The following is a 111,251-nucleotide window of genomic DNA, read 5'->3' as shown; positions in this document are numbered from 1 at the left end:
ATTCCGGCGCGGCACGGTACTTCGGCTCGAACCACTGCCGGAGCGGGAGGTGTGGGCACGGGCGTGCACGCGGTGGAAGAAACTCACCGGGCAGACGGTCAACGACTACCTCACCGCCACCAACGTCGCGGCATTCGTGCAGCAGATACGCGAGCACGCCGCCTCGGTACGCGCCGAAGCGTCCCGGCTGGTCGATGTCCTCGCACGGGCCTACGAGTACCTCGGTATCGAAGCCGGTAATCGGCTCGAACTCGCTCGCGATCTGAACGACATGCTCGACGCTCGCCTGAATCATCTCGACAATCTCGCCGTCGTCGACGCCATCGCGAACTCTTCGCTCACCGGCACAGATCTCGAGGCCGGCAAGAGTTTGACGAGCGCTGGGCCGGTCGCGGATGCCGTGAGTCGATTCGCCCTGCAACGGTTCGCTTCGCTGCGTGCCGCCGGAACGAACGGCGACGATCGCGGACGACAGGCGAAAGCCATCGTCGACGCGCTGGCCGCCGCTTTCGGCGAGCACGAACTCGCGCGTCCGATCGCCGAGGCGCTGCGGGTGGCCGATGATGCGCGGGACGCGTGGCTCGAAGCCGGCGTGAAACAGGCCGTGCCACAACCTGTTCCGACCCCCGAGGTGCCCGTGCGACAGCGGGCGACCGCGCAGCCGCCGACACCGTCGGGGCGGACGCTGACCGTACGCGGCCACGATGGGCTCGCCACGGTCGAGGCGCGTCTGCGCGAGCTGTTCGATGCCGATCCGGAGGCGACGTTCACCGTCACCATCGACAAGGTCGAACGGTGACGGCGGCATCAGCCCTGCCGGAAGCCGATCTGTCCGTGGTCCGCGGGCAGGTCACGTGGTTGCGGAGCAAGAACTACGCGCGCGGCGTCGTCGCCATCGCGGCGGCACCGGTGTGGTCGGGACCGGAACGCTTCGAGCTGGGCGATCAGACTGTCCGAGTGCGGGTTGCACCGAGCGTCCTCGCCATTCGCGACGCGATCACCGAACGGCATCACGCCGATTGGGTCGTGATCCTCACCGACCGCGAGCCTTCGGAATTATCCGCCGGAATCCTCGAACACCTCGTCACCGGTCGCTTGCGGAACGTGGACCCATGGCCGGCACTGCGCGAGTTGTTCCAGGCGTCGCGGCAGGAATTCCACCTGCTGTCGCTGAACAACGATGCGGCGCGAGCGGCACTGCGCGAGCTCGACGGGGTGCGTGAACCCGCTCCGCGGGGTGTGCTCACCAATGACCATCTGTTCTCCACACTGGCGAGACGTCATTTCGCCTTGGGCCCCGCCGATTACACACCGCATCACGTCGCGTTGTGGTCGATGAACTCGGCGGCGACCACCCGCTTCCAGGTGTGGAGCGACAACACCGATCCTGTTCTGCTGGAACGATTTTACGCCTGGATCGGTAATCGGCTCGGACAGCTCGGACCGACCTTCGTGGCCGTGTGGCGCCATCGCGGGCCGGGCGAGATCGTGCCGCTCGGATTGGTCGCGGCCTTGCTCGGTGATGGCAGCGCGTCATTTCCCGCGCCGCGCGACACCGTGATCAGGGTGCGGACTCTGCTCGAGGTCGAGCTGCGAGAACACACGCTCACCGAACAGCAGCTCGCCGCGTGGGGCAACGCGGCCACGCTCGCCGTGTCCACCTCGGATGCGCCCGACGACGTGCTGCGCCGGGCCGAGAACGCCGTGCGGCGACTGCAGGCAGAGTCGCTCGTCGCACGCTCGGATGTGCTGCACATGGCGCTGGCGCCGCGGGTCGCCCATTTCGCGAAAGCGCTTCTGGACGCAACGGATTCCGGGAACATCGCCGCGGCCGAAAATGCCTGGGCCGACGTCGTCACACACCGCGCCGCCCACCCGGGTACGCCGGACGCGCCGCGCGATGTGCGGGTCGGCGCCGCGGCCTTGCGTCTGCTGCGTCGCCGAGATCTGGACTGGCCGACGCCCGGCGGACTCGCGGACTGGCTGGCCTACCACCGGCAGGACATGTCCTGGGTGGATGATGCCGTGAACGACGTGTACATCGGTGCCGACGATCGCGATCTCGCCAAGGCCGCCGACCGAATCGTCTCGGCGGTGCGAGCACAGCGAGCCGATGCCGATCGGGCGTTCGCGCGACAACTGCGCGCCGAGGGCGGGCACCGATCGGGAAGCGACGAGGTGCTCTACGTGGAGGACATTCTCGACCGCATCGTCAAACCGCTCACCGTTCCGCCACCGGGGCCGACCGGCGGGCTGGGGGTTTCGCCCGACGCACCGAAACCGTCACCGGTCCTGCTGGTGATCGCGGACGGGATGAGTGCCTCGGTATCCAACGAAGTGGTCGCGGATGCGCTACGGCGACATCGGCCGCAGTGGCAGGAATGCCGATTCATCGATGCCGAGCGGCCGTATGCGGCGCTCGCCACATTACCGACCGTCACCCGATTCTCTCGCTGCTCCCTGCTGACCGGGGCCCTCGCCGAGGGGCAGCAGGACAAGGAACAACGCGGCTTCTCGGAGTGGTTGCGGCGCAACCGTTTCCGCACGGACCGACCGGCGCTGTTTCACAAGGCCGAGATGGATTCGGTATCGCGCGGCTACGCTCTCGCGAATGCCGTGCGGGACGCCATCGACGACACGGCCGGTCGGCCGGTGGTCGCGTGCGTGCTCAATGACATCGACGATGCCTTGCAGGCCTCCGATCCGATCGGCACGACCTGGGGCACATCGAGTTTCAAGCATCTCGCGCCGTTGCTCACCGCGGCTGCCGCGGTCGGACGGACCGTGGTGCTGGTGAGCGATCACGGGCACGTCGTCGAACGCCGCGAACAGCCCAGTGTGCAACGCGGGCAACAAGTTTCGGCGCGATACCGGCCCGCTTCCCTCGGTTCCGACGCTCGCGCAGATGAGGTTCTGGTCACCGGTGCGCGGGTGCTGGCGGACGGTCGGCGCGCGATCCTCGCAGTCGATGAGCAGGTTCGGTATACGGGGCTCAAGGCCGGGTATCACGGCGGCGGTTCGCTGGCGGAGGCGGTGATTCCGGTGACGATTCTCGTCAACGGCGCCATACCCCAACACCTGCATCTCGAGGCCGTTCCGCCACCACAACCCTCATGGTGGGATGCCGCACCGATTGCGACGGATCCGGTCCCCACTTCCGTTGCGCGAGTGAAACAGTCCCAGCCGACAGCGACATCGCGTCCGGCCGCGAAGACGGAGGAGACCCTGTTCGACGTCGCCTTCCCGCCACCGGTGCGGGTGGTGGCGACGCCCGGGGATCGGATTTCGGCCCTGCTGGCCAGCGAGCTGTTCAAACAGCAGTATCAGTTGTTCCGGCCCAAGTTCACGAAACCGACGATCGGCCGGTTGCTGCAGGAGCTGATCGACAACAACGGCCACCTGTCCTCCGGGCGAGTCGCCGAGATACTGGAGGTTCGGCCCGCCCGCGCGCGCGCAGCTGTCGCGGTGCTCGCGCAGGTTCTCAATACCGACGGCGTCGTGGTCTTGTCCGACAACGGTTCCGAAGTACAGCTCGAGACGGGCCTGCTGTTCGAGCAGTACGGGGTTTTGCAGTGAGTGGGCTGTCGCCGGTGCGACGGCGCGAGATACTGCAGGCGCTGCGCCAAGGCAGTGTGCCCGCGGGCAACCTCGACGTGCTCGCCGTCGGGATCGATAGGTTCGCCCCCACCGTCGACGAGGAACTCGACACTGTCGCGTCCGGCGGATCGATGTTCAAGGCGGTTCGGGGCGAATACGGTTCCGGTAAAACGTTTTTCGCGAGGTGGATGCAGCAGCGAGCGATGCGGCGCGGATTGGCCGTGGCCGAGGTGCAGATCAGCGAGCTCGAGACGCCGCTACACAAACTCGAAACCGTATATCGGCGTACCACCGAATCGCTTCGCACCGCGGCATTTCCGCCATCGGCCTTCCGAAATGTGCTCGACGCATGGATGTTCGGGATCGAAGAGGATGCCGCGGCAGCGGCCGATGTGGCCGAAGCCACCGGCGAACAGGTCGACGCATTGCTCGAACAACGACTTGCCGCCGTAGCTTCGGCGACCCCGGTGTATCCGATGGTGTTGCGCGCTTATCGCGCGGCTCTCACCGAGGGAGACGCCGCGACCGCGGATGCGCTCGTTGCTTGGCTCGGCGGGCAGCCGCACGTCGGCGCGACCGCCAAACGTGCGGCCGGGATTCGCCAGGATGTCGACCATTTCCTGGCCATGGGTTTCCTGCAGGGGTTGCTCGCCGTGCTGCGGGGTGCGCGGCATCCCGGTCTGCTGCTGGTGATCGATGAGGTCGAAACCTTGCAGCGGATGCGCTCCGACAGCCGTGCGAAGGCACTCAACGCATTACGACAGTGGATCGATGAAATCGACTCCGGCCGGTATCCGGGCCTGTACCTGCTGATTACGGGCACCCCCGCGTTCTTCGACGGACGGCTCGGCGTCCAATCGTTGCCGCCGCTGGCTCAGCGCCTGCACACCGACTTCCTCAGCGATACCCGATTCGACAATCCTCGCGCGCCCCAGATCCGGCTCACCGGCTTCGATCTCGACCGCCTGGTAGAAGTCGGCACGCGCGTACGCACCGTCTTCGCTGACGGCGCCGACGCGCCCGAGCGGATCCGCACCCTCGTCGACGACGCCTACCTACGTGATCTGGCTACCGCAGTAGCCGGGAAACTCGGTGGACAGGTAGGTATCTCACCACGACTGTTTCTGAAGAAGCTGGTTCTGGATGTGCTCGACCGGGTGGACCAGTTTCCCGATTTCGATCCGCGGCAGCACTACGCGCTCACCGTCGCCGCCAACGAACTCACCGACGCCGAGCGCGCCGCCACGGCCGATGATGTGGAGCTGTAGATGACGGGATTCGATCGGCTGGATCCCGTTGTGCAGCATCATATTGTCAATTCGCTCGGCTGGCCCGGGCTGCGTCCGCTACAGGATGAGGCGGTCGCGCCGATTCTCGGTGGCTCCGATGCGATCCTGCTCGCCCCGACCGCTGGTGGTAAAACCGAAGCGGCAATGCTTCCGATGCTGACGCGTATGCACTCCGAGCGCTGGAGCGGAATTTCGGTCCTCTACATCTGTCCGCTCAGGGCGCTGCTCAACAACCTCCAGCCCCGCCTCGACGAATACGCCGGATGGCTCGGTCGAACCGCGATGACCTGGCACGGGGACATCAGCCACTCCGTGCGCGGAAGGATCCAACGCGACAGCCCCGACATCTTGCTCACCACACCCGAATCGCTCGAGTCGATGCTGGTATCCGAAACCATCGACGCGGGGGAACTTCTCGGCGGAGTACGTGCCGTCGTCGTCGACGAGGTACACGCATTCGCCGGTGATGATCGCGGGTGGCATCTGCTCGCGGTGCTCGCACGCCTCGAAACGCTGCTGGGTAGACGCCTGCAACGAGTGGGCATGTCGGCGACCGTCGGCAATCCGAAGGAGCTACTCGACTGGTTGCAAGGAGGCGCGCCCGGTCCAGGACGGGTTGTCGCCCCCGCACCGGTCGGAAAGCCCATGGTCCCCGACATAACCGTCGATTCGGTCGGCAGTGTGGAGAATGCGGCGAAAATAATCGCGACACTCCACACAGGAGAAAAACGCCTCGTATTCACCGATTCTCGACGCTTGGCCGAAGAACTCGGCACCCAACTGCGACAGCGCGGAATCACGACCTTCCTCTCCCATTCGTCGTTGTCGGCAGCGGAACGACATGAATCCGAACAAGCCTTCGCCGAGGCCCGAGACTGCGTCATCGTCGCCACCTCCACCCTCGAACTCGGTATCGATGTCGGCGACCTGGACCGCGTCATCCAGATCAACGCACCCCGGACGGTATCGTCCTTCCTGCAACGGCTCGGACGCACGGGGCGCCGCCCCGGGACCACCCGAAACTGTCTGTTCCTCGGAATCAGCGACCGCGCGGTGCTGGATACGCTCGGCATGCTGCAGTGCTGGGCTTCCGGCTGGGTGGAGCCAGTGGTCCCACCCCCGCAACCTCGACACATCGCCGCCCAGCAGTTGCTGGCCGCCGCCTTGCAGACTCGGCGGGTGCCCCTCAGTGGGTGGCAGCAGGCATGGGGCCCGTTGCCGCTCTTCGATGCCGACGGGCAAGCGATTTTCGACCATCTCCTCGCGCAAGGATTCCTCGAACACGACAGCGGGAGTGCGTTCATCGGTCCGGAGGCCGAAAAGCACTTCGGGCGAAGAAACTTCATGGACCTCCTCGCGGTGTTCACCGCGGCTCCCGAGTTCACTGTTCTGGCGGGACGCCATGAAATCGGTTCTGTCGGAACGAGTCTGCTCACCGACAAGATCGACGGTGCGCGCGTCCTGCTGCTCGCCGGGCGGTCGTGGAAGGTTACCCATATCGATTGGAAACGGCGCCACGTCTATGTCGAAGCTACAGACATACAAGGCCGCGCGAAATGGAGTTCTGTACCCGACGGAGCATCGTTCGCCATCACCCGCGGAATTCGGGAGGTGCTGCTCGGCGCGACCCCGGCCGGAGTCACCCTCACCAAGCGGGCCACAGCCACCCTCGATGACCAACGACAGCTGCGCGCCGACCACGTAGCCGCCGACACATTCCTCATCGCCCGCGACGATCGGAAAGAATGGCGCTGGTGGACGTGGGCAGGTACCAAGATCAATCGAACCATCGCTGCGTGGGCGGCTGATATCGTGCCCGCACGACAGCGGATCGACGGGGAATCCCTACGGCTGCACACCGATTTGAGCATCGCCGACATCCGAGCCGGGTTGGCAGCGCTACGCTCGGCCGAATCCAGGCCCGTGCCCGCTGTCGATCCGAATGCCCTTCGCGGACTGAAGTTTTCAGCGGCCTTGCCCGAATCCCTCGCGCAAGCCACGCTCGCCGCCCGAATAGCCGACAGTGCAGGAGCACACATTGTCGTGGAGGAGAGCATCCGGATCAAAGGGTGACGCCGGTCAGCCGCGACCCCTGCCTCTTCATCGAAGACACAATCCGGCACTCGATCGCTCCGCACGGTCGTCGAGCCCTCACTCCGCCACCAAATACCCCCGCAACGCCCCCAACGCCGCACCCAACAACCCCTCCAAAGACGCCCCCGGATCATCCAACCACTGCTCATAAGCACTCAGCGCAAGCGCCAGCGCCACATGCCCCGCCGTGCGCGGCAACAGATCGTCGACCGCCACGCCGAACCGGCGCGCGACGAAGGCCGCGATGACCGCTCGCCATTGTTGGTACCGCAGCACCGAATGGGCTTGCAGCGCGGGCGTTGTCAGGATGAGGCGCATGCGTTGGCGGTGGGCGGGGACGACCTGGGGGTCGAGGCGGTTGAATTCGACGACGGCGCGTTGGACGGCCTCGTGGACGGGCATGTCGGGGGGCATGCGGTCGAGGTGGGCGGCGAGTTCGACGAGGCTCTCGTCGAAGCGGCCCCAGGGGATGTCGTTCTTGGAGGGGTAGTAGCGGAACAGCGTGCGGCGTCCGACGCCGACGGCGGCGGCGATGTCGTCGAGCGAGGTCGCCTCGAAGCCGCGTTCGGCGAACAGCCGGAAGGCCACCGCCTCGATCGCCGCGTGGTCGGTGACCGGGGGCCGACCGGGGGAGGTCCGGGCTCGCGCGCTCACTCCGCGACGTTAGCAGAGAAGTTCCGGCAATCCCTTCCATTTTGACCCCGAGTGCCATTATTATGTGTGCTACGCAACAGCAATCGAGAGGATTCCGATGAGCGACCACATGGCCCCCCGGCCCGGCGACGACACCGACACCGACGTCCAGCACGAGGAGATCGCCGACGCGCTCGTCGAGGACGTCTCGATCGACGGCATGTGCGGTGTCTACTAGTCCCAGCGAAACCTCCTCCGCGGCAACCGTTTTCGACCCGGAGAAAGCCTGGTCGGTGGCCGCGGGGGTGGCGCTGCGCCCCGAGCCGTTCGGCGCGCTGGTCTACGACTTCAGCACGCGCAAGCTGTCGTTCCTGAAATCCCCGGAGCTGCTCCGGGTGGTCGAGGCCCTCGCCGACGCCCCCAGCGCACGCGCCGCGATCACCCGTGTCGGGATAGCGGCGAACGAACAGCAACGCTATCTCGCCGCGCTGGCCAGAATGGCCGACAGCAAGATGATCATTCCCCGACAGCCGGAGGTCGGCCCCCGATGACGACAGCCCTTCCCGTCCCGCGCCTGGTCGACCAGTTCGAGCGCGGCCTCACCGCGCCGATCTGCCTGACCTGGGAGCTGACCTACGCCTGCAATCTGGCCTGCGTGCACTGCCTGTCGTCGTCGGGACGCCGCGATCCGCGCGAGCTGACCACCGAACAGTGCCGGGCCGTCATCGACGAGTTGCAGCGCATGCAGGTGTTCTATGTCAATATCGGCGGCGGCGAACCGACCGTGCGCGCGGACTTCTGGGATCTGCTCGACTACGCCGTCGCCCACGATGTGGGAGTCAAGTTCTCCACCAACGGGATTCGGCTCACCCCCGAGCGCGCCCGGCGGCTGGCGGCCACCGACTACGTGGACGTGCAGATCTCCCTGGACGGCGCGACCGCCGAAGTCAACGACGCGGTGCGCGGCCCGGGTTCCTTCGCGACCGCCACCCGGGCGCTGGAGAATCTGGCCGTGGCCGGGTTCTCCGACGCGAAGATCTCGGTCGTCGTCACCCGCCACAATGTCGGCCAACTCGACGAATTCCAGGCCCTCGCACAACGATACGGCGCGACCCTGCGCCTGACCCGGCTGCGTCCGTCCGGACGCGGGGCCGACAGCTGGGACGACCTGCATCCCACCGCCGCCGACCAGCGCACGCTCTACGACTGGCTGCTCGCCCACGGCGAATCGGTGCTCACCGGCGATTCGTTCTTCCATCTGGCCGCGTTCGGCCAGGCCCTGCCGGGGCTCAACCTGTGCGGGGCAGGGCGCGTGGTGTGCCTGATCGACCCGATCGGCGACGTCTACGCCTGCCCGTTCGCCATCCACGACAGCTTCAAGGCCGGAAACGTGCTGGGCGAGGGCGGTTTCGAGGCGGTGTGGCGCGAGTCGGCCCTGTTCGAGGAACTGCGCCGGCCCAGCGGCGGCGGCGCGTGCCGGTCCTGCGGCTTCTTCGACAGCTGCCGCGGCGGCTGCATGGCCGCGAAGTTCTTCACTGGCCTGCCGCTCGACGGCCCCGACCCGGAATGCGTTCGCGGACACGGCGAACCGCTGCTGGCCGACCGCGTCCCCGGCGCGGCGCCGAAGCCGTCACAGGACCACTCCCGCACGGTCACCCTCGGCATGCCGCGCCGCGCGTGCGCGGAAAGCCCCCTCTGAGAAAGACTTTCGATGCCCCGCAATCCCTGGTTCGAGACCGTCGCCGAGGCGCAACGCCGCGCCCGCAAGCGGCTGCCCGCCTCGGTGTACAGCGCGCTGCTGGCCGGTTCGGAGGCCGGTGTCTCCTACGACGACAACACCACCGCCTTCGGTGAGCTGGGCTTCGCCCCGCACGTCGCGGGCCTGCCCGACAAACGCGACCAGTCCACGACCGTGCTGGGCCAGCAGATCGCGCTGCCGGTGCTCATCTCCCCCACCGGGGTGCAGGCGGTGCATCCCGAGGGTGAGGTGGCCGTCGCCCGCGCGGCCGCCGCCCGCGGCACCGTCATGAGCCTGAGTTCGTTTGCGAGCAAACCGCTTTCGGAGGTGATCGCGGCCAATCCGCAGACCTTCTTCCAGTCCTACTGGATGGGCGATCGCGACACCCTGGCGCGGCGTCTGCACGAGGCCCGCGAGGCGGGCGCGAAGGCGTTGATCGCCACGCTGGACTGGTCGTTCTCCAACGGCCGCGACTGGGGTTCCCCCGCGATCCCGGAGAAACTGGATTTCGCGGCCGTGCGCAAGAACGCGCTCGGCGTGCTGGCCCGGCCGCGCTGGGCCTACCAATTCGCCAAGGCGCGCACCATTCCCGACCTGACCACCCCCAATCTCGCCGCGCCCGGCCAGCGCGCCCCGACCTTCTTCGGCGCCTATTACGAATGGATGCAGACCCCGCTGGCGACCTGGGACGACATCGCGTGGATGCGCCGGGAATGGGGCGGCCCGTTCCTGCTCAAGGGCATCTGCCGGGTCGACGACGCCAAACGCGCGGTGGATATCGGGGTTTCGGCGATCTCGGTGTCCAATCACGGCGGCAACAATCTCGACGGCACCCCCGCGCCCATCCGCTGCCTGCCCGCGATCGCCGCCGCGGTGGGCGATCAGATCGAGGTCCTGCTCGACGGCGGTATCCGCCGGGGCAGCGACGTCGTCAAGGCCCTCGCGCTCGGCGCCCGCGCGGTGCTGATCGGCCGCGCCTATCTGTGGGGCCTGGCCGCCAACGGTCAGGCCGGGGTGGAGAACGTGCTCGACATCCTGCGCGGCGGAATCGATTCCGCGCTGCTGGGCATCGGGAAATCCTCGATCCACGACCTCACCCCCGACGACATCGTCGTCCCGCCCGGTTTCACCCGCACCCTCGGCGGCTGACCGTGCCCGCCCTCGCCGCCGCCAGCTATCCCGCGCTGCCCGACCGGCCCCGGGTGCTGGTGCCGGTCGGCGCGACCGAACAGCACGGCCCGCACCTGCCGCTGTCCACCGACACCGTCATCGCCGAACACGCCGCCCACCGCGCCGCGCACCGCACCGGGGCGTGGGTGGCGCCGGCGATCGCGTTCGGCGCCAGCGGCGAACACCAGGGCTTCCCCGGCGTGTGTTCGATCGGCACCACCGTGCTGACCCACACCCTCGTCGAACTCACCCGATCGCTGACGCTGTGGGCCGGTGAGGTCGTCTTCGTCAACGGGCACGGCGGCAATGTCCCCGCGCTGCGTGCGGCCGTGGATCTCGTTCGCGCCGAGGGCCGTTCGGTGCGCTGGCTGCCGTGCCTCGCCCCCGGCGACGCGCACGCGGGTTTCACCGAGACCTCCCTCATGCTCCACCTCGCGCCCGAGACCGTGGCCCTCGCCGACGCCGCGCCGGGCAATACCGAACCCCTCGCCGACCTCTGGGATCGGTTGCGGGACGAGGGGATTCGCGCGGTCTCCGAGAACGGGGTCCTCGGCGATCCCACCGGCGCGCACGCCGAGGCGGGCGCGGAACTCTTCGACGACATGGTGAACAGGCTCATCGATGACCTCACCTGAACCTGACCCCGAACCCCGGGTCGCCTTCGTCACCGGCGCCGCCCGCGGCATCGGCGCGGCCACCGTCCGCGAACTGCGTCGCCGCGGCTACCTCGTCACCGCCGTCGACGCCTGCGACACCGGGCCCGACATCGGCTACCCGCTCGCCTCCCGGGTGGACCTGGCGGCCGTCGCCGCGCTCGATCCCGAGGCCGTCCTCCCCCTCGTCTGCGATGTCCGCTCCCCCGAGCAACTGGCCGCCGCGGTGGCCGCGACGGTCGAACGCTTCGGTCGCGTCGACGCGGTGGTCGCCGCCGCCGGGGTGATCGGCGGCGGCCGGGCGCTCTGGGAGACATCCGAGACGGAGCTCCGAGAGCTGTTGGAGGTCAACGCGATCGGCGTGTGGAACACCGCCGCGGCCACCGTGCCCGTCATGCTGGCCGGACCCGACCCCGCGGGCTGCCGGTTCGTGGCGGTGGCCTCGGCCGCCGGGGAGCGCGGGCTGTTCCACCTCTCCGCGTACGGCGCCAGCAAACACGCCGTCATCGGCATCGTCCGCGGCCTGTCCGCCGATCTCGCGGGCACCGGAGTCACCGCGGTGGCCGTCTCTCCCGGCGCCACGCGAACCGCCATGCTCACCGCCACCGCCGCCCTCTACGACGACGTCGACGACCCCGCCGATCTGGCCGCCCACCAACATCTGCACCGCGTGCTCGAGCCCGAGGAGATCGCCGCCACGCTCGCGCACTGCTGCTCGGTCGACGCCGCCGCCCTCAACGGCTCGGTCGTCCGCGCCGAAGGCGGCTTCGCCTCGTGAGCGCCCCCCTCGGGCCCGGTCTCTCCGACGGCACCCGAATCCGATTGCTACCCAGCGTTCGCCGCTTCGCCGCGGGCCGCGTCCTGCACGGCGGCAGCCCCACCCGGTTGCTCCGGCTTCGACCCGAGGCCGTCGAAATGCTCGGCCCCGCAGGGGATTTCACGGTGGACGGCCCGCGGTCGAACGCCTTCGCGGCCACCCTGCTGCGCTCGGGATTCGCCGAGATCACCGGGACGGATGAGCGGACCGACCTCGATCGGGTCACCGTCGTCGTGCCGGTACACGACACTCCCGAAGCACTGGAACGCCTCCTGTCGGCGCTGACCGGTGTGCGCGTGGTGGTGGTCGACGACGCCTCCCCGGATCCCGCCGCCATCGCACGGGTCACCGACGCCCACGGCGCACGGCTGCTGCGGCTCCCCCGCAACCTCGGCCCCGCCGCCGCCCGCAATGCCGGTTTACGCTGCGCGACAACACCTTTCGTCGCCTTCTGCGACGCCGATACCGTTGTCACCCCGGACGCGCTGCGCCGACTCCTCACCCATTTCGCCGACGCCCGCACCGCCGTGGCCGCCCCCCGCGTCCTCGGCCTCCCCGCACCGAACCCGAATTGGATCGCCCGCTACGAGAACGCCCGATCCTCGCTCGATCTCGGCCCCGAATCCGCTGTCGTACAACCCCATTCGCGCGTCGGCTGGCTACCCTCGGCCTGTCTGCTCGCCCGCCGCACCGCGCTCGGCACCGGATTCGACCCGACCCTGCGCGTCGGTGAGGACGTCGACCTCGTCTGGCGGCTGTGCGCCGACGGCTGGCTGATCCGCTACGACGCCGACACCACCGTCCGGCACGAGCATCGGCGCGATCCCCGTCAGTGGCTGGCCCGCAAACACCACTACGGCACCAGCGCCGCCCCCCTCGCCACCCGGCACGGCGACCGCGTCGCCCCCGCCGTCCTCACCTGGGACGCGGCATTCCTGGCCGCCGGACTGCTGGCACACCACCGCATCACCCTGCTCGCCGCCCTGGCCGCGTTCCTCGCCCGAACCACGCGCACCCATCGCCAACTGCGCGTCGTCGACAACCCGCCGGGCCTCACCACCGACCTGACCGTCCGCGCCACCGCTGACGCCGTGCGCCAGGCATCGGCCCTGCTGCTCCGCCACTGGTGGCCCGCAACACTTCTCGCCGCGACGGCATCTCACCGCGTCCGCCGCGCCGCCGCCCTCGCTCTCGCCGTCGACCTGATCACCACTTGTCGCGCCCACGGCCCCAACGCATTCCGGCCCGGTTTTGTCCTCGCCCGCCGCCTCGACGACATGGCCTACGGCCTCGGCGTCTGGCACGGCGCCCTACGCGCCCGATCACCGAAATGCCTGCTCCCCCATGTACTCGCCCGCCCGCACCCGCCGACCGGAACCCGTCGCGGCCGACGCGTCGAGGAACGGCCGAACGAGAGTGGGCCGGTCAGGCGGAGCGAGGCGCGTACATGATGACCGCGACCCCGATCAGACAGATCACCGCACCGATCACATCCCAGCGATCGGGCCGGAATCCGTCGAAAGCCACGGCCCACAGCAGGGATCCGGCGACGAACACCCCACCGTAGGCCGCCAGAATCCGCCCGAAGTTCGCATCGGGTTGCAGGGTCGCCACGAATCCGTAGATGCCCAGCGCGATCACCCCGCCGCCGATCCAGGCCCAGCCCCGGTGCTCGCGCACACCTTGCCAAACCAGCCACGCCCCACCGATCTCCGCGACGGCGGCCAGCACGAACAACAGGATCGACCGCATCACGGTCATGAGCGCACCGCCCCGACCGAGGTGGTGTCCCGGTCAGCGGCCACGATCGCGACCGCCGCTCATCGGGTGCCGCCGATCGTGGACTCGACCCGCGCGGCGAAGGCGTCGAGCACGGCGGCATGGGCGGCGGGCACGCCGACGGACATCACCGGGCCGTCGTCGTCGGTGGTGAAGTCGAAGGTGAAGAACGAGCAGCAGCTCGATTCCCGTGCCGCGAGGTCACGCGCCGCCGGTTCGGCGTCGGGGGCCAGGCTCAGCGCCAGCCGCGTCGGGCCGCTGCGCCGCACGCCTCGCACCGATCGTGCGAAGAATCGGTCGAACTCGGCCACGCGGATCGGCTGTTCGGCGGTGGGCAGGGTGCACGCGTCGGGCACCCAGTCCCCGCGAACCGGTGAGATTTCCATGAGCCCACGGTAGTGCTAGCCGTCCCACCCGAGCCCCGCCTCCGCCAGACGCCGGACGGCCATGGAGAGATCCGCGTCGGAGGCGCCGAGGTAGAAGCGGATGTAGGGCGGGTCGGTGGGGGTGGGGGCGCCCATATCGCCGCCGCCGGGCAGGACGGCCGCGCGGGTCAGACACGCTCGGCGGTAACGGGTTTCGGCGTCGGGGCCGGTGTAGGCCGGGGGGACGCGGGTGCGCAGGTAGGGGGTGGCGGTGCCGCGGAAGACGGCGTCGCGGGGGAAGCCGAGTTCGGTGTGCAGGGCGGCGGCGACGCGCGCGCGTTTGTCGCGGTACTCACCAGCGACGGCGGCCGAGTAGGCGCGCTGGCCGGGGGTGGTCAGCCAGGCCGCCATGGCGGCCTGAAGCGGCACCGAGGAGACGAACGCGTGGTGGCCGAGTTGGCGATTGACCATGGCGCTCACCGTGTCCGGGGTGCCGGTCAGGACGCCGATCCCCCAGCCGTTGCAGTGGAACTGCTTGCCCAGCGAACGCACCGCCAGCCAGCGCACGGCGTCGCGGTAGCGGGTGAGCACGATGCGTAGGGCATCGACCGTGGGGCCGGGAGGATCACAGACGCCGTGATAGGCGTCGTCGACGAGAACGGCCGCGCCGGTGTCGGCGGCGGCGTCGAGCAACGCGGTGACCACGCGCCAATCCCATTGCGCCCCGGTCGGATTGTGCTGTGCGTTGATCACCAGCACCGTCGCCGCGCCGCCCGCCTCGCGCGCCGCGGCGCGCAGCATGGCGCGGACGCGCTCGGGGTCGGGCTGATATCCGCTGGCCGGATCCAGGGCGAAGCGACGGACCCGGTACCCCAGCGGCGCGAAGACGCCCGGATAGTCCCAGCTCGGGGCCGAGCACACCAGCTGCGGACGGCCGGTGCCGGCGGTGTCGAGCAGCAGCCGCGCGTAGTCGAACATGGCGTCGCGGGTACCGTTCTGGGTGACGGCGACCTCGAAATCCGTTCCCGGAACCGATGATTCGAGGCGATGCGTTTCGGCGACGAAGCGGCGCAGCACGGTGTGCAGGGCGGGCAGGCCGTGCGGGGCGACGATGTAGCCGTGACTGTACGCGGGCACCTCGGCGAGACACCGCACCAGCGCGTCGGGAACCCGGCTCCAGGTCTCGCCGAGACTCAGGTACACGACCTCGCGCGGATCCCCAGCGTCGTGCGCGTGCAGCAGGGCGATGTCGTCGAGGGCGGCGGGCAGGCCGGGGAGGCCCAGCACATCGTGCGCGGGCAGCGGCGCCGCATGAGTCGTCAAGTAGGTCATGGGGTTTCCGGATTCCAGATTCGGTCGGCGCGGGCGGCGAGGCGCAGCAGCGGCAGGTCCCGGCCCGGCAGGGTTTGCAGATCCATGCCGAACGGCAACCCGTCCGCGTCGCGCAGGGCGGGCACGGTGATGGCGGGCCACCCCAGACAGCTGCTCAGATCGGTGGTGCGCAGGAACGTGTCGAAGGCGGAGACCCGCTCGCCGCCGACCTCGATGCGGTCGCACCCGATGAGGACCGGTGCGGTGATCGGAGCGGTGGGCAGCAGCAGCGCGTCGAGAGCGTGCCGATGGAAGAACCGACGCAGCAGCTCCTGCGCCGCGGGCCGCTCCCACAGGCGAGCGCGACGGTAGCGGCGCTCGGGAACCGGGTCGCTCACCAGCCCGTTCAGGGTATCGGAGATCACCGGATTCGCCACCGCCGCAACGAGATCCGCGAACGTGAGCGGCAGCCCCGCACGAGCGAGATAGCCGGTCATCGCGGCCGGGGTCTCGTGGAACGGAATCGCCAGCGCACACCGCGAATACAGCTCCAGCGCCCGGCCGGGCAGCTCGGCCGTGACCAGTTCCCAGCCCGCGTCGGCGAGTTCGGCCAACCGCCGGTCCACCCCCGCCCGCAGCTCCTCGGACAGCCCGGAGTAGAAGGGCGACAACGGAATTCCCACGCGCGGCGCACCCCGACCACGCGCCGACTCGCCCACGCCACCACCGGCGATCACCGCGTCGAGAGCGCGAACGGTGGTGAGGTCACGGGCCATCACCCCGATGGTGTCGCGGGTGGGCGAGACCGGCAGAACACCGTCGAGGGGATAACGCCCCGTGGTGGGCCGGAACCCGTAGAGACCGCACAGCGCGGCGGGCGTGCGAATGGAACAGCCTGTCTCCGTACCCAATCCGGCGTCGGCGACACCCGTGGCGACCGCGACCGCGGTGCCCGCACTGCTGCCGCCGACGATACGAGCCGGATCGATCGGGTGCGCGACACGACCGGCCCAGTGATTGTCGCCCGTGGCGCCGTAGGCCAATTCGTCGAGATTGGTCTTGCCGATCACCCACGCCCCGCCCCGGCGCAGCCGCCGCACGACGGCCGCGTCCCGAACGGGCCGGTGGTCGGCGAGGGCGGCGACCCCGCCCGTGGTCGGCAGCCCGGCGACATCGATATTGTCCTTCACCGCCAGCAACCACCGCGCCTCGCCACCGGACCGGAAGTCGGTGGCCAGGAACGCGTTCAGCACGGCGGTGGCGGCGTGCCGATCCCGCGCGCGGGCCAGGCGCGCGGGAGTGTCGACGACGGGAATCATCGCGCCTCGGCCAGCGAGGCGGGCACGTACGGTTCGGCCAGCACGCGCCGCAGATAGCGTTCGAGGATCTCGGGGGTGAGGGTCGGCTCCTCGATCCCGGTCCCGGCCAGATGCTCGGTGACGTTCGCCTTGTCCCACAGATAGGTGTTCTGGTACAGCTCGATCGTCGAGCGGCGATCGAGCATGTGATCGTGGAACATGTTGAGCAGCGGGTACAACGGCGCCTGCGGATCGTCCTTCCACAGCTCCACCCACTCCTCGTACGGCAGCACCCGGAACTCGTAGCCGAAATGCCGCTCGAGCAGTTCGAAGAACTCCCGCAGGGTGACGATGCGCTCCTGCGCGGGCACGACATTGAAGTTCTTGCCCACCGCGTCCGGCTGGCGGCCGATGGCGGCGATGGCGTCCACGATGTAGTCGACGGTGATCAGTCCCTCGCGCAGATTGCGCAGATCCGGGACCGCGCCGAGCGCGACGCAGGTCTTCACCAGCCGCGGCCACCACTGGTAGGTGGCCGCGTGCCCGGTGCGGGACTCGCACAAGGCGTAGCCGAGGCGGAACTTCATGACCGGAAGCCCTTGTGCCTCGGCGAGTTCCGCGATCTTCTCCATCACCCATTTGCTGCGCATGTAGCCCAGATCGGTGACGACCGCGCGCAGGTTCTGATCGATGTCGTCGTTCTCGTACATGGTGGACTTGCCGGTGAACAGATGTCCCCAGCTGTACACCGAGATCGACGAGACCAGCATCAGCGGTTTGACGTGATCCTCGGCGGCGAAGCCGAGCAGCGACCACAGCCCCTCGATATTGTCGCGCCGGATGTAGGAGTAGGACTGGATGAAGTTCGCGGCACTGGCCGAGTGGTAGACGACATCGACCTCCCGGGCCAGCGTCGCGTACTCGTCCGGGTCGAGCCCCAACCGGGGTTCGGCGAGGTCCCCCGCGTGGACGCGGACGCGGTCCCAATCGGGGGCGATGTCGTAGCGGGCCGCGACGCCGCGCAGCCGTTCGCGCGCCAGCGCCGGGCTGCCGGCGCGGACCACGCAGTGCACGACGGCGTCGGTGCCCGCGTGCAGGCGCTCGAGCAGGTGGATGCCGATGATTCCGGTCGCGCCGGTGAGCAGGATGTGCCGGGGGTCGGTGAGTTGGCGAGTGTCCCAGCCGGTCCCGTAGTCGACGCCGTCGGGCAGGCGGATGTCCGCGGCGAGTTCGCGGACCGGTTCGCCCTCCCAGTCGGGGGTGTCGGCGCCGCGGGCGGCGATGGCGGCGGCCAGCCCGCGCACGGTCGGATCGCCGTAGAAGTCCCAGATGTAGACCCGCGCCCCGACCCGGCGGGTGACGTCGCCGACGAGGGCGGTCGCCAGCAGCGAGTGGCCGCCGACGTCGAAGAAGCTGTCGGTGGCGGTGAACCTGTTGTGTCCCAGCACCTCTCGCCACGACGCGGCGACCGCGTATTCGAGATCGCCCTCGAATCCGGCGTCGGGCACGGGGGCGTCGCGGTCCTGCGCGAGCGCGGCGCGCAGGGCGGCGCGGTCGATCTTGCCGTTCGCGGTGACGGGAAGTTCGGTGCGGCACTGATAGATACCGGGCTGCATGTAGTCGGGCAGTTCGTCGCGCATGTGCACGCGCAGCGCCCGCACCAGGGCATCCGGATCGGTGCCGTCCGAGCGCGGAACCACCACGGCGGCAAGGCGTTTGGTCGAGGCGGGACGGTCCTGATCGTCGACCACGACGACGGCGTGCTTGACCAGCCGGTTGCGCTGGATCGCCGCCTCGATGTCGCCGAGTTCGATGCGGTAGCCCCGGATCTTGACCTGATCGTCGCCGCGGCCGAGGAATTCGATGCTGCCGTCGGGCAGCCAGCGCGCGAGATCACCGGTCCGGTACAGGCGCCGCTCGTGCCGCGCCGACCACACGAACCGCTCGCGCGTGCGGTCCGGATCGCCGAGATAGCCTCGGGCCAAACAGGTTCCGGCCAGGCACAGCTCCCCGATCGCCCCGGGTTCGACGTCGCCCAGGTCCTCGTCGAGGATGAACGCCTCGGTGTCGGAGATGGGCGTGCCGATGGAGGCGCGCTGTTCCGCGGTCGGGTCCACGACGCGGCAGGTGGCGAAGATGGTGGCCTCGGTGGGCCCGTAGTAGTCGACCAGGGTGTAGGGCAGCGGATCGGTGTGGATGGGCGGCAGCTTCTCGCCCGCGCAGAACAGGTAGCGCAGCGCGAGGCCCGCGGGGCGGGGCGCGGCGACGACGTCGGGGGTCAGCACGGTCGGGACGTAGGCGTGGGTGATGGCGTGCTCGGCGTAGAAGTCGAGCAGGGCGGCCGGATCGGCCCGGACGGCCGGATCGACGATATGGGCGGTGGCGCCCGCGGCGAGGGTGGCGAAGACCTCCCATTGCGAGACGTCGAAGCCGACCCCGCTCATGAGGGTGGTTCGCGCGTCGGCCGTCGTCTCGAAACGCTCGTTGTGCCAGCGCACCAGCCGGGTCACCGCCGCGTGGTCGACGACGACGCCCTTGGGGGTGCCGGTGGTGCCCGAGGTGAACACGACGTACGTCGCACCCGGCTCGAGCGGTGTGCGCACCGGGCCATCGGTGAATTCGACTGTGACGCCGCCGGATTCGCGATCGGGCGATCCGGTGGACAGCACGACCGGGGAGCCGCACTGGTCGATGATCCGGGCGCGGCGGCGCGCCGGATTGTCGCGGTCGACGGGGGTGTAGGCGGCCCCGGTCTTCAGGACCGCGAGCATCGCGACGACGAGGGCGGCGCTGCGGTGCGCGAGGATCGGCACCAGACTGCCCGGACCCACCCCCGCGTCGCGGAGCCGCCCGGCGAGCGCGTCGCTGAGGGTGTCGAGGCGGTCGTAGGTCAGCCGGTGGCGGTCCTCGGCGATCGCGACGGCGTCGCCGTGGGCGGCGACGGTGGGGGTGAACAGGTCGGTGACGAGCGGATTCGACATGGATATATCTCCTTTCAGGGGGTGGCGAACAGGTGGTCGACGAGGTCGGCGTGCTGATCCGCGGACAGGCGGATGCCGAACGCGGCGAGATCGTCGGTCAGCGAGGCGGGGGTGACGCCGCGGGTGCGGCGGTCCGCGCCGCGGCGTTCGGTGAGTTCCCGGCCGCGCAGCTGGATCCTGCGGCCGGGGCCGATCCGTTGCAGCAGTGGGGTTTTGCGCAGCATGGAGTTCGGGTGGGTGGCGAGGAAATGGTGGGCGACGACGACATCGGGCGGCTGGAGCGGGTCGAGCGTGAACTCGTACAGCGGTGTCCAGCCCCGCTCGTGATGCACCTCGACCGCCCACAGCGCGCCGGTGTGGGCGCGCACCCGGAAGGTGTGCTCGTCCTGGCGCGCGATCACGCCGTCCGCGAACGGCAACGGATCGAGGAACCCGTGCGTGCCGAATCCGACGTCGCACAGCCACACCGTGTTCGCGCGGCGCACCCGCAACAGCATGTGGGTGCGCGGCCGAGGCCCGGTGCCGCCGAACAACACTCGCGCGGCGAGGCGTTCCACCTCGAAACCGAGCTGTTCCAGCGCCCAGCCGAGCAACAGGTTGTGCTCGTGACAGCACCCGCCGCGCGGGCCGCACAGTTTGGCGGTCACCGCACCGGGGTCAAGCGATACGGGCACGCCGGTGACGAAATCCAGATTGTCGAAGGGAATGGCGACGGCGTGCGCGCGATGCACGGCGTGCAGGGCGTCGTCCGTGGGAGCCGTCGGCCAGGTCCGCTCCAACCCCAGACGACGCGCGTACACGGCCGGGTCGAGATCCTCGGCGCACCACTCGTCGCGCGCGAAAGCCGTTGCGGGAGAGGTCATATCGCTACCCTCACGGTGTCGGCGGACGCGCGGGTCAGCAGTTCGGGGTGGTGGTCGGCGAGGTAGGGCCGCAGGCGATCCAGGCAGGCGGCGTAGGCGGCGGTGAAGTCGTCGATGGTGGCGGGTTCGGTGAGGACGTGCTGGCACAACAGCCCGTGCGGGGCGGTGAGGTAGCCCGCGTGCAGCAGGTCCAGGTGCAACAGGGCCCGCAGTTCGGCGCGGCCGCGGCGCAGGCGGGCGGTGGCGGCGGCGTCGCGCGGCGGGGTGTCGCCGAAGTGGAAGTAGCTCAGCCCGCCCTCGCCCACCGCGTGGCCGTGGACGCCGGTCGCGCGCGCGGCGGCGTCCAGGCCGCGCCGCAGCCGCTCGCCGAGCAGATCGAGATGGGCGATCTCCCGCTGCCCGAAACGGTCGAGGGCGGCGATGCCCGCGGCCAGCGACAGACTGTTCCCGCCGAACGCGCTGGCGTGATACAGCGGATCGGGACCGGCCGGGTCGAAGACGGCCATCAGGTCGGCGCGCCCGCCGAACGCGCCGAGCGGCAGCCCGCCGCCGATGACCTTGCTGTGCGTGGTGAGGTCGGGGACGACGCCGTGCCGACGCTGCCACGGACCGAGCCGCACGGTGGCGCACTCGTCGAGGATCAGCAGCGCGCCGTGCGCGTGCGCGAGCGCGCCGAGCGCCGCGATATAGCCGGGGCCGGAGGGTATTCCGCCGCCGACGCCGAGCACCGGCTCCACGATCACCGCCGCGACCCGATCGCCTATCCGATCGAAAGTCGTTGCGGCGGTGCGGATGTCGTTGTACGGGACGACCGCCACGTCGGCCGCCGTGGCCGCGGGCACACCGCGCGCGGGCCGCGGCCGGATCGGGGCGTCGCCGGAGTCCTCCGGTGCGGTGAAGAACGCGCTGACCTGACCCCACTCGTGCGTGCCGTGGTAGCCGCCGTCGATCTTGACGATCAGATCGCGCCCGGTGTGGGCGCGGGCGGTGCGCACCGCCCACATCGTGGCCTCGGTGCCGCTGTTGCAGTAGCGGATTCGTTCCATCGACGGGGTGAGCGCGCGCAGGCGTTCGGCGTGCTCGTACTGCGCGGCGGTGGGGCCGCCGGGCGCGGTGCCGCGGCTCATCTGCCGGGTCACCGCGTCGACGAGGGCGGGGTGATCGTGGCCGTGGGCGAGGGCGCCGTAGTTGGCGAGCATGTCCTCGTACCAGCGGCCGTCGGCGTCGCGGACCCGGGTGCCCTCGCCGTGGGTGAGGAACAGCGGATAGGGCGCGAACCAGGTCATGGTGCGGGTGTCGCCGCCCGGCAACGACCCGGTGGCGCGGCGCGCGGCGGCGGCCGAGGCGGGGGTGGCGGCCAGGTAGGTCTCGCGGATGGCGCGGGCGGGATCAGCGGAACGCATGCGCGCCTCCCGCGGGGTGCAGCCCGTCGCGGGCGGGCCGGTCCGGATCGGCGAACGGGCAGCCCTGGGTGGGTCCGCCCGCGAGATCCGAACGCGCCGACCACAATTCGGGGAAGATGTGCTCGGCGGCGACGCGGCGCAGCCACGCCACGCCGCTGGTGCCGCCGGTGCCGGGCTTGCCGCCGATGAGCCGCTCCACGGTGAGCAGGTGCAGCTGACGCCACCGCGCGAACGCCTCGGCGAGATCCATGAGGGTCTCGGTCCAGCGCACGAGTTCCCCCGACACCGACTCGGTGCGGTAGACCTCCGCCCACGCGGCGCGCACGGCGGCGGGATCGCGGCCGGGCCCGGCGTCGGCCTCGGCGAGCAGACCGCGGCGCACGAGCACGCCGAGGGCGTCGTCGTAGACGCTGGCGTCGTAGAGGGCGCGGCGCACCTCGGCGGCGGCGGTGGGGACGTCGTCGTGGCGGGCGGCGAAATCCTCCGACTTGCCGCCGAGCGCGAATTCCAGTGCCCGGTATTTGTAGGAGCCCGAACCCGAGGCGTCGCCGAGCGCGTCGCGGAAGTCGCCGAACTCCACCGGGGACAGCGTCGAGAGCAGATCCCAGAATCCGGTGAGCAGCCGCACGCCCGCGGTGGCCCGGCGCAGATGCCAGCCCGACGCGCCGAGATCGTCGCCGACCATGGCGTCCTGGGCGGCGCGGACCTCGCCGAGCACGAGCGCGAACAGCAGCTCCTTGGCCTGGCCCGCGAGGTAGAAGGTGGATTCGGCGGGTTGATCGGTGCGCGGGTGGTGCAGGGCGTGCAGCACGGTGAGCGACTGGTAGTCCAGATACGAGCTGCCGGTGGCGGCGGCCGGGCGCGTCGCGCGGGCGTGCAGGTCGCGGAATTCGCGCGGCGCCTTGTCGCCCTCGTAGTGGTGGCCGAAGCGGCGATCGTATTCGGCGAACAGTTCCGGATCGTCGTGCACGAACAGAATGTCGTGAAAGGCCATGCGCCGCAGCGCGATCAGCGGCACCGGCGAGCGGGAGACGGGGAATTCGGGATTGCGGGCGGCGGCTTCGGGGCAGTCGGGATGGAACTGCCCGACCATGAGGCCCGCGGCCGCGGCGGGCCGCCGCAGTCGCCGCTGGGCGGTGTCGAGCAGGCGGCGGCGATGCGCCGGCAGCCCCTCGACGACGGTGACGAGCGCGGTGAGCGGGTGCCCGTCGCCGTGCGGTTCGAGGTCGGTGAAGTGGTCGATTCGGGCGCGCTGATCGGCGACGAGGGCGTCCACGCCGTCCCCGGGTTCCAGGCGCACGGTGCGCAGCCGCACGGCGTCGGCGTCGCGGGCGGCCCCGATGAAGGGGCAGACCGGGCCGCGGCGGCCGATCGCGGAATTCGACGCGGCGAGATATTCGATCATCCATTTATCGACCGTGTCGCGGATGCTGTCGGTTGTGCGATGTTCTTTCATGAATGTCCCTTGCCGTGAGCGTCGCGCGGAATATCGAACGGACCGGTTCGATTCGGCCGTTTCCCGTCACGCTCGGGCTAGCCGTCGATACCGGCGACAATCGCCGAGTGCGCGCACCGGCCGAAAGTCTGCGTGAAATGTCCGCGATCGAAGATCATCCGCGCCGGACCGGAAATCTCTTGCGGGAAAGGGTTATCCGCCCGCTCAGTGGGAATGTCTGCCGCACCACGGACCTCGCGGGACACCCGATGCGGGAGGGGCAATGGCGGATTCGCCGACCGTGCTGGAAACGCGTGAACTGTTTCGCACCACCGATCCTTCGGCGGCGTGCGCGCGCAACAGCCGAATATTGCGGCGCCATTCTCTGCGGACGCTCGGGGCGAGTCCGCCGTTCGAGGCGATCCATTGTGCGACCCGATGGGGCACGGTGTCGGTGCACCGCTGGAGTTTCGGGTCCGCGGTCGAATTGTCGGGCGCCCCGGGCGCGGACGCGTATCTGGTGACGGTGCCGTGCCGGGGCCGCATCGCGACCGGCGCGGGCCGGGCGCGCGCGGACGCGGCGGTCATCGCCAATCCCTTCCGGCCGTTCTCGCTGTGCTGGTCACCGGGCTGCGTGGCCCTGACGGTGCGCATCGAATCCGCCGCGCTGACAACACATCTGGCGGCGATGCTGCGCCGCCCGGTGTCGACGGCACCCGACTTCGGGCCGGTGTTCGATCTGCGCGGACCCGGCCGGGCATGGGTGCGCTTGATCCGGGCGTGGATCGACCTGGCGGAGGTGTCCCCGACGCGGCTGGGTCACCCGCCGATGGCCGCCGCGATCGAGCAGTCGCTGATGACCGGCCTGCTGGTGGCGGCACACCACGATTTCTCCGAGGCCCTGCTGGGCGCGGACACGACCCCGCCACCGCTGCGGCGGGTGCTCGAACGCATCGAGCGGGACCCGGCCGCCGATGCGACGGTGGCGGAACTGGCGGCGGCCGCGGGCCTGAGTGTGCGTGCGCTGCAAGACAATTTCGCGCGCTACCTGTCGACGACGCCGACGGCCTACGTGCGCGAGGCCCGCCTGCGGCGCGCCCACGCGGACCTGCTGGCGACCGATCCCGCGGACCGCGGGGCGGTGGGAGCGGTGGCGCGGCGATGGGGTTTCGGCAATTCGGGGCGGTTCGCCCGGGAGTACCGCTCCCGCTTCGGACAAACACCCGGCCAGACCCTGCGGGAGCGGCCGGAGCCGACGCGCGACCGCTGAGACCGCCGCGCGCCGATCACTCCGCGGACAGCAATGACGAATTCTCGCCCCGCCCCGCGTTCCCCGCGACCGGATCCTGCACTGGGACTCGTGGTGACCGGAACATCACCCGCTGTGCGACGCCGCGAGGATCTTCTCCGCCCGATTGTCGACATACTTCGTCACCGCCTGCTGCCCCGCGCCGAGCGCGGTGACGATCGCCAGCAGCCCGGGCCAGGAACTCGGTGAGGTGTTCACGAAATCGCTTCGGACGACGGCCGATCCGATGAACGCGACCAACGGCCCGAAGGCGATCTTCAGGAACGCCTGTTGCAGAGGCAGATTGAACGGGCTCTTGTCCGAGGGCACCTCCGACATCGCCGGTATGGCGGTGAACAGCGCGCCGATCGCGCCGAACAACATGATCAGCAACGCGAATTTCCAGGGCGTGATCGGAGCCAGGTCCGGCGGCACGGAAATGAAACGCACCTCGGGCAACCACGCCTGCGCGACGACGACCAGGGCCAGGAAGGTGACGCTCGCGGCGGAGGCGAGAATCAACCGGTTGCGCAGATGCCGGGCCTCCTGATTCGCCTGATCCGCCTGCCGGTGCGAGGCGCGCAGGACATCGACGATCGAGGACCGCAGCTCGGCGGCGCGCACCGCCGTACTGCGCTGTCGCAGTGGGGTTTTCCAGCGGGGCGGGGCATCGCGCGCCGCCTGGCGGAGTTCGTTCAGATGGGTGACGCGCCGATCGCTCGCGGTCAGATAGACGTCCGCGTGCGCCAGGGCGTCGTCCACGCGCCGGAGCAGCGCGGCGTCCGGGAGCAGGGCCGGAATGCGTTCCTCGACCTCACGCAGACGCGCCCAGGCCCGCTCGATCTCCGTGCCCCACCACCATTTCAGCGGCCCCACCCGCTGCTGGGTCGCGGCGTTCGCGTCCGCGAGCAGACGCAGCAGATGAGCCGATTGCGTCCGCTCCGAATTCGTCCAGTGCGACCGGTCGATCGAATCCAGTTCGCCGACCAACATGGTGCGCCGCCGCTGCACGGCCTGACGCCACGCGGCGGTGAATTTCCATTTCGACGGAACCAGATCGCAGTCCCGTACCGGCCCCCGCTCGCCCGTTCCAGTCCCCATGTCGCCACCGGCTCTCCGCCCATCGCCAGGAATACCCGCCGCCGAGCAGAACCATTTTCCCACGGGTGATCGAACCGGACGAGGGGATTGATCACCCGTATGGCCATGACCGGATCGTATGTAGTACTCTGGGCGAAGTGATTTGAGCGTCGTACGACAGAGGGAGCGGTGCGACAGTGGTGCGGACGAATCCCGAACGCCGACAGGCCCTTCTGGACGCCTCTATCGAGGTGCTGGCCCGGGAGGGGGCGCGCGGGCTGACCTTCCGGGCGGTCGATCAGGAGGCGGGGGTGCCCGCCGGAACCGCCTCCAACTACTTCCCGAATCGGGACGCCCTGCTCGTCCAGGTCGGGAACCGCTACTACGAGCGGCTGATGCCCGCCGAAGAGACCTTGGCGAAGGCGCGCGGCCCCCAGACCCGCGAGAGCATGACCGAACTCATGACCGAGGTGGTCCACCGCGTCTCCCGGTTCCGCACCGGCTACCTCGCCCTCCTCGAGCTGCGCCTGGAGGCCACCCGCCGCCCGGCTCTCCAGGCCCTGCTCACCGAGCGCGTCCGCGCCGATCTGGACTTCAATATCGACAACTACCGGCGCTCCGAACTCCCGGGTGACGCCGACGCCGTCGTCCTGCTCTACCTCGCCCTGAACTGGCTCATTCTCGAACGCCTCACGCTGCCAACGATTTTCGACGAGCACCGCGCCGCCGAACTGGTCCGCACGATCGTCGAACGCGCCATCCCCGCCGAGTCATGAGGCGGCCGCCTCCTCCCCGTCGGCGACCGGATACAGCCGATGAACCGTCAGCGCCGCCGCCAGCAGCCGGGAGCTGTTCGGATCCATCGGGTCCATACCGGTCAGCTCGCCCACCCGTCGCAGCCGATAGCTGAGCGTATTGGGGTGGACGTGCAGGTGGATCGACGCGCCCTTGCGGTCGGGCCCGAAACGCAGGTGCGCCTCGAGGGCCTCGAGCAGGTGCGGGGCGCGCAGCAGGGGAACGATGCGGGCGGCCAGGCGATCTCGGGCCGCGCCGGGGCGGGTGAGCTGGTATTCGAGCAGCAGATCGTCGAGGCGGTAGACACCGGGCGGGCGGCCCGAGAGGCGGGCGAGGGTGGCGAGTTCGGCCGTCTCGGCCGCGGCGCGGGGCAGGTCCGCGCGGGCGACGCCCTCACAGACGGCGAGATGCGTCGGCGCGCCGAACTTCTCGGTGAGCTCGGCGGCCAATCCGGTGTCCGGCACACCCGCCGACAGCTCGGAATACGTTGGTACGAGCGCGATTCCGGACGACCCGTCGAACGACACCAGCGCCGCGCCGTGGGTGGCCGCGTCGAGGGTGCGGTGCAGGACGCGAATGCGGCGGCGCGCCAGCAGGTCCGCGGCCGCGGAGACGGGTTCGTCGGGGGTGATCCGGATCGCGACGACGGTGTAGCAATCGGTGAGCGGGGTGTCGGCGCGCGCGGCCAGTTCGTCGGCGGGCTGCCCGAGCAGCAGCGCCGAGCACAGCTCCCGGCGCGCCTCGCGTTCGGCGTCGTGGATGGACCGGCCGACCTCGGTGTAGGTCTCCATGACGATGATGTTGATGTTCATCAGCAGATCGAGCAGTCTCGAGACGACCAGCAGCAGCTGATCGGTCTCCTCGGGGGCGGCGAGCGCGGCGGCCTCGGCGAGCAGCGCCTGCGCGGAGGCGTGGATGGCCTCGATGAGCGTCGCCAGCGGCAACCGGTCCTCGGCGTGGCGGGCCGCGACCGGGCCCACGAAGGCCAGCACCTCGGCGCGGGTGAACTCCCGATTCTCCCCGATCGCGAGCATGACCGCGCGCCCGCAGGCGTAGATCGCGGGCAGCACCTCGGCCCGAAAATGGTTCTCCGGCAGGCTCGCCGCGGGCGCGGTGGCGCCGAGCCCGTCGGCCAGCAACCGCTCGGCGATCCGGGGCCACCGGCTGAGCAGGCGGGCGAGCAGCGGCGACGCCGCGGTGGACGTTGATGATCCGGCCGACATAGGCCGATTGTCACCGAGCACGTCTCCCGCGACAACGCTTCGCCCTTTTCGGCGAATATCTTGTCTCCGCCGACAATTCGGCCCCTACGCCTTTCGTCCCGCAGTGCAGTGACGAAAGTTACGGCGGCCCTGGAGACTTCATAACAGGCCGCGACGCGGAACGAATCCACCAGACCTCCTGAGTATGGCCGCGGCGCGGAACGAATGGATGCAGAAAATGTTTGCAACGAAGCAAAAGATGCGGCTTGCCATCATGTGCGCCGGACTGGCCGCGGGCCTCGCCCTCACCTCGGGAGTCGGCTTCGACCACCCCGCGAGCGCGGCCCCGGCACCGGACACCGAACTGAATGCCTTCGCCGATCTCGTCTCGGCCGGACTCGCGCCCGCGCCCGACGGTCGACGGCCCCAGGCCGTCGTCGACAGCGGCAGCGGTTCCACCTGGGGGCGCAGCAGCGCCGCGGCGGCGATCGGCGAGGGGCCCGAAACATTCACGGCGCTCACGGCATTCGCCTGGGGCCTGACGAATCCGAACGCGGCCCCGGCGGGAGCGAACCGCTGGGACTGCGTTCCCACCGCCGCGCATCCGCGGCCGGTGGTGCTGCTGCACGGCACCTGGCTCAACGCCTACGACACCTTTGCCGCGCTCTCGCCGCGATTGGCGCGCGCCGGATACTGCGTCTTCGCGCTCAACTACGGTCGCGCCGGGATCGCCGACGGCGGCGGGCTCGGCGCGGTCCTGCCGGGCCGGTACGGCGTCGGCCCGATCGAGGAATCCGCCCGGCAGGTCGCGGAATTCATCGATCGGGTACGCACCGCGACCGGGGCGGACAAGGTCGATATCGTCGGCCATTCCCAGGGCGGCACCGTCGCCGACCGCTACCTGAAATTCGAGGGCGGCAGGGACAAGGTCGACAAGGTGGTCACCTTCGGCGCCACCCATCACGGCACCTCGCTGCTGGGCCTGGCGACGCTGGGCCGCGCCATCAACAACCTCGGGGTGAACATCCTCGGCTTCTACGAACCGATCGTCGGCCTGTCCAATATCGAGCAGGCGGTCGGCTCCCCGTTCTATGCCACCCTCAACGCCGACGGCGACACCGTGCCGGGGGTGGAGTACACGGTGGTCGCCTCGCGCTACGACGAGGTCACCAACCCCTACGACTGGACCTTCCTGCGCGCGGGCGACGGCGCCACCGTCCACAACATCACCCTCCAGGACGGCTGCGAACAGGACGTCTCCGACCACCTCACGCTGCCGTATTCGCCTCGCGCGGCGAGCATCACGCTCAACGCGCTCGACCCGGCCACCGCGACCCCGCCGGTCTGCGCGTTCAACCCGTGGCTGGTCGGCGGTTCCTGACCTTTCGAAAGGACCCTCGAATGCTGCTCGCCCCCGAATCCCGCCCCGGCCGGCCACCGCGCCCCGAACACGACGAGTTCTACCGTCCCCCAGCCGATTTCGCCGACCACCCGCCCGGCGCGGTGCTGCGCGCCCGGACCGTCGACCTCGCGCTGTTCGGCCTTGTGCGGCAACGGTTTCCGGCCTGGCAGCTGCTGTATCGCACCTGCGATCTGGACGGGCTGCCGGAGGTCGCGGTGACGACGGTGGCGCTGCCCGCCGGGGCCGATCCGGCGGTGCGGCGGCCGTTGCTGTCGTTCCAGTGCGCGATCGACGGCGTCGGCTCCAACTGCTTCCCCTCCTACGCCCTGCGGCACCGCGCCCGCGCGCTGGGCGCGGTGCCGCAGCTGGAACTGCCCGTCATCGCCGAGGCGCTGGCGCGGGGCTGGGCGGTGTCGATTCCCGACCACGGGGGCATGGGCGGCCACTTCGGCGTCGCCCGCGAACCCGGCTACCGCACCCTCGACGCCGTGCGTGCCGCGCTCGGATTCGCCCCGCTCGCATTGGATTCCACGACGCCGATCGGCTTGTGGGGCTACTCCGGCGGCGGTCTGGCCACGGCCTGGGCCGCCGAGACGGCCGCCGACCACGCCCCCGAACTGCGGATCGTCGGCGCGGTCGCGGGTTCCCCGGTCGGCGATCCCGGCGCGGCCTTCGTCCGGCTCGACGGCTCGTGGCTGGCCGGTTTCTCCACCGTCTGCGTCGCGGCCCTGCGCCGCGCCTACCCCGGCCTGAACCGGCTGCTGCACCGCCACGCGCGGCCCGAATTCCAGCTCCGTCTGGCCGAGGCCAGCGCCCGCACCACGCTGTCGCTCATCCCCCGCTTCGCGGGCGAGCGCCTCGACGCCCACCTCGACACCCCCTTCCCGGACCTGTTGCGGGAACCGGAGATGCGCCACGTCCTCGACGACATCCGCCCCGGCCGCCACGCTCCCGCCATGCCGCTGCTCGTCATCCAGGGCGTCCACGACGAACTCATCGCCGTCGCGGACATCGACCGGCATGTGGCCCGGTATCGCGCCGCCGGGGCCCACGTCCGCTACCTCCGCGACCGCCTCAGCCTCCACCTGCCCCTGCTGTACCTCGGCACGCCGGTGACGATGAACTGGCTCGCCGACCGCTTCGACGGCCGGGACCTCCCGCCGGGCCGGACCGAAACGGTCTGGTCGCTCGCGGCGGGCGGGCGAGAGGCGTTGGGGCACTTGCGCTTTCTCGCCCTGATCGGCCGCGTGCTGCGCGGGCGGCCGATCACCGCAGCCGCGCCCCCGCTCCGCTCCCGTCCACATCCGTGAACCCGTACCGCGCGGCGAGTTCCGCGGTCGTGCGGCGCTCCCCCGAGATCTCCAGCGTCCCCGGATCGGCGGCCAGCGCCGCGACCGCCCGGCCCACGAAGCGGGGCGACTCGGCGTGCGAGATGTCGAAGGTGCCCGCGCCCGGGATCTCCACCACCCGGCGGCCGTCGTCGGTGGTGGTCGCGCCGGTGGCGACGAGTTCGGTGAACACCAGTCCCGGCCACAGCGACACGATCGCGATTCCCTTGGGGCGCAACTCGACCGCCATATCGGCGGTCATCTTGTCGAGCCCGGCCTTGCCGACGCCGTAGACGACATTGTGGCCGTAGGAGACCGCGCCGGAGGAGGAGATGTTGACGATCAGTTTTCCGGGGCGATCGTTCGCGAACAGCAGCGGGGCCGCGTACAGCGTTGCGGCGTAATGGGATCGGAGCCCGATGTCGAGGACCTGGTCCCAGGCGCCCAGCGGGAGTTCCCAGAAGGGCTTGTGCAGCCACGGGGCGAGGTCGGGTGCGGAGAAGACGTTGTTGACCAGGATGTCGAGGCCGCCCTGTTCGGCCCGCACCCGATCGAACACCGCCGCGACCTGCTCGTCCTCGTGGTGGTCACACGCCACCGCGATGCCCGTGCCGCCGAGTTCGCCGATCTCCCGGGCGGTTTCGCCGATCGTGCCGGGCAGCGGCCCGGGTTCGGTCGTGCGCCCGGTGAGATACACCGTCGCGCCCGCCGCCCCGAGTTCGAGCGCGACGCCCTTACCCACGCCCCGGCTCGCCCCCGTGACCACGGCGACCTTGTCCGCCAGCGGCCGCGTCACCCCGTCCGCCCCGATACCGTTGCCCGCCACCGACTCCGGCTTCCCGTCCCGCGCACTGTTCACGGCTTGTACCCCACCCCGGCGAAGTTGCCCGGACGCGCCTGGTCGTCGGGGTTCACCGGCTCCTCCGGGCGCCAGTCGGCGGCGTAGACGAGGCCGGGCTCGACGAGTTCGAAACCGTCGAACAGGGCCAGGATGTCCTCGCGATCGCGCATGGTGAGCGAGTCGGAGGTGTCGGCGTACATATCGGAGATCTCCGCGGCGAGCTGCTGCAACTCCGGATCGACCTCGGACATCGAGGCGTGGCTCAGCGCCACGTAACTGCCCGCGGGCAACCGGTCGCGCAGCCGCGCCATCAGCTCGCGGGGGCGGTCGGCGTCCGGGATGAACGGCCACACGCTGACCGTCAGCAGGCCCACCGGCTGATCGAAGTCGATGAGCCGCCGCGTCTCCGGGTGATCCAGGATGACCTCGGGGCGCCGCAGATCGGCCTCGACGACCGCGGTGATGTCCATCGCGTCCTGCTGGCGCAGCAGTTCGTCGGCGCGATTGACCGCCTCGAGATCGTTGTCCACGTACACCACGCGCGTGTCGGGGGCGATCCGGCGGCTGATCTCGTGGGTGTTGCCGACCGTGGGCAGCCCGGAGCCGATGTCCAGGAATTGCCGGATGCCCTGCCCGACAAGGTATTTCACGGCGCGCCGCAGGAAGGCCCGATTGTGGTGCGCCCACGCGTCGGCGAACGGGAACACCTCGAACAGGTGCTCGCCGAAGATGCGGTCCACCTCGAACACGGCCTCGCCGGACAGGTAGTAGTGGTAGAGCCGCGCGGACGACGGTCGGCTGACGTCGATCTCGCGAGGTTCGAAGTCGGGGGCGTTCATCCCGGAGCTCCTCGATGGTGCGGTGATACTGATTGAGCGAACGGTCAGGGACCGGTGACGGTCTTGCGGCGTAAGGACCGCGCGACCTTGTCGATGAAGCGACGGCTCTCCTCGGCGTCCAGCGCCGCGGCCGACAACCGTGCCCACACCGTCTCGCGGGCGGCGATGGCGTCCCGGTCGTCGAAATAGCGGATATCGCCCTGACTTTCGACGATGGCGACGTCGAGGTCCCCGGCGACGCCGGGCGAGGGCACCCGCACGAGCGTGAACCGGTCCTCCATGCCCGCCCCGGCGATCACCGTGGTGAAGGGCAGCACCTGGATGAGCACATGCGATCGCAGGGACAACTTCTGGAGATATTCGAGCTGCTCGATCATGGTGGTGCGGCCGCCGTGCGAGCGGCGCAGGCACGATTCGGACAGGATGGCGTGCAGCCGAGGCGGATTCGCGGCGTCGAGGATCTCCTGGCGGGCCAGCCGGGCCCGCACCGAATCCTCCACCGCCGACCGGGCCGGCGCGGAGATCTCGCCGTCGACCGGTTCGTGCAGGGCCCGGACGTAGGACTCGCACTGCAACAGACCGGGCACGATCTCGGCCTCGGTCACCCGCACCAGCGCGGCGTGCGCCTCCAGATCGACCAGCAGCCGCAGGTCCTCGGCATAGGCGCGGCGGTGACCGCTGGTCCAGTAGCCGCGCTTGTGCCCGTCGCGGCGCAACTCGCGCAGGACCTCGAGGTAGTCGGGGTCGGTGACGCCGAGCGCGGCCGCGAGCCGTTCCAGATCGCCCACGGTGATGATCCCGGAACCATTGAGCAACATGGCGATTCGGCTCTGGCTGGTCTTCAGGATCGCGGCCACGTCGCTCTGGCTCACGCCGGCCGTCGCCATCATGTGCTCGATCTCGCGACCCAGCAACAGCTTTCGCGCGGTGCGAAGTCGCGTGCCCATACCGCAGAGCGTATCCGCAGAACGGGCGCGCGGGCGGATCGAAGGGCCGCCATGGCGCATTTCCGCCCGGGCAGCCCCTATCGGTTGTGGCGTGTCACCGTCCGCGCTGCCAGGTTCGGATCTGCGCGGCGGCGATCCGTAGCAGCCGATCGTAGCCGTAGTTGATGTCGAGCAGATGCGATTCGAACAGCGGGAGTTCGTTGATCGCCGCTCCCGCGGGCGGATCGATCTTGTAGAAGCGGTACCCGAGATCGGATTCGTGACAGCGGCCGGCGGTGCGCGCGGCGGTGGACATCCAGGACGAGGCGGGCACGGTCGCGGGCGGGGTCATGGTGTAGTCGTTGAGGATCGCGATCGTGCCGGGGGCGAACGGCCGCGTCGGCACGGTGACCGGCTGCGGCGAGTAGTCGCCACTGAGCATGCCCGGGTCGGTGCAGGCGACCTCGTATCCGGGTCCGGTGGGCAGGCCCCACAGGTTCGACAGCTGGCCCGGCCGCGCCTGCGCGCTGCCGAACAGCGACAGCAGCGGATCGCTCTGCGACAGGGAGTACGCGACGACGCATCCGGCCTCGCCGGGATCGGTGCACAGCGGGATCGAGGCGAAGTCGCCGCCGGTGGCGCCGCCGCGCGCGGTGGTGACATTGCCGCCCATGAGGAACGCGCCCACCAGCCGTTCGCGCAGCGCGGAGTCGGGATCGATGTGTTCGCGAATCAGCTTGCGCGCGACCAGCGTTCCCTGCGAATGGCTGACGATGATCACTCCGCGCCCGTGGTTGTCGTGCGCCAGATAGTCCGCCCACGCCGCCTCGACGTCGCGGTAGCCGACGCTCAGCGCGTCGACCCCGGCCATGGCCGCCTGCAGCCCGACCAGGGTGGCCTGCCGGTACACCGGGGCGAACACCCGGCACAGACCCGAGAACCGCGCCGCCTGGTACTCGGCGATCGAGGCGACCTCGGGCAGCACGACCCGATCCTGCGTGAGCGCGAGCTGTCCGGCGACGGTCGGATAGATGTAGAAGCAGTCCACCGGCTTGTCGTCCTCGGCCACCGGCGCGGGGGCGCTCACTTGGCCGGTGCCGAGATCGGTGGTGTCGCCGGGCAGATCGCAGGGGTCGGTCAGATCGGGACGGCACAGCCACACCGTCGCGTCCGGGTCCGCGTGCGCGGGGGCCGCGACCGGTCCGGCTCCCGCCCAGACCAGTGCGGCCAGGATCAGCAGCGCGGCCCGGCGGCCAGGTAGACGTCGAATCAGATTGGTGGACAGTCGCATCGCGGGCTCCTCCGATGAGCGTGTGACTGCCGTCACCATAGATTACAAATTCAAGATTTGTAACTTATTCGGGAAATCGCTCAGTCGGCGGGTGCGAGCAGCACCTCGAGCAGGGGACGCAGCCGATCGATGTCGGCGCGCACCCCCACGGCGGCGTCGTTGTAGAGGAAGCCCTCGACCAGCCGGACGACGGCGAAGGCCAGGGTGGCCGAATCGCTCACGGGCCGAAGGCGTTCCGCCTCGACCTCCCGATCGATGAAGCGGGTCAGCAACGCCACCGCGCGCGGCTGCACGTGCCCCGCGCTCGAGGTGAGCACCCGCAGCGCGACCAACCCCTCCTGCTCGAGGAACCGACGCAGCGGCCGGGCCGCCGCCAAAGCATGCACAAGCCGCATCACCGCGTCGGACGGCGTCGTGCCCTCGCCGGTCACGGTCCGCGCGAGTTCGCTCAACTCGTCCGCGACGACCTCCCCCACGAGCCCCTCCCGCGACCCGAACCACCGATAGATGCTGGGCCTGCTGACCCCGAGCCGCGCCGACAGCGCCGACAGTTCGATCCGCTCCCCGCCCCGATACATCGCCCGCGCCGCACCGAGCACCTCCGCCCGACTGGCCCCACCCGGCCTCCCCCTCCCCCGCTGCTCCGCACCGACCCGCACGGCCCAACTGTAGGCCGTGGGGCCGGAGGAGCCGGAGCCCTCGGTGCCACGGGGGAGGCAGACGGCGGAAAATGTGCTCTACTGGCGCGGTGATCGAATCCGGGGAGCCGACCGCGACGGTCGACGCGGTGACCGAACAGTCGTTGCTCGGCGGGCCGCGCCGCTACACCCGCGACCAGGTCGCCGAGTTGTCGGGCGTTCCCGTCGAGCGGGCCCGGAAGCTTTGGGTGGCAATGGGTTTCGCGGCGGCGGCGAGCGACGACGAGCCGGCCTTCACCGATGCCGACGTCGCGGCCGTGCGCGCGTTCGCCGCGATGGACCCGATCGCGGGGGCGAGCGAACGCAGCCAGATCGCCGCCGCGCGCACCCTCGGCCAGGCGATGGCGCGGCTGGCGGAATGGCAGGCGGATATGATCACCCGCGAACTGCGCGACGCCGATCCGGCCGCCACCACCCGTACCGTCGCCGTCCTCACCGAACTCCAGAACTACGCCTGGCGCCGCCATCTCGCCGCCGCCCTCGCCCGCGCCTCCGACACCAACGGCGCCACGCGGTCCCTGCTCGTCGGCTTCGCCGATATGGTCGGCTACACCCGCCTGTCCCGCCACCTCGACCCCGACGAATTGGCCGAGCTGCTGGAGGCGTTCGAATCCGCCACCACCGAGGCGATCACCGCCCACGGCGGCTGGGTCATCAAGAACGTCGGCGACGAGGTCATGTTCGCCGCCGAGACCCCCGCCCAGGGCGCCCGCATCGCCTTGGCCCTGCACACCGCGACAGCCGAAGCCGCCCAACGCATTCCGGAAATGCCCCAGCTCCGCGTCGGCCTCGCCTACGGTCCCGTCCTCACCCGCTTCGGCGACCTCTACGGCACGGTCGTCAATGTGGCCGCGCGCCTCACCGGCGTGGCCCGCCCCGGCACCGTTCTGCTCGACGACGGCGCGGCGGCGGCCCTGACCGACGACGAGCACTTCGCCCTGCGTCATCTGCGCGGGGTGCGGGTGAAGGGCTTCTCCCGCTTGCGGTCCCACGTGTTGCGGGAACGCAAGCGGAGGTAGCCCGGCCCGCCGCGCTCAGTTCGTCGGCATCGATCCCAGCGGATGTGAGATCTGCGGCGCGGGGGTGATCACCGGGCCGAGGGGCGCGCTCGGCCCGGCCTCGCGCAGGATCACGAAACATCCGGCGGTCACGACAGCGAGGGCGGCCACCAGGAGCAGGATGCGCAGGACGGCGCCGCCGGGGCCCGCGCCCCCGGCGCGAGCGCCCGATTCCGTTGTGGGCCAGGAGCGCTCGGTCATCGGATGGATCTCCCTCGGTCGGGTAGCGGGCACGGTGCCCGGCGCGAGAATATGGCGGTCCGGCGCGAAACGCGCTACGGCGCAAGGGGTTTTGTTCCCGCTCATGGTCGCGGGCCGGGTTCGCGATGACGAGGCACAGTCGCGCCCGTCGGCTCAGATGTTGAGAATGTAATTCTCCATTTCTGCGATTACACTTACCGGATGCGCTACGCGTTGACCTACCCGATCGTCAGTCACCCGTGCGATCCGGAGCTGGCCTCCGGCACGGGTGTCGCCGCGGTGGCCGCCGCGACCGAGGCCGCGGGCTTCCACGCCCTCGGTTTCACCGACCACCCCGCGCCCTCCCAGCGCTGGCTCGACGCGGGCGGCCACGACGCGCTCGACCCCTTCGTGGCCATGGGTTTCGCCGCGGCGCACACGACCGCGCTGCGCCTGATCCCGAATATCGTGGTGCTGCCCTACCGCAACCCCTTCCTCGTCGCCAAGGCGGGCGCGACGCTGGACCGGCTCTCCGGCGGGCGGTTCACTCTCGCGGTCGGCACCGGGTATCTCAAACGCGAATTCGCCGCGCTCGGTGTCGATTTCGCCGAGCGCAAGGAACTGGTGGACGAGGCCCTGGCGGTCATCCGCGCGATCTGGACCGGCGACGACGTCTCCTTCGCGGGCAGGCACTTCGACGCCCGCGGCATCACCGCCCACCCCCGCCCGGTGAGCGACCCTCACCCGCCGATCTGGATCGGCGGCAACACCGCCTCGGCGCGCAGCCGGGTCGTGACCCACGGCGACGGCTGGTGCCCCTTCGCCGCGCCGACCGTCCTCGCCCGCACCGCGGGCACCACCACACTCGACTCGGAAGACGCTCTGGCCCAGGGTATTTCGGATCTGCGACGCCGCTGCGACGCCGCCGGGCGGGACTGGTCGACCCTGGACATCAGCTTCACCAACGTCGCGGGCGGTAGTCCCGGCCGGCCCGATTTCCAGCCCGACGCCTACCTCGAGGGCCTGGATCGGCTGGCGAAACTCGGCGTCACCTGGGTCCAGGTCCCGCTGCCCGGGGCCGGTGTCGAACCGCTGCGCGAGGAGCTGGAACGCTTCCGCGCCACGATCATCGACGTCTACTGGTAGGAGGTCGGCAATGGTGTTGTCGCGGAACGCGGTCTCGCTGGCCGGACACACGGCGGTGGTCACCGGCGCGGGCGCGGGCATCGGCCGCGCGGTCGCGCACGCGTTCGCCGAATACGGTGCGCGCGTGGCAATCTGGGAGCGCGACGCGGACACCGCGCGGGCGACGGCCGCGCTCGTCGACGGCATCGCCTGCGTCTGCGACGTCCGCGACGAGGCCCGGGTCGACGCCGCCCTGACCGAGACCGTCGAAAAGCTCGGCACCCCAACGCTTCTGGTGAACAACGCGGGCGGCGTCTTCCGCTCCCCCCTGCTGGAGACGAGCGCCAAGGGCTGGGACACCCTGATCCGCGCCAACCTCACCCACGTCCTGCTGTGCACCCAGCGCGTCGCCCGCGCCATGGTCGACGCGGGGGTCGGCGGCAGCATCGTGAACATCAGCACGATCGAGGCCGTGCGCGCGGCCCCCGGCTACGCCGCCTACGCCGCGGCCAAGGCGGGCGTGGTCAACTTCACCCGGACCGCCGCCCTCGAACTGGCCCCGCACGGCATCCGCGTCAACGGCATCGCCCCCGACATCACCGCCACCGAGGGCATCCTCGCCCTGGCCCCCGCCGGCTTCGACCGCCACACCGCCCTGACCGTCCCGTTGGGCCGCATCGGCCATGTCGACGAGATCGCGGGCGCCGCAATATTTCTCGCCTCGTCGCTGAGCTCCTACGTCACCGGCCAGACCCTGCACGTCGACGGCGGCACCGCCGCGGCGGGCGGCTGGTACCACCATCCCGACGGCGGCGGTTACGTTATGGGGGTGACCGAGAACGTTCCGCCGCCCGCGGCCGCACCGGCCTCGGCTACGAGGGCTGGGCCAGGGCGTTGAACTTGTTGGTGTAGAACTTGCCCGGCTCGAGCGTGTCGTGGATGGCGCCGGTGTCGCGGAGCCAGCCCTCCCAGCGGGTGAAGTCCTGATCGGAGATGACGCCGTACTTGGCGGGCACGCCGACCGACTGCCAGTACTTCAGGGTGGCGGTGCTCTCGCCGGAGCGATGGCGGCCCTCGATGATCTCGCTCATCTTGGCCACCACCTGATCGCGCGGGGTGTCGCGCTCCCACTCGATCGCGCGGGCGACGCCGGTGGTGAAGGTGCGCACCGCGTCGGAGTTCTTGGCGATGACGTCGTTGCGGAACACGTACGGGCCGCCGTTGATCGGGCCGCCGTACTCGCTGAGTTCGGTGAAGACCGGGCGCAGGCCGCCGATCGCGAGGGCGCGCTGTTGGAACTGCCCGCTCAGCGCCGCCGCGTCCACCTGCCCCTTGCGCACCGCGTCCTCGATATTGGGCGGGGGCAGCGGAACCAGCTGCACCGATTTGATCTGGTCCTGGCTCAGGCCCGCGCGCACGAGCGCGTCGTGGATGTCGGCCTCGTTCTGGCCGCCCAGCGTGTTCACGCCGACCTTCTTGCCGACCAGATCGGCGACCGTGTGGATCGGGCTGGCCTCGGGCACGTAGTAGCCCTGGAACGACTTCTCGTCCGAGCCGTAGTAGTTGACCACGGCCGTGATCGGCGCGCCCGCGGCCGCCAGCTTCGCCACCGCGCCCGCGAACGCGCCGCCGTAATCGACCTGACCGGTGGCGGCGGCCTGGATCTCCTGCGGGCCGCTGGTGGTGTTGCCGACCCAGTTCAATTTCACCTTGCCGTCGAAGAAGCCGAGGCTCTCGGCCAGTTCGGGCAACGTCACCTGATCGGTCCAGCCCAGGTAGCGCAGGGTGGTGACGCCGTTCTCCGCCCGCACCGAATCGCCCTTCCCGCACGCGGTCAGCGGCAGCCCCAGGGCCGCCACCGCGGTCAAGGCGGCGATGCTCCGCAGGCGGAGAACACGAAAACGCTTCGGGTGCACGACAAGTCCTCTCGATATCCGGAGGCTCATGCTAGGGCGCGGGAAATCCGAAACCCGCCCTTGCGCTCAGCGTGAACGAAACCGCGCACACGTCACGTCGGCGAAAGGCCCGTGAAGGTCGCGGACAACGCGGTGAGCCGCTCGGTCAGCACCCGCGGATCCGGTTCGCCGTCGGCGGCCAGCAGCCAATCGTCGATCACCGCCATCGTGCCGCCGACGACGAAGGTGGCGGCCGCGGCCCGCGTGGCCGGCGACAACGCCTCCAGCACCGGCAGGCTCGCCCGCCGGTGCAGCGCCGCGAAGGAGCGACTCGCGGCGATCCGCAGGGCGAACGCGCCCGAACCGGTCACCAGCGGCCGGTAGAAGCGGTGATGATGCGCCAGAAACGTTGCGGCGGAGAGGATTCGGCTGCGCAGCGTCGCCTCGGACAGATCCGAGAACAGCGGGTACAGCTCCCGCTCGGTCAGATCCATGGCCGCCGCCGCGAGCAGCGCGTCCCGGTCGCCGAACTGGAGATACACCACCTGACGGCTGACACCGGCCGCGTCGGCCAGATCGGTCACCGCGATCGAGGTCGTGCCGCGTTCGGACACCAGCCGCACGACGGCCTCGAACAGCGCGGTCCGGGTGCGCTGGACCCGGCGATCGCCGCTCGTGACGGCCTGAGAAGAGGTTAGCGGCATGTTCTCACCGTAGACAGGTGTAAGAAAATTGACAAGTGTAAAAACGAGTATTAGATTCTCGCCCAAACCGAACGGAGTTCACATGCCCGACTTCGTAAGGCGCGATCCGGGGAGAACCGATCTGCGCTGTCTCACCGATGAGCGGTCCCAGCCGGTGCGGTACCGGCTCGATGTGGTCGCCGCGACCGTGGCCGACGCGGTCGAACACGCCGGGGGCTGGCTGTTCGATCGGGTCATGAGCGGCTGGGAGGTCACCGTCCTGGTCGTGGAACCCGGCGACGTCCGGCCGCTGGAGATCCTCGGCGTGCGGATGCTGGCCCTCGAACCCGTGCTCGCCGCGGCCGGGGACGGGCGCGCCCCGCAGGCCGTCGCGGTCGCCGGTGAGGTGTGCGAACGCGATCCGCGGGCCCGCCGCGGACTGGTCAGCGCCCTGTCGCATCCGGCCACCGAGGTGGTGATGTGGGGCGCCGGTGCCCCGGCGGGTCTGAACGTGGTGCGGCACAAGCTGAGTGTGGCGGCGCGGGCGTTCAAGGGTTGCGCCCTGGCCGCGGCGTCGAAATCGTTGTCCGCCAACGATATCGGCGCCACGGAGACGTTCGTGCGCTCCCCCGGGCCGTGTCGGGATCTCACCCCGAGGTGAGCGGTGGCCGACCCCGTGCTGCGTGCCTGCCGCGATCTCGCCGACGCGATCCTGGGCGGTTGTCCGCTGCGCGAGATGTCGCGCTACGTCGAGGCGATCGCGACCGGATGGGCGCGGGCGGGCATTCCGCTGGAGTGGATCCACCGGCAACTGTGGGAGAGCGTGAAACACGCCGCGCGCGGCCGCGACGACCTCGCGACGCTCATGGATACGGTCACCACCGTGCTCGCCGCGGTGTCGACGACCTATCTGGGTGAGCTGCGCGGCCGTCATCGCGCGCGGGAACGCCTGATGTCGGCGCTGCTCACCGGCGCGGACACCACGGTGCTGGCCCGGGAATGCGGGCTGACGGTCGCCGAGACGTATTCCGTTCTGGCCGTGGCCTTTCCCGTACTCGACCCGCACACCGATCCGGCGAACGCGGTCGCCCGCCTCGGCGCGGAACTGGCCCACCGGTTCGAGTCCACCGCCCTGGCCCGGCTGTCCGGTGAGGGCGGCACCATTCTGGTTCCGGCGCCCCGCGAGGACGCCGCGCTGGATCAGCTCGTCGGCCAGCTGGCCGACACCGCGGGGTTCCCGCTGACCGCCGCGACCACGACCGCCCCGCCCGCCGAACTCCCCGAGGCCGCGGGCCGCGCGCACGAATTACTGGACGTGGCGGTGCTTTTCGGCCGCGAGGGCGCGCTGCACCGGCTCGGCGATCTAGCCGCGGAATACCAGCTGACCCGACCCGGCCCGGCCCGCGACCAATTGGCCGCCGTCCTCGATCCGCTCGACCGGTCCCCGCACCTGATCACCACCCTGCGCCTGCATCTGCGCGGCACCCTCGGCCGCCGCGCCATCGCCCGTCACCTCAACGTGCACGCGAACACGGTCGAGTACCGCCTGAAGCGGATCGCCGTGCTCACCGGCCTGGACCCGCTCAGCCCGGCCGGGCAGTGGCGGCTGCGCTGCGCGCTCGTCGCCCGCCGCTGCTCCCCCGCCGACTCGCCGGAGCCGGCCCTGCCCTGACGCGTCGTCCGGGGAGAACGGCCGCCGTACCGGTGACCGATGACCCTTCCGGCCCGGTCGCGGGCGTCCTACCGTTTTCCCATGCACCCCGCGAACAGCGACCTCACGGTCCCCACCGACGCCCTGCCGTTCGCGGAACTCGGCGACCGACTGGCCCGCCATCTCTTCGACGCCGGGCTGCGCCTGGATTCGCTGCACACGGTGTTCGACCGGGAGACCGCGAGCGCGGCGGAACTACGTCACGCCAGCGCCGCGGTCGGCGAGGTTCTCGACCGGCTGGACGCCATCCTGCGCGAAACCGCCCTCACCGTCCTGGCTTTCGCCGCCGCCGGCCTCGCCCACGATCGCGAGCCGACGCATTGATCGGGGCCGGGTCAGGGCAGGCCCGGCCACAGGCTCGCACAGGGCAGTGGCGGAAGGTCGGGATGGAGGTCGTGGTCGATGATGACGGCGGCGTCGGGGTGGGCCTTCATCCGGCGGGCGAATTCCTCGGCGGTAGCGAGCGGACATTGATAATCGAGCCGAATTCCGACCGAGGTGAAGAGAATTCGGACATGTCGTTGGGAGGTGTTGAGAACGTAGCGGCCCGTTTCGACCAGCAGTTCGAGGGCGGCCTCGCGCTGGCGGCATTCCGATCCGGCACAGGCCAGGTGACGTTGCATGACGTGATGGGCGAGGTCGACCGTCAACGGTCCGGGGTGGATGTCGCAGTCGCCCACGCGAACAGACGACAACTGCGTCGTTTGCCGGAGAATCTGCTCGACCATGACTTCCTCGGGGCCGACGAATCGGCCGTTTCGCATTCCATCCGCCCGGTGTGCCAGGCGAGATTACGCGAAAGGCTACGCCCCGGCGAATTGTCCGTCCAGACAGGGGTCCATCCCGGCCGCACAGTCTGTGAGAATTCACATGCGCGACCGGGTTCGGTCACCGAACGGGTCCAGTCGAATTCGTTCACTGCCGCATTTTGTGACTCATTTCACTTTCCGCCACGAGTCGGTCGCTTCCCGAATTCCACAGTCGCAGCTTCTCCGGATTCCGCATCGCCCAGATTCGGGTGATGCGTCCGTCGGCGATGTCGAAGGCGTAGACCGAGACGATGTCCGCGCCGAGGTGCGCGACCAGCCCGGGTTGTCCGTTGACCGTCCGCTCGAGCAACGTGACCGCGGGTGGCGATCTCGATCCGGTGCCGCGCGATCTCCGCGCCCCCGCTGATCGGGCGCGGGAAGGCCGGGGACAGGCCACCGCCGTCCGCCGTCGCGGTCGCGCGCGGGTCGAGCAGGCCGATCAGCGCCTCGATGTCCTGTGTCTCCCACGCCTTCTTGAAGTCGCGAACCACGTCCGCGCGCGGGGTCCCAGGTGGCGAAGTGGGTGCTGGACACCGCGATCGGGCGCGGCGACGCCGATACGACCCTCGCCCCGCTACGCGCGACCGACCCGGAAGGAGCCGAGCGTGAACGACTTTCGATCGCTCGCTGATCGCGTCGAGATCGACGCCCTGCGCGCCGCGTTTCCCGATGCGGTCATGATGCGCGATTTCGCCCGGCTGGCAACGCTTTTCACCGATGACGGGGTGCTGTGCATTCCGGACGCGATATCGAACGGGCGCTTGCCATCTCAACTACGCGATCTACCACGACCGCTACCGTCGCACGACGGCGGGTTGGAGGTTCAGCGAGCGCAGGTATGAGATTCGCTATCTGGACAATTCTCCGCTATCGGGTGGCCCGCTCGGGGAGGTCGGGTTCGACGCACGCTAGCCCACCAGGCCCAGCGGGACGATTACGGCCATGCTCAGGCCGAGTACGGCGATCACGGCGGGGCCGACCCATTCGACCAGCCCGGCTACCAGGCCGACGAGGTTCGAATCCGGCGCGCAGGCTGTGCCGGTTGTGCGCGCCGGGGTGGCGTGGTGCTTCCCTTTCACAGTCATAGCCCTGGCACTACCCACCCGCTCCCCGGTCATGCGGCGAGCGGGTGGCAAACCTTGGCCGAACTCAGCGGCGGTGCAGCGCCAGTACGGGAATGGTGCGGATGCCTGCGGTCTTCTGCTCGTACTCCGCGAAGTTGGGGTAGCGCCGGGCCTGCTCGGCGTAGACGGCGTCGCGCCGCTCGCCGGTGATCTCCTCGACGGTCACCGCGAACTTCTCGGTGCCCACCTCGGCCTCGGCGGTTCCCGCCGCCGTCAGGTTGTGGTACCAGGCCGGATCCTTCGGCGCGCCGGCCGCGGAGGCGAAGATGTAGAAAGTGTTCGGATCGCCCTCGGCGGGCTGATACATCAAGGGCGTCACCAACTCTCGCCCGCTCTTGCGGCCGCGGTGATGGACGAGGACCATCGGCGCGCCCTCGAACGGGCCGCCGACCTTCCCGCCGTTCGCCCGGAACTCGGCGATGATCTTGCTGTTCCAATCCTCGGATGTGCTCATGGCTGAATTCTGTCAGCCCCGGTGATCTTCACCCGGAACCGAATCGCGCCGAATCCGCTCGCCGGGCCGCGGTCTCCGCCGCCGCCCAGGCGTCGACCATCCGCCCGGTCATGGCGATGGCCTCCTCACGTTCGCGTTCGCCGACCTCGAGGGCGGCGGCGCGCAGGGCGGCGGCGAAGCCGGTGTTGATCAGCACGGTGGTCATCACGTCGTATTCGTGATCGTCGCCGGGACCGAGGATCTGGATGACCAGCAGTTTGGTCAGCAGGCGGACGCGGCGTTCGAGTTCGGGAATGCCGCTGCTGTAGAACGGGATTCCCGCGGCGAAGGCGCGCACGAGCCGCGCGTTGGCGACCAGTTCGTCGCTGGCGGCGCGCAGCATGTTCGTCATCACCTCCGCCACGGGCCTGCTGGACATGCCGAAGACCTGTTGGGTGACGCGTTCCTCGATGCTCGCGGTGAGGCGGTCGAGAACCTCGTCGGCGATGACCGAGCGGTCCGGGAAGTACCGGTAGACAGTGCCGACGCTGACCTCGGCCGCCGCGGCGATCCGGTTCATCGAGGTGTCGGCGAGGCCGCGCTCGCCGAACAGTTCCGCGGCGACGTCGAGGATGCGCTCGCGCGTCGCCCTGGCCCGCAGCTGGCTCGGCTGCCGACGCTCGCTCATACCCTTCGCGGCCATCGTCCTCCTGCCCGCGCTCGTTCCCGGCCATACCGACGACACCCCTCGGCTCTCACGGTATCGGGCCGCGGCGCGAACGACCCGCGATAGCGCGAACCGTGTGCCGGACGACAACCCGCGGCGCACCTGCCTGTGGCGGCTCACGACGGAAACGCCTGTGCCGCACCGCCTCCCGCCGTTCTCAGGCCGTACCGTAGCGGGCGGTGTCGGCGAGCACCGTCTCGAAGGGGGTCGGGGTCAGCCCGAACGTCCGTCGCGTCAGGGCCGAGTCGAGGATGTCGGGATGGTCGAGGGAGTAGAGCATCTCGATCAGCTCGGCGGTCACCGGATCGCTCGCGCCCGCCCAGGCCAGTTCCGTCCGGGTCATCGGAATCACCTGCGGCTGCGCCACATCCACGGCCTTCGCCAGCCCGGCCACGACCTCGCGCAGCGACAGGATCGCCGAGGGCACGTGCCAGGCCCGGCCCCAGGACCGATCGTCCCGGGCGACGGTCGCCAGCGTCCGCGCGACATCGTCGACGTACGACCAGCTCTTGGGCACGTCCGGATCGCCCGGGAAGGTGACGTCCTCGCCCGCGCGCACCCTCGGGGTGACCAGGAAGTTGAACACCGACCCGGCGTCGCGGCCCAGGAACGCCGCCGCCCGCACCTCGGTCACCCGGACCCGCCCGGCCTCGTGCGCGGCCAGCGCGTCGAGCCAGATGCGCGCTCGCACAGCGCCTTTCACCGCGATCGGCCGCATGGGCAGATCCTCGGTCATCGGACCGTCGACCAGGCCGTACCCGTAGGTGTTGCCGAGCGAGACGTAGTTCGCGCCGGTGCGCTCGGCGGCGTCCAGCACGCTCGCGGCGAGCGGCGGGAATTCGGCGGGCCACCGGTCGTACGGGGGCCAGGTGGTGTTGATCAGGGTGGCGGCGCCCTCGGTCAGCTCGGTGAGCCGATCCGCGTCGGTGGTGTCGCCGACGACCCGTTCGATCGCGGGATGGTCGGGTCCCAGCCCGCGCCGACTCACCAGCCGGACCCGCTCCCCGGACTCGGCCAGTAGCAGGGCCGTACGGCTACCCGTGCTCCCGGCACCGGCGACGACGTGCAAAGACATCTCGTTCCTCCTCGGCTCGGACCGCCCGCGCGGCGGCCCGGATCCCACTGTGCCGGGGGCCGGCGGGCTAGAGTAGTGGCCGGAATGCCAGATGTCCCAAGGATCGAGCCATGCATCGGATCGCTGTTCTCGCCATGCCGCCGGTGACCCCCTTCGACCTGTCGATACCCGAGACGGTCTTTCCCGCGGTACTGATCGACGGGGAGCCGGTGTACGAGGTGACGGTCTGCACCGCCGATCCCGGTCTCGTACCCGGGTTTTCGGGCCGCCCGGTCTTCGTCGAGGAGGGGTTGGACCGGGTCGCGACGGCCGACACCGTCATCGTCACCGGGACCGGCGCGCGGGTGGCGGGCGACGCGCGGGTCCTCGACGCGCTGCGCGCGGCGGCCGCCGCGGGCAAGCGCATCGCCTCGATCTGCACGGGCGCGTTCGTGCTCGCCCAGGCGGGGCTGCTCGACGGCCGTCCGGCCACCACCTATTGGCTGTATTCGGCGGAGTTGCAGAGGCGTTTCCCCGCAGTGGAGCTGCGACCGGACGTGCTGTTCGTCGACGACGGCGATCGGCTCACCTCGGCCGGGCTGGCCGCGGGCCTGGATCTGTGCGTGCACATCGTGCGCCGCGATCACGGCGCGGCGGCCGCCAATGCCGTGGCCCGGCTCGCGGTGGTCGCGCCGATTCGGCCCGGCGGCCAGGCGCAGTTCATCGAGACCCCGGTCCCGCCGGAGACCGGGACGTCGTTGGCCGAGACCCGGGCGTGGGCGCTGGCGCGGCTCGACGAACCGCTCACGCTGCGCGAGTTGGCGGCGCACGCGCACGTCAGCACGCGCACCCTCACCCGCCGTTTCCGTACCGAAACCGGATCCAGCCCGTTGCAGTGGCTGCTCCAGCAGCGGATCGATCGCGCGCGAGAACTGTTGGAGGTCACCGGACTTCCGGTTCCCGAGGTGGCCCGGCGGTCGGGGCTGGGCACCGCCGAATCGCTGCGCCAGCACCTGGTCCGCCGCCACGGCCTGACCCCCAGCGCCTACCGCACCGCCTTCAGCCGCCGCTGATCGAAAGCCTCAGTGCCGCTTCCCGTCCTCGGCCACGACGAACAACAGCCCGCCCAGCATGGCCAGATTCTTGTGGAACTGCACCCGCTGGTTCTTCCGCGCCCCCGGCTCGTCGACGTTCCAGAAGTCGTGTCCCGCAACGGTTGTCGGAATCAGCGACAGCGCCAGCACCGCCGCCGCGGGCCGCGTCAGCACCCCCGCCGCCAGCATCGCCCCGCCCACGGCCTGCGCCACCCCGTTGCCCCGCACGATCACCTCGTCGTCCCGCGGCAACGGCACCACCCCCCGCAACGCCGCCAACGTCCCCGCCGCCACCTCCACCCGTCCGCCCGGCTCCCGAGCGGCATCCCACCCGAGCACCGCGAACGTGGAACCGATCAGTAGCCGTGCCAGCGGCCGCAATGGATTGACGCTCACGAATCCTCCTTCGACACCGGTTGATTGGTAGCGACCCTAGTCCGATCGCACCCCCGGTCGTGGGACCGCGGGCCGAGCGTCCGCGATTCGAGTACTCGCCTACGCACGACCCCGTTTCGCGCCAACACCTTTGGCGCCCCTCGAAACCGGGCGGCCCTCGCTCACCCGGACGACTTCTCCGACCCGGATCGGCGCCGGGACACCCAGCCCGTGTTCTCCTCCGCCGTGATCGCCTCGACTCGTTCGGCGAGCACCTTGTGCCGGTCCGCGGCGCCGTACGCACCGGCCTCGGCCAGATACAGAAATCCCTCGCGCCGTAGGCTTTCCGCCACGGCCCGGTACGACAGCCACGTCGCCTGCCACTGGAACAACTGCTGCATCCCCTCCGCCACCACGACCACCGCCGCCACCGACGCGGTCAGCCACCCCGCCGCCCCGACCCCCGCGAGCACCGGCACGATCGCGCCCACCACGATCTGCGCGACCTTCACCTGCTTGTACGTCCGCTGCGCCACCCGGCTCCGCGCGCTGTACCAGCGCCGCTGCTCCTCCAGCCGCCGCCACACGATCGCGGCCGGATCCTCGCCCCGCCCAACGTCTTCCACCCGCCACTCATAGCACGAAACGGCGCGGCGCGACGGTCTTCCGGTCGAGCGGAGATCGGCGAACTCACGCCTGCGCACCGACATCCGGCCGGAAGTCTCCCCGATTGCGCGCGATCAGCGTGCCGAGCAGGCGGGTTCTCGTCTCCCCCGCGGCGATGGCGGACCCGCCGTCGCGCACCCGGGCCTCCAGCCTGCGTTGCGCGGCGGCCGCGCGGTCGTCCAGATCGGCGGGCGTCTCGCCGGGCCGGGGGACGACCAGCAGGGACAGTTCGACCAGATCGAGATCGGCGACGCTCCACCGTTCGGCCTCCACCTCCTGATCGCCCAGTCGCACCCGCTTCCACTTCGTCCACCCGATGGGCCCCAGCGCCACCAGGTGTTCGACCGCCACCCCGTGAACCGTGCAGCTGATCAGGAACTGCCGTTGCACCGAATCCAGGACCGTGGCGATATCGCCGTCCGGTCCCGCCGCGGCGCGCAGCGAACCGGACGGGCGGCGGCTGGTCAGGCAGGCCGACCAGGCGCGCGTCTCGCCGTGCCAGCGACGGCTCACCCGGTAGCGGACGTCACCCTCGGTGAACGACGCCGCCCAGCGGCCCGACAGCTGATCCGGATGACACGGCCGCAGCTCGACGCTCACATCGTCGTAGTGCTCGCCGGTGCGCATCCGGATGACGATCCCGCTCGACATCAACGTCGGCGAACCACCGGTCGGTCGGGGACGAGCCTCGGCGAACCACACATCCCGGCGCTTCACCCGCCGATCAGCGGTCGAACGGTCGATCGCGTCGGCGATTCCGCCCTCGAGGTCGACCCTGATTTCGATCGGCGTGATCACACGCGTATTCCTTTCCCCCGACCATGCCATGGACCCTCCTGTCGTCACGCGGTCCGCCGAAAGCGTGGACCGAGGACCCTTCCCCCGGCACGGGTAGTCCGCTACTCGAAACCGCCGACCGGCGATCGGGAGTCGCCACAGGCTTGCCGAGCCGATTCGCGTAGAGCGCTACTCGTGCCCGCGACCACGCCCGCGCCCGAGACTGGGAGCCCAGTCGAAGGGAGGTTCTCGAATGCTCGGGACAGAACCGACAGCACTACTGACCCGCCTGCTCAGCCGGGCCGCCGAGGCGGTCGACCATCGGGTGGGCTGGTCCGGCCTGCCCATGCCGCTGGGCCTGGCCGTACTCGTCGGGCTGCGCAGCCGGATGCGCCGCCACAACCTGTTCGACACCGGCACCGGCAAATCCGATCCCCTACCGGTCGATCCGGAGACCGCCGAGGTGCGTCGGGGCGCGCGCACCCTCGACGGCACCTACAACGATCTGCACTCGCCCCGCACGGGTTCGCTCGGCTGCCGCTTCGGCCGCAACTTCCCCCCGGAGTACACCTACCCGGAGGAGGACGAGCGCCTGTGGACGCCCAATCCGCGGGAGATCAGCCGAAAGTTGCTCGGCCGCACCGAGTTCCAGCCCGCCACCACGCTGAACCTGTTGGCGGCGGCCTGGATCCAGTTCGAGGTGCACGACTGGGTCAGCCACACCGACTCCGACGCGCCCCCGTGGCGGGTGCCGCTGCCCGACGGCGATCCGTGGCCGGACCCGGACATGACGATCGCCCGCACCGCCTCCGACCCCGACACCGAACTCGGCGCGCCGCCCGCCTACCGGACCGGCGACACCCATTGGTGGGACGCCTCCCAGATCTACGGCAACACACCGGAATTCGCGGCGGCCATCCGCTCCTTCGAGGGCGGCAGGCTCGCCCTCGACGACCAGGGCCTGCCGCCCGCGAAGGCCGAGCAGCTGGTGGATCTCACCGGCCCCGCGGGCAATTTCTGGGTCGGGCTGGCGCTGCTGCACTCGCTGTTCATGCGCGAACACAACGCGATCTGCGACCGGCTGGCGCGGCGCTATCCGGACATGACCGATCAGCAACTCTACGACACCGCGCGACTGGTCAACGCGGCGCTGATCGCCAAGATCCACACCATCGACTGGACCCCGGCGATCATCGCCCACCCGACCACCGTCGCGGCCATGCGCGGCAACTGGTTCGGCGTCCTGGGCGAGGGGTTCCAGCGCCGGTTCGGCCGCGTGAGCGGCAGCGAAATCCTCAGCGGCATACCGGGTTCGGCGACCGACGACTCCGGCGTCCCGTATTCGCTGACCGAGGAGTTCGTCGCCGTCTACCGCATGCATCCGCTGATCCCCGACGAGTTCACCGTCCGCGCCCTCGCCGACGACGCGGTCCGCGCCGAACACGAATTCCCGGATCTCATGGTCGCCCATGTGCGCGAGCGCCTGGCCGAGACCCCGATGGCTGACCTGTTCTACTCCTTCGGCCGCGCACATCCCGGCGCGCTGACCCTGCACAACTATCCGCGGCACCTGCAAGAGCTCACCCGCCCCGGACATCCGCTCACCGATCTGGCGACCCTCGAGATCCTGCGCGTGCGGGAACGAGGGGTGCCGCGCTACAACGAGTTCCGGCGGCAGCTGCGCCTCGCCCCGGCCGCCTCCTTCGCCGACCTGACCGACAACCCCGACTGGGCCCGCGAGCTGGAACGGATGTACGGCGACGTCGAGGACGTCGACCTGATGGTCGGGCTGTACGCCGAACCCAAACCCGCGGGATTCGGCTTCAGCGACACCGCCTTTCGCGTCTTCGTGCTGATGGCATCCCGGCGGCTCAACGCGGATCGCTTCTTCACCAGCGACTTCCGCCCCGAGATCTACACCGAGGCCGGACTGGCCTGGGTGCGCGACAACACCATGCGCAGCGTGCTGCTGCGCCACTTCCCCACGCTGGCGCCCGCGCTCCACGGCGTCGCCAACCCGTTCGCGCCGTGGCGGAGCACCGCCCGGAAAGGAACCCCCGGCCATGACTGACCTGGCAGCACCGCGCACCACCTACCTCCGCTACCGCGAGGACCTCGAACGGCCCCGGCCCGACGAGGAGGAGATCATCGACAAGATCATCGAGGTGTTGCGGCACAACAACGAACGCGCCTACCACACCCACAAGCACGGCCTGCGCGACGCGCACGCCAAGAGCCACGGCATCCTGCGCGGCGAACTCGTCGTCCACGCCGATCTGGCGCCGGAACTCGCGCAGGGGCTGTTCGCCCGGCCCGCGACCTATCCGGTGATGGCCCGGCTGTCGAGCACCTCCGGCGTCATCCGCAGCGACCAGTTGCGCGGCGTGCGCGGGCTCGGCATCAAGGTGCTCGGCGTGTCCGGGCCGCGGGCGCTGCCCGACGACCACGCCACCACGCAGGACTTCGTCATGGTCACCCATCGCGAATTCCTGTTCGCCGACGCGCACGCCTACCTCACCCGCGGGATGCCGACCGCCTGGCTGCTCGCCCGGCTGCCCGATCCGGTGTTGCAGACCGGCGCGACCGTGCTGTCCGCGCTCGATGACCGCGTCCTGCGGCGCATCGGGCGGCCGCTGCCGCCGACGCTGAACGTGTTCGTGCGGCCCAACACCCACATCCTCGGCGACACCTTCCACACCTCGGCGCCGCTGCGCTACGGCGATCACGTCGCCAAGATCCTCTACGCGCCCTCGTCGCCGGAAGTCGTTGCGCTGCAAGGCGAACCGCTGCCCGAGACGGGGATCAACGCGCTCCAGGACATCGTGGTGGACTTCTTCGCCGCGCACGGCGCGGAATACGAACTGCGCGTGCAGCTCTGCACCGACGAGCGGCGCATGCCCATCGAGGACGCCACCGTGGAATGGCCCGCGTCCGAGTCGCCCTACCGCACCGTCGCCACCGTCCGGTTCCCGCCCCAGGATCCCTACAGCCCGCAGCGCCGCGCCTACGGCGACGACGTGCTGTCGTTCAATTCCTGGCGCGGCCTGGCCGCCCACCGGCCGCTGGGATCGATCAATCGCCTCAAGAAGCGCGTGTACGAGGCGTCCAGCAACTACCGCCATCACGTCAACAACGCACCGCGCGTCGAACCCACGGATATCGACCAACTGCCGAACTGAAACGCCGTCATGACAAATCACCACATTTTCCCGAATTGAACGCGTCGCGGTGAATTCCGAACGCTCGACAGCGCGACAACGTCGCGTGAGTGCCCGGCAGGATCTACACTTTCTGCCCATGGGCGACTGGCAGCTGCTCGATCGTCCCACCGAATTCGAGATGGTTCGACACGCATTGACGAGCGGCGCCACCGGTGGCGTCGTTCTCGTCGGCGCCGCCGGTGTGGGGAAGACGACGCTTGCCCGCCTGGTGACCTCGAAACTGACCGTGCCGGTTCGGTGGGCGGCGTGCACACAATCCTCGCAGGCCATTCCACTGGGCGTTTTCGCGCCCTGGATCGCGGTGACGGCGTCGCGCGACCCGATCGCCCTGCTGAGTTCGGCCCGGGAAAACCTGGTGGCCCAGCCGGATACGGTGATCGGCGTCGACGACGCCCATCTGCTCGACGAGCTGTCCGCAACGCTTCTGCATCAAATCGCGGTGGACGGGTCGGCGCGGATTGTGGCCACGGTCCGTTCCGGCGAACCGGTTCCCGATGCCGTCACATCCTTGTGGAAGGACGGCTACCTGCAACGCGTCGAATTGACGGCATTCTCGAAACAGCAATGCGTCCGGCTCGTGGAAACGGTTCTCGGCGGCGCGTTGGAGGGCCTGAGCGCGGACGTGATGTGGGATTCCTCCGGCGGCAATCCCCTGTTTCTGCGCAACATGGTCGAGGGCGCGCGGGAGGCGGGCACCCTCACCGAGGTCAGCGGGGTCTGGCAATTGCGCGGCCCGACCGCGGTGCCGTCCGGCTTGGCCGCCCTGCTGGAGGAGCGGCTGGTGCGCGCGGACGAACCCGTGCGCGAGGCGCTGAAAATGCTCGCGCTCAACGAACCGCTCGATATCGATGTGCTCGTGGAACTGGTCGGGGAAAAAGCGGTCGACGCCGCTGAGATCGCCGATCTGATCCGGGTGAGCGACGACGGGCGCGGGCACATCAGCGCGCGCTTCAGCCATCCCCTGCTCGGCGATGTGCTGCGCCGCCGCATCGGTACCGCCTCGGCCCGCCGCGGGCGCGGCCGCATCGTCGAGGCCCTGCGGGACCGTCCGCTCACCACCGCGGGCGACCGCATCCAGTTCGCGCAGCTGTATCTCGACAGCGACCAACCCGTCGACGTAGAGCTGTTGGTCACCGCGGCCAAGGACGCGATCTTCCTGTCGAATCTGGCGCTGGGCGAACGGTTCGCGCGCGCGGCGTTCGAACGCGGCGGCGGCCTGCGCGCCGCGGAACTGCTGGCCCGCGCCCTGCTGTGGCAGGGTCGCCCGCTCGAGGCCGACGCCATCCTGGCCGCCTTCGATCCGGACGACCTCGATCAACTCGAACTCGTGCAGTGGGGCCTGCCGCGGGCGAGCCTGCTGTTCTGGTCGCTCGGCGACATCGAGCACAGCCGCGAACTCATGGATCTGATGACCGCCCGCGTCGAGCACCACATGCTGCTGCTGGTGGTCGAGGCCGCCGCGGCCGCGATGACCGTGCATCTCAACCGCATCGAGGAGGGCATCGCCGCCGCCGAACGCGTGCTCGCCGACCGCGAATCACCCAAGCAGGCCATCGATTTCGCGGCATTCGCCGCCGGGCTGGCCATGCCGGTCGCCGGGCGCGGCGCGGACTTCGAACCCATCGCCGCGCGCAGCCGCGCCGAGAAGAAGCCGACCGACGGCATGATCCGGGTCATGGTGCGCTACAGCGACATTCTGGCGCTCACCATGATCGGCGAACTCGATCTGGCCGAGCAGCGCGCGGTCGAGTACAGCCGATTCTCCTCGGCCGCACAGTTTCTCGGCTGGGCGATCGCCAAGATCGGCGCGGGCGTGGTCGCCACCTATCGCGGCCGGTTCCGCGAGGCCATCACCTCCTTCGAACAGGCCCTCGCCGCCATGCACGCGGAGAAGTCGCTGCCCTGGCAGCTGCCCGCCCGGTTGCTGCTCGTGCGCGCCTACGCCGCGCTCGGCGACGTGCCGCAGGCCGAACGCGTGCTCGCCGAGGCGAATCAGCACAGCGGCCCGCATCTGGCCCTGCACGAACCGCAGCGGCTGCTCGCGCAGGCGTGGTTGGCCGCGGCGTCCGCCGGGCGGCACTCGGCGGTCGAACTCGCGCGCAAGGCCGCCACGACCGCCCGCAGCGCGGGACAGTACGCGCTCGAGGCCGAGGCCCTGCACCACGCGACCCGATTCGGCGACCGCACCGACGCCGCCCGCCTCGCCGCCCTCGCCAACCGCGTACAGGGCCCGATCGCGGGCATCTACGCCCGGCACGCCGCCGCGGTCGGCAATACCGATCCGGGCGCGCTGGCCGCGGTCAGCGCCGAATTCGAGGGCGCGGGCCTGCTGCTGTCGGCGGCCGACGCCGCCGCGCAGGCCGTGCCGATCCACGACCGCGCCGGACGCCGCCGCCTCAGCGCCGAGGCCGCCGCCCGCGCCCTGCAACTGGCGGCCCGCTGCGACGGCGCCGCGACCCCCGCCATCACCGCGGCCGCGCAGCCGCTGCCCATCACCGCCCGCGAACGCGAGATCACCGCGCACGTCGCCCGCGGGCTGTCCAACCGCGAAATCGCCGAGCGCCTGGGCGTTTCCGTGCGCACCGTCGAGGGCCATATCTACCGCGCGTGCACCAAACTCGACGCCGAGGACCGCGACCAGCTGGCGAAGATCGTCTGGCGCGAGCTCAGCTCGTAGTCCGGGACGCCGGGACCGATTCGGCGCCGTGGGCGAAGCCCGCGGTCTCGGGTCCGTGCTGCGGCCGATCCTGGCCCCGCAGGCGGGGCAGGACCCGCTCGAGCGCCTCGATCAGCAGATCGGCCAGATCGTGGCTGAAGCCGTTGCGGACGACGACGCGCAGCACCGCGAGATCCTCGCGATCGGCGGGGAAGGTGTAGGCGGGCACCAGCCAGCCCTGTTCGCGCAGGGCCGCCGACACGTCGAACACCGAGTACCCGCGCTCGCCGTCGGCGAGGGTGAAGGCGAACACCGGTAACTCGCTGCCGTCGGTGAGCAGCCGGAACGCGCCGAGCCCCGCGATCCGGGCGGCGAGCGAGGTCGCGACGTCGCGGCAATACCGTTGCACGCGTTCGTATCCCGTGCGCCCGAGCCGCAGGAAGGTGTAGTACTGCGCGACCACCTGCGCGCCGGGCCGGGAGAAGTTCAGCGCGAAGGTCGGCATCCGCCCGCCGAGGTAGTTCACGTGGAAGATCAGATCCTCCGGCAGCGCCGCCGCGTCCCGCCACACCACCCAGCCCACACCCGGATAGACCAGGCCGTACTTGTGGCCGGAGGTGTTGATGGAGGCCACCCGCGGCAGCCGGAAGTCCCACACCAGCTCGGGGTCGCAGAACGGCGCGATCATCGCCCCCGACGCGCCGTCCACGTGCACCGGGATATCCCAATCGTGTTGGCGCGCAAGCTCGTCCAGCGCCGCGCAGATCTCGGCCACCGGTTCGTAGCTGCCGTCGAAGGTGGAGCCGAGGACCGCGACCACACCGATGGTGTTCTCGTCGCAGTGCCGGGCCGCCTCCTCGGCGGTGAGGTGGAATCGGTTGCCGGACATGGGAACCAGGCGCGGTTCCACGTCCCAGTAGTTCGCGAACTTCTCCCAGCAGACCTGAACGTTCACGCCCATCACCAGATTCGGCCGCTCGGTGGACAATCCGGCCGCGCGACGGCGCTGCTGCCAACGGCGTTTCAGCGCCAGCCCCGCCAGCATGCACGCCTCGCTGGAGCCGGTGGTGGAGCAGCCGGTCACAGCCCGCACGTTCGCGGCGTGCCACAGGTCGGCGAGGATCCGCACGCAGCGCTGCTCGAGGGCGGCGGTGCGCGGGTACTCGTCCTTGTCGATCATGTTCTTGTCGAAGCACTCGCTCATCAGGGCACGGGCCGTCGGCTCCATCCACGTCGTCACGAACGTGGCCAGATTGAGCCGGGCGTTGCCGTCGAGCATCAGTTCGTCGTGCACGACCTGGTAGGCCGTATCGCTGTCGAGTTCGTCCGCGGGCAGCCGGTCCCGCGGCACGCTGATCGGTTCGCGGGTGAACACCGGGTTCACCGCCACATCACCGGAGTCGAGATCCGACGAGTGGGAAGGATGGATCAGGGGCATACGAGCCTCCCTCGCGCGTGGGTGGTTGTCGCGACGCGTGCCCGAGCGTAGCCGCTCGCCGTCCGGACGGGTGGAACCGCGCGCGGAGCGGCGGCGGCGACCCGAATCGTGCGGTGGCCCAGGGCGATTCGGGGCGGGCAGACACGAAACAGGCCGACCAGTCTTTCTGCGCGGAACGGTCCCCTCGGGGTTACAGTGGGTGCGGCGGCCGGGGTCGGGTCGGCCGCCCTCGGTCGAAAGGACGGACGGCATGCAGAGTCGGGACCGCACCCGGAGCGTCGGGCCGGACGGCCTGCTCACCGCCACCGTCGGCCGCCTCGCGGACGCGGTGGTCGTCACCGCCGCGGGGGAGATCGATCTCGCCACGGTCGCGCATCTGCGGGCCGCGCTCGATCAGGCCGTCGCCGCCCCGGAGCCGGTGCTGATCGTCGATCTCACCGAGGTCGAGTTCATCGGTTCGATCGGGTTGGCCGCGCTGCTGGCCGCCGCCGAGGCCGCCGCGCCCCGGCCGCTGCGGCTGCTCGCCTCGCCGCGGGTCCGGCGCCCGCTCGCGGTCACCGGATTGGATCGGATCCTGTCGGTCTACTCCGACCTCGTCGCCGCGCGCACCGCTCTATAGTCTCGATCCGTGACAGAGCGGGAACAGTCCTCGGCGACACCGGAATTGCGGGTCGAACACGGGATGATCGGCGAGGTGGCGGTGGTGACGCTGTACGGGGAGATCGACGGCGACACCGCCCCGCGGCTGGCGCAAGCGGTCCGGGAGGGCATCGCCCGCACGCGCGCGGACTTCTGCGTGATCGATCTGACCGATGTGGACTTCCTGGGCGGCGCGGGCCTGAAGACCTTGGCCGCCACGGCCGAGGCCGCCGACCGCCGGAGTCAACCCCTGCGCATCGTGGTGGACGAGAACCGGCCGGTCATCCGCCCGCTCGAGATCACGGGACTGGAGAAGTTCCTGGCCCTCTACCACACCGTCGACGAGGCCCTGCGCGCCTGACTCACGAATCGGCCACGCACGCGGGCGGATAGCGCGGCCGATCCAGCGACACCTCGGCCCACACCGTCTTGAACCCGTCGCGCCGCGCGACCCCCCACGCCCGAGCCAGCTGATCGACCAGAATCATCCCCCGTCCCCCACTCGAATCCGGCGTCCGGATTCGCGGCTCCCCCGCCCCGCTGTCGTCCACCTCGACCCGCAACCGCGGCGGCCCCGTGGGCATCGACAATCGGCATCGCCGCGGCGGCCGCCCGTGCTCCCACGCATTGCTCACCAATTCGTCCACGACCTGCACCGCGTCCTCGACGATCACCCCCGTCCGCGGTGCCAGCATCCCTCGCACGATCTCCCGAATCCGCCACTCCGCCACCGCGTCCAGATCGAACTCGACCCCCGGCTCCCCGTCCCCCGGCCCGAGCCGCAACGGTGTCATCACCCAGCCACCTCCCGACTCCCGGCAAACCCACGACACCGCCCGTTTACCCACCCGCGTCCGAAAGAAAACCGGTCGGTGGTCCGGGCACCCGCCCGGCGGGACCCCGGTCCTCAATCCAGCTGTAGCCGCGGCGAATACATCTCCAGCCAGGTGTGCAGATCGATCGCGCGGTCGAGCCCCATCCGCACCCGCGGTTCCATCCGGCTCGGATCCTCCGCGACCGCCTGCTGCAACCAGTTCCGATCGAGAATACCGAACAGCTCCGAATCGTGGTCCGCCAGGAGCTCCTTCCCGAGTTGCTGGAGGTTCGCCGCATACCCGGGATCCTGCGTCGAGGGGTACGGGCTCTTGACCCGATCCACCACCGATTGCGGCAGCACATGTTTCGTGGCGTGCCGCAGCAAACTCTTCTCCCGCCCGTCGAAGGTCTTCAGCGACCACGGCGTGTTGTAGACGTACTCGACCAGCCGGTGATCGCAGAACGGTACCCGCACCTCGAGCCCCACCGCCATGGACATCCGATCCTTGCGGTCGAGCAGCTGCCGCACGAACCGCGTCAGATGCAGATGACACACCGTGCGCATCCGCCGTTCGACCTCCGACGCGCCGTCGAGTTGGTCCACCTCCGCGCACGCGGCCGCGTACTCGGCGTCGACGTAGTCGGTGAGCTCCAGCCGGTCGCGCAGCCCCGGCTCGAGCATCTCCCACCGCGCCTCGTTGCGCAGGGCATTGCCGAAGGCCATCCACGGAAAGGTGTTCGCCCGCACCGCCTCCGGGTCGTGGAACCAGCGGTACCCGCCGAACACCTCGTCGGCCGACTCTCCCGACAACGCCACCGTCGACTGCTCGCGAATCGCCTTGAACAGCAGATACAGCGAGGTGTCCATATCCCCCAGCCCCGCCGGGATGTCCCGCGCCCCGATCACCGCGCGCCGCACCGCGAGACTCGACAGATCGCCGGGATCGAGCACCACGTCGTGATGCGCCGACCGCACCAGCGCGGCCACCTCCCGCACGAACGGCGAATCCGGCGTGTCGCGCATCTCGTCGGGAACCAAGTTCTGCTCCTGATCGGCGAAATCCACCGAGAACGTGCGCAGCCGCTCGCCGTGCTCGGCAAGCTGCCGGGCCGCCAGCCCGGTGATCGCGCTGGAATCCAGTCCGCCCGAGAGCAATACGCACCGCGGCACATCGGAGATCAGCTGCCGCCGCACGATGTCGGTCATCAGCTCGCGCACCCGGTCCACGGTCTCCGCGCGGCCGTCGGTGTGCTCCACGGCCTCGAGCCGCCAGTAGGTGCGTTCGCGAATCCCGTTGCGGTCCACCGTGATCACCGTGCCGGGCAGCACCTCGCGCATCCCCTTCCACAGCGCCCATCCGTGCGCCTTGGTGAACGCGAACAACTCCCGCAGCCCGTCGCGGTCGACGACCCGCTCCGCCAGCGGATTCGCCAGGATCGCCTTGGGTTCCGAGCCGAACAGCACCCCGTCGGGCGTGGGGTGGTAGTAGAACGGCTTGATCCCCATGCGATCCCGCACCATCAGCAGCTTCTCGTCGCGCTGATCCCAGATGGCGAACGCATACATGCCGTTGAGGTGGCCGACCATCGCCTCACCCCAGTGCAGGTAGGCGTGCAGCACCACCTCGGTGTCGCTGTCGGTGGTGAACGAATGTCCTTGGGCCTCGAGCTGTTCGCGCAGCTCGCGAAAGTTGTAGGTCTCGCCGGAGTAGATCAGTCCGACGTCTCCCGCGGGCGTGCCGAAACTCATCGGCTGGGTGCCGCCGGGCAGATCGATGATGGCCAGCCGACGATGTCCGAGTCCGGCGTGCGGCCGCACGAAGGTGCCGCTCCCGTCCGGTCCCCGGCACGCCATCGTCTCGGTCATCGCGTCCAGAACAGCCTGCTGCTGGGTCAGATCACGCTCGAAGGACACCCAGCCCGCGATACCACACATATCGCAGCCTTCCCTGTGGTGGGCAAAATTGGTTAGGGCAAACAACTATGCGTAATCCCGTTGTAACACAGCGCTTCCGAGTGCGCCACAGCCCTCGTGTTTCCGCTGGTCTATCGGTCCGGGCTACAGGCGGCGGTCCGGTCGAGCTCGGCGCACGGGGTGTCACCGTGCGCGCGGATGATGTCCTTCCCGGCGCGATCGGTGAGGAAACGCAGGAAGGCGGCGGCCAGCGAGTCGTAGGGCAGTTCGCCGTTGCTGTAGGCGTATTCGACGCCCCAGAAGGGATAGGCGTGCGCCATGACCTCGTCGCGCGCGGGGCGGTGCCCGTCGATGGTGACCGCGACGACGCCGGGCGCGTGGGCGGCCTCGGTGTAGGCGGCGTAGCCGATCGCGCCCGGGGTGGCGGCCACGGTCTCGAGCATGTCGCGGGTGAGCGGCACCTCGCAGGCGGCCGGGCCGGGCGGGTTGGTGACCCGGATGGCGCGACAACTGTTCTGCGGCAACGTGACCGGCGCGCCGTCGAGCAGCCGTTGCTGGAAGGTCTCCCGGGTGCCCGACCCGAGCGCGCGATTGACCAGCCGCACCGGCTGCGCCGGGCCGCCGAGTTCACTCCAGTCGGCGATCCGGCCGCGGAACAGGTCGCCGATCCGGGCGGCGGGCAGATCGTGAATCCCCGAGTCGCCGTTGACGATCACCGCGAAGGTGGCCATGGCCAGCGGCCGGGGCAACAGGTCGGGGTAGCCGACGCCCTTGGGCCCGTCGGTGATGGCGAGCAGGCCGGGGTTGCCGCGGCCCTCCTCGTCGACGCGGGCCAGACCGCGTTCGCTGCCGTCGAAGGCGAACGTGAACCGCGCTCCCGCACAGGTTTTGCGGTAGGCGTCGGCGGCGTCGTGCACGACCGGCTCGAATGCCGAGGACCCGACGAGGGTGAGCGAACCGGACACGCAGTCGGCCGCGGGCGGATCGTCGCCCACCAGCGCGACCACGAACTGGACCACGATGATGACCACCAGGAACACCAGGAAGCCCAGCACATTGCGGGACACCCCGGTGCGGCTGCGGGTTTCGCAGATCCGGCCGCCCTTGAGTTTGCCGCGCAACGTCGGTTCGGGGTAGTCGGCGTCGGCGGTGCTGCGCTCGAGGATCGCCAGGATCTTGTAATGGTCGCCGCGATTCATCGGCACCTTGGGCAGATCGATGACGCCCAGTTGCCGAGAGGTGTCCTCGCGCACCGCGATTCCCCGCCCCGGCTCGAGGTAGTCGCGCAGGCTGCGGTCGCTGAGTTCGTTCACCGCCGTGCCGAGCACGCGGCGACGCGGGAACTCCAGATGCATCCCCACCGGCTCGTCGCCGGGCGTGGCGTAGTCACCGGGGTCGATGTAGGTGACGCCGTTGTTCTCGATGCGCACCAGCACGATCGACAGATCCCGCAGCCCGGGATCGCCCTGCACCGCGTGCAATTGGGTGAGGACGCCCGGATAGACCGAATCGATCTCGCCGGTCACGGGCGTGTCCATCTGCACGCGGTACCCGAGCTGTTTGCGGCGGATCACCACGAATTCCCACACGAACGCGATCAGCGAGACCGCGAGCGCGATGATCGGCAGCCCGATCTGGATCAGATAGTTGTCCACCAGGACCGAATCCCCCGAATCCCTTGCCTGCCCGCCATTCTCGGCCGCCCCTCCCCCTCCGGCCAGGGTTGAAGCCCAACGTTGGCCGACAATTCACCTGGCCGCCCCGCGCCGGGCTGCGGCCACCGCAACGCCGACTCACCTGTCCGCTTCACGCCGGGCCGCGGTCACCGCAACACCGACTCCCCTGTCCGCCCCCCGCGCGCGGAGTTCACCGCAAGGTCAGGGCGGCGTCGGCGGCCGCGGTGACCAGCGCGACGGCGGTGGCCGCGGCGACGACGGCGTGCGAACGGCGATAGTGGGTGGTGAGGACCGCGACGAATTCGCGCAGGAACGCGGCGGGCAGGAAGTAGGTCGCGGTGCGCGCGCCGAGGACCTGGGCGTCCACGCCGAGCCGCCGGGTCAGCGCGGCGGTGCGCAGGACGTGGAAGTTGCTGGTCACCACCGTCATTCGCAGTTTCCCGGGCGGAAGCGCGCGGGCCTCGAGTTCGCGCAGGCAGTTGCGCAGGTTCTCCTCGGTGTTGCGGGAGCGGCGTTCGCGCACGACCACGCACCCCGGAATCCCGCGCGCGGTGAGGTACCGGCCCATCGCGTCGGCCTCGGAGGTGGTCTCGTCCGGGCCGCGGCCGCCGCAGGTGACCACGATCGGGTTGCCCCCGGCCGCGACCGCCGCGCGGTAGACGCGGATACCCCGATCCAGCCGGGCGGCGAGCAGCGGCGTCACCGCGCCCCGATTCAGCCCGCAGCCCAGCACGACCACGGCATCGACCTCGGTCCGCTCGGGCAGTCGCTCGTAGAGCAGGGCGTAACCGCCGAACGCGATCAGATGCACCACGAGATACGCGCCCAGCGCGCCGGATACCAGCGCGAGCTGCATCGCCCACTCGGGCGCCCGGGTGCCCGCGTCGGCGGCCACGACCGCGGCGACCAGCACCAGCAGTCCCGCCCCGACCACCAGCGGCGTCGAGGTGATCGGGGCCAGGCCCTCCCGCCGGATCACCTGCACGCCGTTGACCACCAGCGCGAGCGCGGTCACCGTCGGCACCAACGCCACGACGACGCGCACGGCCGACCCCGGCACCGCGAGCGGGATCACCGCGGCGAGCGACAGCACCACGCCCGCGACCAGCGCGCCGACCGCGCCCAGCAGGACGAAACCGGTCGAGAGCCGGCGCGGCTCCCGCCGGATGCGCGACACCCCGACGATCGCCAGGACCACCCCGGCGCACAGCAACACCGTCGTTCCCATCCGCCCTCGCCTCCAGCGCCATCCGTAGCCGACGCACCGGCGATTCCCCCTCCCGCCGCCGCGAAACCGCAAACGGGCGAGTCGATTTCAGCCGTTCCGATCCGTCACGAATGCGGCTTTTCCGAGCCGGACGGCGCCGTCGCCGTACACCTCGACGCCGGTGACCGAGGTGGCGTGCACGGTCAGATTGCGCCCCCGATAGGTGTAGATGTACGGATTCTCCCGCTGCACGATCCGCACCGCCTGCTCGTAGAGCGGCCCGCGCCGCGCGGGGCTGGGGCTGTGCGCGGCCCACCCCAGCACCTCGTCCAGTTCGGGCGAGCTGAATCCGCTGTAGTTGCCGGAGGATCGGCTGGTGAGAAAGCGGGCGATATTACCGTCCGGATCGAGCCGCCCCGACCAGCCCAGCAGCAGCGCCTCGTAGTTGCCGCGCTTCTGCGCGGCGAGCATATCGGCGTACTCGGCGGGCACGATCCGCAGATCGAACCCGCCCTCGGCGAGGGCGGTCCGCAGCTCCTGCGCGTAGGCGAGCTGGTCGGCCACGTTCATCACCTGCATGGTGATCGGATACGGTTGCGGCACACCGGCTTCGGCGAGCAGCCGCCGGGCGCGCTCCGGATCGTGCGGCGGGCACGCGGTGGCGGCCGCGGTGGCGTAGGAGGTGCGCGGCGCGATCGGGGTGCAGGCCGGTTCGTACCAGCCCTTGAACACCTTGTCCACCAACGCCTGTCGATCGATGCTCAGCGAAATCGCCAGGCGCACCCGGGGATCGGTGGCCAGCGGGGTGTCGATGCGCCCGGCCGGTTTCCCGGCCCCGTCGACATTGCCGGTGTTGAGGTAGAAGCCCTGGAACCCGAACGAACCCGACACCAGCAGACGCAGCCGGGAATCGGCGCTCAACGCGTCCACGTCCTGCGGGGACATGGTGTCGGCGACCTGGATCTCCCCGGCGCGCAGGGCGGCGGCGCGGGCCTTGGGGTCGGGCATGACCCGGTAGGTGATCCGATCGAGGTGCACGGCGCGGGCGTCGTAGTAGAGCGGATCGCGCTCCACCACGATGCCGCGCGGTCCCCGCTCGACGAATTTGAACGGGCCCACGCACACCGGCCGATCCCCGAAGTCCTTGCCGGTCTCGCGCAAGGTGTACGGGGACATGATCATTCCGGCGCGGTCGGCGAGCGCGGCCGTGATCGGGGCGAACGGCGTGCTGAAGTGGATCACCACCGTGGCGGCCCCGTCGGTCCCGATATCGGTGATCGGGCCCAGTTCGCCCGTGCGCTGCGAGCCGTCGAGGGTGAGGTGGCGTTGCAGGCTGGTCCGCACCGCGTAGGCGTCGAAGGTGGTGCCGTCGGCGAAGCGGACCCCGGCCCGCACCGGAACGGTCACGGTCCGGCCGTCGTCGGAGAAGTGCGGCAGATCGGTCGCGAGCTGCGGCACCAGATTGCCGGAGGCGTCGTTGTCGTAGAGCTTCTCGCAGATCGTGTTCATGACATAGCGCGTGTACAGCGAGCTGGAGGTGGTCGGATCGAGGCGGTCGGGCTCGTTGGACAGGCCCATCACCAGCTCACCGCCCGCGCGGACCGGCCGGTCGCCGACCGGCGTGCCGTAATCGTCCATGTGCGTGGCCGTTTCGACGGTCGGCGTGGTCTGCGAACAGGCCGCGGCCGCGAGGACCACCAGGGCCGCGGCGATCGGTCGGAACCAGCGAATGCGCATCGGCGTCAGCCCTCTGTCTCGGATTACACTCATCGGCCCGCCGCGTACCCCTGCATCCCCCGCGGATTGGCCGCGGCGGACAGCACGCCGGTCTCCGGATCGCGGGCCACCGCCGACAACCGGCCCTCCGACCACGGGCCGTTCACCCGGACGCGGTGCCCGCGGCGTTCGAGGTCGGCGATCACCCCGGCGTCGAACCGTGATTCCACCACGACCCCGGCGGGATTCGTCGCGCGCGGATAGAACGAACTCGGGAAGCTCTCCTGATGCCAGTTCGGCGCGTCGATCGCGGCCTGGAGGTCGTCCCCGTGGCACAGCGCGACGGACAGGAAGAAGTGCAGGCTCCACTGATCCTGCTGATCCCCGCCCGGCGTGCCGAACGCCAGCACCGGCTCCCCGTCGCGCAGCGCCAGCGACGGGCTCAGCGTGGTGCGCGGGCGGCGGCCCGGCGCCAGGGAATTCGGCAGATCCGGCGTCAGCCACGCCATCTGCAACCGGGTGCCGAGCGGGAAACCGAGTTCGGGGATCACCGGATTGGATTGCAGCCAGCCGCCGCTGGGCGTCGCCGCGATCATATTGCCCCAGCGGTCCGCGACGTCGAGATGGCAGGTGTCACCGCGCACCCCGCCGTCGGGGCCGACGGTCGGTTCGCCGATACCGAAACCCGTTGGCACACCGCGTGTTTCGGTGCGGGCGAATGCGGGCAGGCGCGGCGGCGCGCCGTCGGGACGGCCGGGCCGCAGCTGCGCCGACGCGGTCGGCCCGATGAGTCGCGCGCGCTCGGCGTTGTATTCGGGCGAGAGCAGCGTGGCGACCGACACCGTCGCGCTGTCGCCGTACCATGCCTCGCGGTCGGCCATGGCCAGTTTCGACGCCTCGATGAGATGGTGGTGATACTCGGCCGTGCCGTAGTCGGGCAGCTCGGCCAGCAGGGCGAGTTGCTGGGCGAACACCGGTCCCTGACTCCACAGCCCCGGTTTGGCGATGGTCCAGCCGTTCCAGTCGTAGGTGACCGGATCCTCGTACGCCGCGGCGTGATTCGCCAGATCGTCGCCCGAGAGGGTCCCCGCGTGCCGCTCGCCCGAGGTGTCGAGCGTCGGGCGCGCGGCGGCGGCCGTCAACGCCTCCGCGACGAATCCGCAGCGCCACACCCGCCGCGCCGCCTCGATCCGGCTCTCGCGGTCGGGTCCCGCCGCCTCCGCCTCGGCGAGAACCCGCCGCCAGGTGCGTGCCAACGCCGGATTCCGCAGCAGCGCACCGGGTTCGGGCGGACGGCCGTCGCGCAGGTAGATCGCCGCGGAGTCCGGCCACTCGGCGCGGAACAGGTCGGCGACGGCCGCGACGGCCGCGCCGATCCCCGGCACCGCGGGCACCCCGCGCTCGGCGTACCCGATGGCGTAGGACAGCACCTCCGCCAGGGATTTGGTGCCGTAATCGCGCAGCAACAGCAGCCACGCGTCGAACGCGCCCGGCACCGCCGCCGCCAACGGCCCGGTGCCCGGGACCAATTCGAGCCCCAGCCCGCGATAGTGCGCGACGGTGGCCCCGGCCGGGGCCGGGCCCTGCCCGCACAGCACCCGCGGCGGCCGCCCGGCGGGCGCGAGCAGGATCGGCGCCTCCCCGGCCGGGCCGTTGAGATGCGGTTCGGCGACGTGCAGCACGAACGCCGCCGCCACCGCCGCGTCGAAGGTGTTGCCGTCGTGCTCGAGCACGGCCATGGCGGTGGCCGAGGCCAGCCAGTGGGTCGACGACGCCATGCCGAAACCGCCCCGCAGGGTGGGCCGCGTGGTGAACACCGCGGTCCGCCTCACACCGCGATGCGATGGAACAGCACCTGCTCGAGCAGCGCCACCAGCACGTCGCGCACCGAATTCCGGTCGCGCGCATCGCATTCCACCAGCGGAATCCAGTCCTCCAGCTCGAGCGCCTCGCGCACCTCCGCGAGCGCGAACCGCCGCTCCTCGTCGAAGCGGTTGACCGCCACCACGAACGGGGTCTTCTTCTCCTCGAAGTAGTCCAGCACCGGGAAGCAGTCGTCGATGCGGCTGGTGTCCACCACGATCACCGCGCCGAGCGCGCCGTCGATCAGGTCGTCCCACAGGAAGACGAACCGATCCTGGCCGGGCGTGCCGAACAGGTAGAGGATCAGCGACCGCTCCAGCGTGATGCGGCCGAAGTCGAGGGCGACGGTGGTCTCCGTCTTCTCGTCGCGGCGGCCGCGATCGTCGACGTCGAGCGACACCTCGGTCATGGCGGCCTCGGTGGCGAGCGGCTCGATCTCCGAGATCGCGCCGATGAATGTCGTCTTCCCGACGCCGAAGCCGCCGCTGACGACGATCTTCACCGACGACGGCGTGGTCTTGGGCTGGTCAGAGTGCCCGGACAAGATCCCTGATCCTCTCGATGGCGGCAACGGTCAATTCGGGGGCCTCCCGCACGGTGACGAAACCGGCGACGGCCAGATCGCTCACGATCACCTTGGCGACGCCCACCGGAACCTTCAGCGCCACAGCGACTTCGGCGATGGAATGCGGTTCCTGGCACAACCGCACGACGGCGAGCTGCTCGAGTTGCAACGGCGCGGGCAGCGCCGACGGCGGCGCCTGCACCAGGGTCTCGATGCGCAAACCGTCGATGACGGGGGTGGTGCGTCCGCCCGTGACGACGAACGGGCGCACGAACTCGTCGTCGTCGGCGAAATCACTGTGGGTCATCTGCGCAGGGTCTCTCGCAATTCGGAGATCAGCGCCGGATTCAGCAGCGACCCGGCGCGTTCGGCCAGCACCGACATCTCGTAGCCGAGCTGACCGACATCGCAGGTGCTGTCGGCGATCACGCCGAGGCAACTGCCGTCGCTGATCGTCGAGACGAGCAGGAAACCCCGGTTCATCTCGATCATGATCAGTTCGAGGCCGTCGAAGGAGTAGCTGCGCGAGGCGCTGCGGGCGAGGCTGGTCAGCCCGGACACCATGGCGCCCAGCCGATCTGCGGCGGCGCGCTCGAGCCCGTCGGACATGGCGATGAGCAACCCGTCCGAGGAGACCGCGATCGCCTCGCGCACGCCCGGGGTGGTGCGCGCGAATTCGGCCAGCATCCAGTCGAAACTCACCGGTTCTCCTCCGAGATCGTCACCAACGGGGTCGAATTCGCCGCCGCGCCGCGCTCGTGCCCGGCGCGGAAGGACGACAATAGTGTGCGGGTCTGGTCCGGGGTACGCGGCGTCGCGGGCCCGCGGGACGCGCGCGGCGAGGCGTCCGCCGCGGATTCGGCGCCGCGCGCACGTTTGTTGCGGCGGGTCAGGCCGTTGCGCGTGGTGGGGGCGTCCGGATTCGCCGGGGCGGGCGCGGGCCGGGGGCGCTCGGGCGCGGGGAGCGCGGCGTACACCGGCTCCCGCGCGGGCGGCAGCTCCGAATCGGCGCCCCAGGCCGGTTCCAGCGCGGTTCGCCCGGCCGTGGCCTCGATCGTCGCCGGATGCGGATGCTGGTCCAGCGCAAGCAGATCCGCGGGCAGTGTCAGCCGCGCGGCGACCCCGCTGACCGGGGAGGAGGTCAGTTCGACGGTGATGCCCAGGCGCCGCGCCAACCGGCCCACCACGTAGTGGCCCAGATAGCGGCTGGGCGCGACGATGAAGTCCTGCTCGCCGCGCAGCCGCGCGTTGGACTGGGCCACCTGCTCCGCGGACATGCCGACGCCGTGGTCGACCACCGCCAGCAGATAGCCGTCGTCCGAGCGGCGCCCGTAGATCTCGACCTCGAGATCCGGTGGGGAGAACGCCAATCCGTTCTCGATGAGTTCGGCGAGCATATGTGACAGTTCGCCCGCGGCCGTGCCGACCACGAGGACGTCGTCCACCCGGCGCAACACCACGCGCCGGTAGTCGTCGACCTCGGACATGCCCGCGCGGATCACGTCGGTGAGCGAGATGGGCCGGGTCAGCCGGCGCGGGCTGTTCTCCCCGACGAGCACCAGCAGGCTCTCGGCGTTGCGGCGCATGCGGGTGGCGAGGTGGTCCAGTTCGAACAGGTTGGCCAGGCCCTGCGGATCGAGTTCCTTGCGCTCGAACTCGCTGATCAACGCGAGCTGGCGGCGCACCAGATTCTGGTTGCGCCGAGCCAGATTCGACAGCGACTCGGTGGTGTTGCGCCGCATCAGCGTCTGCTGGGAGGCGAGTTCGAAGGCGGTGGTCTGCACCCGATCCAGCGCGTTGGCGACCGCGGCGACCTCGGTGCTCGACCCCCGCGGCACGCGCACCGGCACGGGCGCCTCGGGCGGCGCGTCGGGCGCCTGCCCCCATTCCCGCACGACGCCGGGCAACCGGCGCGAGGCCACGTCGTCGGCCTCGGCGGCCAGCCGGGCCAGCGGCCGCACGAGCGCGCGCACGGAGGCGAGTACGAGCGCGATCATGGCGAGCACCGCGACGGCCGTGCCGACCACGAACAGCACGAGCGTGGTCATCGCCGCGCCGCGCAGCACGTTCGCCCGCGCCGCGACGTCCGCGCCCACGGCACGCTGCACCGCGCGCTGCGCGTCGATGACGGCGCTCGTGCGCGTCCACCAGTCCGCGGCGTCGACCGGGCGGACCAGCGGGCCGTCACCGGAGGCCAGCGCGACGCTCTCGGCCTGCTCGGCCGCGGCGGCGTTGTCGCCGAGCATCGCCTCGTCCAGATCGGCCTGCCGCTCGCGGGTGGCGAACCGCGAGAACGTTTGCAGCGCGGCCTGTTTGGTGGCCCGGATCTCCAGGAACTGGCCGTACTCGCCCCCGGCGAACCGGCCCGCGACGAACACGCCGTTGAGGAAGTTGCGTTCGGTGTCGAACTGCGTCTTGGCCGCGCCGAGCGCGTAGAACGCCTGCAACCCACGCTGGATGCGGGGATCGGCGGCCTGGTCGAGTCCGAGGGTCAACCGATCGAGCGCACCGGCGGCGTCGTTGTAGAACTGCATGAGCACCGGACGGCTGATGCGCCGGGCGTCGATCTGGGATCTGGTGCCCGCGAGCAGGTTCAGCCGACCCAGCGCCGCGCGCACCTGATCCGCCCCGGGCACACCGGAATCCGCGGCCGAACGCACCGCGTCGAGGGTGGTGTCGACGACCCGCCGCTGCTGCGCCAGCGGTTGCCGCAGCCGATCGTCACCGCCGAGCAGGCCGTTGCTGAGCCCGAGTTCCTGCTGGATCTGATCGGTGAGATCCTGCACGCGCAGCGCGAGCGACACCGCGTTCCGGGCGTCGTCGGCCTCGCGGTAGTCCCCGTACGCGCCGAAGGCGGCCACCGTCAACAGCGTGAGCACCAGGATCAGCGCGAACACGAGAATGCGGGACAGCTGACCGCCGATCGTGCGCGGCCGCACGACGCTCGAAATCGCGGTACCCGTTTGCTGACCTAGACGTGGGCGCACTACCTGCTACTCCTCGAGCCGACCCCGTGCCGACTCGACAGGCTCTCCGACGAGCGCACGGAAGTGTGTGAGCAAACTCCCATACGCCCACGTCGGCGTCAACCCTCGTGAAGCCCACCAGGCCAATGGATTTGCGCAAACCGGTCAGTACGGATTCGCGCGCGCCGCCCAGGATGCCGCGAGATCGCCCGCGAGCCGCGCCGGGAACGAGATCCGTCCCGGGTCCCCGTCGGAGGTGAAGCGGCCGCCCGGGTCCGCCGCGAGCCGATCGAGCCAGTAGCCCGAATCGAACGGCACCGCACCGAGACCCGAGCGGATGCGTGGGATCGCGGTCCGATCCAGCGCCCCGAACGGCGAGGGCGCGGGTTCCGCGCCGACCAGCAGCACCGCGTCGAAGGAATAGCCGGTGCCCGCCCACGAACCCGCGGTGGCCAGCGCGGGATCGGCGGGCCGAATGCCCAGCGGCAGGGCCATGGTGTGGACGCGTATCGATGTCGCCGACTCGATGGCCCGGACATTGTCGGCGAATTCGCGTTGCACCGACGCGCTGTCGAGACCGGCGAGGTTCGGGTGGGTCGCGGTGTGCGAGCCGACCTCGTACCCGTGCTCGACGAGCCATTTCAGCGCGCCCGGGGCGTTACCGAAGGAATCGTTGTTGACATAGAAGGAGGCGGTCGCGCGAAAGCCCGGATGGGTCGCGGCGAAATCGGTGAGAATCCCGACCGCGGTGTCGGGCGCGGGCGCACCGCTCGGCGTGAATGCCAGTTGGCTGCTGGTCGAATCGTCGAAGGTGAGCACGACCGGATGCGTCCCGGCCGGAATATCGATGGTCCCCGCCGCGTACTCGGCCACCGTGACGGGACGATAGTCCTCCCGATAGAGGCGATCGAGTTCGGCGCGGAACTCCGCGGGCGTCTGATCGTATTCGCTCACCGGATCCGCGCTCAATTGGTGATACATCAGGATCGGAACGCTGCCCAATTCGTTCGCCCCGACCGCCGCGGGCGTGGGCGCGGCGACCACCGGAGCGACCGGCGGCGCCGCCGCGGGCGCGGGTCCGGAATTCCCCGGCGGCCCCGCACAACTCCCCGCCACCAGCGCCGACAAGGCCCAGACCATCGCTCGCCCGCCCGAATTCGTCGCCACGCGCCCACCGTACGACCGCGGCCCCCACGCCGAGGGCAGCCGCGCCGACGCCACGCCACCCCCTACGACAGCGGCCCCGTACCGGAGGCGGCCGCCCGACGCCGCGCGCCCACCTACCACCGCGGCCCGGCACCGAAGACCGCCGCGCCCACTGGTCAGGCCGGAGGCAGCGGGATGGGGCTGGGCTCGTGGACGTTCACGAGCACGATCACATCGCCGTAGCGGGCAGCCCCGCGAGCCATGTGATGGGCGAAGCGGGCCAGCGAGAGCCGCCAGCCGTATTTCGCGTTCATGGCCGCGTCGACGTGGCCGATGAGGGTTCCGGTGGTGACCAGCTGCGCCCAGCCCTGCCGCTGATGCGTCCCCACGACGGGGCTGCCGTGCCAGTCACCGGGCTGGACCACCACGCGCCCGTCCTGAGCGAGCTGGCCCGCCTCCGGCGAGAGCGAGGAGATGCGGAAGGCCAGCTGCCGATCGCCGATCGGGACGACCAGCCGCGGCACGGTGACGAGTTTGTCGGGACCCGCGACACGGGTCACCAGCACGGTTTTCGCGTGCCACCACTGCGACCCGGGCCCGGCGTGCACCGGCCGGGTGGCGGGACGCGCGTGCGGGGAACGCCGCGGCCCGGCGGACACGGCCGGAATCCGCTGGGTCGGGGCCTGGGCATTGGCGGCGGTGGCAGCAGTGGCAGCAGTGGCAGCAGTGGCATCGAGGGTGTCAGTCATTTGCTTCGACCTTTCCGGTGACGATCGCACAATCGGATCGGTGAGGGATGCGGGCGGCCGAGACGGAACATTGGCGCGGCCAACCACTTTCGATATTCCAGACACCGGGCCGAGCTGACAACAACGCTGGTGGCCGGTCCGCGCCGGAATGACGGGAATCACAGTGCGCGCGCACCGCGAACAAGCATGAGCCGGGGCGCCTTCGGTGCCCCGGTGGGGAAACGTCCGTACCGCATGCCCGGCGGAAATCGCTGTGCCGCAACGATTTCGGAACGGGCCGACGGGCCCGCGGTCAGTCCGCGGGCCAGGTCCCCGTGATCGACCGGTATCCGGTCGCCCCGGCGCGATCCACCGCGGCCTTCACGACGCCGAACACCGCCCCCTGCAACGCCGCCGCGGTGAGCACCTCACCCCACCCGTACCCGCGCGCGGTCGCGCTCGGCGCCTCGTCCTCCCCCGCGAGCGTGCGCCACAACCGGTTGAAGATCATCGATGCCAGCAGTCCACCGAGCACGCTCACCAGCATGCCCAGCGGTTTGTAGAGCGTCCTCATGCCGACCTCCGCCGCGCCAGGAACCAGATCACCAGGGCGACCAGCACACCCGCCCCGACGATGGGCACCGGGTACGCGCGCACCACGCCCGCGGCCTGCCTGCTCCCGTCGACCACCACATCGGGGGTCGCGTCCTCGGCCCGCCCGCGCAGCTCCTGCGCCTTGGCCCGGGCCCGGCCCGGAACGTCGAACTTCTCGGTCAGCGCCTCGACCGTCTGCCCGAGTTCCTCCCGGGTCCGATCGCGATCGCGGCGCAATTGCTCCGGATCGGAGGGGATGTCGCTCATCGGTGGCTCCTCTCCTTGACGACGGCCACGTCCCGGCGGACGTCGGCGACGGCCTGTTCGGGCACCGGCGGGGTGGCCTGCTGGATGCGCGAGCGGCCGACGAGCGCCGCCACCGCCGCGATCAGCAGCAGCACGCCGCCGACGATCAGCGCCGACGCCCACCCGGGCAGAACCAGGGCCAGCGCGAGCACGGCCGCCGCGACCAGGGTCCCCGCCCCCAACAGGGCCACGATCGCCGCGACGCCCGCGAGCCCCGCGCCGAGGCCGAGCCGCTGCGCCTTGTTCTGGGTTTCGATGGCCGCCAGCCGGATCTCCTCGCGGACCAGGCGGCTCACCTGCTCGGTGGCGTTGCCGATCAATTCGGCGACGGGCGGGGATTCCGGCGCCCGCGAATCATAGGTGTGGCTCATGGCACAGCTCCTCCTTCGATCGTGGTTCCGGCCGCGGCACGGCGATTCGTCTTCGCGGATACCCGTCCCGGCGGACGTGACACGTCGACGCGGGAAGCTGGTTCGAATACGTTGCGGCACACCGGGTATGATCGGTCGCCGACGCGGCCGAAATGCGGTTTCGCCCATCCGGGGGCACCTGGCGCCCGGCCCGGGGCGGCAGTCCCGGAATAGGGCGGAAAAGGACACGTGAATCGCTCCGCGCGGCCCCCGCGCAACCCCTGGTTTTTCCAACGGCGGCGAAACGGACAACGCGCCCCGCTCCCTTCCCCCGACCCGGCCGCCCGGCGATCGATCGCATCCGCGAATTAGTCCAACAAAGACCACACCGTGACCGGGAAAAGGAACCCCGACGGGATGATAGTCTTGCCGAATGGCGCAGAAGACAATTGTCGAGACCTACGACGATCTCACCGGGGAGCGGATCGACACCGACATCGTCCCCAACCCCACGATCACCTTTGCGGTCGACGGTGTGGAATACGAAATCGAGTTGGGCGCGAAGAACCGCGACAAGTTCTATGCCGCGCTCGATCCCTACACCAAGGCCGCGCGTCGCATCGGCGGTCGGCGCGGCGGGCGTAAGGCCACCGCGGGTACGGGTTCTGCGTCGGGCCTGAGCAAGGCGGAATCGAACAAGATTCGGGAATGGGCGCAATCGACCGGCCGCAAGGTATCGGCGCGCGGCCGCCTGCCCAAGGATCTGGTCGAGGCTTACCGCGACGCCAATTCCTGATTCGCCCGGACGAGCGCCTCAGGCTCGGCCGGGCTCGTCGGCGTGCATCGCGGCGAGAATCCGCTCGGCGTGATCGATGACCAGCAGATGCCCGGCATCGGGAACGACAACCGCTCGGCCGCGCGGTAGTTCGGCGGCCAATCGGTGGGCGTCGGCGACGGGGACGTTGCGATCCCCGTCGCCGTGCCAGATCAGCACCGGAATCGTGATGTCGCGCAAGGCGAATCCCCAATCTCCGGCCAGCACCCGCATATCCGCCGCCACGCCGCGGCTGCCCTGCCGGAACGCCTCGGCCACAGTGGCCGACAGCTCCAGGGCCACATGCGGATGTTCCACCACCCGATCCCGGTCGACCACCGGCATCCGCGCGATCAGTTCCGCGACCCCGCCGGGCCGCCGCACCCGGGCCGCCAGCCGCGCCGCGAGGGGCCGGGCCAGGAACGGAAACCGCCGCAGCGCCAGCAGATTCCGCCGCTCGTCGCCGGGGGTGAACGGCGCGGGCGCGCTCACCACCGTCACCGCCCGCACCCGCTCCCCCAGCGCGTGCGCGCACGCCAACGCGTAGGGCCCCCCGCCCGAGACGCCGATCACCGCGAACCGCTCCCAGTCGAACCGATCGGCAAGCGCCGCAACGGTTTCCGCCCAGTCCGCCACCCGCGCCCGGGGGACGAATTCGGACCGGCCCAGCCCCGGCCGATCGACGGCGACGATCCGCAGCCCCGCCACCGCGGCGGCCGCGGCGAACGCGACCCCCTCCAACCGCGACCCGGGAATCCCGTGGCAGTACAGCACCGGCGCGCCCTCGGGATCGCCGTATTCGGCGTAGCCCACGACGCGATCCCCGGGCAGCGTAATCGTCTGCGGCACGGCTGAAGTCACGCCGGACAGCGTAACGGCCGTGCGATCGGTTCCCGGCCAGCCCGGCGGCCGGGGTGTCGCACTGTCCGATACTACTTGTCACAGGTAAGTGTGTGTGACAGTATGTCGCGGTAACATGACGGTGAGCGAACGCGACGCAGCGGGAGGCCGAGCGATGGGCGACAACCATTTCGACGTGCTGATCATCGGGGCCGGGGTGTCCGGCATCGGCGCGGCCTGCCACCTCGCCCGCGAGCTGCCCGACCTCGACTACGCCGTGCTCGAGCGGCGCGATCGCGTCGGCGGCACCTGGGACCTGTTCCGCTACCCCGGCATTCGCTCCGACTCGGACATGTACACCTTCGGCTACCACTTCCGCCCCTGGCGCGGGACCAAGGTGCTCGCCGACGGCGCGAGCATCCGCGAGTACGTGCGCGAGACCGCCGACGAGTACGGGGTCACCCCGCGCATCCGCTTCGGCCACCGGGTCGCGCACGCCGGATTCAGCACCGCCACCGGCCTGTGGACCGTGCGCTCGATCGACGAGACCACCGGCGCGACAACCGAATTCACCAGCCGCTTCCTGATCGGCTGCACCGGCTACTACGACTACGACCGCGGCTACCGGCCCGCGTTCCCCGGCGAGGAGAGCTTCGCCGGACCCATCGTGCACCCGCAGCAGTGGCCCGCCGACCTCGACTACGCGGGCAAGCGCGTGGTGGTCATCGGCAGCGGCGCGACGGCGGTGACCCTCGTCCCCGCCATGGCCGACCGCGCCGCGCACGTCACCATGCTGCAACGCTCGCCCACCTACATCCTGCCGATCCCCGCCGAGGATCCGGTGGCCGCGGTGCTGGAGCGCCTGCGCGTTCCGGCCCCGGTGATCTACAAACTCGGCCGGGTCCGCAATATCGCGTTGCAGCGCGGCGTATTCCAGCTGTCGCGGTCCCGGCCGGAGCTGGCGCGGCGGCTGCTGCTCGGCGTCGTGCGCACCCAGCTGCGCGGCAAGGTCGACCTCGCGCACTTCTCCCCCGCCTACGACCCGTGGGACGAACGGCTGTGCGTGGTGCCGAACGGCGATCTGTTCCGGGTGCTCCGGCGCGGGCAGGCGTCGGTGGTCACCGACACCATCGAGACCTTCACGCCCAACGGGATTCGGCTCGCCTCGGGCGCCGAACTCCCGGCCGACGTCGTGGTCAGCGCGACCGGACTGATCGTGCAGATCGCGGGCGGGGCCGAACTCGAGGTCGACGGCCGCCCGGTCGCCACCCGCGACCGCGTCATCTACAAGGGCGTGCTGATGGACGGCGTGCCCAACGCCATGTTCGTGCTCGGGTACACCAACGCCTCCTGGACGCTCAAGGCCGACCTGGCCGCCGAATACTTCTGCCGGCTGCTGGCCCACCTGCGACGGCACGGCTACGGCCAGGTCGTCGCGCGGGCCGAGGACGCCGATCGCGACACCGAATCCGCCTTCGGCACCGCCCTGCGCTCGGGCTACGTGCGCCGCGCCGACGGGGTCATCCCCCGGCAGGGCACGCGCGCGCCCTGGACGGTGCTGAACAACTTCTACCTCGACGCGGTTCGGTTGCGCTACGGCCGCGTCGACGACGAGCACCTCGAATTCCGCCGCACCGCAACGGATTCGGACAGCGCGGGCCGCGACTCAGCCGCGGTCGCCTGAGCCGCCCAGCGAGCCGAGGAACCGCCGGGCCAGCACGTGCACCCGGATATTGTTGCGCTGGGACTGTTCCACCAGCCGGGCGAACGCCTCGTCGGCCGAGCAGCCGTGCAGGGCCATGAGCGCGCCCTTGGCCTGTTCGATCTCCGCCCGCGAGGCCACCGCCCGCTGGAACCGCTCCGCCGCGTCCCGCGCGAGCCGACGGCGGCGGGCGTCGGCGACCGCGTGCCCGGCGACGAGGGCGTAGAGGTTCAGCAGACCCTCGTCGAAGGGATCGAAGGCGTCGTCGGTGTAGCTGTAGCAGGTGAGCGCGCCCGGCAACGGGTCGCCGTCGCCGATCTCGAGCCACAGCGGCACCGACAGCGCCGCGCGCACTCCCGCCCGCGCCGCGGCGGCGTCGAATTCGGGCCAGCGCCGCGCCTCGCCCCCGGTGCGCGCCCGCACCGGCCGACGGGCGCGCACCGATTCCAGCGCCGGACCCCGGTCGGCGGAGAACTGTTCGGCGTCCAGCGGTAGGGCCGCCGCGGCCGTATGCGTGGCGGTGTGCCAAACTCGTTGTGCCAGAACGGATATGCTCACCAGATCCGCCTGCGGCGCGGCCTCGGCGGCGGCCCCGGCCACCCGCGCCAGCGCCGCCTCCGCGGACTGCTCCCCCGTGACGATGTCCCGCAGCCCCGCCACCGCGACGGACGTGGCGCCCAATCGTGCCAGCGCGTCCGCGCGCTCCTTCCGCATCGAAAACCCCTCCCGGACGACGAACGATCTCATCGATCGCTTAGCCCGTTCCGAATGGAGATAACACGATAGCGGAGATCGGGGACGAAACGGTCAGACCCGCTGAAAGATCCAGCGCGCCTGCGCGGTATCGGCGATGGCGCCCTCCAGCACCGCGGGAACCTCACCGGGCGCCTTGTTGGCGTACATCTTTCGGGTGGGATCGGCCACCAGGGTGATGCTGTAGCTGTCGCCGGTCGGGTCGATGTACCAGGTCTGCTCGGTGCCCGTGCCGCACGGCCGTTGCGCCACATCGCTGCTCGCCGCCCGGCGCAGGGTGGGCGCCAGGCACAGCTGTGAGGCGTTGTTGCGGATCTGGTAGATCGGGTGCTCGGCCGTGCCGCCCACCGCCCGCAGGAACCATTGGTCCCGGCCCGCGTCGGCCTCCGCCGGGGCGCGCACCGCGTCCCGGGCGTCGGGCACCATGCGGTAGGCCGGAAACGCCTCCCACAGAATCCGATAGCTCGCATCGCGCTGCACGGGCTCCGCCGACGCGGACGGCACGACCGCCGTCGTGAGCGCGACCCAGCCGACCAGCATCCCGAATAATCGCCGAGCAACCATCGACATCCTTTCGCACCGCGAGGTAACGCTGCCCGGGGCGGGCAGCACTTACTATTCGATGCCGGGGCGTCGATGGTTCGCGCGGGCGGGACTGGATATCCGGTGGATACGAGCGACGAGGAAGGCGGTATCGGTGATGTTCAAGTCCGGCATGGAGAAGGCGGTGCGGTCGCTGCTGGACAACGGGTCCCGGATGCAGGCTCCGGCGGTTCGACGGTACGTGGACAAGATGCGGCGCAAGCATCCCGAGGAGACCCCCGCCCAGATCCTGCAGCGGCTGGAGCGCCGTTACCTGTTCAGCGTGACCAGCGCGGGCATGCTCGTCGGCACGATCGCGGCCGTGCCCGGCATCGGCACCGTGCTGTCGCTGTTCGCGCTGAGCGCCGAGACCGTGTTCTTCCTCGAGGCCACCGCGGTGTTCACCCTCGCCGTCGCCGCGGTGCACGGCATGGTACTCGAGGACCGCGAGCGCCGCCGCGCGCTGGTGCTCGGAATCGCCTTGGGCGAGAGCGGGAAATCGGTCGTGCAGCAGGGCGTCGGCCGGTCGGCGAAGAACTGGCCCGATCTGCTCGCCAACCGGATTCCCGGCATCCGGAGCATGAACGACGGGCTGATGAAGCGCTTCCTCGTGCAGATGATCACCAAGCGCGCGGTGCTGATGTTCGGCAAGGTGCTGCCCGCCGGGATCGGCGCGGTGATCGGCGGCGTCGGCGACCGCATGATGGGCCGCACCGTGATCGACAACGCCCGCAAGGCATTCGGGCCCGCGCCCGCGAGCTTCGATCCGCCGCATCCGGATTCCGCGCCGTCGCGCGCCCTGAGCAGCTGAGGGGCGTCGTCTCCTGACGTCTCCCAGGGGAGCACGGTCACGGGGTACAGGCGTTGACGGGCCGTCGCCCTACGGGACCACGGTCCCCTGGAACGCCGCGGCGGCGAGATACGCCCGGCACGAGGGACCGTGCCCGGCATGCACCCGCAGGAGGAAATGCGCCTTCTCCGGGGACAATCCGATCGGCTCGGCCGAACAGTCGCGATACTGCGCGAGCCACAGATCGGCCATGCCCGGTGGGGGCTGCACCGTCTCGATCACCTGCACCACCCCGATCCTTTCAGCGGATGGCGAACGGATGGAATTTCGAAACCGTGTTTCCCCGGGGTTTCCCCTCGGCGCGGGGACCTACACCAGATCCACTCGATCGAGGGTCCGACCGGCCACGGCCCGCGCGCGCAGCCGGGCGATGGTCTCGTCGTAGGGGGAGAGCGGCTCGTCGGGCCGGGCCGCGGGATCGGGGTCGGGTTCCACGCCTCCGAGTAGGCGCCGGGCCCGATCGTGCGTGGACGTACAGGAGTTGATCGAGGTCGACATGGCCTTACCTCCTGGAGCCGGGTCCGTGGCCGGACCGCCCTGGATCGAGGAATACCCCCGCCGACCCCACTTCAACCGGACATAGCGCGTTCCGTTACCGCCGCGCCGGAGCCGGGCCGCGGCACGGACCGCTCGGTCCGGCGAAAGTGGCTGCGCCCCTGCGGTTCCGGCCGTTTGACCGGCTCGTCGCCGGGTAGTTCCGCCTCGATCTCCAGTAGAACGGGTGCGCGAATGTCCGGGACAACCACACAAGACGAGCCGGTCCCCGCCGGTCCCACCGATCTCCGTTGGCGCGCGTGGTGGGGGGTGCTCCGCCGGACGGTCGCGCGATTCCAGGAGAACAAGATCACCGACTGGGCCGCCGCCCTCACGTATTACAGTGTGCTGTCGGTCTTTCCGGCCCTGCTCGTGCTCACCTCGCTGCTCGGCCTGCTCGGCCCCACCGCCACCCGGTCGCTGATCGACACCGTCCACGAGGTCGGGAACACCAGCGGCACGCGGCTTCTCGAGGACGCCATCACCCAGTTGCAGGGCAGCCGCGCCGCGGCCGGACCGCTGGCGATCCTGGGCCTGGCGACCTCGCTGTGGACGGCCTCGGGATACATCGGGGCCTTCATCCGCGCCGCGAACACCATCTACCGGACCGAGGAGGGGCGGCCGGTGTGGAAGACGATCCCGCTCCAGCTGGCCCTGACCGCGGTCATGATGACGCTGGTGGCCGCGTGCGCGCTCGGGGTGGTGCTGACCGGTCGGGTGGCCGACCGCATCGGGCACTGGGTGGGCCTGGGTTCGGCGGGAATCACGGTGTGGGACATCGCCAAATGGCCCGTGCTGCTGGTGCTGGCCAGTCTCGCCATCGCCCTGCTGTACTGGGCCTCGCCCAATGCCCGCCAGCCCGGTTTCCGCTGGCTGACCCCCGGCAGCACGCTGGCCGTGCTGGTGTGGATCGCGGCCTCGGTCGGATTCACCCTCTACGCAACCCATTTCGGCTCCTACAACAAGGTCTACGGCTCGCTCGCCGGGGCGGTGGTGTTCCTGGTGTGGCTGTGGCTGACCAATGTGGCGGTGCTGCTCGGCGCGCAGTTCGACGCCGAACTGGCCCGGGGTCGGCAGATCGAGGACGGCCAGCCGGAGGATCAGGATCCCGTGCTGCCGCCGCGCGACGATCCCGAGTGACCCGTGATGCCGATCGATAGCTGAGAGTCCGCTGTTGCGGTATTAGATCCGACTCGTCTGGATTTTTCGCCCGATAACTCGAGCTTTTCCGATCGAACATGCGATATTTACAGTTAGCTGAAAGTTTACTGTCGCATGTCACGGGAGGTGTCGGGCCATGGTTGCGGAGTTGGACGTCGAGGTCGCGGTGGTGGGCGCGGGCTTCGGTGGCATCGGAATGGGCGTCGCGTTACGGGAGGCGGGCGTCGCCCGGTTCGTGATCCTCGAGGAGGCCGACGACCTGGGCGGGGTCTGGCGGGACAACACCTATCCCGGCTGCGCCTGCGACGTGCCCTCGCACCTGTACTCGTTCTCGTTCGCGCCCTACCGCAGCACGAGCTGCCGCTACCCCGCGCAGCCGGAGATCCTCGACTATCTGCGCGGCGTCGCGCGCGAGCACGGGCTCGAACCGCATCTGCGCTTCCGCTCCCGGGTCGAGACCGCGGTGTATCAGGACGGCGCCGCCCGCTGGGAGATCACCACCCGCGACGGCGCGCGGATCCGGGCCGACGTGGTGGTCTTCGCCGCCGGGCAGCTGCACCGCCCGCACGTGCCCGACATCCCGGGCCGAGAGTCGTTCGCGGGCGCGATGTTCCACTCCGCGGCCTGGGATCACGACTGCGATCCGACCGGACTGGACGTGGGCGTGATCGGCACGGGATCCAGTGCGGCGCAATTGCTTCCGGACACCGCCGCGCGAGCCCGGCGGGTGACGGTGTACCAGCGCACCCCGCACTGGGTGCTGCCGAAACCGGCCGCCGACTTCGGTCCGCTCAGCCGCGCGGCGCTGCGGCTGCCCGGCGCGCACCGGATGTACCGGCGAGCGCTGTACACCGGGGCGGATCTGCTGCTCGCGCCGATCATGCGGCGCGGCTGGTCGGCGCGGCCCGCGCGCGCACTGGCCCGAATGTATCTGCGCCGCAGCATCTCCGATCCCGAGCTGCGCGCGGCGCTGACACCCGACTACCCGATCGGCGGCAAACGCATCCTCTTCGACAGCGCCTACTACCCCACCCTCACCCGGCCGAACGTGGAACTGGTGACCGATCCCATCGCGCGAATCACGCCGGACGGCATCACCACCGGCGACGGGCGGCACCGCCCGGCCGATGTCATCGTCTTCGCCACGGGATTCCGCGCGCCGGAGTTCCTGGTGCCGATGGAGGTGCGCGGGCGCGGCGGCCGTTCGCTGCGGCAGGAGTGGGCCGCGGGCGCCGAGGCGTACATGGGCCTCGCGGTGCCGGGCTACCCGAACGCCTTCCTCATCGCCGGACCCAATTCGTTCACCCCCGCCGGCAGCAACCCGACGCTGAAGGAACACCAGATCGCCTACATCATCGATTGCCTGCGCTGGCGCGAGCGCACGGGCGCGGCGGCCATCGAGGTCGGCGAGGTCGCCATGCGACGCTACCGGCGGTGGCTGAAGCGGTCGCTGGCGGCCACCGTCTGGCCCGACGGCGTGCGCAGTTGGTACCGGCACCCGAGCGGGCGGGTGACCAACCCGTGGCCCGCCTCGACCCGGGCCTTCGCCCGGATGCTGCGGGCGCCCGTGGACCAGACGTTCGTCCCGGTCGCGGCGGTGACCGACGACCGGCATTTCACTTCGGCAATTATTTAGCTACTATTCGGATTGCGACCCATGTCACCGGGTGTCCGACCGGCGCGTCAGCGCGGGGCCACGGGCACGTTTCAGCGCTGCGAAGCCGGTTATCCGGCTGAACACCGAACACTGTCGCACCACGAAGGGACCTCGCGCGATGACGGAACCCTCGAGCAGCCGGAACGTCGACTCTCGCACGAGCAAGGACTCCTACGACGACATCGAGCCCTGGTTCGACAAGCTCGCCTCCCTCGCCCCCACCGATCCCCATCGCGCACACCTGCGCGACGAGCTGATCGGTCGCTGTCTACCCCTGGCCGAACACATCGCGCGCCGGTTCGCCGGACGCGGCGAGGCCTTCGAGGATCTGCTGCAGGTGGCCCGGGTGGGCGTCGTGCTGGCGGTGGACCGCTACGACGTCACCCGCGGCGCGAACTTCCTGTCCTTCGCCGTGCCCACGGTGATGGGCGAAGTGCGCCGCTACTTCCGCGACAACACCTGGGCCGTGCGAGTTCCGCGGCGGCTCAAGGAGATTCAGCAACTCATCGGCCCGACCACCGAGAAGCTGGCGCAACGGCTCGGCCGGATGCCCACCGCGCGCGAGCTGGCCGCCGAACTCGAGGTGGAGGTCACCGAGATCACCAACGCCCTGGTGGCGGCCAACGGGTACCGGACCGATTCGATCGAGGCCACCGTGGAGGACGGCGAGGATTCGGCGACCCCCCTGCGCGACAGCATCGGCACGGTGGAGCCCTGCTACGAACTGGTCGAGCAGGCCATGGCGGTGCGGCCGCTGATCGATCAGCTGCCCGAACGCGAACGCAGAGCGCTCATCCTGCGCTTCTTCGAGGGCAGGACCCAGACCCAGATCGCCGAGGAGCTGGGCGTCTCGCAGATGCACGTGTCCCGGATTCTCGCCAAGACGTTGCAATCCCTGAAGGACCAGGCTCTCGAGGTTCAGCGTCCCCGCCAGGCCGCCTGATCCACCACCTACCTTCGGGAGAAGCTCATGCGCACCCTCGCCTCGGCGAGCTGGACCCTGTCGGCGGTGTTCGCCGCCTCCGTGACCGCCGGAGTCGGCACCGCGCACGCCGCGGAACTGCCGGTCCTCGGTGGCGGTTCCGGCATCGTCATCGCCAACACCACCGGCTGCACCCTCACCACCATCGGGCACGACGCCGCGGACCGCCTGGTCGGCCTGACCGCCGGGCACTGCGGCGAACCGGGCCAGAGCGTGGTCTCGGAGACCGAGCCGAACGCCGGGATCGTGGGCCGGGTCGCCGCGACCGATCACGAACTCGATTACGCCGTCATCGAATTCGACCCCGATCGGGTCGCACCCTCGGACCGCGTGGGCTCGGTGAGCATCACCGCCGTCGGCGCCCCCGCCAGTTTTCCGGCGACGGTCTGCAAGAAGGGCCGCACCACCGGCACCAACTGCGGCGTCGTCTGGGGCGACGTGCTGGCCCGCGGCACCGAGACGTGGACCCAGATCTGCGTCCTCCCCGGCGATTCCGGCGCCCCCGTCGTCGCGGGCACCACCCTCGTCGGCATGGTCAACGCCTATCTCGGCGTCGGCTGCCTCGGGCCCGAGGTCGGCACGAACATCAGCGCGATCCAGGCCCACCTCGACGCGAGCGGCGGCGTCGGCGCGGGCTTCCGCCCCGCCCTCGGCGCCGAGCAGGGCACACCCCGCGCGGGCGGCAGCTGAGCCGCGCGGATCGGCGCCCGCCGCGAGCGCGAGATCGACTGGGCCGCAAGTCTTTTCGCATCACCGGGACGAGCTCCACGCGCCACCCGACTCCTGGTGATCTCCCCGGCGGTAGCGTGGCGGCATGGCGCAGGAGTTCGAGGAGCGGGCCGGACGGATCGTGGACGTGCTGCTGGCGGACGATCCGCACGCGGCGGCGTGGGCGGGCGATCATCGGGCGGACGAGCGGCTGCCCGACTTCTCGGGCGAGGCGGTGCGGGGGCGGGCGGCGATGTTGCGGGAGGCGTCGCATGTGCTCGCGGAGGTGGACGACGACGCGTTGAACGCCGAGGACCGGGTCGATCTCGAGCTGTTGCGGCGGGAGGTCGACGGGCGGCTGTTCCTGCTGAACGAGGTCCGCGAGCACGAGTGGAATCCCTTGGCGCACAACCCCGGACCGTTGCTGTACGCCCTGCTGGCCCGGCCCTTCGCGCCACCCGAGCAGCGGCTCGCGGCCCTGTCGGCGCGGCTCGCGGCCGTACCGGACGCCCTCGCCACCGCCCGCGCGACACTGGGCGACTGCCCGCGACCGCACGTCGAGACCGCGATCGGTCAGTTCGCCGGGGTCGCGGCCCTGATCCGCGACGAGGTGCCCGCGCTGGCGGCCCGCGTGCCGGGCGCCGACGTGCGCGCGGAATCCGCGGCGGCGCTCGCGGCCCTGGCCGACTTCGGCGACTGGCTCACCGCGCGCCTGGAGCGTTCCGACCGCGATCCCCGGCTGGGCCGACGGCTGTGGGAGGCCAAGCTCTGGCACACCCTCGACACCGAACTCCCCGCCGCCGAGATCCTCGACCGCGCGCACCGGCATCTCGATCACCTGCACGAGCGGATCCGCGACGCCGCGGGCGAACTGCTGGGCGTCGCGCACCCCGACGACGACACCGTCCGCACCGCCCTGGACCGGGTCGCGGCCGACCACCCCGACGACGACACCATCGTGGCCGCCGCCCGCGCCGCCCTCGCCGCCGCCCAAACCTTCGCCGCCGCACACGAATTCGTCTCCTCCGTCCCCGACACCCTGGTCGTGCAGGAGATGCCCGAATTCGCCCGCGGCGTGGCCGTCGCCTACTGCGATCCCGTCGGCCCCCTCGAAACCGCCGACATCCCAACGTTTTTCGCCATCGCGCCCACCCCGTCGGGGTGGCCCGCGTCCCGGGTGCGCTCGTTCTACCGCGAGTACAACCACCACATGCTGCGCAACCTGGCCGTGCACGAGGCCGTGCCGGGCCACTTCCTGCAACTCGCCCACGCGCGCCGGTTCCGCGGCTCCACCCCCGTTCGGGCGCTCTGCGCGAGCGGCGCCTTCATCGAGGGCTGGGCGGTCTACGCGGAGGAACTCATGACCGACCACGGCTTCGGCGGACTTCCGGTCCTGTTGCAGCGCTTGAAGTCCCACCTGCGCACGACCGTGAACGCCATCCTCGACCACGGCGTGCACTGCGCCGAACTCGACGAGGCCGCGGCCATGGACCTCATGCTGCGCCGCGGCTTCCAGGAGGAGGGCGAGGCGGCGGGGAAATGGCGGCGCGCCCTACTCGGATCCACCCAGCTGTCCACGTATTTCGTGGGTTACTCCGAGATATCGGCGATCGCCGCCGAACGCCCGCCCGAGATATCACCGCGCGCGTGGCACGACGCGATGCTCGCGCACGGCTCTCCCTCACCCCGGCTGCTGCGCGAGCTGCTCACCGAGACACGCCGCGAGAATCACCGGTAATTCCAATAACCGGTGGTTTGCTCGAGGAATGGGATCGATCGCGAAGGTGACCGTGACGGTCATGGCGGTATGCGCGATATCGGTCTGCGCCGGTCCCGCGGCGGCCGACGACGAGATCGCGACCGACTCGGATCTGGTCGAGGCGGGCCTGGGCCTGGGCTCGTCGCTGTACCGGCTGGCCCCGCAGACGATCGCGCGACTCATCGTGCCGCCCGACCAGTTCGACTCCTTCGACAACATCATCACCCGCGAGAGCGGTTGGAACGTCTTCGCGATCAATCCGACCTCGGGCGCCTACGGCCTGCCGCAGGCGCTGCCGCCGTTCAAGATGGCCACCCACGGCTGGGACTGGCCGGTCAATCCGGTCACCCAGATCCGTTGGGCCTACGATTACATGAACCAGCGCTACGGCAGTCCGAACGCGGCCTGGGCATTCTGGCAGGCGCACGGGTGGTATTGACCACCGCTCGTGGGCAACCCGACAGGTAGTGCCCCGCGGTAACGATTGTGAACCCCCTCGTGCAGCTGTCAGAATCGAACCGAGGGTTGCGAGCACTCTGACTGCTGCTACCCGTGGAGTCGAATCCCCCGCGGGTTGTCGGGCTAGCGAAAGGCATCGGCCATGTTCGTGCGTGTGTTCGCCCTGTCGTTCATCGTCGCGGTAGCGGGTCTGGTGGGAGCGCTGCTCTACGGCGGTCCCGAGGCGTTGATCCTGGCGTCGATACTCGGGGTGCTCGAGGTGTCGCTCTCGTTCGACAACGCCGTGGTCAATGCCGCTGTGCTCCAGCGGATGAGCCGGTTCTGGCAACGCATGTTCCTCACCGTCGGCGTGCTGGTCGCGGTGTTCGGCATGCGGCTGGTCTTCCCCCTGATCGTCGTGGCCATCGGCGCGCATCTCGATCCGCTCAAGGCGCTCGAGCTGGCGTTGAACCCGCCGCCGGACGGGCTGGCGTACTTCGCCGACGGGCGGCCCAGTTACGAGACCCTGCTCAACGACGCCAATCCCAAGATCGCCACCTTCGGCGGGATGTTCCTGCTGCTGTTGTTCCTGAACTTCGTCTGCGCCGAGCGCGAGATCACCTGGCTGTCCTGGCTGGAACGTCCGCTGGGCCGGCTCGGCCGGTTCCCCATGTTCACCACCGTGGTCTCGCTGGTGACGCTGGTCTTCGTGGCCGGTTTCCTCGCGCCCAACGACAAGGCCGACGTGGTGATGGTCGCGGGCGTGCTCGGCGTGGTCACCTACATCCTCGTCGACGGGCTGGGCAAGCATTTCGACGACGAGCCGGAGGAGGGCGAATCGTCCTCGGGCCCATCCGGACTCGCGGTGCTCACCGGTCGCGCCGCCTTCTTCAGCTTCCTGTACCTGGAGGTGCTGGACGCGTCGTTCTCCTTCGACGGCGTGATCGGCGCGTTCGCCATCACCTCCGACCCGATCATCATCGCGCTGGGCCTGGGCCTGATCGGCGCGATGTTCGTCCGGTCGATCACGGTGTACCTGGTCCGGCGGGGCACGCTGTCGGAGTACGTGTACCTCGAGCACGGCGCGCACTGGGCCATAGGCGCGCTCGCGCTCGTGCTGCTGTACTCGACCGGCCGCCACGTGGACGAGATGACCACCGGCCTGATCGGCGTCGCCATCATCGCCGCCGCCTATCTGAGCAGCGTCGTGCACAACCGCCGCCACCGCGTGTCGCGCGACGACACGCCCGCCGAGACCGATCTGGAACTCACCGAGCCGCCCCGCGAATACGTCGGTCCCGCCTCCGGTTCCGGCCCCTAGCGCCCGCGCTCGACGACGCCGCGCAGGAACGCCGCCTGGCCCGCGTGTTGCAGGTCGTCGGAGATCACGCTCACCAGCCGCACGCCCAGCGTCACCGGCGGATCCCAGCGACGGTCCACGACGCGCGGCAGATCGGCGTCGGTGAGCGTCGCGAGGTACCGCAGCGTCTGTTCGTGCACCGCGTCGTAGTACCCCGTGAGCACCTCCGCCGACGCCCTGACGATCCCCACCCGCTCCGCGTCGTGCCCGTACCCCGTCTCGGCCGGATCGATGGGCAGCCCGAACCGCTCGTACCACCCCTTGGCCGTCCAGATCTGCTCGAGCCCGGCCACCTCGGCGATGTGGTCGTCCTGGACCCGGGTCAGATGCCAGACCAGCCAGGCGATCGAATTGGCCGCCGGATCCACCCGATACGTCAACGCGGCCTCGTCCAGCCCGTCGACGGCCTCGTGGACCACCTCGCGGATCCGCCCGTACCCATCGGTCAACACCTCGATACCGCTCATGATCAACTCCCGCCCTCGCAGCGATCCGGTCGCCGTCGACGCTAGCCGGTACCACCGACAAGTTCAGGCGGCCGACACGACCGAGGGCCGCAGCAGCCGATCCACCACCCGCAGACACAACAGCGCCACCGCCCCCTCGAGCGTGAGCCCGAGCTCCGCGGCCCGCACCGCCGCCATCTCCAGCGCCACCTCGTCATCGACCAGCCTTGGGTCACTGAGGATTTCATCGAGCACCATCCCGTGTGCCGCTCGCGCCCGATCGAGCCGCCGCCCCGGCAACCAACTCAGCACCCACCCCCCGTCCTCGCCCGCCCCGACGAACCGAGCCACCTCCGGCGTCTTGTCGCTGAAGATCGCCCCCGATGTGAATTCCAGAGTCATGTCATCCCCCTCGGCCCCCGCGCTGATACCCCCGAGCGTAAACAGCCGCTCCTCACCGGGCCAAGTGGTTATGCCGCCCAACCAGGCCACCCCCGCCGGACATTCGCTCGCCCGATGATCGAATACGTCCGGCCGCCGGCACTTTCGCCACCACCTACGCGCCGGTCGATTCATCCCACGACGACGGCGACTGCCGCGAATTGTTTCGCTCGGCGCTGGAGCAACCCTGGACGGGCGGTCGCCCGCAGTGATCGGCGAGGCGGCGGATCATGGCGACCATGGCGGCGCTGTAGGCGTGGCTGGCGGCGGCGGGGCGGCGGGCGGGGTAGTTCGAGCGATGCGTGACGGTCACGCCCGCGCGGATCACGGTGGCGTCCAAGACCGTTGCGACGCAGTTGCCGCCCGCCTTGCCGGCGAGATCCACGACGACCGCGCCGGGGCCGAGGGCGGCCAGCGCGGCCGCGTCCACCAGCACCGGGGCGGGCTCGCCCCGACGGGTCGCGGCGCAGATCACCAGATCGGGCTTCGCGGCATCGATGATGTCGACGATGCCCGCGGCGGCGAGCCGGAACTCGCAGGGGCCCACGGGGATCAGCGCGTCCCGCTGCTCGGGGCGCAGACCGACGACCACCGGCGGCTCGTCCGCGCCGGCGTGCGCGGCGGCGACCGCCGAGCGCCCGGCCTGACCGCAGCCCAGCACGAGCGAGCGAACCGGTCGACCGCGGACGTGGGCGGGCAGCAACCGGCGGCCCGCCCGGTAGGCGACGCTCCCGGCGATCCGGCTCATGGCGGTCAGGGCGTCGACCTCGGGCGCGTCGCCGGGCGAAACCCATTCGAACGCAATCGATTCCATGCCCGCCGCGCGCAGGGCCGCGATCTGCCCGGCCCGGTGGATCGGATCCTGGAAGCCGACCAGCGTCAGGCCGGGCCGGTGCGGTACGGACTCGAGTGGGAAGGCGGGCGGTTTCACCCACGCGACCAGATCGGCGGGCGCGAACACCGCCGCCGCGGTCGGGGCCAGCCGTGCGCCCGCCGCACGATAGTGCTCGTCGGCGAATCCGGCCGCGCGCCCCGCCCCGGCCTGCACGACAACCTCGTGCCCCATGGCGGCGAGCCGCGCCGCCCCCGGCGGGGTGAGCGCGACCCGGCGCTCGCGCGGCGCAGTCTCCCGCGGCACCCCCACGATCACGACGGCATCGAATCGAGTTCGGGCAGACCGTATTCCACCAGCGCGGCGCGATAGGTCAGCCCGCCCGCGAGCTCCCCCACCAGCCGCATCAGCCGGTCGAACATCTCGTCGGCCAGGTCCCGCGACTCCCGCCGCGGGGCCTTGCGCGGCGCGAGCACATTGAGTCGCACCCCGAGCCGGGGCGACCCGGTGCGGTCCAGGGCGACACTGTCGATGCCCGCGGCCACCAGCAGTAGATCCTCGAGGCGCGCTGCGGAATCGACCCCGGCCGCCGCCAGCAGCGCCGCGTCGAACTCCACCGACAGGAACATCCCCTCGGCACTGCCCAACGGCCGCAACACCTTCCGGCCCGCCTGCCGGTTGAGGTCGTCGATCCGATCGAGCGCCCCGCTCATCTGCTCGCGCATCAGCTTGCGGTTGTGCTCGAAGTAGCGGTCGGGGGTGTGCTCGAGCACCGCGCGGGCCAGATGCGCGGTCTCCCGCTGGAACGCGATGGTGAGCCGGGCCCGGATGCGGGCCAGCCAGTCGGCGTCGCCGGTGCAGGCCGCGCCGATCTTGCACGGCCCGAAGGCGTTGTAGCCCTTGGAGTTACCGGTGAGGGTGAGCACCCGGTCGTACATCCGCACCGGACCCGCCGCGGTGTCGACCTCGAGCGCCGCCAGCGGCAGGTGCGCGGCCACCAGCCGATCGAAGGCCATATCGCACACCACCGGCACCTCGGCCTCGGCGAGCACCCGCGCGACGGCCAGCAGTTCGGCCTTCGAGTAGCGGGCCACCACCGGATTGCCGGGCAGGGTGAGCAGCACACCGCACAGTTCGCCGGTGCCTCGATAGTGCGCGAGGCAGTCGGCCAGCGCTTCGGGATCGATCGCGAATCGATCGTCCGGCGTGGCCGGGCAGCAGACGATGCGCAGTCCCGCCTTGCGGACGTGGAGACCCGCGCTCTTGTAGAAGCCTTCCGGGCACACGATCACGCCGCCGGGCCGGGCCAGTGTCGCCACCGCCTCCTCGAGCAGGATGGTGCTCGAATACGGGCAGACGAGCACCTCCTCCGGCCGCACACGCACGCCCGCAACGCCGTCGGCGGGACGAACGAATCGCTCGAACAGCCTGTCGGCGGCCAATTCCCGCAGGACGGCGGGCTGCCGCTTGTCGTAACCGGCGTAGTCCGGCGGCGGATCGGTGTGCAGCAACTCCGACCAGGCCCGGTCGAGCGCCCGCACGGCCGCGGAATCCGGGCCCAAGCCGGTCTCGCCGTGGTAGGCGTCGATGATTCCCTCGTAGGTGCGGCCCGCGGTGCCGGCGAAGCGCGCGGCGGAGGGCAGCGCCTCGCGCACCGAACGCTTGCGCGCCTCGGAGCGCGTCGACAACTCGGCGACGTCGGAAACGAACCGGGTCACGGGTGCCCGGCTTCCGTCGCCGTCTCCCCCGGCGCGGGCACCCGCGCCCAGGCCCGGGCGAGCGCCTCGCGGAACAACTCCCGGCAGTTGCCCTGCGTGAGCCGGTCGAATCGCGCCAGCTCCGGGGCCGCCGCGATCTCGTTGACGGTCAGCGCCGAACCCATCAGCCGCAGTTCGTACAGCTTCTCGAACCGCCGAATCGCGAAGGCCACATCGTGTTTGAGCGCCGAGAACCGGGTCGCCACCCGCGCCTGCCGCGAGTAGTCGTACTCCCCGATGCACACGTAGCGGTCGTCGACGACGAGCATGCTCTGCGCGTTGCGCGCGTGCTCGCGCTTGACCAGCACGCTCTCCACCCCGGACCGCACCTGCCACCACAGTTTCTCGTCGTAGGGCCAGACGTCCTCGATGCTGTCGAGCACGTACATCCGGCGCACCCGGATGCGCGGCTCGTGCACGGCGTCGGCGAGCCGCACGATCGCGGCGTGATAGTCGTCGCCCACGTCGCCGCCGATCGTGCCGAGATCGGCGGTGTGGATGGCCAGCACCGAACGCTCGGCCTGTTCGAGAATCGTGAGCCAGTCGGCGACGGTGTTCCACTCCCACACCGTGGCGCTGCGCGAGGGGATCTGGGCGAGGATCTCCTCGGCGCGGTCGAGCTGGCGCGCGGCGATGAGCCGCAGCGGCTCGATGTCCTTGGCCGAGGTCTGGGTGTCGATCACGCTCTGGGCGATCGACAGCACGCGCTCGACCACCTCGGGATCCTTCCCGAGCAGAATGTTGAATCGCATCCGCAGGTCGTAGTGCGCGCCCGCGGCATCGGCGGCGGTGTCGGTGACCGTGGCCATCGGAAGTTCCTCGCCCAGTGCGGAACTCAGCCGCTCCCGCAGCGGTAACGGCGGGACGCGGGTGCCGTTCTCGATCTGCTGGATCAGGCTGCGCGAGCAGTCCGCCTTCTTCGCCAGAGCCGCCTGGGTGTAGCCCCGCTCGATACGGAGGCGGCGCACCAGGTTTCCTATCGGCTCCCCACCAGGGTGGCCAGAGAGTGTCACGATGCCAAATTCTAGCCACACATATGCCTGCGTGTGTCAATGGCACCGGCGAGAGATTCTCGCGGCGGCGGACTCGGTGCGAAACCTCGATTGTACTGACACACAAGGGAACTCATCCGGCCGTTTTTCTGCCCGAAACCGTTCGAAGCGGCATTGTTTCACGCAATTCCGGTCGAATATCCGGACACAGCAGGATGATTGATCACGCATCTGCTTCGATTCGAGCATTCAGGTATCGAAAATATCCAAATGTGGCACGAGGCTTACATTGACACCCGAGGTCGCCGCTTCGTAGCATTTAGAAACAGCCATTGCCGTCGACGACGGCGACGGCTTCGATAACGAGGAGGTGCTCCCCATGGCACTCCGGATCACCGCGTGGCTGATCACCAGCGATGTCACTCCCGAACTGGCACAGTACCTTCCGAGCGCGCGGGGCGGGCACTGGGCCCTGAGCTGGCTGCCCGGCGTCCCCCTCACCCGCGATCAAGCGCTCAGCGGGATGGTGCTGGACGAACTCCTCAGCGATCCGCGGCTCGTAGCCAACGACGTGGCTTTCGAGCTGGCCGCCTTCCGCGCGGCCGAGGTGGGAATCACTCTGGAGCAGGCGCTGATCCGGCTCTACGGCCGCATCCTCGCCCGCGATACCGAGGCGTCCCGGGGGGACGGGCCCGGCCGGCCGCTGCTGGCGGCCGGTCGGGTGTAACCCTCACATCGAGGGCAGCTGCTCGCCCTGCACGACCTCGATGTCGAGATCGATCTTGACCGTGGTGCCGACCGCCGCCACGCCCGCCCGCACGATCGCGTTGTAGTCGATCGCGAAATCGTTGCGGTACAACAGGGTTTCGGCGTGGAACGCGGCGCGCACCCCGCCCCACAGGTCCGGTCCCCAGCCGCCGAAGGTGACGGCCAGTTCGACCGGCCGCACCTGGCCGTGCAGGGACAGCTCGCCCGGCATGGCGAAGGTGTCCGGTCCGGTGCGCCGGAAACCCTTGCCGGTGAAGGAGATCAGCGGATAGTTCTCGACGTCGAGGAACTCCGCCGAGCGCAGATGGTCGTCGCGCATCCCGATGCCGGTGTCGATGCTGGCGGCCTTGATCTCGGCGAAACCGGTTGTGCCCTCGAAGTTCTCGGTGATCTCGAGCCGCCCGCCCACCTCCGGGAACCGTGCCTTGATGCTCGCGATGCCCAGATGCCGCGCGGTGACCTGCACCGTGGAGTGCACCGGATCGATGGTCCACGGCCCGGCGGGGGGCGCGGAGACCGCGCCCGCCTCCTGTTCGAGCACGACGTCGCCGAGATCGCCGGAACCGTCGGCGGCGACGCGCGCCACCCGGGCCACCGGCCGGAAACCGGGCGCGGTGACGACCGCGGTGTGCGCTCCCGCGGGCAGCGGCTCGGTCGCCGCCGCCCCGGTCGCGTCCGCCGCGGCCCGCGCCAGCTGCCGCCCCGTCGAATCGGTCACTGTCAGAACGGCATCCGGCACCGGCCAACCGTCGGCGGTGTGGATGCGGGTGATCAAGCCACTCATGACTACCTGTCGCTCACGCGGATGTGTTGTCGTATCCCAGTCGCACGTCGTGGGTGGTCTCGCCGCCCACCACGCTGACCCGGCCGCTCACCGGCGGGTAGCCGCGGGCCACCACGGTGTACTCGCCCTCGGGCAGATCGGTCAGCACGTACCGGCCGTTGTCGTCGGTGCGCGCGGACGCGATCTCGCTGCCCTGCTCGTCGAGCACCGAGACGTACGCGTCGCGCACGGCCCGTCCGTCGGCCGAGGCCGCGCCGGACAGCACCGTCATCGCCGACAGCTCGACGTCGTGGTGCAGCAGCCCGCTGTCGGGAACGGTGAGAGCCGTTGCCGCGGGCCGCATGTGCTCGGCGACCGCGACGAGGGTGTAGGTGCCCGACACCACGCCCTGGCAGACGTAGGCGCCGTCCGCGCCGGTGACCGCGGCGCCGACCACCTCGCCGCGCATATCGGTCAGCGTGACCGTCGCGCCCGCCACCGGCTCGCCGCGCCCGGCCTTGCGCACCACGCCGGACAGTTCGCCCGAACCCTGCAGGGCGATGTCCAGCGCCTGCGCGCGATCGCCGACGTGCACGTTCACCGCCGCGGGCTGATGTCCGGCCGCCGACACGATCAGCACGTAGTCGCCCGGGTCCGGGGCCGAGATCCGGTAGCCGCCGTCGCCGCCGCCGGTGGTCCGCGAAACCTGGTGTCCGCGTTGGTCGATCAGCGTCAGCACCGCACCGGGCACGGCCCGGCCGTCCTCGCGGCGCACGTGTCCGTCCAGCGACCGGCCCTCGCCGTCGTCGTAGGACACCGGTTCGGCCGCCGTCAGCTGCGCGACCGCGCCGTGCGCGGTGCTGCCGTTGGTCGCGGCGCCCTGATGGGCGAGCACGCGGGCGGGTTCGGGATCGGCCGCGTGCCTGCCGCCGCGCACCGGCGCCGCCGCCGCGAACACCTCGACCCGCTCCCGGTCCGCCTCGGCGGGCACGGTCTCCGCGGCGAATTCCGTTGCGGGCGAGGCCGACTCGGCCGCGGCGTCCACGGGCTCGGGCGCCTGCGGGGCCGCGGCGGCCGCGCCCGGATCCTTGAGCGGGATCTCGCGCATGAACAGCAGCACGAACGAGGCCAGCAGCGCCACCGCGGTGGCCGCGTAGAACACCCCGTGCAGGGAGTTGGTGAACCCGATCAGGATCGGATCCTTCACCTGCGGGGGCAGCGCGCCCAGACCGCTGGTGTTGCTCTGCAACTGGTTCAGCTTGCCGGTGTCGAACCCGGGCGGCAGGTTGCCGCCGAAGGCGTCGACGATGCGGTGCGGCAGCAGGTTGAACAGGATGGTCAGGAACACCGCCACGCCCAGCGTGCCGCCCATCTGGCGGAAGAAGGTGGCCGACGCGGTGGACACGCCCATATCCGAACGGGGACCGGCGTTCTGGGCCGCGAGGATCAGCGTCTGCATACACCCGCCGAGCCCGAAGCCGATGATGCCGCTGTAGAGCAGCGGCTGCCACAGCGGGCTGTCGAAGTGCACCTGCGCGTACAACGCCGTACCGCACGCCACGATGAACGTGCCCAGCACGGGCAGGAACTTGTAGCGCCCGGTGAACCGGGTGATCTGCCCGGAGATCTGCGAACCCAGCATGATGCCCAGCACCATCGGCAGCATCATCAAACCGGCCTTGGTGGGCGAGAATTCGCGCACCACCTGCAAATACAGCGGAACCATCGAGATGCCGCCGAACATCGCCACACCGACGATGAAGCCGCCGAGGATCGTCACGCTGAACGTCGAATTGCGGAACAGCCGCAACGGGATCAGCGCGGCGTCGCGCATCAGGTACTCGACGAACAGGAACAGCAGCAACCCGATCGCGCCGATCGCGTAGCAGATGATCGCCTTGCGCGAGTCCCACCCCCAGCCGCGGCCCTGTTCGGCCACGATCAGCAGCGGCACCACGCAGATCGCGAGGGTGATCGCGCCGAACCAGTCGACGCGGTGGTTCTGCCGCTGATGCGGGGTGTTGAGCACCCGGGCGACCACGGCCAGCGCGACGACACCGATCGGCACGTTCACCAGGAACACCCAGCGCCAGCCGTCCAGCCCCCACAGGTGGTCGAAGCCCGACAGCCAGCCGCCCAGCACCGGGCCGAGCACGGTCGCGCTGCCGAACACGATCATGAAGTAGCCCTGGTAGCGCACGCGCTCGCGGGCCGGGACGATATCGCCGATGATGGTGAACGCCAACGACATCAGGCCGCCCGCGCCCAGGCCCTGGAACGCGCGGAACCCGGCCAGCTCGTACATCGAGGTGGCGAAGGTACACGCGGCCGAGCCGATGACGAACAGGCCGATCGCGGTGAGGTAGAACGGCTTTCGCCCGTAGATGTCGGCGAGCTTGCCGTAGAGCGGGGTGCTGATCGTCGCCGTGATCAGGTAGGCGGTCGTCGCCCACGCCTGCTGGTCGAAGCCGTGCAGACTGTTGGCGATGCGCACGATCGCCACGCTCACGATGTTCTGGTCGAGTGCGGCGAGGAACATGCCCAGCAGCAGGCCCGACAACACGGTCAGGATCTGCCGGTGCGACAGTGTCGTGCCCGCACCCGACGCCGGGGCCGGCTGCGCGGCCGGCGCCTCGGCGGTCGAATTCGTCATAGTGGTGGCCTTATTTCGGTTCGGCTGTCGATGGGGGGATTGCTTCGATACTGCTGTTGAGGCGGTCGAGCAGGGTGATCAGGGTGGTCCGGTCGGCGGGCGGCCAGTCACCCAGCAGATCGGCCATCCACAGATTGCGCAACCTGCGATTCTCCTCGAAGACGCGCTGCCCCTCGGCGGTGGCCGCCAGGACGCAGGCGCGCCCGTCGATCGGATCGGCCCGGCGCTCGACCAGACCGTGGGCCACCAGCGTTCGGGTCTGTCTGCTGATGGTCGACATCTCGGCATGCAGCTGCTCGGCGAGTTTGCCCGTTCGCTGCGGACCGTCGTGCACCAGGCAGAACAGGACGGAGTAGGCGAGCTTCTCCAGCCCGTCCGGCCCGTGCTTGGCCAGTTGCCCCTTGGCCCGATTGATCGCGCGCACGAACCGGAGCAGCTGCGCGCCGAGCAGATCCGCGTCGTCGAACGCGGCGGCGTTGCTGTCCAGACCCACGGCGGTCATCGGCGATCACCTCGATACAACGGAGTTAATTAGCACGCACAACTAGTTGCCTGTGCCAACTATACGCATGCCGCCCGGTGCCCCCGCAAATCGTTTTCCTCAGAACAACGTCATCGGCTTCCTGAGAACGATCAGGGACTTCCTCAGAACAACGTCATCGGCGCGCTGTCGGTGGGTTCGGGCAGCGGGGACAGATCCGGCAGCCGGGCGCGCACGTCGTCGTGGAAGCGGCGGGCCAGGGTGAGGGCGTCGGCGTTGTCGGGGGTGTGCACGAACACCGTCGGCGAGCGGCCCTCGCCGAGCCAGTCGACGCAGGCGTCCACCCAGCGCGTCCAGCCCGCGGCCGTGACCTCCGGATCGTCGCGGCCGATGTAGCGCACGATCGGATGGTCGGTCAGCGCCGCCGTGCGCAGCGCGACCCGCGGCTTGCGCGTCCAGGCGTCGCGCTCGGCCTCGGTGCCGGGCCGGGTCGCGAACAGCGTGGTGGTGTCGAACGGAATCCATTCGGTGCCGGTGCGACCCAGCACGTATTCCAGTTGCCGGGCGGTCCGCTCGTCGTCGAAGAAGGCCGGATGCCGAACCTCCACGGCGTAGCGATGATTCGCGGGCAGCCGACCCAGGAACCGGGCAAGGGCCCCGAGGTCGGTGGGCGCGAAGGAGGCGGGCAGCTGGACCCAGATCGCGTGCGCGCGGGGACCGAGCGGTTCGACGGCCTCGAGGAACGCCCGCACCTCGGCGTCGGCGTCACTCATCCGGCGTTCGTGGGTGATGGTCCGCGGCAGCTTGACCACGAAGCGGAAATCGGGGGCCGTCTGCTCGGCCCAGCCCGCGACGGTCTGCCGGGTGGGAGTCCCGTAGAAGGTGGTGTTGCCCTCGACGGCGTTGCACCAGCCCGCGTAATCCCGCAGCCGCGACTTGGCGTGCGGCTGGCGGTCCTGCCATGCGGTGTGCGTCCACTGCGCACATCCGACGTGAAGCTGCATAGCACCTTTATGCACCCATCCGGGCCGGGCGTCCAAGGGGCTCATGCACCCAGCAGGCGGATCTCCGTATCGAGCGCCCGCCCACCCAGCAAGCGGATCTCGGTATTGAGCGCCACCCACTACGCGCCCAGCAGGCGGATCTCCGTATTCAGCGCCTCGGCCTGGGTACTCAACGCGGCCTCGTCGGGCTGGTCGCCGATGCGGGCGGCGAGGTCGCCGCGGGTGATGACGACCAGCGTGTCCAGGTCGTCCTCGGATCCGGGCTCGATGCGCAGGCTGCCCTCGCTCAGAACCAGGCGGGTGTGCGGGCTCCCGGCGTCGAGCAGCTGGCGTAGGTCCTCCGGCGTGATCTTCGACTTGTCGGCAGTCATGCTGTGCGTATGCCCGGGCGCGCGGAGAGAAAACCGTGGCGCGCGCGACCCCCTAGTCGGCGTTCCCGCGACGGCGCAGGAACAGCACCTGCTCCCCGTAATCGGCCAGCGGCCGGGCCTGACCGGCCTGCCGGATGCCGCTGGCGGGCAGGTTGGTGAGCTTGGCGAACATGGCCGTATTGCCGAACGCGGCGCGCACCTGGGTCTCCGAGGCGTAGTCGGCGCCGTACTCGGCGAGCAGCGCGAAATCCAAGGGCGCCAACGGTTTGTCCAGCGCGGGCTGCCCGGCGGGGCGGCCCAGCGCGGCGTACTGGGTCGCCGAACCCTCGGCGTACCAGCACAATTCGTAGGCCAGATTCTCGGTGGTGCTCACCGCGATCACCGGCCAGTCCTGCGCGAGCCGCAGCGCCAGTGGATGTTTCCCGACCGGGGCCAGTTCCCAGTTCAGGCTCTTGACCGAGATCCAGTGTCCCCCCGCGCGTTCGATGAGCACCACGTCGTCGCCGAGCCGCTCGGTCAGGTTCAGCTCCGGCTCCGGCAGCGTCCACTGCGGCTGATGCACGCCGTGGAAGAAGCCACTGCCGACCGGGCGGGCGTCGTCGACCGCGTACGCGGCGATCACGGCCGCCCGCACCTGGGCCAGCGCGTCCGGGGCGGTGCAGCGCACGCTCAGCGCGCCGAACGAATGCGCGATCTCGACCGGTTTGGACGGCAGGTCCGGAAGTGCCCCGGCCGCCAGGGGTTTCAGCCCCACCAGGCCGAGCTTCCAGTTGATCTCCTCGATGGTGCTCAGATCACCGGAGGTCTGGTAGAGGATCTGCTGCTGGGTCAACCGGGCCGCGCGATCGAGGGTCGGGCACTCCAGCTTCTGCAACGCCGCGAAGGTCTTGCTGGTGAATTCCAGCTCCTCGAGCGGGGTTTCGCGCAACCGCGTGGTCATCGCCGCCGAGGTCCACGCCGAGTAGCGCTCCCGGTACATCGCCAGCGCCTGCTTGCGCGAACGCCCGATCATCAACGTGCGCAACAACATATTGAGACTCGCCAGATACCGGCTCGCGGTCTCGGGATCGGCCGCGAACAGCCCGGCCCGGATGCGCACGGCCTCCGAACTCGCCGCCACCGCCGACCCGGGATCCAGGCGGCACAGCCACACGCCGCATTTGGACAGACCGTCCGCGCACACCCCCGCCGCCATCGGATACCGCTGGGCCACATGGTGATACGCGTCGCACGCCTGCCGGATGGTGGCGGTCGCCAGTTCCCGATGCCCGATGGTGCGCGCGGCCTGTTCGAACAGCCGCAACGCCTCCTGCACCTGCCCGGCGAAATGGGCGCTGACGTGCCCGGCGGTCAGCCAGCGCAGCCGGATCAGCACGGCCTCCTGGGCGGGTTCGAGCGCGGCGGGGGCCCGATCCCGTTCGGAGCCGTCCTGTTTGGTGGCCATGAACGCCCGGGCCAGCTCGCACAGTGAGGTGGCCAGCCGCAGTTCGGCCTCATCCGTCCGCTCCTGGGCGGCGATCCGTCTGTCCTCGGCCACCTGCTGCTCGATGGCGCTCAACTCCATCGCGATCCCAACTCCCGCATCCCTTCCACACACGGTCGTCGAGCGGCCGCATCGTGCGTGCCGAGTCTGCCACAGATCGGCTCCCGGCACGCGGTCGATGACGTGGACGAGTTGGTCTATGGTGCAAGTCATGAGCCGCGCGGTGACCCCGGTGTCACGACGACCGGTCGGTCCCGAACAGCAGGTGTCCACCGGCGGCGACTCCTACCAGGAACGGCTCGTCAAGTACTTCCCGATCGAGACCAGCGGCCCCTATCTCGCCGCCTCCGCGGCGATCACCGGCCTCACCGACGCGCACACCACCGCGCGGACCGTCTGGCTGCTGCTCGTCTTCGCGATCCTGTTGCTCGGGACGGTCCCGCTGCTGATGCGGCAGTATCCCGCGGCGAAGTACGCGAATCGGTGGCTGCCGATCGGATTCGGCCTCGCGGCGTTCGTCATCTGGGCCTATTCGCTGGGCGCGCTGCCGCAGGAACTGGGTGTCTACAATCCCGTCGCCGCCGCGGTGCTGCCGATCCTCTATGGATTCGGGGCTAACTTCAACCCGACGAAAGCCGAAGACCCGCGCTGATCCGGACGCGAATCCGTGTTAACTTGAGGACATCAGCGTTACCGATCCGATCGGAGTCACCATGAACTCGGCCGTCATCGTCGACGTCGTCCGCACACCGTCCGGAAAGGGCAAGCCCGGCGGCGGGCTCTCCGGTGTGCACCCGGCCACCCTGCTGGCCGGTGTCCTCGCGGACCTGGTGTCCCGCAACGACCTCGACCCCGCCCTCGTCGACGACGTGATCGCCGGGTGCGTGACCCAGAGCGGCGAACAGGCGTCCAACATCGCCCGCACCGCGGTGCTCGCCGCGGGCTTCCCCGAGTCGGTCCCGGCCACCACGGTCGACCGGCAGTGCGGATCCAGCCAGCAGGCCGCCCACTTCGCCGCGCAGGGCGTGCTGGCGGGGGCCTACGACATCGCCGTCGCCTGCGGCGTGGAGTCGATGTCGCGGGTGCCGATGTTCTCCAATGCCCAAGGCGCGGACGCCAATCGGGGCCCGCTCGCGCACCGCTACCCCGAGGGCCTGGTGCAGCAGGGCATCGCCGCCGAGGTGATCACCGCGCGCTGGAAGCTCGATCGCCCCACCCTCGACGAATTCGCCGCGCGCTCACACCGATTGGCCGCCGAGACCGCCGCCGCGGGCGGTTTCGCCAACGAGCTCCTCGCCGCGGGCGAGCTGACCGCCGACGAGACCATCCGCCCCACCACCACGGTCGAGGGCCTGGGCAATCTGAAGCCCGCGTTCACCAACGAGGAGTTCGCCCGCCGCTTCCCCGAGATCGACTGGTCGATCACCCCGGGCAACTCCTCCCCGCTCACCGACGGCGCGTCCGCGGCGCTGATCATGAGCGAGGAGCGGGCGAATCGGCTCGGCCTGCGGCCGCGGGCGCGGTTCCACTCCTTCGCGGTGGTCGGCGACGACCCGCTGCTCATGCTGACCGCGGTCGTCCCGGCCACGCGAAAGGTGTTGGCGCGCGCGGGATTGTCGATCGGCGACATCGACGCCTACGAGGTCAACGAGGCGTTCGCGCCCGTGCCGCTGGTGTGGCAGCACGAGCTCGGCGCGGATCCGGCGCGGCTGAACCCGCGCGGCGGCGCGATCGCCCTGGGCCACCCGCTCGGCGCGTCCGGCACCCGCATCCTCGCCACGCTGGTCAACCATCTCGAGCAGACCAGCGGCCGATACGGGTTGCAGACCATGTGCGAGGCGGGCGGGCTGGCCAACGCCACCGTCATCGAGCGGCTGTGAGCGCCGCGCGCAGCGCGCTGGTCACCGGCGGCTCGCGCGGCATCGGGGCCGAGATCGCCCGCCGCCTGGCGGGCGACGGCTACGCCGTGACCATCGCCGCCCGCACCGCCGACACCCTCGAGCGGACCGCGCAACGACTCCGGGACGAGACCGGCGGCGAGGTGTTCCCCTTCGCCGCCAACATGACCGACGCCGAACAGCTCGGCGCGCTCGTCGACGCGCACGCGTGGCGCTTCGGCGGGCTGGATCTGCTCGTGCTCAGCGCGGGCACCGGCACCGCGGGACCGGTCGCGGAGATGACCGCCAAGGCGCGCGAGCGCATGCTCGAGGTGAACTTCCGCGCCCCGCTCACACTGATCCAGCACGCGTTGCCGTTGCTGCGCAAGAGCGCCGCCGCGGCGCCGGAACGGGGCGCGAAAATCGTTGCGATCGCGTCCATCACGGGCGTGGCGGGCGAGCCGGGGCTGGCCGCCTACGGCGCGACCAAGGCGGCGTTGATCTCGCTGTGCGAGACGCTGTCGCTGGAGGAGTCGCGCCGCGGGGTGAGCGCCACCGCCCTCTCCCCCGGCTACGTCGACACCGATATGAGCGCCTGGAAACAGGGCGAATTGGACGCGGACGCCATGCTGCCGACCTCCGACATCGCCGAACTGGTCCTCGCCATCGCGCGGCTGTCCGCCCGCGCGGTGGTGCCCAATATCGTGATATCCCGTGCGGGCGAACAACTCTGGCGCGCCTGAGCCTCAGCTCGGGCGGCGGCAGCTGTCGGGGACCAGGTGACCCGCCCGGACGAGCGCGTCGTAGGCGGCGCGCTTGTTCGGGCAGTTGTCGGTCGAGCAATCGGTGTGCATCTGCATCACCCGGTGCGCCCGCTCCACCGGCAACCGGCCCGGCGGAGCCGAATGTGTGCTCAGGGCAAGGAAATCCGTGATCGAATACTCCATGGCACGCTCCCTGGTGACGGGTCTGCACCGACCATGTCCGTAACCACAGAGTAGCTCGATAACGGCTCGCCGAAGCAGGACAAGCGCCGGACACCTGGGTGCCCGGCGCTCGCGGAGGCCGCGCTACGGCGTGTCGGGAAACGCTTGCTGCCGTTGGCCGCCGCGCAGGGTGCCGTTGAGATACGCGGCCTTGCAGGCGCGCCGGGCGATCTTGCCGCTGGAGGTTCGCGGGATCGAGCCCGCGGGCACCAGCAGCAGTTCCCGCACGGTCACCCCGTGCCGCCGGGCGATCGCCCCGCGCACCGTCTCGGCGACCGGCTCGGGATCCAATTTGGCCGCGCCCGTATTCCTTTCGGCGACGATCACCAGCTGTTCGGTCCCCACCGCCGCCGCGTCGGGCAGATCGTCGGGCGCGACGGAGAACGCCGCCACGAAGCCGGGACGCAGCGCGTCCGAGGACTCCTGCGCCGACATCTCCAGATCCTGCGGGTAGTGGTTGCGCCCGTCGACGATGACGAGATCCTTGACGCGGCCGGTGATGTAGAGCTCGCCGTTGTGGTAGGCGCCGTAGTCGCCGGTGGCCATCCAGTGCGCGTCGGGGTCGGTGCCCTCGGCGTGGCTGCCCGATGCCTGCCGCGCGGTGAGCCGGTTGCGGAAGGTCGCCTCGCTCTCCTGCGGCCGTCCCCAGTACCCGATGCCCATGTTCCGGCCGTGCAACCAGATCTCGCCCACCGAACCGTCGTCGCGCTCGGCGCCGGTCTCCGGATCCACGATCACCGCCCACTGCGACCGCGCGACGTAGCCGCAGGACACCTGGGCCACAGCGCTTTCCGCGTCGGCGTCCACCTCGACCATGCGGCCCGCGTTGAGCTGGCCGCGGTCGACGTAGACCACCCGGGCCTCGTCGTCGCGCCGGGTCGCCGAGACGAACAGCGTGGCCTCGGCCATGCCGTAGCACGGTTTGATGGCCGTCTTGGGCAGCCCGTAGGGGACGAACGCCTCGTTGAACTTCTTCATCGAGCTCACCGACACCGGCTCGCTGCCGTTGATCAACCCGATCACGTTCGACAGGTCCAGATTCTCGCCCGGTTTGGGCAGTCCGCGCATCGCGGCGTGCTCGAACGCGAAATTCGGTGCGGCGGCGTAGGTTCCGGCCCCGTCGGAGGCGGCGGCGAGTTCCTTGATCCAGCGGTACGGGCGGCGCACGAACGCGCTCGGCGACATGATCGTGATGAACTTGCCGACGATCGTCGGCAGGATCACGCACAGCAACCCCATGTCGTGGAACATCGGCAGCCAGGTGACCCCGCGCGCGTTCTCGACCAGGCCGAGCGCGTCGATCATCTGCAACAGGTTGGTGCCCACCGAACGATGCGTGATCTCGACCCCGGCGGGCGTGCGGGTGGACCCCGAGGTGTACTGGAGATAGGCGACGCTGTCGATGTTGATGTCCGGCCGCACCCAGCTCGCGCCCACGCTGTCGGGGATCGCGTCCACGGCGATGATGCGCGGCCGCTGGGAGGCGGGCAGGTGCCGGAAGAACTCCCGCACCCCCGCCGCGGACGCGCTGGCCGTCAGGATCGCCGAGGGCTGGCAGTCGCCGAGCACCGCGTGCAGGCGATCGGTGTGGCCGGGCTCCTCCGGATCGAACAGCGGCACCGCGATATTGCCCGCGTACACCGCCGCGAAGATGGAGACCACGTAGTCCAGCCCCTGCGGCGCCAGGATCGCGACCCGATCACGCGGGCTGGTCACCTGTTGCAGCCGGGCCGCCACCGCGCGCAGCCGGACACCGAACTCGCGCCAGGTGAGTTCGTGATACTCACCGTCCCGTTCACGGGAGTAGTCGATGTAGCGGTAGGCCAGCTCATCCCCGTTCGTCGCACTGTGCATGTCGACGAAGTCGATCAGAGTCGAATCACCACGGATGTCGAGATTGCCGTGTTCGTCCAAATAGTCATCGAAAGTCTCGCCGATCATTCCCTATCCTTTTTCACGCACGCCGCTTTCGGCCGTGCCATGACACCGATACGGATCGACACCGAAGCCCGAACAGTAGCAGCGCTTCGGCGGGGTTTGCTCAATATCGCCCGAATGTCAGCGAGACATTGTGGCCCCCGAATCCGAACGAGTTGTTGACGGCGTAGTCGATCCGGCCCGGGCGCGCTTGGCCTTTGACGATGTCCAGTTCGACGGTCGGATCCTGATTGTCCAAATTCAAAGTCGGCGGCACGATCGCATCGCGAATGCTGAGTACCGTCAACACCGATTCGAGCGCGCCGACCGCGCCGATGGAATGGCCGAGCGCGGATTTCGGCGCGTACACCGAGGCGTGCGAACCGATCGCGCCGGCGATGGCCAGCGCCTCGGAGGTGTCGCCGATCGGGGTGGCCGTGGCGTGCGCGTTCACATGTGCCACATCGGTTTTGGCGATACCCGCGGTCTCGATCGCGCGCGTGATCGCCCGCGCCGCGCCCTTGCCCTCGGGATCCGGGGCGACCAGATGGAAGCCGTCGGAGGTCACGCCCGCGCCCAGCAGCCGGGCGTGGATGGTGGCGCCCCGGGCCCGCGCGTGCTCCTCGGTCTCGATCACCATCATCGCCCCGGCCTCGCCGAACACGAAGCCGTCGCGGTCGAGATCGAACGGGCGCGAGGCGCGCTTGGGATCGTCGTTACGGGTGCTCATCGCGCGCATCATGGAGAACGCGGCGATCGGCAGCGCCTGGATGGAACCCTCCACCCCGCCGGTCACGACCATGTCGGCGTCGCCCATCACAATCATCTTCCACGCGTTGGCGATCGCCTCCGAACCCGACGAGCAGGCCGAAACCGGCGTCGCGATACCGGCTTTCGCGCCCAGTTCCAGACCGACCACGGCGGCCGAGCCGTTGGGCATGATCATCGGCACGGCCAGCGGCGGCACATGCTTGTAGCCGCCGTTCTGCATCTTGTTGGTGGCGTCGATGTAGATCTCGGCGCCGCCCAGGCCCGTGCCGATCGAGACGCCGAGGCGTTCGGCGTCGACCTCCGGACTCCCGGCGTTGCGCCACACCTCACGGCCGAGCACCAACGCCATCTGCTCGACGTAGGACAGCCGGCGCGTCTCCTCGCGGGTGAGGTTGGTGTCGGGCTTGACCTTCAGATGCCCGCCGATGCGCACGGGCAGTTCGAACTGCTCGACGAAGGCGTCCTCGAGGACGTCGATACCGCTCTCGCCGTTGAGCAGTCCCTTCCAGGTGGAGTCGACGTCCCCGGCGATCGAGGTGGTCGCCGCCAGGCTGGTCACGACGACGTCGGGGTAGCGCCTACGGCTGGAAATCGTCATTCTCGGCTCTCTTTCGGTGGCAACACTGCGGGGTAGGGCAATACTGCGGCGAATCCAAGCGAAAGCGACATCCACGGCGACGGGAACACCTTGTCCGGCAGGCGTTTACCGCCTGCCTCGAGTGCCCGGCCGAGGCGGGACTACATTATCGAGGCGTACCTGACCGGCCAAACCGCGTGTTACACAGCAATCCGGTCGCTAATGCACTGTACCGGTTTCTTCCCGCAACGTCTCACCCGCGATCCGTATCGAGGAAAGGCATCATCGTGGCCAGGAACCTCACGCAGCTCGAACTGCTGCTCGAGCTGGAACCCGTCGCCGCCCGCAATGTCGATCGGCACCTGTCGATGGCCAAGGAGTGGCACCCGCACGACTACGTCCCCTGGGACCGGGGGCGCAACTTCGCCGCCCTGGGCGGGATCGACTGGGACCCCGCGCAATCCCGATTGAGCGAACTCGCCCGCGCGGCCATGATCACCAATCTGCTGACCGAGGACAACCTGCCCTCCTACCACCGGGAGATCGCCGAGAACTTCTCCCAGGACGGCGCGTGGGGCACCTGGGTGGGCCGCTGGACCGCCGAGGAGAACCGGCACGGCATCGTCATGCGGGACTATCTCGTCGTCACCCGCGGCGTCGACCCGGTCGCCCTCGAACGGGCCCGCATGATCCACATGACCAACGGCTACGACCCCATGCGGCTGGTGCGCGAGGCCGGCGGCGGCGTACATCTGGCCGACACCGGATTCCTGCACTCGGTCGCGTACGTGACCTTCCAGGAACTCGCGACCCGGGTCAGTCACCGCAACACCGGCCGCGTCTGCGACGATCCCGTGGCCGACCGCATGTTGCAACGCATCGCCGCCGACGAGAACCTGCACATGATCTTCTACCGCGACATGTGCGCCGCGGCCCTGGATCTCGTGCCGGATCAGGCCGTCGCGGCGATCACCGACATCGTGTGCCACTTCCAGATGCCCGGCGCCGGAATGCCCGACTGGCGGCGCAACGGCGTGTTGATGGCCAAACACGGCATCTACGATCTGCGCCAGCACCTCGACGAGGTGGTCCTGCCGGTCCTGCGCAAGTGGAACATCTTCGAGCGCAACGACTTCGGGCCGCGCGGCGAACAGGCCCGCGAGCGCCTCGGCGCATTCCTCGAACGCCTGCGCGAGGACTGCGCCCGGTTCGAGGAACAACGCGACCGGGCGCTGGCCCGCGAGGCCGCCCGCCGCGGCCTGGTGAGCGCCGACCGCTGACCGGCGTACCGGTGCGCCGGGGCCGACTCCGCCTGCCCCAGCGCACTTCTCGATGGACGGACGGCCGGTCGTAGGGGCTTTCGCGGCGCACCGGTCATCCGTCCAGGGGCCCGCCGGTCCCGGGAACGCGACATGCCGCGGGCGACGGGCGTTTTCGACGCCGACGGGCCGCCCGCCCCGCGGCGGCGGCCCGCTCGCCAAGGCATTTCGGCACGTCGCGGACGCATTTGCCTGTGCTCGAGGGGGTTTCCCGGACCGGCGCGGACGGGGGCGGATCACATCGGTGTTAGCTGGTCGTCGCGGGGGTACTCCCCGGTGCGGCGAGCGCTCGATCGGAAGTTCGTGTACCTCCGAGCATTTCGATATGGTCTCGACCCGACATGGAGTGGCAGAACACATTGCCAGAAGATTGCCGTAAGGGCACACTGGGAGGCATGACTGCAGTACCCCACGCGGCTCGCGCGACCACCCGGAAATCCGGGCCGGTCACCGTGGACGCACCCACCTCCAACGTGCACATCCGGCTCCGCATCGACGACCCCGAACGTCAGGCCAAGCTGCGCACCGCCCTCGAGCGAATCCGGCTCGGGAACCACTGATTTCGACCCCGGGCTCGTCGCCGACGACCCGGGGCCGGTGTTCGTCTCAGATCGTGATTCCGACCAGATGCCCGACCGCGTAGGTCGTGGCCATCGCCAGCGCCCCGCCGAGCAGGACCCGAATCGTCGCGCGCCCCACCGGCGCCCCACCCAGGCGGGCGCCGAGCGCGCCGGTCAGCCCGAGGGCCAGCAGCACCGCGCCGACCGTCACCGGCACCCGGATCGCCGCCGGGCTCAGGATCGCCAGCAGCGGCAGCAGCGCCCCGAGGGTGAACGACAGCGCCGACGACAGCGCGGCGTGCCACGGATTGGTCAGGGCCGTGGGATCGATCCCCAATTCGGCCTCGGCGTGCGCGGTGAACGCGTCGTTCTCGGTGAGTTCCTCGGCCACCCGCCACGCGGTCGCGGGTGAGAGGCCCTTGCCCTGATAGATCGCCGCCAGCTCGGCCAGTTCCTGTTCCGGCATCTCGGCCAGCTCGCGCCGCTCGACCGCCAGCACGGCCCGCTCGCTGTCGCGCTGCGTGCTCACCGACACGTACTCCCCCAACGCCATCGACACCGCCCCGGCCGCCAGTCCCGCCACGCCCGCGGCCACGATCGCCGCCGAATTCGTCGTCGCCGCGGCCATCCCGACCACGATGCCCGCCACCGACACGATGCCGTCGTCGGCCCCCAGCACCCCGGCCCGCAGCCAATTCAGCCGCGCCCCGAGCCCACCGCCGTGCGGCTCGCCGTGCGCCGGGGCGACCACCGTCTCCTGCTCTGTCCGCATGCGCCCAAACTATCGATTCCGCGCCCGGTCCGCCAGCAATGCCAGCCTGCCCATATTTAGGTAATGCATTGCACGCCAAGGGTTTCCAAACCTAACCGGTACGTCGGCCCGGGCGCTCCCGCGGACCCGCCACGCCTTGCGCAAGAACGGTCAAGCGGGCCGGGGCGGTCGGGGACCAGACTCGTAGCGTGACCAACGGACGAGATCGGCTGCGCGAACTGCTCGACGCGGTCCTGGACGAGCGGAACACCACACTCACCGACATGGCCTCGGGCGTGTACGCCTCGCCCTTCCATTTCGCCCGCCAGGTGTCCAAGGGGACCGGGGAGGCGCCCGTGGCCATGCGGCGGCGGGTGTTGTTGGAACGGGCCGCGTGGCAGTTGAGTACGGGAGCGGCCGTCACCGAGGTGGCGTGGGCGGCGGGCTACGACTCGGTCGAGGGCTTCAGCCGTGCGTTCAGCAGGGCGTTCGGGCACGCGCCCAGCGCCACCCCGCGCCGACCGGCGACGCGCTGGCTGCCCGCGGTCAACGGAATCCACTTCCATCCGCCGATGTCGCTGTGGGTGGAGAGCGAGCCGAAGGGACGGTCCGATATGGATCCGACGACACTGCTGGTGCATCACGACCTGGACGACACCCGCGCGCTGCTGGACCTGGCGAAGAGTCTGGACGACACGGCCTATCGGCGCAAGCGCGGAAACGGCACGGCGCTGGCCTGGGACGGGCCCGACGATTCCCTCGCGACCGTACTGGACCATCTGATCTGGGCCAAGGAGGTGTGGCTGGCCTCCATCGAGGGCGCCGACCAGCCCCCGCACGGCCCCGACGATCCGGCCACCCTCACCCGGCGACTCGACGAGGTGGCGCCGCGCTGGCTGGACGCGGTGCGCGCGATCGACCGCCGCGGCGGCTGGAACGACACCCTGATCGACGCCCTGTGCGAACCGCCCGAGAGCTTCGTCCTGGGCAGCGTGCTGGCCCACGTCCTCACCTACTCGGCGCATCGCCGCCAACTCGCGTGGCAATGGCTGCGCGCCGAAAACCCCGCCGCCGCGGACGAATACGGCGATCCCATCATGTGGCTACGACGGAGAGGCAACGCATGACCCGCACCATCTACTACACGGCGACCACCCTGGACGGGTTCATCGCCACCCCGGACCACTCGCTGGACTGGCTGCTGACCCGCGACCACGACCCGGCCGGGCCGATGGGCTACGAGAAGTTCATCACCGGGATCGGCGCGATCGTCATGGGCGCCAACACCTATCGGTGGGTGCTCGACCACCAGTCCGCCGAACCCTGGCCGTACACCGTGCCCGCGTGGGTGGTCACCCACCGCGAATTCGCCGCCCGCACCGACGGCGAGGTCCACTTCACCAGCGAGGCGATCCCCGCCCTGCACCGGCGGCTCGCCGAAGCCGCGGGCGGACGCGACATCTGGGTGGTCGGCGGCGGCGACCTTGCCGGGCAGTTCCTCGAACACGACCTGCTCGACGAGGTCATGGTCAGCATCGCCCCCGTGACGCTGGGCGCGGGTGCGCCGCTGCTGCCCCGGCATGCCGAATTGAAGCTCACCGCCCTGGAACGGAACGGTGAGTTCGCCTGCGCGAGTTTCGAAGTCGTGCGCGCGGGAGGATGAGAATCCCGACTCGCGAACAGTCGCGTTCGTGGACTATGCTGTAGCACATGATCGACGCGGGGCGGCCCGCGTCGATCGGTGCGCGGACAACGGCGTTCGCGTTCGCGCCGTGCCCGGGCCGAGGCGGGGACGATCCGGTGAGCGCGTCACACCGCGCGCCGCCGATGCTCTGCGACATGTACGCGGGTCGAGCACCGCGTGGAGCAGAAGCGTCGGCGGCCGTTGCGCGAGGTATCGATGAACACCATCCGGCAGCCCGCGCGCGAACAGCGGCCGATCCGTCCCGGCGCCTCGCAGAACAGGGTCGCCAGCCCCGCCGCGGTGTAGGCCTTCACCCGCTCGTCCATCGGATCACCCTCCCACGCGTAGTGCAGGTGCGGCGCGCGGCCGTCGTGCGTGGAAATGTATGGGCGCGTGGTGGTTTCGGCCAGCAGGCCGTTGAGCCGCGCGACCGTCGGCTCGGCGAAGACCTCGTCCAGACGGCGGATCCACTCCCGCAGGTGGGCGTCCTGCGCGGCGTCGAGCCCCGTGATCGGCGCGTACCCGAACTCGTCGAGCACCCGGATCAGATCCGCACCCGGCTCGGCGTTCACCAGCAGCGCGGCGAGTTCCGCCGCCGACCCACCGTAAGGGTTGAAATGCATTGACCTATTACAGCAGGGTGGAGGCATGTCCGCCACCTGCCCTTCCTGCTCCTGGCCCGCCCCCACCGCGATCTCGACCCACGGTTCGGTGCGCTATCTGCGCTGTGTCTGTGGCCGCTGGCTGATCGTCGAGCACGGCGAGCTGGTCGCCACCGCGGGCGTGAGCGCCTTCGCCGCCCGGCGTGTCGACGGCGTGTCCACCTGATATCGGCCCTGCGCCAACGATTTCGAGGGGATGCCGCCACATCCGCCGAACCGCGCCCCCTAGAATCTGCGGCACCCGACGGGAAAGGGCTCCGCAGCATGGACGCGGTCATCACGGCAGTCGCGACCGAGGCCAAACGTCTCATCGATGCCGCCTGGCTCGGCCGAATCACCCGCGACGAGGCGATCCACCGCTTCGTCCAGGTGAGCGACGGCCTGGTGGAGCACGACATCGCCGAGGACATCATCGACGACGGCCTCACCTGGCTGAACGCCCATTCCACCCGCCTCCGCGTCCTCGGGTGGTGCGCCCTCCTCGAACCCCCGATCTTCGGCGCCCTGGCCATCTTCGGCGCCGCCACCGCCGACTACGTCGCCGCCGCAGTAGCCCTCGTCCTCCTGGCCGCCCTCCGCTACACCCACCGCCGCTTCGCACCCCACCCGACACCGCTCGGCCGCCGCCCGCGAGCGAGGTCCCGGTTCGATTGAATCGGGTTGTGCGCGTGAGTTTTCGGCACTGCGGTAGGGCCGGCCGTCCGCGCCCAGCAATGTGTACATCACGCCTCGTGAAAGACGAGGCCGAGGGTGTGCCGTCGCCCGGAACGCACGACGCTCACGCCGTGGCGCATCGGCGCGGCCGACCAGCCGCGTGAATTCCGCACGGGCCGTTCGCGAGTGGTGAAGATCAACCCGTGTCCCCGCGGCAGGGTCACCGCGGCCCCCCGTGACTGCGCCCGCGGCCGCTGCTCGACCATGAGGAACTCGCCGCCGGTGTAATCCACCCCCGGAGTGTCCAGCCCGATGACCACCTGCAACGGAAACACCATCTCCCCGAACAGATCCCGATGCAGCGCGTTCCAGTCCCCCGGCCCGTACCGCAACAGTATCTGAGCCGATTTCGTCTGCCCCGCCGCATGACACCGGGCCACCCACTCCGCCAACTCCTCCGGCCACGACCCCGCCCGCCCCAACCGCCCCGCCCAATCTCGCGCCACCCCAAGCAATTCCGGATAGAACGCCCCCCGCAACTCCCGTACCACCTCCGGCAACTCGTGCGTGAAGTACCGATACTCCCCCGCCCCGAACCGATGCCGAGCCATATCGACGGTACTCCGAAACCGCCGATCGGTTGTGTCCAGCAGGATGGTGTACGACCGGACGCCAGCGAAGTGGTGGCGTGTCGTAGCCGAGTAGAGGGTGGTCACCGCGTGATCCTTCAAAA

The 111,251-nt window shown here is 70.2% G+C and carries 114 protein-coding genes (1 of these 114 running past the window's edge); 48 read left to right on the top strand and 66 right to left on the bottom strand.

Annotated elements, in window-relative coordinates:
* The 4 genes in view from ACWDSJ_RS24680 to ACWDSJ_RS24665 are tightly spaced (each overlapping or abutting the next) and all read left to right on the top strand, a layout consistent with a single transcriptional unit that may run on beyond the window.
* Positions 1 to 799, top strand: partial view of a DUF6079 family protein gene (locus ACWDSJ_RS24680; protein WP_450034550.1) — the 3' portion only. It extends 2,951 nt beyond the left edge of the window; only the last 799 of its 3,750 coding nucleotides appear in the window; its start codon lies off the left edge, out of view; its stop codon occupies positions 797 to 799.
* Positions 796 to 3,576: a BREX-2 system phosphatase PglZ gene (gene pglZ, locus ACWDSJ_RS24675; protein WP_450034549.1), complete on the top strand. Its 2,781-nt coding sequence runs from the start codon at positions 796 to 798 to the stop codon at positions 3,574 to 3,576. The genes ACWDSJ_RS24680 and pglZ overlap by 4 nt, the downstream gene beginning before the upstream one ends.
* A complete protein-coding gene (gene brxD / locus ACWDSJ_RS24670) occupies positions 3,573 to 4,865 on the top strand; it encodes a BREX system ATP-binding protein BrxD (protein ID WP_450034548.1) in 1,293 nt (430 codons plus the stop codon). The genes pglZ and brxD overlap by 4 nt, the downstream gene beginning before the upstream one ends.
* Positions 4,866 to 6,959, top strand: a complete 2,094-nt coding sequence (locus tag ACWDSJ_RS24665) for a DEAD/DEAH box helicase (RefSeq protein WP_450034547.1) — start codon at positions 4,866 to 4,868, stop codon at positions 6,957 to 6,959.
* A 78-nt stretch (positions 6,960 to 7,037) separates the two neighbouring features.
* Here the strand turns inward: ACWDSJ_RS24665 and mftR are convergent, their stop codons facing one another.
* On the bottom strand, positions 7,038 to 7,634 hold the full coding sequence (mftR, locus tag ACWDSJ_RS24660) for a mycofactocin system transcriptional regulator (protein WP_450034546.1): 597 nt from the start codon (positions 7,632 to 7,634) through the stop codon (positions 7,038 to 7,040).
* Positions 7,635 to 7,731: 97 nt separating this feature from the next.
* On the opposite strand from mftR, the gene mftA reads away from it, so the two are divergent.
* Genes mftA through mftF form a run of 7 tightly spaced genes read left to right on the top strand, consistent with a single transcriptional unit; the run spans position 7,732 to position 13,442 of the window.
* A complete protein-coding gene (mftA, locus tag ACWDSJ_RS24655; protein WP_387366475.1) occupies positions 7,732 to 7,851 on the top strand; it encodes a mycofactocin precursor MftA in 120 nt (39 codons plus the stop codon).
* Positions 7,841 to 8,164, top strand: a complete 324-nt coding sequence (gene mftB, locus ACWDSJ_RS24650; RefSeq protein WP_450034545.1) for a mycofactocin biosynthesis chaperone MftB — start codon at positions 7,841 to 7,843, stop codon at positions 8,162 to 8,164. The genes mftA and mftB overlap by 11 nt, the downstream gene beginning before the upstream one ends.
* Positions 8,161 to 9,312: a mycofactocin radical SAM maturase gene (gene mftC, locus ACWDSJ_RS24645; protein WP_450034544.1), complete on the top strand. Its 1,152-nt coding sequence runs from the start codon at positions 8,161 to 8,163 to the stop codon at positions 9,310 to 9,312. Before mftB ends, mftC begins: the two co-directional genes overlap by 4 nt.
* A gap of 12 nt (positions 9,313 to 9,324) precedes the next feature.
* Entirely contained in the window at positions 9,325 to 10,500 is a 1,176-nt protein-coding gene (gene mftD, locus ACWDSJ_RS24640) for a pre-mycofactocin synthase MftD (protein WP_450034543.1), read from the top strand.
* Between the two features lie 2 nt (positions 10,501 to 10,502).
* The gene (gene mftE, locus ACWDSJ_RS24635) at positions 10,503 to 11,156 is read left to right on the top strand and encodes a mycofactocin biosynthesis peptidyl-dipeptidase MftE (protein ID WP_450034541.1); all 654 of its coding nucleotides are present in this window, start codon (positions 10,503 to 10,505) and stop codon (positions 11,154 to 11,156) included.
* Positions 11,143 to 11,952 carry a mycofactocin-coupled SDR family oxidoreductase gene (locus tag ACWDSJ_RS24630; RefSeq protein ID WP_450034540.1) on the top strand — a complete coding sequence of 270 codons (810 nt, stop codon included), beginning with the start codon at positions 11,143 to 11,145 and terminating at the stop codon, positions 11,950 to 11,952. Before mftE ends, ACWDSJ_RS24630 begins: the two co-directional genes overlap by 14 nt.
* Positions 11,949 to 13,442 carry a mycofactocin biosynthesis glycosyltransferase MftF gene (gene mftF, locus ACWDSJ_RS24625; protein ID WP_450034539.1) on the top strand — a complete coding sequence of 498 codons (1,494 nt, stop codon included), beginning with the start codon at positions 11,949 to 11,951 and terminating at the stop codon, positions 13,440 to 13,442. The genes ACWDSJ_RS24630 and mftF overlap by 4 nt, the downstream gene beginning before the upstream one ends.
* Here the strand turns inward: mftF and ACWDSJ_RS24620 are convergent.
* Genes ACWDSJ_RS24620 through ACWDSJ_RS24585 form a run of 8 tightly spaced genes read right to left on the bottom strand, consistent with a single transcriptional unit; the run spans position 13,417 to position 23,447 of the window.
* Positions 13,417 to 13,752, bottom strand: coding sequence for a YnfA family protein (locus tag ACWDSJ_RS24620; protein ID WP_450034538.1), 336 nt, complete (start codon positions 13,750 to 13,752; stop codon positions 13,417 to 13,419). The two genes, mftF and ACWDSJ_RS24620, sit on opposite strands and share 26 nt — an antisense overlap.
* 59 nt (positions 13,753 to 13,811) lie before the next feature.
* Positions 13,812 to 14,156 carry a hypothetical protein gene (locus ACWDSJ_RS24615; RefSeq protein WP_450034537.1) on the bottom strand — a complete coding sequence of 115 codons (345 nt, stop codon included), beginning with the start codon at positions 14,154 to 14,156 and terminating at the stop codon, positions 13,812 to 13,814.
* 15 nt (positions 14,157 to 14,171) lie between these two features.
* Positions 14,172 to 15,467: a pyridoxal phosphate-dependent aminotransferase gene (locus tag ACWDSJ_RS24610; RefSeq protein ID WP_450034535.1), complete on the bottom strand. Its 1,296-nt coding sequence runs from the start codon at positions 15,465 to 15,467 to the stop codon at positions 14,172 to 14,174.
* Positions 15,464 to 16,765, bottom strand: coding sequence for an amidase family protein (locus tag ACWDSJ_RS24605; RefSeq protein ID WP_450034534.1), 1,302 nt, complete (start codon positions 16,763 to 16,765; stop codon positions 15,464 to 15,466). Before ACWDSJ_RS24605 ends, ACWDSJ_RS24610 begins: the two co-directional genes overlap by 4 nt.
* Entirely contained in the window at positions 16,762 to 19,725 is a 2,964-nt protein-coding gene (locus ACWDSJ_RS24600) for an amino acid adenylation domain-containing protein (protein ID WP_450034532.1), read from the bottom strand. Before ACWDSJ_RS24600 ends, ACWDSJ_RS24605 begins: the two co-directional genes overlap by 4 nt.
* A 14-nt stretch (positions 19,726 to 19,739) precedes the next feature.
* Positions 19,740 to 20,588 (bottom strand): arylamine N-acetyltransferase family protein, encoded by an 849-nt coding sequence (locus ACWDSJ_RS24595; protein ID WP_450034531.1) that lies wholly within the window; start codon positions 20,586 to 20,588, stop codon positions 19,740 to 19,742.
* Positions 20,585 to 21,991, bottom strand: coding sequence for an aspartate aminotransferase family protein (locus tag ACWDSJ_RS24590; protein ID WP_450034529.1), 1,407 nt, complete (start codon positions 21,989 to 21,991; stop codon positions 20,585 to 20,587). The genes ACWDSJ_RS24595 and ACWDSJ_RS24590 overlap by 4 nt, the downstream gene beginning before the upstream one ends.
* Positions 21,978 to 23,447, bottom strand: a complete 1,470-nt coding sequence (locus ACWDSJ_RS24585) for a tryptophan 2,3-dioxygenase (protein ID WP_450034527.1) — start codon at positions 23,445 to 23,447, stop codon at positions 21,978 to 21,980. Before ACWDSJ_RS24585 ends, ACWDSJ_RS24590 begins: the two co-directional genes overlap by 14 nt.
* 262 nt (positions 23,448 to 23,709) lie before the next feature.
* Here ACWDSJ_RS24585 and ACWDSJ_RS24580 point away from each other — a divergent pair, with 262 nt between their 5' ends.
* Positions 23,710 to 24,696 carry an AraC family transcriptional regulator gene (locus tag ACWDSJ_RS24580; RefSeq protein WP_450034526.1) on the top strand — a complete coding sequence of 329 codons (987 nt, stop codon included), beginning with the start codon at positions 23,710 to 23,712 and terminating at the stop codon, positions 24,694 to 24,696.
* Positions 24,697 to 24,801: 105 nt separating this feature from the next.
* Here the strand turns inward: ACWDSJ_RS24580 and ACWDSJ_RS24575 are convergent, their stop codons facing one another.
* Positions 24,802 to 25,815, bottom strand: coding sequence for a hypothetical protein (locus tag ACWDSJ_RS24575; RefSeq protein ID WP_450034525.1), 1,014 nt, complete (start codon positions 25,813 to 25,815; stop codon positions 24,802 to 24,804).
* 176 nt (positions 25,816 to 25,991) lie between these two features.
* On the opposite strand from ACWDSJ_RS24575, the gene ACWDSJ_RS24570 reads away from it, so the two are divergent.
* Positions 25,992 to 26,570: a TetR/AcrR family transcriptional regulator gene (locus ACWDSJ_RS24570; RefSeq protein ID WP_450034523.1), complete on the top strand. Its 579-nt coding sequence runs from the start codon at positions 25,992 to 25,994 to the stop codon at positions 26,568 to 26,570.
* On the opposite strand, the gene ACWDSJ_RS24565 is transcribed toward ACWDSJ_RS24570, so the two are convergent.
* Complete coding sequence (locus ACWDSJ_RS24565; RefSeq protein ID WP_450034521.1) at positions 26,565 to 27,812, bottom strand: PucR family transcriptional regulator; 1,248 nt, start codon at positions 27,810 to 27,812, stop codon at positions 26,565 to 26,567. The genes ACWDSJ_RS24570 and ACWDSJ_RS24565 overlap by 6 nt on opposite strands.
* Before the next feature lie 238 nt (positions 27,813 to 28,050).
* Here ACWDSJ_RS24565 and ACWDSJ_RS24560 point away from each other — a divergent pair, with 238 nt between their 5' ends.
* Both ACWDSJ_RS24560 and ACWDSJ_RS24555 read left to right on the top strand, forming a co-directional pair.
* Entirely contained in the window at positions 28,051 to 29,172 is a 1,122-nt protein-coding gene (locus ACWDSJ_RS24560) for an esterase/lipase family protein (protein ID WP_450034520.1), read from the top strand.
* A 20-nt stretch (positions 29,173 to 29,192) separates the two neighbouring features.
* The gene (locus tag ACWDSJ_RS24555; RefSeq protein WP_450034519.1) at positions 29,193 to 30,503 is read left to right on the top strand and encodes a lipase family protein; all 1,311 of its coding nucleotides are present in this window, start codon (positions 29,193 to 29,195) and stop codon (positions 30,501 to 30,503) included.
* Here ACWDSJ_RS24555 and ACWDSJ_RS24550 read toward each other — a convergent pair.
* The 5 genes from ACWDSJ_RS24550 to ACWDSJ_RS24530 all read right to left on the bottom strand — a co-directional run bounded on the left by ACWDSJ_RS24550 (position 30,460) and on the right by ACWDSJ_RS24530 (position 35,077).
* Positions 30,460 to 31,305: an SDR family NAD(P)-dependent oxidoreductase gene (locus ACWDSJ_RS24550; RefSeq protein ID WP_450034642.1), complete on the bottom strand. Its 846-nt coding sequence runs from the start codon at positions 31,303 to 31,305 to the stop codon at positions 30,460 to 30,462. The genes ACWDSJ_RS24555 and ACWDSJ_RS24550 overlap by 44 nt on opposite strands.
* A gap of 71 nt (positions 31,306 to 31,376) precedes the next feature.
* Positions 31,377 to 32,201 carry an SAM-dependent methyltransferase gene (locus ACWDSJ_RS24545; RefSeq protein WP_450034518.1) on the bottom strand — a complete coding sequence of 275 codons (825 nt, stop codon included), beginning with the start codon at positions 32,199 to 32,201 and terminating at the stop codon, positions 31,377 to 31,379.
* A 44-nt stretch (positions 32,202 to 32,245) separates the two neighbouring features.
* On the bottom strand, positions 32,246 to 33,148 hold the full coding sequence (locus ACWDSJ_RS24540; RefSeq protein WP_450034516.1) for a helix-turn-helix domain-containing protein: 903 nt from the start codon (positions 33,146 to 33,148) through the stop codon (positions 32,246 to 32,248).
* 94 nt (positions 33,149 to 33,242) lie between these two features.
* On the bottom strand, positions 33,243 to 34,418 hold the full coding sequence (locus tag ACWDSJ_RS24535) for a DUF3089 domain-containing protein (protein ID WP_450034515.1): 1,176 nt from the start codon (positions 34,416 to 34,418) through the stop codon (positions 33,243 to 33,245).
* 80 nt (positions 34,419 to 34,498) lie between these two features.
* Positions 34,499 to 35,077 (bottom strand): QsdR family transcriptional regulator, encoded by a 579-nt coding sequence (locus ACWDSJ_RS24530; protein ID WP_450034514.1) that lies wholly within the window; start codon positions 35,075 to 35,077, stop codon positions 34,499 to 34,501.
* 89 nt (positions 35,078 to 35,166) lie between these two features.
* Between ACWDSJ_RS24530 and ACWDSJ_RS24525 the strand changes: the two genes are divergently transcribed.
* A complete protein-coding gene (locus ACWDSJ_RS24525; protein ID WP_450034513.1) occupies positions 35,167 to 36,135 on the top strand; it encodes an adenylate/guanylate cyclase domain-containing protein in 969 nt (322 codons plus the stop codon).
* Positions 36,136 to 36,150: 15 nt separating this feature from the next.
* On the opposite strand, the gene ACWDSJ_RS24520 is transcribed toward ACWDSJ_RS24525, so the two are convergent.
* Positions 36,151 to 36,375 carry a hypothetical protein gene (locus tag ACWDSJ_RS24520; RefSeq protein ID WP_450034511.1) on the bottom strand — a complete coding sequence of 75 codons (225 nt, stop codon included), beginning with the start codon at positions 36,373 to 36,375 and terminating at the stop codon, positions 36,151 to 36,153.
* 201 nt (positions 36,376 to 36,576) lie between these two features.
* On the opposite strand from ACWDSJ_RS24520, the gene ACWDSJ_RS24515 reads away from it, so the two are divergent.
* Complete coding sequence (locus ACWDSJ_RS24515; protein ID WP_450034510.1) at positions 36,577 to 37,500, top strand: LLM class F420-dependent oxidoreductase; 924 nt, start codon at positions 36,577 to 36,579, stop codon at positions 37,498 to 37,500.
* A gap of 10 nt (positions 37,501 to 37,510) precedes the next feature.
* On the top strand, positions 37,511 to 38,377 hold the full coding sequence (locus ACWDSJ_RS24510) for an SDR family NAD(P)-dependent oxidoreductase (protein WP_450034508.1): 867 nt from the start codon (positions 37,511 to 37,513) through the stop codon (positions 38,375 to 38,377).
* Here ACWDSJ_RS24510 and ACWDSJ_RS24505 read toward each other — a convergent pair.
* Complete coding sequence (locus tag ACWDSJ_RS24505) at positions 38,352 to 39,338, bottom strand: ABC transporter substrate-binding protein (protein WP_387366878.1); 987 nt, start codon at positions 39,336 to 39,338, stop codon at positions 38,352 to 38,354. The two genes, ACWDSJ_RS24510 and ACWDSJ_RS24505, sit on opposite strands and share 26 nt — an antisense overlap.
* A gap of 149 nt (positions 39,339 to 39,487) precedes the next feature.
* A complete protein-coding gene (locus ACWDSJ_RS24500) occupies positions 39,488 to 40,078 on the bottom strand; it encodes a TetR/AcrR family transcriptional regulator (RefSeq protein WP_450034507.1) in 591 nt (196 codons plus the stop codon).
* A 154-nt stretch (positions 40,079 to 40,232) separates the two neighbouring features.
* On the opposite strand from ACWDSJ_RS24500, the gene ACWDSJ_RS24495 reads away from it, so the two are divergent.
* The 3 genes from ACWDSJ_RS24495 to ACWDSJ_RS24485 all read left to right on the top strand — a co-directional run bounded on the left by ACWDSJ_RS24495 (position 40,233) and on the right by ACWDSJ_RS24485 (position 42,092).
* Positions 40,233 to 40,718 (top strand): hypothetical protein, encoded by a 486-nt coding sequence (locus ACWDSJ_RS24495; RefSeq protein WP_450034640.1) that lies wholly within the window; start codon positions 40,233 to 40,235, stop codon positions 40,716 to 40,718.
* 3 nt (positions 40,719 to 40,721) lie between these two features.
* Positions 40,722 to 41,729: a PucR family transcriptional regulator gene (locus ACWDSJ_RS24490; protein WP_450034505.1), complete on the top strand. Its 1,008-nt coding sequence runs from the start codon at positions 40,722 to 40,724 to the stop codon at positions 41,727 to 41,729.
* Positions 41,730 to 41,810: 81 nt separating this feature from the next.
* The gene (locus ACWDSJ_RS24485) at positions 41,811 to 42,092 is read left to right on the top strand and encodes a hypothetical protein (protein ID WP_450034504.1); all 282 of its coding nucleotides are present in this window, start codon (positions 41,811 to 41,813) and stop codon (positions 42,090 to 42,092) included.
* Between the two features lie 11 nt (positions 42,093 to 42,103).
* Here ACWDSJ_RS24485 and ACWDSJ_RS24480 read toward each other — a convergent pair whose 3' ends face one another.
* Entirely contained in the window at positions 42,104 to 42,496 is a 393-nt protein-coding gene (locus tag ACWDSJ_RS24480) for a hypothetical protein (protein ID WP_387366564.1), read from the bottom strand.
* A 187-nt stretch (positions 42,497 to 42,683) separates the two neighbouring features.
* Complete coding sequence (locus ACWDSJ_RS24475) at positions 42,684 to 42,887, bottom strand: hypothetical protein (RefSeq protein WP_450034502.1); 204 nt, start codon at positions 42,885 to 42,887, stop codon at positions 42,684 to 42,686.
* A gap of 295 nt (positions 42,888 to 43,182) precedes the next feature.
* Here ACWDSJ_RS24475 and ACWDSJ_RS24470 point away from each other — a divergent pair, with 295 nt between their 5' ends.
* Positions 43,183 to 43,419, top strand: a complete 237-nt coding sequence (locus ACWDSJ_RS24470; RefSeq protein ID WP_450034500.1) for a hypothetical protein — start codon at positions 43,183 to 43,185, stop codon at positions 43,417 to 43,419.
* 66 nt (positions 43,420 to 43,485) lie between these two features.
* Here ACWDSJ_RS24470 and ACWDSJ_RS24465 read toward each other — a convergent pair whose 3' ends face one another.
* From ACWDSJ_RS24465 to ACWDSJ_RS24450, 4 genes are all read right to left on the bottom strand, one after another.
* Complete coding sequence (locus tag ACWDSJ_RS24465; RefSeq protein ID WP_387366573.1) at positions 43,486 to 43,662, bottom strand: hypothetical protein; 177 nt, start codon at positions 43,660 to 43,662, stop codon at positions 43,486 to 43,488.
* Between the two features lie 64 nt (positions 43,663 to 43,726).
* Positions 43,727 to 44,155 (bottom strand): nitroreductase family deazaflavin-dependent oxidoreductase, encoded by a 429-nt coding sequence (locus tag ACWDSJ_RS24460; RefSeq protein ID WP_450034498.1) that lies wholly within the window; start codon positions 44,153 to 44,155, stop codon positions 43,727 to 43,729.
* A 28-nt stretch (positions 44,156 to 44,183) separates the two neighbouring features.
* The gene (locus tag ACWDSJ_RS24455; protein ID WP_387366579.1) at positions 44,184 to 44,837 is read right to left on the bottom strand and encodes a TetR/AcrR family transcriptional regulator; all 654 of its coding nucleotides are present in this window, start codon (positions 44,835 to 44,837) and stop codon (positions 44,184 to 44,186) included.
* Positions 44,838 to 45,018: 181 nt separating this feature from the next.
* Positions 45,019 to 45,936: an NAD-dependent epimerase/dehydratase family protein gene (locus ACWDSJ_RS24450; RefSeq protein ID WP_450034497.1), complete on the bottom strand. Its 918-nt coding sequence runs from the start codon at positions 45,934 to 45,936 to the stop codon at positions 45,019 to 45,021.
* A 110-nt stretch (positions 45,937 to 46,046) separates the two neighbouring features.
* Between ACWDSJ_RS24450 and ACWDSJ_RS24445 the strand changes: the two genes are divergently transcribed.
* A complete protein-coding gene (locus ACWDSJ_RS24445) occupies positions 46,047 to 46,988 on the top strand; it encodes a GlxA family transcriptional regulator (protein ID WP_450034496.1) in 942 nt (313 codons plus the stop codon).
* A gap of 9 nt (positions 46,989 to 46,997) precedes the next feature.
* Here ACWDSJ_RS24445 and ACWDSJ_RS24440 read toward each other — a convergent pair whose 3' ends face one another.
* The 3 genes from ACWDSJ_RS24440 to ACWDSJ_RS24430 form a co-directional block, all read right to left on the bottom strand.
* Complete coding sequence (locus ACWDSJ_RS24440; RefSeq protein ID WP_387366588.1) at positions 46,998 to 47,405, bottom strand: DoxX family protein; 408 nt, start codon at positions 47,403 to 47,405, stop codon at positions 46,998 to 47,000.
* A gap of 161 nt (positions 47,406 to 47,566) precedes the next feature.
* The gene (locus ACWDSJ_RS24435; RefSeq protein ID WP_450034494.1) at positions 47,567 to 48,010 is read right to left on the bottom strand and encodes a DUF4231 domain-containing protein; all 444 of its coding nucleotides are present in this window, start codon (positions 48,008 to 48,010) and stop codon (positions 47,567 to 47,569) included.
* 64 nt (positions 48,011 to 48,074) lie between these two features.
* Positions 48,075 to 48,848: a hypothetical protein gene (locus tag ACWDSJ_RS24430; protein ID WP_387366594.1), complete on the bottom strand. Its 774-nt coding sequence runs from the start codon at positions 48,846 to 48,848 to the stop codon at positions 48,075 to 48,077.
* A 232-nt stretch (positions 48,849 to 49,080) separates the two neighbouring features.
* On the opposite strand from ACWDSJ_RS24430, the gene ACWDSJ_RS24425 reads away from it, so the two are divergent.
* The 3 genes from ACWDSJ_RS24425 to ACWDSJ_RS24415 all read left to right on the top strand — a co-directional run bounded on the left by ACWDSJ_RS24425 (position 49,081) and on the right by ACWDSJ_RS24415 (position 54,725).
* Entirely contained in the window at positions 49,081 to 50,898 is a 1,818-nt protein-coding gene (locus tag ACWDSJ_RS24425) for a peroxidase family protein (RefSeq protein WP_450034492.1), read from the top strand.
* Complete coding sequence (locus tag ACWDSJ_RS24420; protein ID WP_450034490.1) at positions 50,891 to 52,006, top strand: catalase family protein; 1,116 nt, start codon at positions 50,891 to 50,893, stop codon at positions 52,004 to 52,006. The genes ACWDSJ_RS24425 and ACWDSJ_RS24420 overlap by 8 nt, the downstream gene beginning before the upstream one ends.
* Before the next feature lie 118 nt (positions 52,007 to 52,124).
* On the top strand, positions 52,125 to 54,725 hold the full coding sequence (locus tag ACWDSJ_RS24415; RefSeq protein WP_450034489.1) for a LuxR C-terminal-related transcriptional regulator: 2,601 nt from the start codon (positions 52,125 to 52,127) through the stop codon (positions 54,723 to 54,725).
* Here the strand turns inward: ACWDSJ_RS24415 and ACWDSJ_RS24410 are convergent.
* A complete protein-coding gene (locus tag ACWDSJ_RS24410; RefSeq protein WP_450034488.1) occupies positions 54,715 to 56,142 on the bottom strand; it encodes a glutamate decarboxylase in 1,428 nt (475 codons plus the stop codon). The genes ACWDSJ_RS24415 and ACWDSJ_RS24410 overlap by 11 nt on opposite strands.
* Positions 56,143 to 56,392: 250 nt before the next feature.
* On the opposite strand from ACWDSJ_RS24410, the gene ACWDSJ_RS24405 reads away from it, so the two are divergent.
* The gene (locus tag ACWDSJ_RS24405; RefSeq protein WP_450034486.1) at positions 56,393 to 56,761 is read left to right on the top strand and encodes an STAS domain-containing protein; all 369 of its coding nucleotides are present in this window, start codon (positions 56,393 to 56,395) and stop codon (positions 56,759 to 56,761) included.
* A gap of 9 nt (positions 56,762 to 56,770) precedes the next feature.
* Complete coding sequence (locus tag ACWDSJ_RS24400) at positions 56,771 to 57,142, top strand: anti-sigma factor antagonist (protein ID WP_450034485.1); 372 nt, start codon at positions 56,771 to 56,773, stop codon at positions 57,140 to 57,142.
* 1 nt (position 57,143) lies between these two features.
* On the opposite strand, the gene ACWDSJ_RS24395 is transcribed toward ACWDSJ_RS24400, so the two are convergent.
* From ACWDSJ_RS24395 to ACWDSJ_RS24325, 15 genes are all read right to left on the bottom strand, one after another.
* The gene (locus ACWDSJ_RS24395; RefSeq protein WP_450034638.1) at positions 57,144 to 57,575 is read right to left on the bottom strand and encodes an ATP-binding protein; all 432 of its coding nucleotides are present in this window, start codon (positions 57,573 to 57,575) and stop codon (positions 57,144 to 57,146) included.
* A gap of 113 nt (positions 57,576 to 57,688) precedes the next feature.
* Positions 57,689 to 59,533 carry an asparagine synthase (glutamine-hydrolyzing) gene (gene asnB, locus ACWDSJ_RS24390; protein WP_450034483.1) on the bottom strand — a complete coding sequence of 615 codons (1,845 nt, stop codon included), beginning with the start codon at positions 59,531 to 59,533 and terminating at the stop codon, positions 57,689 to 57,691.
* Positions 59,534 to 59,643: 110 nt separating this feature from the next.
* The gene (locus ACWDSJ_RS24385; protein WP_450034481.1) at positions 59,644 to 61,167 is read right to left on the bottom strand and encodes a substrate-binding domain-containing protein; all 1,524 of its coding nucleotides are present in this window, start codon (positions 61,165 to 61,167) and stop codon (positions 59,644 to 59,646) included.
* Positions 61,168 to 61,378: 211 nt separating this feature from the next.
* The gene (locus tag ACWDSJ_RS24380) at positions 61,379 to 62,416 is read right to left on the bottom strand and encodes a YdcF family protein (RefSeq protein WP_450034480.1); all 1,038 of its coding nucleotides are present in this window, start codon (positions 62,414 to 62,416) and stop codon (positions 61,379 to 61,381) included.
* Positions 62,417 to 62,503: 87 nt separating this feature from the next.
* Positions 62,504 to 64,132, bottom strand: coding sequence for an ABC transporter substrate-binding protein (locus ACWDSJ_RS24375; RefSeq protein WP_450034479.1), 1,629 nt, complete (start codon positions 64,130 to 64,132; stop codon positions 62,504 to 62,506).
* A gap of 29 nt (positions 64,133 to 64,161) precedes the next feature.
* Positions 64,162 to 65,943: a gamma-glutamyltransferase family protein gene (locus tag ACWDSJ_RS24370; protein WP_450034478.1), complete on the bottom strand. Its 1,782-nt coding sequence runs from the start codon at positions 65,941 to 65,943 to the stop codon at positions 64,162 to 64,164.
* Positions 65,940 to 66,521, bottom strand: a complete 582-nt coding sequence (locus ACWDSJ_RS24365) for a GTP-binding protein (protein ID WP_387366889.1) — start codon at positions 66,519 to 66,521, stop codon at positions 65,940 to 65,942. Before ACWDSJ_RS24365 ends, ACWDSJ_RS24370 begins: the two co-directional genes overlap by 4 nt.
* A complete protein-coding gene (locus tag ACWDSJ_RS24360; protein WP_387366627.1) occupies positions 66,502 to 66,846 on the bottom strand; it encodes a DUF742 domain-containing protein in 345 nt (114 codons plus the stop codon). Before ACWDSJ_RS24360 ends, ACWDSJ_RS24365 begins: the two co-directional genes overlap by 20 nt.
* A complete protein-coding gene (locus tag ACWDSJ_RS24355) occupies positions 66,843 to 67,241 on the bottom strand; it encodes a roadblock/LC7 domain-containing protein (RefSeq protein ID WP_387366630.1) in 399 nt (132 codons plus the stop codon). Before ACWDSJ_RS24355 ends, ACWDSJ_RS24360 begins: the two co-directional genes overlap by 4 nt.
* On the bottom strand, positions 67,238 to 69,526 hold the full coding sequence (locus tag ACWDSJ_RS24350; RefSeq protein ID WP_450034475.1) for a sensor histidine kinase: 2,289 nt from the start codon (positions 69,524 to 69,526) through the stop codon (positions 67,238 to 67,240). The genes ACWDSJ_RS24355 and ACWDSJ_RS24350 overlap by 4 nt, the downstream gene beginning before the upstream one ends.
* 144 nt (positions 69,527 to 69,670) lie before the next feature.
* Positions 69,671 to 70,672 carry a polysaccharide deacetylase family protein gene (locus ACWDSJ_RS24345; protein ID WP_450034473.1) on the bottom strand — a complete coding sequence of 334 codons (1,002 nt, stop codon included), beginning with the start codon at positions 70,670 to 70,672 and terminating at the stop codon, positions 69,671 to 69,673.
* A 155-nt stretch (positions 70,673 to 70,827) separates the two neighbouring features.
* Positions 70,828 to 71,400 (bottom strand): hypothetical protein, encoded by a 573-nt coding sequence (locus ACWDSJ_RS24340; RefSeq protein ID WP_450034471.1) that lies wholly within the window; start codon positions 71,398 to 71,400, stop codon positions 70,828 to 70,830.
* Positions 71,401 to 71,692: 292 nt separating this feature from the next.
* Positions 71,693 to 71,953: a DUF4235 domain-containing protein gene (locus tag ACWDSJ_RS24335; RefSeq protein ID WP_387366641.1), complete on the bottom strand. Its 261-nt coding sequence runs from the start codon at positions 71,951 to 71,953 to the stop codon at positions 71,693 to 71,695.
* Entirely contained in the window at positions 71,950 to 72,240 is a 291-nt protein-coding gene (locus tag ACWDSJ_RS24330; protein ID WP_387366644.1) for a DUF3618 domain-containing protein, read from the bottom strand. The genes ACWDSJ_RS24335 and ACWDSJ_RS24330 overlap by 4 nt, the downstream gene beginning before the upstream one ends.
* Positions 72,237 to 72,650, bottom strand: coding sequence for a phage holin family protein (locus ACWDSJ_RS24325; protein ID WP_387366647.1), 414 nt, complete (start codon positions 72,648 to 72,650; stop codon positions 72,237 to 72,239). Before ACWDSJ_RS24325 ends, ACWDSJ_RS24330 begins: the two co-directional genes overlap by 4 nt.
* 412 nt (positions 72,651 to 73,062) lie before the next feature.
* Here ACWDSJ_RS24325 and ACWDSJ_RS24320 point away from each other — a divergent pair, with 412 nt between their 5' ends.
* Positions 73,063 to 73,425 (top strand): histone-like nucleoid-structuring protein Lsr2, encoded by a 363-nt coding sequence (locus tag ACWDSJ_RS24320; protein ID WP_387366650.1) that lies wholly within the window; start codon positions 73,063 to 73,065, stop codon positions 73,423 to 73,425.
* Positions 73,426 to 73,443: 18 nt separating this feature from the next.
* On the opposite strand, the gene ACWDSJ_RS24315 is transcribed toward ACWDSJ_RS24320, so the two are convergent.
* The gene (locus tag ACWDSJ_RS24315; protein ID WP_450034469.1) at positions 73,444 to 74,304 is read right to left on the bottom strand and encodes an alpha/beta fold hydrolase; all 861 of its coding nucleotides are present in this window, start codon (positions 74,302 to 74,304) and stop codon (positions 73,444 to 73,446) included.
* A 154-nt stretch (positions 74,305 to 74,458) separates the two neighbouring features.
* On the opposite strand from ACWDSJ_RS24315, the gene ACWDSJ_RS24310 reads away from it, so the two are divergent.
* Entirely contained in the window at positions 74,459 to 75,967 is a 1,509-nt protein-coding gene (locus tag ACWDSJ_RS24310; protein ID WP_450034467.1) for a flavin-containing monooxygenase, read from the top strand.
* On the opposite strand, the gene ACWDSJ_RS24305 is transcribed toward ACWDSJ_RS24310, so the two are convergent.
* Positions 75,950 to 76,699 carry an ANTAR domain-containing protein gene (locus ACWDSJ_RS24305; protein WP_450034465.1) on the bottom strand — a complete coding sequence of 250 codons (750 nt, stop codon included), beginning with the start codon at positions 76,697 to 76,699 and terminating at the stop codon, positions 75,950 to 75,952. The genes ACWDSJ_RS24310 and ACWDSJ_RS24305 overlap by 18 nt on opposite strands.
* Positions 76,700 to 76,792: 93 nt before the next feature.
* The gene (locus tag ACWDSJ_RS24300; RefSeq protein WP_450034463.1) at positions 76,793 to 77,302 is read right to left on the bottom strand and encodes an RICIN domain-containing protein; all 510 of its coding nucleotides are present in this window, start codon (positions 77,300 to 77,302) and stop codon (positions 76,793 to 76,795) included.
* Between the two features lie 136 nt (positions 77,303 to 77,438).
* On the opposite strand from ACWDSJ_RS24300, the gene ACWDSJ_RS24295 reads away from it, so the two are divergent.
* Entirely contained in the window at positions 77,439 to 78,131 is a 693-nt protein-coding gene (locus tag ACWDSJ_RS24295; protein WP_450034635.1) for a hypothetical protein, read from the top strand.
* A gap of 69 nt (positions 78,132 to 78,200) precedes the next feature.
* Here the strand turns inward: ACWDSJ_RS24295 and ACWDSJ_RS24290 are convergent, their stop codons facing one another.
* Positions 78,201 to 78,398 (bottom strand): hypothetical protein, encoded by a 198-nt coding sequence (locus tag ACWDSJ_RS24290; RefSeq protein WP_450034462.1) that lies wholly within the window; start codon positions 78,396 to 78,398, stop codon positions 78,201 to 78,203.
* Positions 78,399 to 78,479: 81 nt separating this feature from the next.
* On the bottom strand, positions 78,480 to 78,668 hold the full coding sequence (locus ACWDSJ_RS24285; RefSeq protein WP_450034460.1) for a hypothetical protein: 189 nt from the start codon (positions 78,666 to 78,668) through the stop codon (positions 78,480 to 78,482).
* 231 nt (positions 78,669 to 78,899) lie between these two features.
* Here ACWDSJ_RS24285 and ACWDSJ_RS24280 point away from each other — a divergent pair, with 231 nt between their 5' ends.
* The 7 genes from ACWDSJ_RS24280 (at position 78,900) to ACWDSJ_RS24250 (ending at position 86,730) form a co-directional block, all read left to right on the top strand.
* Complete coding sequence (locus ACWDSJ_RS24280) at positions 78,900 to 79,844, top strand: YihY/virulence factor BrkB family protein (protein WP_450034458.1); 945 nt, start codon at positions 78,900 to 78,902, stop codon at positions 79,842 to 79,844.
* 157 nt (positions 79,845 to 80,001) lie between these two features.
* Positions 80,002 to 81,501, top strand: a complete 1,500-nt coding sequence (locus tag ACWDSJ_RS24275; RefSeq protein ID WP_450034456.1) for a flavin-containing monooxygenase — start codon at positions 80,002 to 80,004, stop codon at positions 81,499 to 81,501.
* 139 nt (positions 81,502 to 81,640) lie between these two features.
* On the top strand, positions 81,641 to 82,465 hold the full coding sequence (locus ACWDSJ_RS24270) for an RNA polymerase sigma factor SigF (RefSeq protein WP_450034455.1): 825 nt from the start codon (positions 81,641 to 81,643) through the stop codon (positions 82,463 to 82,465).
* A gap of 27 nt (positions 82,466 to 82,492) precedes the next feature.
* Positions 82,493 to 83,194: a S1 family peptidase gene (locus tag ACWDSJ_RS24265; RefSeq protein WP_387366680.1), complete on the top strand. Its 702-nt coding sequence runs from the start codon at positions 82,493 to 82,495 to the stop codon at positions 83,192 to 83,194.
* A 124-nt stretch (positions 83,195 to 83,318) separates the two neighbouring features.
* Positions 83,319 to 84,950 (top strand): DUF885 domain-containing protein, encoded by a 1,632-nt coding sequence (locus tag ACWDSJ_RS24260; RefSeq protein ID WP_450034453.1) that lies wholly within the window; start codon positions 83,319 to 83,321, stop codon positions 84,948 to 84,950.
* 28 nt (positions 84,951 to 84,978) lie between these two features.
* On the top strand, positions 84,979 to 85,410 hold the full coding sequence (locus tag ACWDSJ_RS24255; protein ID WP_450034452.1) for an aggregation-promoting factor C-terminal-like domain-containing protein: 432 nt from the start codon (positions 84,979 to 84,981) through the stop codon (positions 85,408 to 85,410).
* Between the two features lie 162 nt (positions 85,411 to 85,572).
* Positions 85,573 to 86,730 carry a DUF475 domain-containing protein gene (locus ACWDSJ_RS24250; RefSeq protein ID WP_450034451.1) on the top strand — a complete coding sequence of 386 codons (1,158 nt, stop codon included), beginning with the start codon at positions 85,573 to 85,575 and terminating at the stop codon, positions 86,728 to 86,730.
* Here the strand turns inward: ACWDSJ_RS24250 and ACWDSJ_RS24245 are convergent.
* The 5 genes from ACWDSJ_RS24245 to ACWDSJ_RS24225 form a co-directional block, all read right to left on the bottom strand.
* The gene (locus ACWDSJ_RS24245) at positions 86,727 to 87,236 is read right to left on the bottom strand and encodes a mycothiol transferase (protein WP_450034450.1); all 510 of its coding nucleotides are present in this window, start codon (positions 87,234 to 87,236) and stop codon (positions 86,727 to 86,729) included. The genes ACWDSJ_RS24250 and ACWDSJ_RS24245 overlap by 4 nt on opposite strands.
* A gap of 63 nt (positions 87,237 to 87,299) precedes the next feature.
* A complete protein-coding gene (locus ACWDSJ_RS24240) occupies positions 87,300 to 87,617 on the bottom strand; it encodes a hypothetical protein (RefSeq protein ID WP_450034449.1) in 318 nt (105 codons plus the stop codon).
* Between the two features lie 154 nt (positions 87,618 to 87,771).
* Positions 87,772 to 88,806, bottom strand: coding sequence for a hypothetical protein (locus ACWDSJ_RS24235; RefSeq protein ID WP_450034448.1), 1,035 nt, complete (start codon positions 88,804 to 88,806; stop codon positions 87,772 to 87,774).
* Complete coding sequence (locus ACWDSJ_RS24230; protein ID WP_450034447.1) at positions 88,803 to 90,206, bottom strand: pyridoxal phosphate-dependent aminotransferase; 1,404 nt, start codon at positions 90,204 to 90,206, stop codon at positions 88,803 to 88,805. Before ACWDSJ_RS24230 ends, ACWDSJ_RS24235 begins: the two co-directional genes overlap by 4 nt.
* Positions 90,203 to 91,258, bottom strand: coding sequence for a helix-turn-helix transcriptional regulator (locus ACWDSJ_RS24225; protein ID WP_450034445.1), 1,056 nt, complete (start codon positions 91,256 to 91,258; stop codon positions 90,203 to 90,205). Before ACWDSJ_RS24225 ends, ACWDSJ_RS24230 begins: the two co-directional genes overlap by 4 nt.
* Positions 91,259 to 91,616: 358 nt before the next feature.
* On the opposite strand from ACWDSJ_RS24225, the gene ACWDSJ_RS24220 reads away from it, so the two are divergent.
* Complete coding sequence (locus ACWDSJ_RS24220) at positions 91,617 to 91,964, top strand: hypothetical protein (protein ID WP_387366707.1); 348 nt, start codon at positions 91,617 to 91,619, stop codon at positions 91,962 to 91,964.
* Between the two features lie 3 nt (positions 91,965 to 91,967).
* Here ACWDSJ_RS24220 and ACWDSJ_RS24215 read toward each other — a convergent pair whose 3' ends face one another.
* From ACWDSJ_RS24215 to ACWDSJ_RS24190, 6 genes are all read right to left on the bottom strand, one after another.
* Positions 91,968 to 92,789 (bottom strand): YceI family protein, encoded by an 822-nt coding sequence (locus ACWDSJ_RS24215; protein ID WP_450034444.1) that lies wholly within the window; start codon positions 92,787 to 92,789, stop codon positions 91,968 to 91,970.
* Between the two features lie 13 nt (positions 92,790 to 92,802).
* Positions 92,803 to 95,421 (bottom strand): MFS transporter, encoded by a 2,619-nt coding sequence (locus ACWDSJ_RS24210; protein WP_450034443.1) that lies wholly within the window; start codon positions 95,419 to 95,421, stop codon positions 92,803 to 92,805.
* Positions 95,422 to 95,431: 10 nt separating this feature from the next.
* Positions 95,432 to 95,923 carry a MarR family winged helix-turn-helix transcriptional regulator gene (locus ACWDSJ_RS24205; protein WP_387366715.1) on the bottom strand — a complete coding sequence of 164 codons (492 nt, stop codon included), beginning with the start codon at positions 95,921 to 95,923 and terminating at the stop codon, positions 95,432 to 95,434.
* Between the two features lie 143 nt (positions 95,924 to 96,066).
* Positions 96,067 to 96,906 (bottom strand): DUF72 domain-containing protein, encoded by an 840-nt coding sequence (locus ACWDSJ_RS24200; RefSeq protein ID WP_450034440.1) that lies wholly within the window; start codon positions 96,904 to 96,906, stop codon positions 96,067 to 96,069.
* A 119-nt stretch (positions 96,907 to 97,025) separates the two neighbouring features.
* Complete coding sequence (locus ACWDSJ_RS24195) at positions 97,026 to 97,277, bottom strand: hypothetical protein (RefSeq protein ID WP_387366721.1); 252 nt, start codon at positions 97,275 to 97,277, stop codon at positions 97,026 to 97,028.
* Between the two features lie 52 nt (positions 97,278 to 97,329).
* Positions 97,330 to 98,841, bottom strand: a complete 1,512-nt coding sequence (locus tag ACWDSJ_RS24190; protein ID WP_387366724.1) for a hypothetical protein — start codon at positions 98,839 to 98,841, stop codon at positions 97,330 to 97,332.
* Between the two features lie 130 nt (positions 98,842 to 98,971).
* Here ACWDSJ_RS24190 and ACWDSJ_RS24185 point away from each other — a divergent pair, with 130 nt between their 5' ends.
* From ACWDSJ_RS24185 to ACWDSJ_RS24175, 3 genes are all read left to right on the top strand, one after another.
* Complete coding sequence (locus tag ACWDSJ_RS24185) at positions 98,972 to 99,412, top strand: hypothetical protein (protein ID WP_450034438.1); 441 nt, start codon at positions 98,972 to 98,974, stop codon at positions 99,410 to 99,412.
* 61 nt (positions 99,413 to 99,473) lie between these two features.
* Entirely contained in the window at positions 99,474 to 100,640 is a 1,167-nt protein-coding gene (locus ACWDSJ_RS24180) for a thiolase family protein (RefSeq protein ID WP_450034437.1), read from the top strand.
* A complete protein-coding gene (locus tag ACWDSJ_RS24175) occupies positions 100,637 to 101,380 on the top strand; it encodes an SDR family NAD(P)-dependent oxidoreductase (protein ID WP_450034436.1) in 744 nt (247 codons plus the stop codon). Before ACWDSJ_RS24180 ends, ACWDSJ_RS24175 begins: the two co-directional genes overlap by 4 nt.
* A gap of 3 nt (positions 101,381 to 101,383) precedes the next feature.
* Here ACWDSJ_RS24175 and ACWDSJ_RS24170 read toward each other — a convergent pair whose 3' ends face one another.
* The 3 genes from ACWDSJ_RS24170 to ACWDSJ_RS24160 all read right to left on the bottom strand — a co-directional run bounded on the left by ACWDSJ_RS24170 (position 101,384) and on the right by ACWDSJ_RS24160 (position 104,909).
* Entirely contained in the window at positions 101,384 to 101,584 is a 201-nt protein-coding gene (locus ACWDSJ_RS24170) for a hypothetical protein (RefSeq protein WP_387366736.1), read from the bottom strand.
* Positions 101,585 to 101,707: 123 nt separating this feature from the next.
* Positions 101,708 to 103,564 carry a long-chain-fatty-acid--AMP ligase FadD32 gene (fadD32, locus tag ACWDSJ_RS24165; RefSeq protein ID WP_450034434.1) on the bottom strand — a complete coding sequence of 619 codons (1,857 nt, stop codon included), beginning with the start codon at positions 103,562 to 103,564 and terminating at the stop codon, positions 101,708 to 101,710.
* Between the two features lie 100 nt (positions 103,565 to 103,664).
* On the bottom strand, positions 103,665 to 104,909 hold the full coding sequence (locus tag ACWDSJ_RS24160; RefSeq protein WP_450034433.1) for a KasA/KasB family beta-ketoacyl-ACP synthase: 1,245 nt from the start codon (positions 104,907 to 104,909) through the stop codon (positions 103,665 to 103,667).
* A gap of 266 nt (positions 104,910 to 105,175) precedes the next feature.
* On the opposite strand from ACWDSJ_RS24160, the gene ACWDSJ_RS24155 reads away from it, so the two are divergent.
* Positions 105,176 to 106,168 (top strand): acyl-ACP desaturase, encoded by a 993-nt coding sequence (locus ACWDSJ_RS24155; RefSeq protein ID WP_450034432.1) that lies wholly within the window; start codon positions 105,176 to 105,178, stop codon positions 106,166 to 106,168.
* 434 nt (positions 106,169 to 106,602) lie between these two features.
* Positions 106,603 to 106,767 (top strand): hypothetical protein, encoded by a 165-nt coding sequence (locus tag ACWDSJ_RS24150; RefSeq protein WP_387366748.1) that lies wholly within the window; start codon positions 106,603 to 106,605, stop codon positions 106,765 to 106,767.
* A gap of 46 nt (positions 106,768 to 106,813) precedes the next feature.
* On the opposite strand, the gene ACWDSJ_RS24145 is transcribed toward ACWDSJ_RS24150, so the two are convergent.
* Positions 106,814 to 107,539, bottom strand: a complete 726-nt coding sequence (locus ACWDSJ_RS24145; protein ID WP_450034431.1) for a VIT1/CCC1 transporter family protein — start codon at positions 107,537 to 107,539, stop codon at positions 106,814 to 106,816.
* Between the two features lie 188 nt (positions 107,540 to 107,727).
* On the opposite strand from ACWDSJ_RS24145, the gene ACWDSJ_RS24140 reads away from it, so the two are divergent.
* Both ACWDSJ_RS24140 and ACWDSJ_RS24135 read left to right on the top strand, forming a co-directional pair.
* Entirely contained in the window at positions 107,728 to 108,645 is a 918-nt protein-coding gene (locus ACWDSJ_RS24140) for a helix-turn-helix domain-containing protein (protein ID WP_450034429.1), read from the top strand.
* A complete protein-coding gene (locus tag ACWDSJ_RS24135; RefSeq protein ID WP_450034427.1) occupies positions 108,642 to 109,181 on the top strand; it encodes a dihydrofolate reductase family protein in 540 nt (179 codons plus the stop codon). The genes ACWDSJ_RS24140 and ACWDSJ_RS24135 overlap by 4 nt, the downstream gene beginning before the upstream one ends.
* 146 nt (positions 109,182 to 109,327) lie before the next feature.
* Here the strand turns inward: ACWDSJ_RS24135 and ACWDSJ_RS24130 are convergent, their stop codons facing one another.
* Positions 109,328 to 109,825 carry a CGNR zinc finger domain-containing protein gene (locus tag ACWDSJ_RS24130; protein WP_450034425.1) on the bottom strand — a complete coding sequence of 166 codons (498 nt, stop codon included), beginning with the start codon at positions 109,823 to 109,825 and terminating at the stop codon, positions 109,328 to 109,330.
* Between the two features lie 25 nt (positions 109,826 to 109,850).
* Between ACWDSJ_RS24130 and ACWDSJ_RS24125 the strand changes: the two genes are divergently transcribed.
* Both ACWDSJ_RS24125 and ACWDSJ_RS24120 read left to right on the top strand, forming a co-directional pair.
* Positions 109,851 to 110,030 carry a hypothetical protein gene (locus tag ACWDSJ_RS24125; RefSeq protein ID WP_450034424.1) on the top strand — a complete coding sequence of 60 codons (180 nt, stop codon included), beginning with the start codon at positions 109,851 to 109,853 and terminating at the stop codon, positions 110,028 to 110,030.
* Between the two features lie 98 nt (positions 110,031 to 110,128).
* Entirely contained in the window at positions 110,129 to 110,518 is a 390-nt protein-coding gene (locus ACWDSJ_RS24120) for a hypothetical protein (protein WP_450034423.1), read from the top strand.
* A gap of 68 nt (positions 110,519 to 110,586) precedes the next feature.
* Here the strand turns inward: ACWDSJ_RS24120 and ACWDSJ_RS24115 are convergent, their stop codons facing one another.
* Positions 110,587 to 111,249 (bottom strand): 2OG-Fe(II) oxygenase, encoded by a 663-nt coding sequence (locus ACWDSJ_RS24115; protein WP_450034422.1) that lies wholly within the window; start codon positions 111,247 to 111,249, stop codon positions 110,587 to 110,589.
* Between the last annotated feature and the right edge of the window lie 2 nt (positions 111,250 to 111,251).

The organism is Nocardia sp. NPDC003482 (genome assembly GCF_053588115.1).
The sequence above is the reverse complement of the archived record's forward strand: the minus strand, read 5'-3'. Positions and strand labels throughout refer to the sequence as shown.

Coding starts and splice junctions, on each gene's coding strand:
- ACWDSJ_RS24600 (WP_450034532.1), bottom strand. CDS start 19,725: ATGTCGAATCCGCTCGTCACCGACCTGTTCACCCCCACCGTCGCCGCC.
- ACWDSJ_RS24210 (WP_450034443.1), bottom strand. CDS start 95,421: ATGACGAATTCGACCGCCGAGGCGCCGGCCGCGCAGCCGGCCCCGGCG.
- ACWDSJ_RS24410 (WP_450034488.1), bottom strand. CDS start 56,142: ATGCCCCTGATCCATCCTTCCCACTCGTCGGATCTCGACTCCGGTGAT.
- ACWDSJ_RS24580 (WP_450034526.1), top strand. CDS start 23,710: ATGGCGGATTCGCCGACCGTGCTGGAAACGCGTGAACTGTTTCGCACC.
- ACWDSJ_RS24260 (WP_450034453.1), top strand. CDS start 83,319: ATGGCGCAGGAGTTCGAGGAGCGGGCCGGACGGATCGTGGACGTGCTG.
- ACWDSJ_RS24455 (WP_387366579.1), bottom strand. CDS start 44,837: ATGGCCGCGAAGGGTATGAGCGAGCGTCGGCAGCCGAGCCAGCTGCGG.
- ACWDSJ_RS24405 (WP_450034486.1), top strand. CDS start 56,393: ATGCAGAGTCGGGACCGCACCCGGAGCGTCGGGCCGGACGGCCTGCTC.
- ACWDSJ_RS24280 (WP_450034458.1), top strand. CDS start 78,900: ATGTCCGGGACAACCACACAAGACGAGCCGGTCCCCGCCGGTCCCACC.
- ACWDSJ_RS24575 (WP_450034525.1), bottom strand. CDS start 25,815: ATGGGGACTGGAACGGGCGAGCGGGGGCCGGTACGGGACTGCGATCTG.
- ACWDSJ_RS24285 (WP_450034460.1), bottom strand. CDS start 78,668: ATGTCGACCTCGATCAACTCCTGTACGTCCACGCACGATCGGGCCCGG.
- ACWDSJ_RS24220 (WP_387366707.1), top strand. CDS start 91,617: ATGGCACTCCGGATCACCGCGTGGCTGATCACCAGCGATGTCACTCCC.
- ACWDSJ_RS24565 (WP_450034521.1), bottom strand. CDS start 27,812: ATGTCGGCCGGATCATCAACGTCCACCGCGGCGTCGCCGCTGCTCGCC.
- ACWDSJ_RS24325 (WP_387366647.1), bottom strand. CDS start 72,650: ATGAGCCACACCTATGATTCGCGGGCGCCGGAATCCCCGCCCGTCGCC.
- ACWDSJ_RS24320 (WP_387366650.1), top strand. CDS start 73,063: ATGGCGCAGAAGACAATTGTCGAGACCTACGACGATCTCACCGGGGAG.
- ACWDSJ_RS24125 (WP_450034424.1), top strand. CDS start 109,851: ATGTCCGCCACCTGCCCTTCCTGCTCCTGGCCCGCCCCCACCGCGATC.
- mftD (WP_450034543.1), top strand. CDS start 9,325: ATGCCCCGCAATCCCTGGTTCGAGACCGTCGCCGAGGCGCAACGCCGC.
- ACWDSJ_RS24395 (WP_450034638.1), bottom strand. CDS start 57,575: ATGACACCGTTGCGGCTCGGGCCGGGGGACGGGGAGCCGGGGGTCGAG.
- ACWDSJ_RS24270 (WP_450034455.1), top strand. CDS start 81,641: ATGACGGAACCCTCGAGCAGCCGGAACGTCGACTCTCGCACGAGCAAG.
- ACWDSJ_RS24265 (WP_387366680.1), top strand. CDS start 82,493: ATGCGCACCCTCGCCTCGGCGAGCTGGACCCTGTCGGCGGTGTTCGCC.
- ACWDSJ_RS24610 (WP_450034535.1), bottom strand. CDS start 15,467: ATGACCTACTTGACGACTCATGCGGCGCCGCTGCCCGCGCACGATGTG.
- fadD32 (WP_450034434.1), bottom strand. CDS start 103,564: ATGATCGGCGAGACTTTCGATGACTATTTGGACGAACACGGCAATCTC.
- ACWDSJ_RS24450 (WP_450034497.1), bottom strand. CDS start 45,936: ATGTCTTTGCACGTCGTCGCCGGTGCCGGGAGCACGGGTAGCCGTACG.
- ACWDSJ_RS24185 (WP_450034438.1), top strand. CDS start 98,972: ATGAGCCGCGCGGTGACCCCGGTGTCACGACGACCGGTCGGTCCCGAA.
- ACWDSJ_RS24135 (WP_450034427.1), top strand. CDS start 108,642: ATGACCCGCACCATCTACTACACGGCGACCACCCTGGACGGGTTCATC.
- ACWDSJ_RS24160 (WP_450034433.1), bottom strand. CDS start 104,909: ATGACGATTTCCAGCCGTAGGCGCTACCCCGACGTCGTCGTGACCAGC.
- ACWDSJ_RS24335 (WP_387366641.1), bottom strand. CDS start 71,953: ATGAGGACGCTCTACAAACCGCTGGGCATGCTGGTGAGCGTGCTCGGT.
- ACWDSJ_RS24465 (WP_387366573.1), bottom strand. CDS start 43,662: ATGACTGTGAAAGGGAAGCACCACGCCACCCCGGCGCGCACAACCGGC.
- ACWDSJ_RS24375 (WP_450034479.1), bottom strand. CDS start 64,132: ATGCGCATTCGCTGGTTCCGACCGATCGCCGCGGCCCTGGTGGTCCTC.
- ACWDSJ_RS24500 (WP_450034507.1), bottom strand. CDS start 40,078: ATGCCGCTAACCTCTTCTCAGGCCGTCACGAGCGGCGATCGCCGGGTC.
- ACWDSJ_RS24145 (WP_450034431.1), bottom strand. CDS start 107,539: ATGCGGACAGAGCAGGAGACGGTGGTCGCCCCGGCGCACGGCGAGCCG.
- ACWDSJ_RS24130 (WP_450034425.1), bottom strand. CDS start 109,825: ATGCATTTCAACCCTTACGGTGGGTCGGCGGCGGAACTCGCCGCGCTG.
- ACWDSJ_RS24540 (WP_450034516.1), bottom strand. CDS start 33,148: ATGGGCACGCGACTTCGCACCGCGCGAAAGCTGTTGCTGGGTCGCGAG.
- ACWDSJ_RS24205 (WP_387366715.1), bottom strand. CDS start 95,923: ATGACCGCCGTGGGTCTGGACAGCAACGCCGCCGCGTTCGACGACGCG.
- ACWDSJ_RS24305 (WP_450034465.1), bottom strand. CDS start 76,699: ATGCGGAAGGAGCGCGCGGACGCGCTGGCACGATTGGGCGCCACGTCC.
- ACWDSJ_RS24560 (WP_450034520.1), top strand. CDS start 28,051: ATGCGGCTTGCCATCATGTGCGCCGGACTGGCCGCGGGCCTCGCCCTC.
- ACWDSJ_RS24360 (WP_387366627.1), bottom strand. CDS start 66,846: ATGACCCACAGTGATTTCGCCGACGACGACGAGTTCGTGCGCCCGTTC.
- ACWDSJ_RS24510 (WP_450034508.1), top strand. CDS start 37,511: ATGGTGTTGTCGCGGAACGCGGTCTCGCTGGCCGGACACACGGCGGTG.
- ACWDSJ_RS24590 (WP_450034529.1), bottom strand. CDS start 21,991: ATGCGTTCCGCTGATCCCGCCCGCGCCATCCGCGAGACCTACCTGGCC.
- ACWDSJ_RS24170 (WP_387366736.1), bottom strand. CDS start 101,584: ATGGAGTATTCGATCACGGATTTCCTTGCCCTGAGCACACATTCGGCT.
- ACWDSJ_RS24520 (WP_450034511.1), bottom strand. CDS start 36,375: ATGACCGAGCGCTCCTGGCCCACAACGGAATCGGGCGCTCGCGCCGGG.
- ACWDSJ_RS24215 (WP_450034444.1), bottom strand. CDS start 92,789: ATGAGTGGCTTGATCACCCGCATCCACACCGCCGACGGTTGGCCGGTG.
- ACWDSJ_RS24535 (WP_450034515.1), bottom strand. CDS start 34,418: ATGCGACTGTCCACCAATCTGATTCGACGTCTACCTGGCCGCCGGGCC.
- ACWDSJ_RS24150 (WP_387366748.1), top strand. CDS start 106,603: ATGACTGCAGTACCCCACGCGGCTCGCGCGACCACCCGGAAATCCGGG.
- ACWDSJ_RS24245 (WP_450034450.1), bottom strand. CDS start 87,236: ATGAGCGGTATCGAGGTGTTGACCGATGGGTACGGGCGGATCCGCGAG.
- ACWDSJ_RS24250 (WP_450034451.1), top strand. CDS start 85,573: ATGTTCGTGCGTGTGTTCGCCCTGTCGTTCATCGTCGCGGTAGCGGGT.
- ACWDSJ_RS24665 (WP_450034547.1), top strand. CDS start 4,866: ATGACGGGATTCGATCGGCTGGATCCCGTTGTGCAGCATCATATTGTC.
- ACWDSJ_RS24605 (WP_450034534.1), bottom strand. CDS start 16,765: ATGATTCCCGTCGTCGACACTCCCGCGCGCCTGGCCCGCGCGCGGGAT.
- ACWDSJ_RS24555 (WP_450034519.1), top strand. CDS start 29,193: ATGCTGCTCGCCCCCGAATCCCGCCCCGGCCGGCCACCGCGCCCCGAA.
- ACWDSJ_RS24515 (WP_450034510.1), top strand. CDS start 36,577: ATGCGCTACGCGTTGACCTACCCGATCGTCAGTCACCCGTGCGATCCG.
- ACWDSJ_RS24340 (WP_450034471.1), bottom strand. CDS start 71,400: ATGACTGACACCCTCGATGCCACTGCTGCCACTGCTGCCACTGCTGCC.
- ACWDSJ_RS24415 (WP_450034489.1), top strand. CDS start 52,125: ATGGGCGACTGGCAGCTGCTCGATCGTCCCACCGAATTCGAGATGGTT.
- ACWDSJ_RS24425 (WP_450034492.1), top strand. CDS start 49,081: ATGCTCGGGACAGAACCGACAGCACTACTGACCCGCCTGCTCAGCCGG.
- ACWDSJ_RS24275 (WP_450034456.1), top strand. CDS start 80,002: ATGGTTGCGGAGTTGGACGTCGAGGTCGCGGTGGTGGGCGCGGGCTTC.
- ACWDSJ_RS24460 (WP_450034498.1), bottom strand. CDS start 44,155: ATGAGCACATCCGAGGATTGGAACAGCAAGATCATCGCCGAGTTCCGG.
- ACWDSJ_RS24120 (WP_450034423.1), top strand. CDS start 110,129: ATGGACGCGGTCATCACGGCAGTCGCGACCGAGGCCAAACGTCTCATC.
- ACWDSJ_RS24195 (WP_387366721.1), bottom strand. CDS start 97,277: ATGACTGCCGACAAGTCGAAGATCACGCCGGAGGACCTACGCCAGCTG.
- ACWDSJ_RS24630 (WP_450034540.1), top strand. CDS start 11,143: ATGACCTCACCTGAACCTGACCCCGAACCCCGGGTCGCCTTCGTCACC.
- ACWDSJ_RS24310 (WP_450034467.1), top strand. CDS start 74,459: ATGGGCGACAACCATTTCGACGTGCTGATCATCGGGGCCGGGGTGTCC.
- ACWDSJ_RS24615 (WP_450034537.1), bottom strand. CDS start 14,156: ATGGAAATCTCACCGGTTCGCGGGGACTGGGTGCCCGACGCGTGCACC.
- ACWDSJ_RS24240 (WP_450034449.1), bottom strand. CDS start 87,617: ATGACTCTGGAATTCACATCGGGGGCGATCTTCAGCGACAAGACGCCG.
- ACWDSJ_RS24330 (WP_387366644.1), bottom strand. CDS start 72,240: ATGAGCGACATCCCCTCCGATCCGGAGCAATTGCGCCGCGATCGCGAT.
- ACWDSJ_RS24545 (WP_450034518.1), bottom strand. CDS start 32,201: ATGAACGCCCCCGACTTCGAACCTCGCGAGATCGACGTCAGCCGACCG.
- ACWDSJ_RS24480 (WP_387366564.1), bottom strand. CDS start 42,496: ATGGTCGAGCAGATTCTCCGGCAAACGACGCAGTTGTCGTCTGTTCGC.
- ACWDSJ_RS24255 (WP_450034452.1), top strand. CDS start 84,979: ATGGGATCGATCGCGAAGGTGACCGTGACGGTCATGGCGGTATGCGCG.
- ACWDSJ_RS24300 (WP_450034463.1), bottom strand. CDS start 77,302: ATGGTTGCTCGGCGATTATTCGGGATGCTGGTCGGCTGGGTCGCGCTC.
- ACWDSJ_RS24200 (WP_450034440.1), bottom strand. CDS start 96,906: ATGCAGCTTCACGTCGGATGTGCGCAGTGGACGCACACCGCATGGCAG.
- ACWDSJ_RS24485 (WP_450034504.1), top strand. CDS start 41,811: ATGCACCCCGCGAACAGCGACCTCACGGTCCCCACCGACGCCCTGCCG.
- ACWDSJ_RS24595 (WP_450034531.1), bottom strand. CDS start 20,588: ATGACCTCTCCCGCAACGGCTTTCGCGCGCGACGAGTGGTGCGCCGAG.
- ACWDSJ_RS24180 (WP_450034437.1), top strand. CDS start 99,474: ATGAACTCGGCCGTCATCGTCGACGTCGTCCGCACACCGTCCGGAAAG.
- ACWDSJ_RS24620 (WP_450034538.1), bottom strand. CDS start 13,752: ATGACCGTGATGCGGTCGATCCTGTTGTTCGTGCTGGCCGCCGTCGCG.
- ACWDSJ_RS24420 (WP_450034490.1), top strand. CDS start 50,891: ATGACTGACCTGGCAGCACCGCGCACCACCTACCTCCGCTACCGCGAG.
- ACWDSJ_RS24380 (WP_450034480.1), bottom strand. CDS start 62,416: ATGGGAACGACGGTGTTGCTGTGCGCCGGGGTGGTCCTGGCGATCGTC.
- mftA (WP_387366475.1), top strand. CDS start 7,732: ATGAGCGACCACATGGCCCCCCGGCCCGGCGACGACACCGACACCGAC.
- ACWDSJ_RS24190 (WP_387366724.1), bottom strand. CDS start 98,841: ATGGAGTTGAGCGCCATCGAGCAGCAGGTGGCCGAGGACAGACGGATC.
- asnB (WP_450034483.1), bottom strand. CDS start 59,533: ATGTGTGGTATCGCGGGCTGGGTGTCCTTCGAGCGTGATCTGACCCAG.
- ACWDSJ_RS24585 (WP_450034527.1), bottom strand. CDS start 23,447: ATGAAAGAACATCGCACAACCGACAGCATCCGCGACACGGTCGATAAA.
- ACWDSJ_RS24445 (WP_450034496.1), top strand. CDS start 46,047: ATGCATCGGATCGCTGTTCTCGCCATGCCGCCGGTGACCCCCTTCGAC.
- ACWDSJ_RS24295 (WP_450034635.1), top strand. CDS start 77,439: ATGTTCAAGTCCGGCATGGAGAAGGCGGTGCGGTCGCTGCTGGACAAC.
- mftC (WP_450034544.1), top strand. CDS start 8,161: ATGACGACAGCCCTTCCCGTCCCGCGCCTGGTCGACCAGTTCGAGCGC.